The organism is Rhodoluna sp. (genome assembly GCF_024641065.1).
GTDB lineage: Bacteria > Actinomycetota > Actinomycetes > Actinomycetales > Microbacteriaceae > Rhodoluna.
Map to the genome: position 1 here is coordinate 344,757 of NZ_JAHEDV010000001.1, position 95,426 is coordinate 440,182.

Annotated in this window: 84 protein-coding genes and 2 tRNA genes (1 of these 86 only partly in view); 28 read left to right on the top strand and 58 right to left on the bottom strand. The window is 51.3% G+C overall.

The genetic code is table 11. The features are described from left to right. On the bottom strand, positions 1-1,074 hold the 5' portion of the coding sequence (locus tag Q0L26_RS01665; RefSeq protein WP_296646507.1) for a cation:proton antiporter. Its footprint begins 102 nt before the window's first position; only the first 1,074 of its 1,176 coding nucleotides appear in the window; the start codon lies at positions 1,072-1,074; its stop codon lies off the left edge, out of view. A 72-nt stretch (positions 1,075-1,146) separates the two neighbouring features. On the opposite strand from Q0L26_RS01665, the gene pepN reads away from it, so the two are divergent. The 3 genes from pepN to Q0L26_RS01680 are packed head-to-tail and all read left to right on the top strand — an operon-like array spanning position 1,147 to position 5,068. After that, entirely contained in the window at positions 1,147-3,702 is a 2,556-nt protein-coding gene (pepN, locus tag Q0L26_RS01670; protein WP_296646509.1) for an aminopeptidase N, read from the top strand. A gap of 2 nt (positions 3,703-3,704) precedes the next feature. Further along, positions 3,705-4,619: a mechanosensitive ion channel family protein gene (locus Q0L26_RS01675; protein WP_296646512.1), complete on the top strand. Its 915-nt coding sequence runs from the start codon at positions 3,705-3,707 to the stop codon at positions 4,617-4,619. A 53-nt stretch (positions 4,620-4,672) separates the two neighbouring features. After that, positions 4,673-5,068 (top strand): globin, encoded by a 396-nt coding sequence (locus Q0L26_RS01680; RefSeq protein WP_296646724.1) that lies wholly within the window; start codon positions 4,673-4,675, stop codon positions 5,066-5,068. A gap of 3 nt (positions 5,069-5,071) precedes the next feature. Here the strand turns inward: Q0L26_RS01680 and Q0L26_RS01685 are convergent, their stop codons facing one another. Beyond that, the gene (locus Q0L26_RS01685) at positions 5,072-5,734 is read right to left on the bottom strand and encodes a hypothetical protein (RefSeq protein WP_296646514.1); all 663 of its coding nucleotides are present in this window, start codon (positions 5,732-5,734) and stop codon (positions 5,072-5,074) included. 93 nt (positions 5,735-5,827) lie between these two features. Between Q0L26_RS01685 and Q0L26_RS01690 the strand changes: the two genes are divergently transcribed. After that, the gene (locus tag Q0L26_RS01690; RefSeq protein WP_296646727.1) at positions 5,828-6,685 is read left to right on the top strand and encodes an acyl-CoA thioesterase II; all 858 of its coding nucleotides are present in this window, start codon (positions 5,828-5,830) and stop codon (positions 6,683-6,685) included. Between the two features lie 60 nt (positions 6,686-6,745). Here Q0L26_RS01690 and ettA read toward each other — a convergent pair whose 3' ends face one another. The 3 genes from ettA to msrA all read right to left on the bottom strand — a co-directional run bounded on the left by ettA (position 6,746) and on the right by msrA (position 9,753). Further along, positions 6,746-8,428 (bottom strand): energy-dependent translational throttle protein EttA, encoded by a 1,683-nt coding sequence (ettA, locus tag Q0L26_RS01695; RefSeq protein WP_296646516.1) that lies wholly within the window; start codon positions 8,426-8,428, stop codon positions 6,746-6,748. A gap of 234 nt (positions 8,429-8,662) precedes the next feature. Beyond that, positions 8,663-9,124: a single-stranded DNA-binding protein gene (locus tag Q0L26_RS01700; RefSeq protein ID WP_296646520.1), complete on the bottom strand. Its 462-nt coding sequence runs from the start codon at positions 9,122-9,124 to the stop codon at positions 8,663-8,665. Between the two features lie 104 nt (positions 9,125-9,228). Beyond that, on the bottom strand, positions 9,229-9,753 hold the full coding sequence (gene msrA, locus Q0L26_RS01705; protein ID WP_296646523.1) for a peptide-methionine (S)-S-oxide reductase MsrA: 525 nt from the start codon (positions 9,751-9,753) through the stop codon (positions 9,229-9,231). A 22-nt stretch (positions 9,754-9,775) separates the two neighbouring features. Between msrA and mgrA the strand changes: the two genes are divergently transcribed. Together mgrA and Q0L26_RS01715 are read left to right on the top strand one after the other, a co-directional pair. Further along, complete coding sequence (mgrA, locus tag Q0L26_RS01710) at positions 9,776-10,783, top strand: L-glyceraldehyde 3-phosphate reductase (RefSeq protein ID WP_296646524.1); 1,008 nt, start codon at positions 9,776-9,778, stop codon at positions 10,781-10,783. 12 nt (positions 10,784-10,795) lie between these two features. Continuing rightward, entirely contained in the window at positions 10,796-11,188 is a 393-nt protein-coding gene (locus Q0L26_RS01715) for a thioredoxin domain-containing protein (RefSeq protein ID WP_296646527.1), read from the top strand. A gap of 59 nt (positions 11,189-11,247) precedes the next feature. Here the strand turns inward: Q0L26_RS01715 and Q0L26_RS01720 are convergent, their stop codons facing one another. Genes Q0L26_RS01720 through Q0L26_RS01730 form a run of 3 tightly spaced genes read right to left on the bottom strand, consistent with a single transcriptional unit; the run spans position 11,248 to position 13,382 of the window. Next, a complete protein-coding gene (locus tag Q0L26_RS01720; protein WP_296646529.1) occupies positions 11,248-11,712 on the bottom strand; it encodes a hypothetical protein in 465 nt (154 codons plus the stop codon). A 15-nt stretch (positions 11,713-11,727) separates the two neighbouring features. Beyond that, positions 11,728-12,855 carry a hypothetical protein gene (locus Q0L26_RS01725; RefSeq protein ID WP_296646532.1) on the bottom strand — a complete coding sequence of 376 codons (1,128 nt, stop codon included), beginning with the start codon at positions 12,853-12,855 and terminating at the stop codon, positions 11,728-11,730. A gap of 44 nt (positions 12,856-12,899) precedes the next feature. Next, complete coding sequence (locus tag Q0L26_RS01730) at positions 12,900-13,382, bottom strand: glutathione peroxidase (protein ID WP_296646534.1); 483 nt, start codon at positions 13,380-13,382, stop codon at positions 12,900-12,902. 87 nt (positions 13,383-13,469) lie between these two features. Between Q0L26_RS01730 and Q0L26_RS01735 the strand changes: the two genes are divergently transcribed. Further along, on the top strand, positions 13,470-14,060 hold the full coding sequence (locus Q0L26_RS01735) for a hypothetical protein (RefSeq protein WP_296646535.1): 591 nt from the start codon (positions 13,470-13,472) through the stop codon (positions 14,058-14,060). Then, entirely contained in the window at positions 14,060-14,398 is a 339-nt protein-coding gene (locus Q0L26_RS01740) for a DUF2752 domain-containing protein (protein WP_296646537.1), read from the top strand. Before Q0L26_RS01735 ends, Q0L26_RS01740 begins: the two co-directional genes overlap by 1 nt. Positions 14,399-14,414: 16 nt before the next feature. Here Q0L26_RS01740 and Q0L26_RS01745 read toward each other — a convergent pair whose 3' ends face one another. Beyond that, positions 14,415-14,675 carry a hypothetical protein gene (locus Q0L26_RS01745; protein WP_296646539.1) on the bottom strand — a complete coding sequence of 87 codons (261 nt, stop codon included), beginning with the start codon at positions 14,673-14,675 and terminating at the stop codon, positions 14,415-14,417. Positions 14,676-14,793: 118 nt separating this feature from the next. Then, a tRNA-Arg gene (locus Q0L26_RS01750) sits at positions 14,794-14,866 on the bottom strand. A gap of 152 nt (positions 14,867-15,018) precedes the next feature. Between Q0L26_RS01750 and Q0L26_RS01755 the strand changes: the two genes are divergently transcribed. The 7 genes from Q0L26_RS01755 to Q0L26_RS01785 all read left to right on the top strand — a co-directional run bounded on the left by Q0L26_RS01755 (position 15,019) and on the right by Q0L26_RS01785 (position 28,361). Continuing rightward, positions 15,019-21,720 carry a putative Ig domain-containing protein gene (locus Q0L26_RS01755; protein WP_296646541.1) on the top strand — a complete coding sequence of 2,234 codons (6,702 nt, stop codon included), beginning with the start codon at positions 15,019-15,021 and terminating at the stop codon, positions 21,718-21,720. A gap of 55 nt (positions 21,721-21,775) precedes the next feature. Further along, on the top strand, positions 21,776-22,177 hold the full coding sequence (locus Q0L26_RS01760) for a hypothetical protein (protein ID WP_296646543.1): 402 nt from the start codon (positions 21,776-21,778) through the stop codon (positions 22,175-22,177). Between the two features lie 31 nt (positions 22,178-22,208). Beyond that, positions 22,209-23,000, top strand: coding sequence for an SDR family NAD(P)-dependent oxidoreductase (locus Q0L26_RS01765; protein ID WP_296646545.1), 792 nt, complete (start codon positions 22,209-22,211; stop codon positions 22,998-23,000). Between the two features lie 11 nt (positions 23,001-23,011). Next, entirely contained in the window at positions 23,012-24,325 is a 1,314-nt protein-coding gene (gene argG, locus Q0L26_RS01770; protein WP_296646547.1) for an argininosuccinate synthase, read from the top strand. 71 nt (positions 24,326-24,396) lie between these two features. Further along, the gene (locus tag Q0L26_RS01775; RefSeq protein WP_296646550.1) at positions 24,397-27,564 is read left to right on the top strand and encodes an efflux RND transporter permease subunit; all 3,168 of its coding nucleotides are present in this window, start codon (positions 24,397-24,399) and stop codon (positions 27,562-27,564) included. Positions 27,565-27,627: 63 nt separating this feature from the next. Beyond that, the gene (gene orn / locus Q0L26_RS01780) at positions 27,628-28,236 is read left to right on the top strand and encodes an oligoribonuclease (RefSeq protein WP_296646553.1); all 609 of its coding nucleotides are present in this window, start codon (positions 27,628-27,630) and stop codon (positions 28,234-28,236) included. A 49-nt stretch (positions 28,237-28,285) separates the two neighbouring features. Then, positions 28,286-28,361 (top strand) — tRNA-His (locus Q0L26_RS01785). 55 nt (positions 28,362-28,416) lie between these two features. Here the strand turns inward: Q0L26_RS01785 and gatB are convergent. The 3 genes from gatB to gatC are packed head-to-tail and all read right to left on the bottom strand — an operon-like array spanning position 28,417 to position 31,723. Beyond that, the gene (gatB, locus tag Q0L26_RS01790) at positions 28,417-29,919 is read right to left on the bottom strand and encodes an Asp-tRNA(Asn)/Glu-tRNA(Gln) amidotransferase subunit GatB (RefSeq protein WP_296646555.1); all 1,503 of its coding nucleotides are present in this window, start codon (positions 29,917-29,919) and stop codon (positions 28,417-28,419) included. Then, complete coding sequence (gene gatA / locus Q0L26_RS01795; RefSeq protein ID WP_296646557.1) at positions 29,919-31,424, bottom strand: Asp-tRNA(Asn)/Glu-tRNA(Gln) amidotransferase subunit GatA; 1,506 nt, start codon at positions 31,422-31,424, stop codon at positions 29,919-29,921. The genes gatB and gatA overlap by 1 nt, the downstream gene beginning before the upstream one ends. Positions 31,425-31,426: 2 nt before the next feature. After that, a complete protein-coding gene (gene gatC, locus Q0L26_RS01800; protein ID WP_296646558.1) occupies positions 31,427-31,723 on the bottom strand; it encodes an Asp-tRNA(Asn)/Glu-tRNA(Gln) amidotransferase subunit GatC in 297 nt (98 codons plus the stop codon). A 195-nt stretch (positions 31,724-31,918) separates the two neighbouring features. Between gatC and Q0L26_RS01805 the strand changes: the two genes are divergently transcribed. After that, a complete protein-coding gene (locus tag Q0L26_RS01805) occupies positions 31,919-32,971 on the top strand; it encodes a hypothetical protein (RefSeq protein WP_296646560.1) in 1,053 nt (350 codons plus the stop codon). Positions 32,972-33,015: 44 nt separating this feature from the next. Here Q0L26_RS01805 and ligA read toward each other — a convergent pair whose 3' ends face one another. The 3 genes from ligA to Q0L26_RS01820 all read right to left on the bottom strand — a co-directional run bounded on the left by ligA (position 33,016) and on the right by Q0L26_RS01820 (position 37,490). Continuing rightward, positions 33,016-35,100: an NAD-dependent DNA ligase LigA gene (ligA, locus tag Q0L26_RS01810; protein ID WP_296646729.1), complete on the bottom strand. Its 2,085-nt coding sequence runs from the start codon at positions 35,098-35,100 to the stop codon at positions 33,016-33,018. Between the two features lie 32 nt (positions 35,101-35,132). Continuing rightward, positions 35,133-36,248 (bottom strand): tRNA 2-thiouridine(34) synthase MnmA, encoded by a 1,116-nt coding sequence (gene mnmA, locus Q0L26_RS01815; RefSeq protein ID WP_296646562.1) that lies wholly within the window; start codon positions 36,246-36,248, stop codon positions 35,133-35,135. Between the two features lie 66 nt (positions 36,249-36,314). After that, the gene (locus Q0L26_RS01820; protein ID WP_296646565.1) at positions 36,315-37,490 is read right to left on the bottom strand and encodes a cysteine desulfurase family protein; all 1,176 of its coding nucleotides are present in this window, start codon (positions 37,488-37,490) and stop codon (positions 36,315-36,317) included. Between the two features lie 109 nt (positions 37,491-37,599). Here Q0L26_RS01820 and glgX point away from each other — a divergent pair, with 109 nt between their 5' ends. The 3 genes from glgX to glgB all read left to right on the top strand — a co-directional run bounded on the left by glgX (position 37,600) and on the right by glgB (position 43,990). Then, positions 37,600-39,654 (top strand): glycogen debranching protein GlgX, encoded by a 2,055-nt coding sequence (gene glgX, locus Q0L26_RS01825; protein ID WP_296646566.1) that lies wholly within the window; start codon positions 37,600-37,602, stop codon positions 39,652-39,654. An 86-nt stretch (positions 39,655-39,740) separates the two neighbouring features. Further along, a complete protein-coding gene (locus Q0L26_RS01830; protein WP_296646569.1) occupies positions 39,741-41,768 on the top strand; it encodes an alpha-1,4-glucan--maltose-1-phosphate maltosyltransferase in 2,028 nt (675 codons plus the stop codon). A gap of 14 nt (positions 41,769-41,782) precedes the next feature. After that, positions 41,783-43,990, top strand: a complete 2,208-nt coding sequence (gene glgB / locus Q0L26_RS01835; protein ID WP_296646571.1) for a 1,4-alpha-glucan branching protein GlgB — start codon at positions 41,783-41,785, stop codon at positions 43,988-43,990. Positions 43,991-44,018: 28 nt separating this feature from the next. Here glgB and Q0L26_RS01840 read toward each other — a convergent pair whose 3' ends face one another. Both Q0L26_RS01840 and Q0L26_RS01845 read right to left on the bottom strand, forming a co-directional pair. Beyond that, the gene (locus tag Q0L26_RS01840) at positions 44,019-44,984 is read right to left on the bottom strand and encodes a tetratricopeptide repeat protein (protein ID WP_296646573.1); all 966 of its coding nucleotides are present in this window, start codon (positions 44,982-44,984) and stop codon (positions 44,019-44,021) included. Next, the gene (locus Q0L26_RS01845; protein ID WP_296646574.1) at positions 44,984-46,687 is read right to left on the bottom strand and encodes a hypothetical protein; all 1,704 of its coding nucleotides are present in this window, start codon (positions 46,685-46,687) and stop codon (positions 44,984-44,986) included. Before Q0L26_RS01845 ends, Q0L26_RS01840 begins: the two co-directional genes overlap by 1 nt. A gap of 77 nt (positions 46,688-46,764) precedes the next feature. Here Q0L26_RS01845 and Q0L26_RS01850 point away from each other — a divergent pair, with 77 nt between their 5' ends. Both Q0L26_RS01850 and Q0L26_RS01855 read left to right on the top strand, forming a co-directional pair. Continuing rightward, positions 46,765-47,871: a hypothetical protein gene (locus Q0L26_RS01850; protein ID WP_296646576.1), complete on the top strand. Its 1,107-nt coding sequence runs from the start codon at positions 46,765-46,767 to the stop codon at positions 47,869-47,871. Between the two features lie 16 nt (positions 47,872-47,887). Continuing rightward, positions 47,888-48,940, top strand: a complete 1,053-nt coding sequence (locus tag Q0L26_RS01855) for an AI-2E family transporter (protein WP_296646578.1) — start codon at positions 47,888-47,890, stop codon at positions 48,938-48,940. 2 nt (positions 48,941-48,942) lie between these two features. Here the strand turns inward: Q0L26_RS01855 and Q0L26_RS01860 are convergent, their stop codons facing one another. From Q0L26_RS01860 to rpsB, 9 genes are all read right to left on the bottom strand, one after another. Then, a complete protein-coding gene (locus Q0L26_RS01860; protein ID WP_296646579.1) occupies positions 48,943-49,668 on the bottom strand; it encodes an alpha/beta fold hydrolase in 726 nt (241 codons plus the stop codon). Positions 49,669-49,960: 292 nt separating this feature from the next. Beyond that, complete coding sequence (locus Q0L26_RS01865; RefSeq protein ID WP_296646582.1) at positions 49,961-50,626, bottom strand: lytic transglycosylase domain-containing protein; 666 nt, start codon at positions 50,624-50,626, stop codon at positions 49,961-49,963. Positions 50,627-50,688: 62 nt separating this feature from the next. After that, entirely contained in the window at positions 50,689-51,411 is a 723-nt protein-coding gene (locus Q0L26_RS01870; protein ID WP_366518381.1) for an HNH endonuclease family protein, read from the bottom strand. Further along, positions 51,395-51,946 carry a DivIVA domain-containing protein gene (locus tag Q0L26_RS01875; RefSeq protein WP_296646584.1) on the bottom strand — a complete coding sequence of 184 codons (552 nt, stop codon included), beginning with the start codon at positions 51,944-51,946 and terminating at the stop codon, positions 51,395-51,397. Before Q0L26_RS01875 ends, Q0L26_RS01870 begins: the two co-directional genes overlap by 17 nt. 15 nt (positions 51,947-51,961) lie before the next feature. Further along, positions 51,962-52,822: a CDP-archaeol synthase gene (locus Q0L26_RS01880; protein ID WP_296646586.1), complete on the bottom strand. Its 861-nt coding sequence runs from the start codon at positions 52,820-52,822 to the stop codon at positions 51,962-51,964. A 1-nt stretch (position 52,823) separates the two neighbouring features. Then, positions 52,824-53,384: a ribosome recycling factor gene (gene frr, locus Q0L26_RS01885; RefSeq protein ID WP_296646588.1), complete on the bottom strand. Its 561-nt coding sequence runs from the start codon at positions 53,382-53,384 to the stop codon at positions 52,824-52,826. 37 nt (positions 53,385-53,421) lie between these two features. Then, entirely contained in the window at positions 53,422-54,153 is a 732-nt protein-coding gene (pyrH, locus tag Q0L26_RS01890) for a UMP kinase (protein WP_296646590.1), read from the bottom strand. Between the two features lie 79 nt (positions 54,154-54,232). Continuing rightward, positions 54,233-55,060: a translation elongation factor Ts gene (gene tsf, locus Q0L26_RS01895; protein WP_296646592.1), complete on the bottom strand. Its 828-nt coding sequence runs from the start codon at positions 55,058-55,060 to the stop codon at positions 54,233-54,235. Between the two features lie 2 nt (positions 55,061-55,062). Then, complete coding sequence (gene rpsB, locus Q0L26_RS01900) at positions 55,063-55,881, bottom strand: 30S ribosomal protein S2 (RefSeq protein ID WP_296646594.1); 819 nt, start codon at positions 55,879-55,881, stop codon at positions 55,063-55,065. Positions 55,882-56,162: 281 nt separating this feature from the next. Between rpsB and Q0L26_RS01905 the strand changes: the two genes are divergently transcribed. Next, the gene (locus tag Q0L26_RS01905; protein ID WP_296646596.1) at positions 56,163-56,705 is read left to right on the top strand and encodes a M23 family metallopeptidase; all 543 of its coding nucleotides are present in this window, start codon (positions 56,163-56,165) and stop codon (positions 56,703-56,705) included. Here Q0L26_RS01905 and Q0L26_RS01910 read toward each other — a convergent pair. Both Q0L26_RS01910 and Q0L26_RS01915 read right to left on the bottom strand, forming a co-directional pair. Further along, a complete protein-coding gene (locus Q0L26_RS01910) occupies positions 56,702-57,610 on the bottom strand; it encodes a tyrosine recombinase XerC (RefSeq protein ID WP_296646599.1) in 909 nt (302 codons plus the stop codon). The two genes, Q0L26_RS01905 and Q0L26_RS01910, sit on opposite strands and share 4 nt — an antisense overlap. Before the next feature lie 3 nt (positions 57,611-57,613). Further along, positions 57,614-58,120: a DNA-processing protein DprA gene (locus Q0L26_RS01915; RefSeq protein ID WP_296646602.1), complete on the bottom strand. Its 507-nt coding sequence runs from the start codon at positions 58,118-58,120 to the stop codon at positions 57,614-57,616. 15 nt (positions 58,121-58,135) lie between these two features. On the opposite strand from Q0L26_RS01915, the gene Q0L26_RS01920 reads away from it, so the two are divergent. After that, positions 58,136-59,587, top strand: coding sequence for a recombinase family protein (locus Q0L26_RS01920; protein WP_296646606.1), 1,452 nt, complete (start codon positions 58,136-58,138; stop codon positions 59,585-59,587). Positions 59,588-59,624: 37 nt separating this feature from the next. Here Q0L26_RS01920 and Q0L26_RS01925 read toward each other — a convergent pair whose 3' ends face one another. After that, a complete protein-coding gene (locus tag Q0L26_RS01925) occupies positions 59,625-60,026 on the bottom strand; it encodes a hypothetical protein (RefSeq protein ID WP_296646609.1) in 402 nt (133 codons plus the stop codon). Positions 60,027-60,233: 207 nt separating this feature from the next. Here Q0L26_RS01925 and Q0L26_RS01930 point away from each other — a divergent pair, with 207 nt between their 5' ends. Continuing rightward, a complete protein-coding gene (locus Q0L26_RS01930) occupies positions 60,234-60,803 on the top strand; it encodes a recombinase family protein (RefSeq protein WP_296646611.1) in 570 nt (189 codons plus the stop codon). A 253-nt stretch (positions 60,804-61,056) separates the two neighbouring features. On the opposite strand, the gene Q0L26_RS01935 is transcribed toward Q0L26_RS01930, so the two are convergent. Together Q0L26_RS01935 and Q0L26_RS01940 are read right to left on the bottom strand one after the other, a co-directional pair. Beyond that, positions 61,057-62,049 carry a hypothetical protein gene (locus Q0L26_RS01935; protein WP_296646614.1) on the bottom strand — a complete coding sequence of 331 codons (993 nt, stop codon included), beginning with the start codon at positions 62,047-62,049 and terminating at the stop codon, positions 61,057-61,059. Between the two features lie 14 nt (positions 62,050-62,063). Further along, on the bottom strand, positions 62,064-66,830 hold the full coding sequence (locus tag Q0L26_RS01940; RefSeq protein WP_296646617.1) for a type ISP restriction/modification enzyme: 4,767 nt from the start codon (positions 66,828-66,830) through the stop codon (positions 62,064-62,066). Between the two features lie 1,051 nt (positions 66,831-67,881). Here Q0L26_RS01940 and Q0L26_RS01945 point away from each other — a divergent pair. Continuing rightward, positions 67,882-68,910, top strand: a complete 1,029-nt coding sequence (locus Q0L26_RS01945) for an SHOCT domain-containing protein (protein ID WP_296646620.1) — start codon at positions 67,882-67,884, stop codon at positions 68,908-68,910. A gap of 41 nt (positions 68,911-68,951) precedes the next feature. Next, complete coding sequence (locus Q0L26_RS01950; protein WP_296646627.1) at positions 68,952-69,614, top strand: hypothetical protein; 663 nt, start codon at positions 68,952-68,954, stop codon at positions 69,612-69,614. Positions 69,615-69,893: 279 nt separating this feature from the next. On the opposite strand, the gene Q0L26_RS01955 is transcribed toward Q0L26_RS01950, so the two are convergent. The 22 genes from Q0L26_RS01955 to Q0L26_RS02055 form a co-directional block, all read right to left on the bottom strand. Next, positions 69,894-71,234 carry an AAA family ATPase gene (locus Q0L26_RS01955; protein ID WP_296646631.1) on the bottom strand — a complete coding sequence of 447 codons (1,341 nt, stop codon included), beginning with the start codon at positions 71,232-71,234 and terminating at the stop codon, positions 69,894-69,896. Positions 71,235-71,458: 224 nt separating this feature from the next. Then, positions 71,459-71,659, bottom strand: a complete 201-nt coding sequence (locus Q0L26_RS07125; RefSeq protein WP_366518382.1) for a helix-turn-helix domain-containing protein — start codon at positions 71,657-71,659, stop codon at positions 71,459-71,461. Positions 71,660-71,857: 198 nt separating this feature from the next. After that, positions 71,858-72,679: a DNA-processing protein DprA gene (locus Q0L26_RS01960; RefSeq protein ID WP_296646634.1), complete on the bottom strand. Its 822-nt coding sequence runs from the start codon at positions 72,677-72,679 to the stop codon at positions 71,858-71,860. Position 72,680: 1 nt separating this feature from the next. Then, positions 72,681-74,264: a YifB family Mg chelatase-like AAA ATPase gene (locus Q0L26_RS01965; RefSeq protein WP_296646636.1), complete on the bottom strand. Its 1,584-nt coding sequence runs from the start codon at positions 74,262-74,264 to the stop codon at positions 72,681-72,683. Further along, positions 74,264-74,617 (bottom strand): YraN family protein, encoded by a 354-nt coding sequence (locus tag Q0L26_RS01970; protein ID WP_296646639.1) that lies wholly within the window; start codon positions 74,615-74,617, stop codon positions 74,264-74,266. The genes Q0L26_RS01965 and Q0L26_RS01970 overlap by 1 nt, the downstream gene beginning before the upstream one ends. A 79-nt stretch (positions 74,618-74,696) precedes the next feature. After that, on the bottom strand, positions 74,697-75,023 hold the full coding sequence (locus Q0L26_RS01975) for a DUF2469 domain-containing protein (RefSeq protein ID WP_296646642.1): 327 nt from the start codon (positions 75,021-75,023) through the stop codon (positions 74,697-74,699). 9 nt (positions 75,024-75,032) lie between these two features. Further along, positions 75,033-75,731 (bottom strand): ribonuclease HII, encoded by a 699-nt coding sequence (locus tag Q0L26_RS01980; RefSeq protein ID WP_296646646.1) that lies wholly within the window; start codon positions 75,729-75,731, stop codon positions 75,033-75,035. Further along, positions 75,703-76,356, bottom strand: a complete 654-nt coding sequence (gene lepB, locus Q0L26_RS01985) for a signal peptidase I (protein ID WP_296646648.1) — start codon at positions 76,354-76,356, stop codon at positions 75,703-75,705. The genes Q0L26_RS01980 and lepB overlap by 29 nt, the downstream gene beginning before the upstream one ends. Positions 76,357-76,468: 112 nt before the next feature. Continuing rightward, positions 76,469-76,819 carry a 50S ribosomal protein L19 gene (rplS, locus tag Q0L26_RS01990; protein WP_296646650.1) on the bottom strand — a complete coding sequence of 117 codons (351 nt, stop codon included), beginning with the start codon at positions 76,817-76,819 and terminating at the stop codon, positions 76,469-76,471. Positions 76,820-76,975: 156 nt separating this feature from the next. Beyond that, positions 76,976-77,662, bottom strand: a complete 687-nt coding sequence (trmD, locus tag Q0L26_RS01995; protein ID WP_296646653.1) for a tRNA (guanosine(37)-N1)-methyltransferase TrmD — start codon at positions 77,660-77,662, stop codon at positions 76,976-76,978. A 6-nt stretch (positions 77,663-77,668) separates the two neighbouring features. After that, the gene (gene rimM / locus Q0L26_RS02000) at positions 77,669-78,280 is read right to left on the bottom strand and encodes a ribosome maturation factor RimM (RefSeq protein WP_296646656.1); all 612 of its coding nucleotides are present in this window, start codon (positions 78,278-78,280) and stop codon (positions 77,669-77,671) included. Further along, positions 78,255-78,491: an RNA-binding protein gene (locus Q0L26_RS02005; RefSeq protein ID WP_138275562.1), complete on the bottom strand. Its 237-nt coding sequence runs from the start codon at positions 78,489-78,491 to the stop codon at positions 78,255-78,257. Before Q0L26_RS02005 ends, rimM begins: the two co-directional genes overlap by 26 nt. A 3-nt stretch (positions 78,492-78,494) precedes the next feature. Beyond that, on the bottom strand, positions 78,495-79,016 hold the full coding sequence (gene rpsP, locus Q0L26_RS02010; RefSeq protein WP_296646660.1) for a 30S ribosomal protein S16: 522 nt from the start codon (positions 79,014-79,016) through the stop codon (positions 78,495-78,497). A 181-nt stretch (positions 79,017-79,197) separates the two neighbouring features. Next, a complete protein-coding gene (gene ffh, locus Q0L26_RS02015) occupies positions 79,198-80,697 on the bottom strand; it encodes a signal recognition particle protein (RefSeq protein ID WP_296646663.1) in 1,500 nt (499 codons plus the stop codon). Positions 80,698-80,708: 11 nt separating this feature from the next. Then, on the bottom strand, positions 80,709-81,746 hold the full coding sequence (gene ftsY / locus Q0L26_RS02020) for a signal recognition particle-docking protein FtsY (RefSeq protein WP_296646666.1): 1,038 nt from the start codon (positions 81,744-81,746) through the stop codon (positions 80,709-80,711). Between the two features lie 4 nt (positions 81,747-81,750). After that, on the bottom strand, positions 81,751-85,266 hold the full coding sequence (gene smc / locus Q0L26_RS02025) for a chromosome segregation protein SMC (RefSeq protein WP_296646669.1): 3,516 nt from the start codon (positions 85,264-85,266) through the stop codon (positions 81,751-81,753). Positions 85,267-85,341: 75 nt separating this feature from the next. Next, entirely contained in the window at positions 85,342-86,271 is a 930-nt protein-coding gene (gene mutM, locus Q0L26_RS02030) for a bifunctional DNA-formamidopyrimidine glycosylase/DNA-(apurinic or apyrimidinic site) lyase (protein WP_296646672.1), read from the bottom strand. Next, complete coding sequence (gene rnc, locus Q0L26_RS02035) at positions 86,272-86,973, bottom strand: ribonuclease III (protein WP_296646674.1); 702 nt, start codon at positions 86,971-86,973, stop codon at positions 86,272-86,274. A gap of 16 nt (positions 86,974-86,989) precedes the next feature. After that, a complete protein-coding gene (rpmF, locus tag Q0L26_RS02040) occupies positions 86,990-87,193 on the bottom strand; it encodes a 50S ribosomal protein L32 (RefSeq protein WP_296646677.1) in 204 nt (67 codons plus the stop codon). A 5-nt stretch (positions 87,194-87,198) separates the two neighbouring features. Beyond that, on the bottom strand, positions 87,199-87,717 hold the full coding sequence (locus Q0L26_RS02045; RefSeq protein ID WP_296646680.1) for a YceD family protein: 519 nt from the start codon (positions 87,715-87,717) through the stop codon (positions 87,199-87,201). Beyond that, entirely contained in the window at positions 87,718-88,230 is a 513-nt protein-coding gene (gene coaD, locus Q0L26_RS02050; protein WP_296646682.1) for a pantetheine-phosphate adenylyltransferase, read from the bottom strand. It abuts the gene before it with no gap. A gap of 38 nt (positions 88,231-88,268) precedes the next feature. Then, positions 88,269-90,470, bottom strand: coding sequence for an ATP-dependent DNA helicase RecG (locus tag Q0L26_RS02055; RefSeq protein WP_296646686.1), 2,202 nt, complete (start codon positions 90,468-90,470; stop codon positions 88,269-88,271). Between the two features lie 50 nt (positions 90,471-90,520). On the opposite strand from Q0L26_RS02055, the gene rsmD reads away from it, so the two are divergent. Further along, positions 90,521-91,099, top strand: coding sequence for a 16S rRNA (guanine(966)-N(2))-methyltransferase RsmD (rsmD, locus tag Q0L26_RS02060; RefSeq protein ID WP_296646689.1), 579 nt, complete (start codon positions 90,521-90,523; stop codon positions 91,097-91,099). A 56-nt stretch (positions 91,100-91,155) separates the two neighbouring features. Here the strand turns inward: rsmD and Q0L26_RS02065 are convergent, their stop codons facing one another. The 4 genes from Q0L26_RS02065 to Q0L26_RS02080 are packed head-to-tail and all read right to left on the bottom strand — an operon-like array spanning position 91,156 to position 95,074. After that, on the bottom strand, positions 91,156-92,445 hold the full coding sequence (locus Q0L26_RS02065) for a citrate synthase (RefSeq protein WP_296646691.1): 1,290 nt from the start codon (positions 92,443-92,445) through the stop codon (positions 91,156-91,158). Positions 92,446-92,476: 31 nt separating this feature from the next. Beyond that, complete coding sequence (dapC, locus tag Q0L26_RS02070) at positions 92,477-93,595, bottom strand: succinyldiaminopimelate transaminase (RefSeq protein ID WP_296646694.1); 1,119 nt, start codon at positions 93,593-93,595, stop codon at positions 92,477-92,479. A gap of 3 nt (positions 93,596-93,598) precedes the next feature. Beyond that, complete coding sequence (gene fdxA, locus Q0L26_RS02075; RefSeq protein ID WP_296646696.1) at positions 93,599-93,919, bottom strand: ferredoxin; 321 nt, start codon at positions 93,917-93,919, stop codon at positions 93,599-93,601. Between the two features lie 30 nt (positions 93,920-93,949). Further along, complete coding sequence (locus Q0L26_RS02080) at positions 93,950-95,074, bottom strand: PIG-L family deacetylase (RefSeq protein ID WP_296646699.1); 1,125 nt, start codon at positions 95,072-95,074, stop codon at positions 93,950-93,952. A gap of 92 nt (positions 95,075-95,166) precedes the next feature. Between Q0L26_RS02080 and Q0L26_RS02085 the strand changes: the two genes are divergently transcribed. Continuing rightward, the coding region (locus tag Q0L26_RS02085) for an FTR1 family protein (protein ID WP_296646700.1) at positions 95,167-95,426 on the top strand (260 nt) is incomplete at its 3' end.

A 95,426-nucleotide genomic window follows, 5' to 3' on the forward strand; every position in this document is an offset into this window, starting at 1 on the left:
AGTCACCGATCCAGCAGCTAGAGCCGCAATAACGATCGAGAATTCACCCCTGGGAATCAGGAATGCACCGGCTCGCTTCCAGCTCATGTCGTCGGTCATGTCACGAGCAACCCACCAGCCGGTGAACATCTTTCCGGCAATTCCGACCACGGCCAGCAAGAGTGCAAGTGGTAAAACGGCTATGACTTCAGTGACCTGAATGCTTAGACCGAAGAACAAGAAGAAGATCGCTGCGAACAGGTCGCGAAGTGGCGAAAGTCGCAAACGGGCGGCATGGGCAACTTCACCGGTAAGCACGAGGCCGACTAAGAAGGCAGCAACTGCGCTCGAAAAACCAACCAATTCGGCAAGTCCAGCGGCGACCAAGGCAGCGCCGAAAACCGTCAACAACAAACCACCGGGGGCATCTTTGTTTAGAACCCTAGAGACTGCGCGTTGACCCTTGAAGCTGAACACCAAAGCTAGACCAGTCATCAACAACGCAACAGCGACTGACAAGAAACCTGCGATAGCACCAAGACCGGCAAGTATGGAGGTGAGCAGCGGCAAATAGGGTGCCAAAGACAAGTCTTCGGCGACCAGCACACTGGCAACGCGCTTCGAAAGCAGTGAACGCTGCCAACCGGTTTCTTTCATCATCTGCGCTGCAATACCTGAAGAAGATACGTAGGTGATACCCCCGAGAACGAGAGCGCCGATCCATCCCCATCCGAGGATTAGAGCAATCAAGGCACCAGGAACCGCATTTGAAAAGAAATCGATTGCGCCAACTGATTTTTTGGTGTTGAAAGCTTCAGCAAGTTCGGCACCCGAGTATTCAAGCCCAAGCATTAGCAGCAAAAGAATTGCGCCGATTTGAGCGCCGGTATTTAGAAAGTCTTCGCTAAGTGTTAGCGGAACGATGCTGCCCTGCCCCAGGGCCAGACCGGTGATGAGGTAGAAGGGAACAACCGAAATCTTGATTTTGACTGCGCCGAACGCCAAAATTCCCAGCACCAAAAGGGTTAGGCCAATCTCGAACAGGGTCAGGGACTGATCTGCAGTAGTTGCAATTGCTGTAAATAGTCCGCCCATCTCCCAATTATCCCACCGACTTTCGAGCGATTAGGCTTTATTAATCAACTAGAAACAATCAGAGAGCAGATTATGCCTGGAGAAAACCTCACCCGTATTGAAGCCCAACAGCGTGCAGAGTTGCTTGAGGTTGATCGCTATGAGATTGAGCTTGATCTAACCAGCTCTGAAACAACTTTCAGAACTAGCACTCGGGTATTTTTCAGTGCCAAATCTGCCGGCTCGAACACATTTATTGATGCCATCACCAACCAAGTGCACAGCGTCACCTTGAACGGCCGCGAACTTGACCCATCGGTGGTTTCAGATGGCGTTCGAATTCAACTTGATGACCTAGCGCTTAAAAACGAACTGCTAGTCGTAGCTGACGCGAACTACATGAACACTGGCGAAGGTTTGCACCGATTTGTTGACCCAGTTGATAACGAGGTTTACCTTTACAGCCAGTTTGAGGTGCCTGATTCACGTCGCGTCTACTCGGTATTTGAACAACCAAACCTGAAGGCTAATTTTCACTTCAGTGTGATCGCACCCGAGAACTGGAAAGTCGTTTCTAACCAAGCGGCAAGCAGTGTCGAAGGTCTATCAGAGGGCAAGGCTAAGTGGACTTTTGCACCAACTCCAAAAATTTCTAGCTACATCACGGCTCTCATCGCAGGCCCATACACTGAGGTTCGAAACGAACTGACTAGCACCGACGGAAGGATCATTCCGCTAGGTGTCTTCTGCCGTTCTTCACTTGCTGAGCACCTTGATGCTGACTATGTATTCGAAAAAACTCGACAGGGCTTTGCTTTCTTTGAATCTCAGTTCGACCAGCCGTACCCGTTCGACAAGTACGACCAGTTGTTCGTTCCTGAATTCAATGCTGGCGCCATGGAGAATGCCGGAGCTGTGACATTCACCGAGATGTATGTCTTTAGAGGTCAGGTCACCGATGCAATTCGTGAGCGTCGCGTGGTGACCATTCTGCACGAGTTGGCACACATGTGGTTTGGTGATTTAGTGACCATGAATTGGTGGAATGACCTGTGGTTGAACGAGTCATTTGCCGAATATGCCTCAACTTTGGCTACTGCCGAAGCCACCGAATGGCATGGCGCCTGGGTTACCTTTGCGGCTCTAGAAAAGTCTTGGGCATATCGCCAAGACCAGCTACCGTCAACCCACCCAATTGTTGCTGACATCAATGACCTAGCCGATGTTCAGGTGAACTTTGACGGAATTACCTACGCCAAGGGCGCATCTGTTTTGAAGCAGTTGGTTGCCTGGGTTGGCCAAGAAAAGTTCATGGCCGGCGTCGCCAGCTATTTCAAGAAGCACGCTTTCGGTAACACCGAACTAAATGACTTGTTGGTTGAACTTGAAGAACAATCAGGACGCGAGTTGCGTAGTTGGTCAAAACTTTGGCTTGAAACCGCTGGAGTTAACACTCTGCGCCCTCGCATCGAGGCTAACGATCAGGGCGTAATCACTGCATTTGCAATCGAGCAAACAGCAATTGCCGAACACCCGACTCTTCGCCCTCACCGAATGGCAATTGGTTTCTACAACCTGGTCGATTCAAAGCTGAGCCGCGTTCACCGCCTAGAACTTGATGTTGATGGCGCACTAACCGAAGTAAACGCGTTGGTTGGCCTTGAGCGCCCTGACCTCGTTCTGCTCAACGACGACGACCTGGCTTATGCCAAGATTCGACTCGACCAAGAGTCTTGGAAGTTTGCCATCGACAACCTGAGTAAATTTGACGATGCACTGGCTAGAACTCTCATTTGGGGTGCCGCTTGGGATGCGACTCGCGATGCTGAAGCCAGCCCACGCGAGTTCATCAAGCTAGTGCTAAACAACATTGGCAGCGAAACTGAATCAACCACCATGTTGACGCTTCTTCGTCAGTTACTGACAGCAGCGAATTTGTATGTCACTGAAGAAGCCAGAGCAGAAACTGTCAAGTCAATTGGCGCTGGGCTTCTCTCCTTGGCTCGCAATGCCGCGGCAGGTTCTGACGCGCAATTGCAATTCACTAAGTTCTTTGCGCAATTTGCACGCGGTGACGAGCAACTAGACGCGCTTCAGGCGATCATGGATGGCGTCGAACAGCTTGCTGGATTAAAGATTGACGCCGATTTGCGTTGGGACTTGCTTGGTGGCCTAGTGGTGGGCGGAAGAGCAAATTCTGCCCAAATTGATGCTGAATTGGAGCGCGATAACACTGCAAACGGGCAAAAAGCCGCCGCAGGGGTTCGTGCGGCACTCCCAACACTCGAAGACAAGAAAGCTGCTTGGCACCTGCTGACCGAAAAATCCGAGCTTTCAAACGCATTGGTTGATTCGGCCAGTTTGGGATTTGTTCGCGTTCCGCGTGCTGAGCTGCTCGAGCCATTTGTCGACACCTATTTTGCAAACGTGGTTCGAATCTGGAACAGCTACACATTCAAGATTGCCGAGTACTTGGTTGAAAACCTTTACCCAGCTCACCTAGCCAACGAAGAATTGGCAGCGAAGACCCGAGCAGCTATTGCAACCCCAGAAATTGCTGAGATTGCTGCACTTCGCCGCATCTTGGTTGAAGGCCTTTCAAATGTTGAGCGAGCCTTGGCAGCCCAGGCAAGAGACAGAAAGAACTAATCATGGAATTCTTGGCTGGAGCGTTTGACTGGTTCGACAGTTTTTGGCGTGACTGGAGCACTTTGATTCGAATTGTGCTCATCATTGTCGGCGCCCTAGTACTTCGAATTTTGCTCTTACTCTCAGTAAAGCGAGTAGTGAAAGGCGTAATAAGTGGTGCGCGAAAGTTCGGCGGCTCTAAGGTTGCCAGCGCCGCCACCTCTCCCCTAGATCAGGCCCGTGTTATTCAACGTGCCCACACAATGGGGTCAGTGCTCAGCAATTTCATCATCTGGAGCATCTACATCATTGGCATCACCATGGTGTTGGGTGAGCTGGGCGTTGCAGTGGGCGCATTGGTGGCTGGTGCCGGAATTCTCGGTGCAGCGCTTGGTTTTGGTGCCCAAAGCCTGGTTCGAGACCTAATTTCGGGTTTATTTATTGTTTTTGAAGACCAATACGGTGTCGGCGATTCGGTAGATCTTGGCCAAGCCACCGGAGTGGTTGAGAGCGTCGGACTTCGAGTAACTCAGGTTCGTGACTCAGCCGGAACCCTTTGGTATGTGCGCAACGGCGAGATTATTCGCGTTGGAAATTCTTCACAGGGATGGTCACGAGTGGTTCTGGATATTCCGCTCGACTATAAAGCTGATGTCGACAAGGCAACCAAGGCTATTGGTGATGCAGCAGCGAAGCTTGCCAAGAGCAAGGAATTCTCTGCAGATTTGATTGGTGCGCCTGAGGTTTGGGGCATAGAGGCACTAAGTGGCGAGCAGATTGTGATTCGACTAGCTCAGCAGGTATTGCCAACCAAACAAGACTCGACCGCACGCGCTCTGCGAGCAACCATCAAAAAGGCACTTGACTCGGCTGGCATTGAATTGGCCAACGGCTCACAGGCAATTTATGTCGAAGTTGCCGGTAAGGCAGTCAAATAGTGGCAAACGGTTTCGAAGAGGCCGCGAAGATTGAGCCTGTTCGCATCCGTGGCATAGACGGCCAAGATGTTGGCGGTAATTTCTTCGAGTTAGTTGGCGGAAGTGCCACCTTTGAGAAACTCGCAAAGAAGTTTTATGAAGGCATTGCCGCCGACGAGGTTTTGAAGCCGATGTATCCGGCTGAAGACCTAGATGGCGCAACCCGTCGCCTGCAGCTGTTCCTTGAACAGTACTGGGGTGGGCCAACCACCTATCAAGAAGAGCGCGGGCACCCACGCCTTAGAATGCGGCACAACCCTTACAAAATTAACCAGGATGCTCGCCAGCGCTGGCTGAACTGCATGGAAGCAGCTGTTGACTCTCTGTCGTTGCCACCGCTTCAAAAAGCCGAGATGTGGGCATACTTCGACCGAGCTGCAACCTCGATGCTCAACACCTTTGAAGACTAGTTTTTAAAACTTAGTAGCCGCTTTAGCCAAAACATGCCCGTGGGCACTGCTCAGCCTTACCCAACCCTCAGCCTCATAAAGGCCAACCTCTTCGTTTTCGGTAAGAAAACCAAGGCCAGCGGCAGCGAAAGCTGCACCGGTTGGCACTTTTGTTTCAAGGTCGATGCCTCGACCCCAAATTTCACCACGGATGCGCGCGGCAATTGGGCCACCAACTGATTCAGGGAGTGAAGCAGCTACTTCGGCAATGCCATCTCTAGCGATTTGAGTAAGTCGAGTTTCATTGATTGTTCCGGCTGCCTGCCAACCCTGGCGGGGTGGCGAAATTCCCGCCCAAGGAGCCCGCTGAGTATCGACGAGCTGAATCTTGAATTCCTTGGTTTCTGAATCTCCAAGTAGTCGGGCCAGTCGCTCTAAAACAGCAGAGATTGGAACCAGAACGTCAATTTCGGCTGGTCGATCTAGTTCACAGGTGCGTAGACCAAGCACTGTTGGTCCGCCATCCATGAGGCTGCCGGCAAAGATTGGTGCGACATAAGCAGCCAAGACCGAACCGAAAGCACGCAAACGCACCAAACCCTCAGGGTCAAGTCGCTTGGCGCGGGTCAAAAACGATTGAAGGTCAGCTGCGGTCTGCTCATCAGCAAGGAAAAACGGGTTAATCATGTCCTGTCTAAACTAACTTGTGTAGGCCTAAGTTGCCTACAAGAGGAGATGAAAGTCTTGAACGCTTTGATTCCAGACAATCCGCTAGCCGAGATGATCGCGACTCTTGATTTGAGTGATGCAAATGGTGCTCAAACCAAAGAGGACATCTTCACCGGGCCGAGTCAATGGATGCCCCATGGTCGAGTATTTGGCGGGCAGGTACTTGCACAGAGCCTGGTTGCAGCAACCCGAACAGTTGAGGGTCGACCAGTTCATTCTCTCCACGGATACTTTCTGCGACCTGGTGACATCAACCTTCCGATTACCTTTTCTGTTGACCGATTGCGAGACGGGCGTTCGTTTAGCACGCGAAGAGTGCAGGCTTATCAAAAGGGTGAGCCGATCTTCTCGATGATTGCGTCTTTTCAAGATGAAGACCCCGGCCTAAATCACCAGGATGAATTTCCGAAGGACATTCCAGCTCCTGCAACGCTTCCGAGTGCTGCCGAGCTTATTGGAGACAACCCACACCCGGTCGCTCAATACTGGGCGAAAGCAAGGCCTTTCGACATGCGCCATGTAGGTTCACCGATTTATTTCAAGGTTGAGGGCAAGCCGGTCGCGCATCAGGCGGTTTGGCTCAAGGCTTTGGGAGACCTTCCGGCTGATGATGCCCTGCACACGGCCGCTTTGGCTTATGCCAGCGACTATTCAATTCTCGAAAGCATTTATCGAGCGCACGGAATCGCCTGGGCTCACCCGGGTCTTAAGTCAGCGAGCCTTGACCATGCCATGTGGTTTCATCGCCAGGCACGAGTAGACCAGTGGATGCTTTATGTTCAAGAGTCACCAAGCGCCCAGGGCGGTAGAGGTCTGGCACTTGGTCGTATTTTCAGCCAGGATGGCGTTCTGTTAGCAACCGTTGCCCAAGAGGGAATGGTTAGAGTTCCCGAACTGAAAAGCGAATAACGCACAAAAAATCCCCCTGCCAACAGCAGGGGGATTTTCTATCGAACTCTGTGTCGCGAGTTAGTCGCGAGTTAGTCGACGATAGGTAGAACGATGCGGCTTTGCCGCGTCGGCACCCAAGCGTGCAATCTTGTTCTCTTCGTAGGCCTCGAAGTTTCCTTCGAACCAGTACCACTGGTCAGGCTTGTCGTCGTTGCCCTCATAGGCAAGGATGTGTGAAGCCACTCGGTCTAGGAACCAACGGTCGTGAGTGATAACCACGGCACAACCAGGGAACTGGAGAAGCGCATTCTCAAGTGAACCAAGGGTTTCAACATCCAGGTCGTTTGTAGGTTCGTCGAGTAGCAACAGGTTGCCACCCTCTTTTAGAGTCAAGGCCAGGTTGAGTCGGTTGCGCTCACCACCAGATAGAACGCCAGCAGGTTTCTGCTGATCTGGGCCCTTGAAACCAAACGCTGCCACATAGGCACGTGACGGCATTTCTTGATTGCCGACCTGAATGTAGTCGAGACCACCTGAAACGACCTCCCACAGGGACTTCTCTGGGTCGATGCCTCCACGAGACTGGTCAACGTATGAGATCTTTACGGTCTCGCCGACCTTGAGGTCGCCGCCGTCAAGTTTCTCAAGCCCAACGATGGTCTTGAACAAGGTTGACTTACCAACACCGTTTGGACCAATAACACCAACGATGCCGTTGCGAGGAAGACTGAAAGACAGGCCGTTGATGAGTGAACGTCCGTCGAAGCCCTTCTGTAGGTTTTTCGCCTCGATAACGATGTCGCCAAGACGAGGACCCATTGGAATTTGGATCTCTTCAAAGTCGAGCTTTCTGGTGCGGTCAGCCTCAGCCGCCATCTCTTCGTATTTAGCCAAACGCGCCTTTGACTTTGTCTGACGAGCTTTTGGAGAAGAGCGAACCCAGTCGAGTTCTTCAGAGAGGCGCTTCGCAAGCTTGGCGTCTTTTTTACCCTGAACTTCTAACCGTTCGCGCTTCTTCTCAAGATAGGTCGAGTAGTTGCCCTCATAAGGGTAGGCGCGGCCGCGGTCTAGCTCGAGAATCCACTCGGCCACGTTGTCTAGAAAGTAACGGTCGTGGGTAACAGCAAGAACTGCACCAGGATACTTAGCCAAGTGCTGCTCTAGCCAAAGCACAGATTCAGCATCAAGGTGGTTAGTTGGCTCATCTAGAAGTAGCAAATCTGGCTTCTCGAGCAACAACTTGCAGAGAGCAACTCGGCGACGCTCACCACCAGAAAGGTTGGTAACCAGGGTGTCACCCGGCGGGCAACGAAGTGCATCCATGGCCTGTTCGAGCTGAGAGTCTAAGTCCCAGGCGTCGAGGTGGTCGATTTGCTCTTGAAGCACACCCATCTCTTCTAGAAGAGCATCGAAATCTGCATCAGGCTCTGCCATCAAAGCTGAAATTTCGTTGAAGCGGTCTAGCTTTTGCTTGGTCTCTTTAACAGCAAGCTCAACGTTGCCAAGCACGGTAAGACTCTCGTCTAGCGGTGGCTCCTGCATGAGGATGCCAACGGTGTGCTCTGGGCTAAGTCGGGCTTCACCATTGCTTGGGGTGTCGAGCCCAGCCATGATTTTTAGAACTGTGGATTTACCAGCACCGTTTGGCCCTACGACACCGATCTTTGCGCCTGGCAAGAAGGCCAGAGTGACGTCGTCAAGAATTACTTTGTCGCCGTGCGCTTTGCGCGCTTTGATCATCTGATAGATGAATTCAGCCATGTGAATGGTCTCTTTCGATAAGTACGCAGCTCTCGCGGGCGCCTTATGAAAATGGCGCCCTCCAAATCTTGGGCTTGCTTGGGTATAAGTTTACCCGACCAATAATGGCTTCTGATGAGCCTGTAATGCATGCCTAGATTTGAAGGGCGCCGTTGCCTCCCGAGGGGTGGGAGGGTTAAGTGCTGGGCCAAGGGTTGAGGGGGTCGCTACTTGACCCAGCGGTCTAGTGGCTTATTACTTTGCCTTGATTTTTGCAGCGGGCGCAGTGGCAACAAGATCGGTTGACTCGAACTCTTCTTCAAAGTTAGAGTCAGTGTCTGTTGGCTCGGTTTCTCGAACCAAAACGGTGCGGGTGAACACAGAGCTACCCCATGCAAGATCGTGCCCCATCGAATCGGCTTCAACTTCAACTGAAGTACCTGCTCGTTCACCGTTATCCCAGTCGCGAACACGCAACTTTCCGGTTACTGAAACGCGGTCGCCTTTATTGACCGAACCGGCCGAATTGATCGCTAGCTGTCGAAAACTTGTGATGGTGAACCAATTTGTTTCGCCGTCGATCCATTTGTTTTGAGCGCGATCAAATCTTCGACTAGAAGATGCCAGTCGAAACGAGGTAATTGGCAGGCCATCTTGGGTGACCAGGTGGCGAGGTGTAGTCGCAACCAAACCCGCGACCGAAAGAGTTTCTGACATTTGATGCCTTTCTCGATTTCACCGAAAACCCTTGCTTTCGGTTCTGAATCGAGTTTGCCCACCTGCCGGCAGCGAAATCCTTGAATCTTAAAAACTGTGGAGAACTAAGCCTTTAAATAGCTTGTGAATGCAGAACGAATCTTCGCCATTTTCGGTGCGACCACCGCGTTGCAGTAACCCTGAAATGGGTTTTTAGCGAAGAAGTCTTGGTGGTACTCCTCGCCAACCCAGAAAGCCGACGATGGCTCAATTGCAGTCACGATGTGGTCTCCCCAAATCAATTTCGCACGCTCGAAAGCTTCTTCAAATTGCGCCTTCTGGATTTCATCCTGGTAAAACATCACCGAACGATACTGAGTGCCAATGTCATTGCCCTGGCGATTCAACTGGGTTGGGTCGTGCATGGTGAAGAACATGTCCAGAATCACATTTGGCGAAATTATTGCCTCGTCGAAAATGACCTCGGCAATTTCAACATGCCCGGTGGAACCAGAGCACACGGCTTCGTAGCCAGGATTTTCACTCGGGCCACCCATGTAGCCGACGACCACGTCAGAAACACCGGCAACCTGCATGTAAGCACTGTCGAGACACCAAAAACAACCGCCACCGAGATAAAAACTAGTCATGGTCCTAGCCTAGGCTTTACACATGAGCTATCAAGCAGCCAATAATCGCTATGAATCAATGCCTTATCGTCGCTGTGGCAAGAGCGGGCTCAAACTGCCCGAACTTTCACTTGGTCTATGGCACAACTTTGGCACCAATGATTCGATGTCTAACCAGCGAGCAATATTGCGTCGCGCCTTTGATTTGGGCATCACCCACTTTGACCTAGCTAATAACTACGGCCCAAAGCCTGGCTCTGCCGAAGAGAATTTTGGCATTCACATGGAGCGCGACTTCAAGCCCTTCCGCGACGAACTAATTATTTCTACCAAGGCTGGCTATGACATGTGGGCGGGCCCATACGGCGAGTGGGGTTCACGCAAATACCTGCTTGCCTCGCTCGACCAGAGCCTGAAGCGCATGGGTCTTGATTATGTCGACATCTTTTATTCTCACCGTTTCGACCCGAACACTCCCCTAGAAGAAACTATGGGTGCCCTCGCACATGCGGTTCATTCGGGCAAGGCGCTTTATGCCGGAATCTCTTCTTACGACGCTCAACAAACCCGCGAAGCCAAGGCCATCCTTGAAAGCAAGGGTGTGCCGCTTCTGATTCACCAACCTCGGTATTCAATGTTTGATCGCACGGCTGAGCAGTCACTTTTTGACACCCTAGGAATCGAGGGCATTGGTTCAATCGTGTTCTCACCTCTAGCCCAGGGGCTGCTGAGCGATAGATACCTGACTGGCAAAATTCCTAAGGGCTCACGCGCGTCTAAGCAGCACTTTTTGCAGCCATCAAATATCACGGATGAATACCTCGTTCACGCAAATGCCCTAAATCAAATTGCCAAGGATCGTGGCCAGACACTTAGCCAGCTGGCATTGAGCTGGGTGCTGCGCCAGCCGACGGTCACTTCTGCCCTAATCGGTGTCAGTAGCGTTACCCAGCTGGAACAAAACGTTGCAACTTTGAGTTCACCAAAGTTGAGTATGCAAGAGATTGCAGCAATCGAGCCCCACGCCATACACGGCTTGGGAATGAAATAGAAAGTTAGAACCATGGCAACTATCGAACTTGGCGCATCGACCTTTGGTGACACAGTCGTAAAAGAAGGCATCACCATCGTAGATTTTTGGGCAGAATGGTGCGGCCCGTGTCGCCAGTTCGCTCCAATATTTGAAGAGGCCTCAACCAAGCACCCAGAAATCACCTTCGGCAAGGTAGATACCGAAGCCGAGAAGCAGCTGGCGGGCGAAGCGGGCATCAGCTCTATTCCAACCCTTATGGTATTTCGCGACGGAATTCTGCTTTACAACCGGCCAGGCGCACTCCCAGGCGCTGCGCTTGAAGAGTTGATTGCCGCAGTTGAAGGCCTAGACATGGATGAAATTCGCAAAGAGGTAGAAGCCCAGGGCGGCGAGCTCGGCGACGTTTCTGAAGTCAACGAATAAAACTTAAATGTTTGTGCCCCGGTCAATACGACCGGGGCACAAACATTTAACTCAGAACGCTATTCGGCTACGTGTACACCGTGAATCGAACGATCAGTGTGCCTAGCCTTGAGTTCAAGCCAAACCGATATTAGAAACAGCGGCAGTAGCAAATCGGTAGCCACAAAAATTGGGTAGTCAAGCAGATATCCCGTGTACCAGACACCATCACGAATAAACAGGCTCACGTGGTTGATGATCAAGGCGATAGGCCAAGTTAGGGCAATCACCGGTAGCAATCGAATTACCGAATACTTGCCCATCGCATACATGGCAAAAATCACTAAAGGTCCGTTAGCAATAAGCAACCAACCGGCTGTGGTCAAAGTGAGAATCGTGCTGCGAACCGGTTCTCCGTTGGCAAAGGGGCTGAATAGAAAAAAGTCTGGGTAGGTAGCAACCACCAGCCAGAAAAGGCTTGAGATGAAGATTCCGAGGGTAGCCACGACAGCTCTCGTGGTGTTGGGAATCGGTAGGTTAGACATTTTTCTCCTGAGTTCCTATGGGTAATCGCAAACAACAATCCAACGGCTTCCGGCAAGGTTATGCCAGCCATAAACGCCGGTTCCGGCTTGACCCGGAACCTGGCAAATGCCGCCGATGATTGGTTCGAAATTTTGAATTGGCGCTACATAAATGACGCCTTGTGATGAATCTTGGGTAACCACGAACCCGAGTTGAACGATTCGACCGTTGGTAGGTCGAACGTTAGTTAGTTGACCTGTACCGTTTAGGTAAAGCGGTGCACCTGGGCTCCACTGCGAGGTGTCTAATTCGTGAACCAAACCGTAGGTGGTTACGTAGCCATTTTCACCCGTTAGTACATCTTCGGTGAGTACCCCAATTACACCGGTAGCCCCTGTAACTGAATTATTGTCAGCGTGTTCCACTGTGATGCGACCACCACTAGAGCCGGTCACACGAACAGCGCGACCATTTAGCAAGGTTGATCCGGTGATGTTTTTAACCAACTGCACCGACTCTTGACCGATTTGAAGAGTTACAGCTCCATCTTTGAGCTGTAGATTCGCGGTTCCATCTGCGTCGTTCCAGGTGATGCGACCTGGGGCCTCTGGAGCATCGACGCTGGTGTCAAACTGCAGGTAGCCGAGTGCGCCGAGGCGATCAATCTGATCAAGATTGAGGCTGAGTGTCTGAGTTTCAGCGTCATAAATCAAAGGTGCGGTAGCGGAAACAACCCCGGTTGGCCCCTGTGGGCCGGTTAGACCAATTGGCCCCTGAATTCCTTGGATGCCCTGTTCACCGATTGGGCCTTGATCTCCGACTGGTCCTTGCGCTCCGGCGGCGCCATCCTGGCCGTTTGCACCATCTTGGCCATCAACACCGTCTGAACCATTTGCGCCAGCGGCACCTTGATCACCTGAAGCTCCAGCAGGCCCCATTGGTCCGGTCAAGCCAGTTGCGCCTCTTGGGCCAGGTTCGCCTTGGGGTCCGGCTGCTCCGGTTTCACCGGTGTCACCCTTTGGCCCGGCAACGAGCGTGCTGCCGAGTTGCTCGGTAATGTGAGCAAACCCAGTCAGAGAGGTTGTCATCAGGCCAGCATTGACGAGGGTTAACGCAGCAGCAGTTACTAGAACTGCATTCGCACCCAAATTTGAAAATCGCAAGTTACCTCCCCCGGCTAGAAAATTAGTCTAAATCGCGAGAGCAACTAACTGGGTAGATTCGCTTCGATTAGGGCAACAATTTCTTCATCATCTGGTTTGGTGGTTGGCCTGAATCTATGCACTTCGCCGTTAGGCAGAATCAAGAACTTCTCAAAGTTCCACAACACTGGTCCAGCCAAACCAGAGTGATCTTTAGTTTTGACTAATTCTTTGTAGAGCGCGTGCCGATTGCGGCCATTCACCTTGATTTTCTCGGTCATCGGAAAGGTCACACCCCAAGTGGTTGAGCAAAACTCAGCAATTTCATCACTGCTACTCAGCTCTTGCATGAACTGGTTCGATGGCATTCCTAAAACGTTAAAACCTCGTGATTGATACTTCTCCTGTAGCGCCTCCAGAGCGCCATACTGAGGAGTCAAGCCACATCTAGATGCAACGTTCACAACCAGCGTGACTTTGCCTGAAAACTCTTTTAGCGATCGAGATGTGCCATCCAGCATTACAACTTCAAACTTAGAAATGTCCATGTGAGGTGCAACCTAATCTTTTCTGGCTTATTCCAATAGGGTGAAGTTAAGACACCACAATAGCTAGCCAAAACGAAGCAGGACCAATTGAAAAATAACAAAGGTAAGCTTCTGGGCATTATGGCTGGGGTGCTGGTCTTCCTTTCGGTCACGGTTTTTGCTGCGCTCCAATCACAGAACCCAACTGCGCTACCAACTTCGAGCGAGAGCCCAAATGCTGTTGCATCTGCAAGTTCAAGCACCAGCCCAAGCGCTAGCGAAAGCCCATCTTCGCCTGCACCCTCACCAAGCAGATCTGCTACAAAGCGGCCCACACCTAATTCATCGACAAAAACATTTGTGAGTGAAAATCGCATCCTGGTTTCGTCGATGCACAGCATCTTGGATGAAATGGTTGAGCGCGCGTTAAACGAACAAATGGACATCTTGATGTCTAAAAATGATGAACTTCGAACCAAATTCGAAAAACTTGAATCCGCCACACCACCAGCATCGATTTCGACCCGCTGGAGAGATCAACTTTCAAGAACTTCAAATGAGATTTCTGATCTGCGATTCGCCTCAATTGAATACACCAATGCGCGAATTGGAGTTGATGAATTTCTCAGCAACTTTGCTCCGTTGCGAATTGAATTGGTGGCCCTTGACGCCCTGCTCGATGAGGCGGTAGCCAAGTAGTGTCGGCTTCATCGACGGTGGTGACCAAAGCATCGATTGGCGCAGCCGGCCTGGGATACCTGCTGCTTGTTCCAGATGCTCTCTGGTGGAAGTGCCCTGTTCACCTAACCACCGGCTGGCTGTGCCCAGGATGCGGAGGTCAAAGGTGGCTGTTTGCAATTCTGCAAGGAGACTTCGCTGCCGCCTGGCAAGCGAATCAATTCTTGTTCGCGGCACCGGCTTTGATCGCAATCGGTTTTCTATTGCAACGCGCAAGAATCGCAAATCGCTGGAAGGTCAGTTACCTAACCTGCATCGCAGTTTTGACTCTTGCCTTCACGGTTTATCGCAACGCTTAGGCGCCAAAATTAACCACTAGTTGCGAGGAAAGTCCTCAGGGTGGTTTTTGAAAAATGCATTAAAAACATTGAATGCCGTAATTAGTGCCGCCGGCAGGAGCGCGAAGAAGGGCACCAGCGAAATGGTGAGATACACCATCGGATCAGTGGTTTCATCGATAAAAACCATCGAGATGCCTAAAAGCGTCAGGAACAGCAGGCCCCCCATCCAAGCGAAGAATGCCCAAAAGGTTTTTGGTGATTCTTTTCTAACAGTTCGCCATACTTTTTTAGTCAAAGCTTCACGCTCGGCCCCGCGGGTGTAAACGTGATTTGACGTCCAAAACATGATGATCTCTAAGGCACGTGGTGGCTGCATTCTGAATCCCCTCAATCAGACGACGACGTTTATTGCGCGCCCTCGGTAGGAATCGAACCTACGACCAAGAGATTAGAAGGCTCTTGCTCTATCCACTGAGCTACGAGGGCATGCCCAACAAAGGGCAAATGCCAGTCTACAAGAGCAGTGAAGATTAATTCGGCCGACCAAGTGAACCCAAAACTATGATTTTTCGGGCTTATGTAGGCAATAGCGCACATCCTTGGATACCCATAAAAACCAACTAAATAGGCTCATTTTCATGCGTATTTCTATGGGGAAAATATCCAAGCGAACCTGGTTTTTCATTGCCGCTTCGGCTGCATTGCTCTCAACCGCAATTGTTTCGAGCCAAGCCTTTGCAGTGTCATCACTCAGCACCAGTTTGTCTACCACCAGCGTGACAGCAGGCTCAAAAGTAGACCTGACAACTCAGATTCCTGCTGTTAGCGCAGTCGATAATTCAGCCCAAGAAATTATTCAGTCGATTGACGCCACAAAGGTTCGCCTAACAGCTGCCACGGATGTAAAAGCACCGTCTGGCTGGACAGTCACGTATTCAACCGATGGAACAACCTTCGCTGCGACCCCAAGCAGCTGGGCAGCGGTGGTAAAAGTTAAAGCCACAGGTCCGGTAAATTCTGGCGGTGCCACCTCAAGCGGCAAGCAGATCACGCAAACCACAGCAACAATGCCAGGAACCGTCACAACGGTTGATGGCGCTGCACGAAGCGGTGGTGATGGTTATGACACCGAATTCGATAGCCGCGGATACATCTACAACACCTATCACCATGACTACGCAAACGGTGGTCTTGACTGCCGTAAACGCTCGGATGGCTCATTCTGTAGCGCTAACTGGCCTTTTGGTTTGGCTAGCGAGGGATTTAACTCGAACTTCTCGTCAACACAATTCTTCGACGAAACCTACAAGCACTTGTGGATGCCAGTATCAGACCGATCAACCGGCACCGGTTTTCTCTGTATCGATGTATCAGTAGTTGAAACTCCGGCTTACTGTGGCGGATCAAAAGCTGCAGCCTGGCACATGGTTCAAGCTCGAGCTGGAGCAAACGAGGCTGGTGTAACCGACATCATTGCGAGCAATGGCCGCGTTTACGCTTGGGACATCCTTGCCCCACGCGTTCTTTGCTATGACTACCTAGCTAACAACGGCCAAGGTGCAGCTTGCACCGACATGCCAACCTTTAGCAGCGTGATCGCCGGAACCACACGTGCAACAAACCTGATTCCTTACACTCACACAGGTTTTGAAACCGCTTTTGGAAACGTCTATGGCCAGTTGAATGGTGTTGCAATCTGTTTCAATGGCGAAACCCGAGCTAAATGTGCGGGTTGGGCAAACTATGACCTAGTTCTTGGCTCTACTTCTGCCAAAAAGATTCTTTACATTCAACCGACAGCAAATGGACAGGTTGCTGGTGTTTGTACTTCTGCAGATGCCAAATGTTTTGCAGCTGACGGCACCAGATTCGCCGCAAACGCGACTGTGCAGGCAGCACTCAACAACGGAAACACTTCTTACTGGAAGGGCGCGGTAGAAAGCGCCGGTAGCAAACTGATGTGGGTCAGCTACTTTGACACACCGTCTACCACCTTCTGCTACGACTACGCCACCTCGGCCGCCTGTGCTGGCTGGGCAGCTCCAACCCGTTTCGGAGTTACCGGGGTGGGCCAAATGAACACCGATGCTTGGCGCATTTACACCTTGAAAGTTGACCCACTTTCAACAGATTGCATGTGGACCAACGGTGACCTCGGTCAAGGTATTAAACAGTTCACAATCTCAACTGCAACGGCTGGCTGCGCAATCAAAGTCAATGACGTCAGTTATACCCAAACCAGCGTTCAGCCAAGGCTCACCTGTGTGATGGGCGCCGATGCTGCCTATCACCGCTTCACTATTGGCGGCCTTGTTTCCGGAACCGATTATTCATCTGCCAAACTTACGATTCTTAAATCTGATGGCTCAGTGGTCAGCGCAGCGGGATCTACTTGGTCAGAGGTGAGCTTCAATTCATCTGGTTTCGTTGAGCTAACCGGCCTTACCTACTCCGATGTAGGCGCAGGAGCGGTGTTCAAGGTGAGTTATGCCGGCAGAACCTCAAACGCAAACACAACTGGAACACTGACCATGGAGAGCGAATCGGCTCAACTTTGCGTTTCAGTCACAGCGAACGTAGCATGCCCAGCGACAACTCAGATCAATAATTTGCCGACTCAGACAACATCATTCACTGCCACCGCGGCAACGATTAGTTCGACAAATACGCGTATCGACTACTCAACCACTTCTGAGGCGCTGTCGATCGCTCCCCCTGCACAACCTTCTGCTTGCGGATTCCAATTGGTCGGACAAGTTGCAAGGGGCAACTATGCAACCAGCTATCCATCGACAGTGGTTCCTGTTGCAGGCGCCATTGCAACATTGCTTGACGCATCGGGCAACGTGCTTAATGACCCATCTGGCAATCCAATCACCGCCGTTTCAGATGCAAGCGGAAACTACAGTTTTGGCTATCTCAAAGCTGGAACCTACAAAGTTCGCTTCGGTGACTTTCCTCTGGTGAACGGTGTTGGCGCCGGCGATGTCTCAATGGTTTACATCTCGCCGTATACCTACACAACCGGTGCCGTAACCATGACACCTCAGAACCCGGTGAGCTTCACTGCGATTCAAACACCGCTCAGTTCACAGGCGATCTCGGGCACAACTGCTGGCGCAGATGTCTCGGTGAAAGCCACCTACATCATGCGAGCCGTTGCTGTAGCTGACACTGTTTCAGTCAAAGCTGGAGCGACAGCCAACACCATTAACGTTTTGGCCAACGACACTCCAACCACGACAACCACGCTTACAACCAGCACTCTAAAGTTGTGTGCTGCTGGAACCACTACTGGCTGTGCGTTAACCACGCTTACAGTTCCGAACGAGGGCACATACACGGTTTCATCGGGATCAGTGTCTTTCACGCCGCTTTCTACCTTCGTTGGTGTTGCCACTCCGGTAAATTACGAGGTCAAAGACGGCTACTCGAACACACCGCAGACCGTTGGTTCAACCATCAACGTGACTGTTGTTCCCGCACCAACAACTGCAGCCGACTCGGTAACCGGCAACATGCTGGCTCCAATCTCCGTGGATGTAACTACTAACGACACATCAGCTATCGGAACCACGCTGAACAAGGCATCCGTGAAATTGTGCGCTGCAGGCACCACCACCGGCTGCGCGCTCACATCTGTGACGATTGCCGGCAAGGGCACTTACTCGGTGACCTCGCTTGGTGTAGTCACTTTTGCACCAGAATCGGCATTCATCGGTATTGCACCAACCCTGACTTACTCGATCACCGATGGCGTCGGCAACATTGCGACCAGCACGATCACAGCGACAGTCACGGCTACTCCACCGGCAATCACCACTCCAGCATTACCAAATGCCGCCAAGGGTGTTCTGATGACTAGCGTGAATCAGACGGTAACCATCGGCAACGTCGGCATTCCTGCCACCGGAGCATGGATAGTTTCAAGCGGTTCATTGCCACCTGGCTTGAACTTGGACGCAAACACGGGTGCAATAACCGGTACCCCGACCACTAACGGTGTGTTTAATTTCACGGTTCGCGTTACCGATGCAAATGGATTGACAGCCACTAAAAATGAGTCGATTTCAGTTTTTGATGGCCCGACGATTACCACCTCACCCTTGACTTACAACGTCTACGCCAACGCATCGTTGACTATCACTGATACGGTTTTGGCCGGATCAGGCGCAATCAAACCAAGTGCGGGCTGGTCAGCCACGGGGCTTCCGGCTGGAATGACTATCAACTCAACCACAGGTGCAATTTCTGGCACCCCAACAGTTGACGGCAACTACTCAGTGGTGGTTTCGGTCACCGACATCAACAATTTGACCGACACCGAGACGATTTTGATTCGGGTAACTTCAAAGCCGATCATCACAACCACCACGCCTTTGACTAGGGCTGTTCAGGGCGTGCCAATCACACCTATCCCACAAACCAAAACGGTTGGAACGGCAGCCATTCCTAGCACTGGAGCCTGGTCAATCATCACCGGATCTTTGCCTGCAGGCCTGGTGCTTAACCCAGACACCGGAGAAATTTCGGGAACAGCCACTGTCACGGGAGTCTTTCCATTTACCGTTCAGCTAACAGACAGCGCCGGCGAAGTAGCGGTAAAGGCTGAAACCATCACTGTTTTGGCGCCACCAACCATTACTACCTCGACTCTGACCTACAAGTTCTATACCAACAGCTCGAACTCTGTAGTGAACACGGCCACCGCAGGTACAGGGGCCATCGCCTCTGTTGGCTGGACAGCCACGGGAATTCCTACCGGCATGTCGATTAACGCGACAACCGGCTTAATTTCGGGAACACCTACCGTCACTGGCGTTTACACGGTTCTCGAACGAGTCACAGATGTTAACGGTCTCTTTGACGAAGAAACAATAACCATCAATGTGGTTACCAAGCCAACAATCACTACCGTCACGCCGCTTGCACGTGGAGTCGTTGGGCAACCCGTTTCACCTATTGCTCAGACTAAGACCGCTGGCAGCGCTGTAATTGCGTCAACCGGAGCTTGGTCAATTGCATCTGGTGCACTACCAACCGGCTTGGTTCTAAACGCCGATACCGGTGAGATTACTGGTACACCAACTGCCACGGGCATTTACAGCTTCACGGTTCAACTAGTTGACACCGCTGGCGAGATTGCAACCAAGGTCGAAACAATGACCATTCTGGCGCCACCTCGCATTTCGACGACACCGACGACAGTCAAGTATTACGTTGACACAGCCAACACTCTTGCGAACACATCCGTGGCAGGTTCAGGTGCTCTTCCAGCAACAGGTGCTTGGACAATTACCTCGGGAGCCTTGCCTACAGGTATGACTTTGAATGCGAACACTGGCTTGATCTCGGGCACACCGTCAGTCACTGGAACTTTCACAATCACTGAAAAGTTGACTGACATCAACGGATTGTTTGACGAAGAAACCATCACAATCAATGTGGTCAGAAAACCCGTCATTACGACAACAACTCCGCTACGCGAGAACGTTGTTGGTGTCGCGATTGCACCTGAGGCCCAAACCTCAACCCCAGGCTCTGCGGCAGTTCCAGCCACAGGCGCTTGGAGCCTAGTTGACCCAGCTACCTTGCCAGCAGGGTTGCAGTTCAACGCTGACACCGGAGAAATTACCGGAACGCCAACCACGTCTGGAAACTTCACTTTTGTTGTGAAACTTACCGACACTGGCGGCGAGATTGCAACCAAGACGTTGACCATGAAGGTGGTTGCACCGCCAACCATTACTACTGCGGTTATCACCTACAAGAAAATGGTCGGTGAATACGCCAACATGCCAAACACAGCGGCTAAGGGCACTGCAGCCATCAACTTGGTTGGAGCCTGGTCTGCAGCGAACCTGCCGGATGGTTTCACCATCGACCCAGCCACCGGTGCCGTCAATGGCGTCGGCGAAGTCGAAGGCGTTTACACATTCGACGTCACGGTGACTGACGCTGCCGGATTGACTGACACCACCACGATCACAATCGAGGTGGTTGCTCCGCCGACCATCACAACCAGCCCGGTCTCTTATCTAACTCAGATCAATACGGTCATGACACCCATTACTGACACAGCAACCAAGGGCACTGGCGACATTCTGCCAACCGGCGCCTGGACAGCCGTTGGCTTGCCACTGGGACTAACCATCAACCCAGATACTGGAGAAATTACCGGAACGCCTACCAAGGCTGGCTCGTACCAAGTACTGGTAAAAGTTACCGACGAAGATGGGTTCTTTGATGTGAAGGCTTTGACGATTGCTGTCGAAGACCCAGCCAAGAACCTGACCATCCTTACCCTCCCGAGCGAGATTATTGATGGAACCATCGCAGATGGTAAGGGTTATTTGATGACCTCGCGAGGCACCAGCACCATGGATCTTGCAGTCACTTACTCGGCCGGTCCGGCTAGCGTCTGCTACATCGACAGCACTAAAACGTTGAGAACTCTTGGCGTTGGCAAGTGTGAGGTGACTGCAACTAGCGGCACGGGCACCAAGCTATCCGTGGATAAAAAAACCTTCGACGTGTTGAAGGCACCACAGAGCGTGACCATCATCGCGCCGGGAACCACAGTGAATGGAGTGACTGCGCCTGCAGCAACCGACTCGGCAAACGGCTTCAAATTGGTCTCGACAATGAGCTCGGGGCTAAACCCGGTTTACACCTCGCTCGACCCAGCGATTTGTATCGTTGAAGACGATGGCACAGTGTCATGGATGTCGGATCTGGTTGCAGACCCAACCCTCAACACCTGTCGAGTAAAGGTAACTCAACCCGGCGACAAGAACTTCTACCCGTTGGTTGACACCCCAGAAAACATCATCTCTGTGGTTGCCACACATTCCACCGTCGTGCTACCGGCTCCGGTGAATCCTCCGAGTGCACTGGGTACGCCGCACGCACCTGGTGTCTACAACATTGGCGGACAGTGGATTATTACTGTCACTTCAACGAAGGTAACCATCAAGCCTTGGTCTTCAGGCAAGTTCATCGGACCAGTTACGGCAGACATTAGCATTCCTTACACCGTGAAGGTTCGCGGCAAGGTCGTAAAAAAGACGCAAACCTGCAAGGTTGTCTTCGGCATCACAAAGAAGTACGCGCCTTCTGACCCGATGGCCTGGAAGTCTAAGGCCTACGACAATGCCATTCCTTGTGTATTGAATGCAGACGCATTTGCCTATTACAAGTCTGGCCAAACAGTGAAGGCCACCGCGAAGGTCACCCGTGACCGTCGATGGCCAACCACGATGTTGCCTTTCAAGGGCGATGACGGCAAAGGCAAGGCTATTCCAAAAGACATTAAGAACTGGAAGCTAAACATCGGTTAGTTCGGTGAGTAGGCCTTGAAAAGCCATAATTGGTGCGCTGTGCTAGCGTGCGGTTATGAAGCTATTCAAGTTGCTGGCCCAGTTGACACTCGGCGCGTTCTTGACGTTTGCCGGAGTTGCGCATCTGAGTTTTGGCCGCAGTGATTTTCAGGCACAGGTGCCCGCGTGGGTTGAGCTCGAACCTGACTTCGTGGTGGTTGCCTCCGGTGTTGTCGAGATCTGCCTAGGGTCGGCGCTAATTCTGGCCAGAAAGCGCAAGGCATGGGCGGGTATTGCCGCAGCCTTGTTTTTCATTGCGATTTTTCCGGGGAACATTTCGCAATACCTCACTCAAACAGATGCATTCGGCCTGAACACCGACGAAGCTCGATTGGTTCGCCTGTTCTTTCAACCGATTTTGGTTCTATGGGCAATATGGTCAACCAACGCCTGGCAACAAATTAGAAGAGTATTCTGATTTTTAGGTACACCCCTCAAAGGAGCAGGTCATGAAGGTTCAAAATAAAGTCGTTGTGGTTACTGGTGCCGGCAGCGGAATGGGAAGACAACTAACCCTCGAACTAATAAGTCGCGGTGCGCTGGTTGCAGCAATCGATTTACGCGCTGAGACACTGGCCGAAACAAAAAAACTTGCTGGCGGCAAAGTAGAAACTTTCACCGTAGACATCACGGATGCAATAGCAGTAGCAGCACTACCCGCCCAAGTAACTAAAAAGCTTGGTGCACCTGACATCCTGATAAACAATGCCGGCATCATCCAGCCGTTCGTGAAAATAAATGACCTCACCCTTGAGCAAGCGGCTCGGGTGATGAATGTGAATTTTGAAGGTCCACTCATGATGGTCAAAGCCTTCCTACCTGGGTTCCTAACCCGGCCAGAGGCCCACATTCTCAACGTTTCTTCAATGGGTGCCTATGCGCCGGTTCCGGGGCAAAGTGTTTATGGAGCCTCTAAAGCTGCAATCAAACTGCTCACCGAAGGTTTACGTTCAGAACTAACCGACACCAACGTGGGCGTAACCATTGTTTTTCCGGGGGCAATTAACACCAACATTGCTCAAAACTCTGGCATGGCTATGCCAGGCGATGCCGCTGCCGATAGCAAAATTAAGATGACCGAAGCACCGGTTGCCGCCCATCAAATGATCGAGGCGATTGAAAATAATCGCCCAAGAATTTGTATTGGTTCGGATGCCAAAATGCTGGATGTCATTTCGCGCATTAACCCGGTTTTCGCAGCCAAGTTGATCTACAAGCAGATGGCCTCGCTACTCAAGTAAACTTAGGTCTTATGACTAAAGTTCTTGCATCCCTTCCTGTTGGTGAAAAAGTTGGCATCGCCTTTTCTGGCGGTCTCGACACATCTGTTGCTGTGGCATGGATGCGCGAAAAAGGCGCTGTTCCTTACACATACACCGCAGATCTTGGTCAGTACGACGAAGACGACATCGATTCGATTCCAGATCGCGCATTGGTCTATGGAGCCGAAGCAGGGCGCTTGATTGACTGCCGCCAGTCGCTTGCCGAGGAGGGTCTGGCTGCTATCGCCTGTGGCGCTTTTCACATTCGCACCGGTGGCAAGGTCTACTTCAACACCACTCCCCTAGGCCGTGTTGTAACCGGCACCATGCTTGTGCGAGCAATGCACCAAGATGGCGTTGAGATTTGGGGCGATGGTTCAACCTATAAAGGCAACGACATCGAGCGTTTCTACCGTTACGGCCTACTTGCCAACCCAAACCTAAGAATTTATAAGCCTTGGCTAGACGCCGACTTTGTCGGCGAGCTCGGTGGTCGTCACGAGATGAGCGAGTGGCTACTCGCCCGCGACCTTCCTTACCGCGCTTCAGTCGAAAAGGCCTACTCAACCGATGCAAACATGCTCGGCGCAACTCACGAAGCCAAGAGCCTAGAAAACCTAGACACTTCATTTGAAATTGTTGAGCCAATCATGGGCGTCAAGTTTTGGGATGACTCGGTAAAGATCGAAACTGAAGAAGTAACGGTCCAGTTCCGCCAGGGTCGCCCAGTTGCGATCAATGGTGAGTCGATGGAAAGCGCTGTCGACATCATCATGAAGGCCAATGAAATTGGAGGCCGTCACGGTCTTGGCATGAGCGATCAAATCGAAAACCGCATCATCGAGGCAAAGAGCCGCGGAATTTATGAGGCGCCAGGAATGGCACTGCTTCACATCGCTTATGAGCGCTTGATTTCAGCCATACACAATGAAGACACCGTTGCCGCTTATCACGCCGAAGGTCGCCGCATGGGCCGCCTTCTTTATGAAGGTCGCTGGCTAGACCCGCAGACCCTAATGTTGCGCGAATCTCTAACCAAGTGGGTTGCTTCAGCAATCAACGGTTCGGTTACCTTGCGTTTGCGTCGCGGTGACGACTACACGATCGTCAACACCGAGGGTGAAAACTTCAGCTACCACCCAGAGAAGCTTTCAATGGAACGAACTGAAGACGCGGCGTTTGGCCCAACCGACCGAATTGGCCAGTTGACTATGCGAAACCTAGACATTGCCGACACCCGCGCAAAACTAGACATGTATCGCAAACAGGGGCAGATTGACGGCAACCAGTTCGAACTGGCTTAAAACTCTTTTCTAGGAATACCTCTAGGCAGCCACGGGTTAGCCTAGAGGTATTGCTTTAACTAAGGGGTCTCATGCATCGTCTTGCCAAACTCAGCCTTGCCAACCGGTCTGTGGTTGCTCTAATCACAGTGATCATCGCCATATTTGGATTCATTTCACTTGGCTCGTTGAAACAAGAGCTGATTCCAAGTTTCGAAACTCCGCAAGCTGCAGTAGTGACGACTTATCCGGGCGCTTCGCCAGAGGTTATCGACAAGCAGGTTTCACAACCAATCGAAAACGCAATTCGCCAACTCGATGGTCTGGTGACTTCAACCTCAAGCTCTCAAAGCAATATTTCAATTGTTCGAGTCGAGTTTGACTATGGCGTAACCACAGCCAAAGTGAAAGAAGACTTGGCAGCAGCTCTCGCAAGCATCACCTTGCCGGCAGATTCAAGCACCAAAATTCTCTCTGGCAGCTTCGATAGCGTTCCGATTATGGTGCTCGGCGTATCAGCTGATTCTGGCGACAACGAGTCGCTAAGCAAGACCCTGCCAGACATTGCTGGCCCGCTATTTGGCGACATCGCAGGAATGCGTGAAGTTAGCGTTACCGGAGCGACCGAAAAGCGCGTAAATCTCGTTTTTGACCAAACCAAACTTGCCATGGCCGGCTTAACCCAGCAATCGGTAGCTAGCGCTCTTGCAGCAAACGGATTCGTTATTCCTGCCGGAACAATCGACGACGCAGAAGGCTCGATTTCAGTTGAGGTCGGCACTCCGGTGAACAGCCTCGAAGACTTCAAAGCTTTACCTCTATTGGGCGGATCAAGCGCTTTTAGCATCCCTGGAATGCCAACACCGAACAAGGTGGTCACTGTTGCAGACGTTGCAAAGGTGACACTCGAAGACGCACCGGTCACAAGCATTGCGCGCGTGAACGGCAACGCAGTTCTGTCAATCGCTTTCACCAAAACCCAGGATGCCAACACTGTTGCTGTTTCTCACGCGGTTACCGACCGACTTGACGAACTGAAGCAGAAGCTTGGCGGCGGCATCACCGTAGTCACGGTATTTGACCAGGCTCCATACGTTGAAAAATCACTGGAGAATCTAAGCACCGAAGGCCTGCTCGGCCTTGGCTTTGCAGTCATCGTGATTCTTTTGTTCTTGATGTCAGTACGTTCAACTTTGGTAACCGCAATTTCGATTCCTACCTCAGTCTTGATCACATTCATTGGCCTAAACGCATTCGGCTATTCGCTGAACCTCTTCACACTTAGCGCGCTAACCATCGCAATCGGTCGTGTTGTAGATGACTCGATTGTGGTCATCGAAAACATCAACCGTCACTTGGCTTATGGCGAGCCGAAGCGCAAGGCCATTCTTCGAGCTGTCAAAGAGGTTTCTGGCGCAATCACTGCAGCGACTATCACCACGGTTGCGGTATTCCTTCCGATTGCACTTGTCGGCGGCCTAGTCGGCGAACTCTTTAGACCGTTCTCATTCACTTTTGCGATCGCGCTCGTTGCCTCGCTATTTGTCTCTCTGACAATCGTTCCTGTTCTCGCCTACTGGTTCTTGAAGGCACCTGCACAGGCCCAGCATGATTCTGAAGAACAAGCTCGCGCGCACGAATCTGAGATTCGTGAAGTTGAAGAAGCCAAAGAGCGCAAGAGCTGGCTGCAGCGTGGCTACATCCCAGTTCTTAAGTGGACTCAACGCAGACCGGTAATCACTGTTTTGGCTTCAGTCCTAATTCTGTTCTTGACCTTCGGACTGGTTCCGCAGCTGAAGACTGACTTCATTGGCTCATCAGGCTCGAACAGCTTTGTTCTCAACCAGACTCTGCCGGCCGGAGCCACTCTGGCTCAGCAAGACGAGGCAGCCGCCAAGGTTGAAGGCATTTTGCTTGCTGACGAACGCATCGAAGTTGTTCAGACCACGATTGGTTCATCTGGCGACGGTCGCGTGGCCTTCGGTGGTGCAGCTGGTGGCACCTCAATTCAGGTAACTACCGTTGAGGGCACAGACCAAACCTCTACCCAAGCCGACCTCGAGGCATTATTTGCCAAGGATGAAACCCTCGGCGAAGTGAAGTTCACCGCAGGTGGCGGCGAAGCTTTCGGTGGCTCAAGCACGATTGATGTCAAAGTCAACGCAACCACCGATGCAAACCTAAAGACTGCTATCGACGCGGTCGAGAAGGCTATGCAGGGTACCGCTGATGTTTCTGAAATCACCAACTCATTGGCCAAAACCCAACGCACTCTACGCGTTACCGTAGACCGTTCGAAGGCCGCCGCAATTGGGCTAACCGAAATTCAGGTTGGCGGAATCGTATCTGCCACCATGCGCCCTTCAAGCATCGGCAAGGTCAACATCGACAACACCGAAACTGCCATTTACGTGGTTCAAACCAATTCGCCTGACACGGTTGCCGAGGTTAGCGACATTTTGATTCCGAGCACCAGCGGAATGGTGAAGCTATCTTCTATCGCAAAAATTGAGCAAGCCGATGTACCAGTTTCGATCAACAGCGAAAAGGGTGAGCGCACTGCCAAGGTTTCACTCACCCCGTCGGGAGATAACCTCGGAGCTATCTCAGCTGATGTGACCAAGCGACTAGACACGGTTGAGCTACCTTCTGGTGCCACCGCAACTATCGGCGGCGTCAGCGCGTCTCAGGCTGAATCGTTCGGTCAGCTGGGTCTAGCGCTGCTGGCGGCTATCGCAATCGTGTTTATCGTCATGGTCGCAACCTTCTCAAGCATCATTCAGCCACTGATTCTGTTGATCTCGATTCCATTCGCGGCAACCGGTGCGCTGGGCATGCTTTTGATCACCGACACCGCCCTGGGTGTGCCGGCACTTATCGGCATGTTGCTGTTGGTTGGCATCGTAGTTACCAACGCGATCGTTTTGATCGACCTGATTAATCAGTACCGACGCGATGGCAAGCCAACTCAAGAGGCAATCATGGATGGAGCGCGTCAGCGCCTTCGCCCGATTCTCATGACAGCGCTAGCGACTATCTTTGCGTTGACCCCGATGGCACTCGGAATCACCGGAGGCGGAGGATTCATTTCGCAGCCACTTGCCGTAGTCGTAATCGGAGGGCTGTTCTCATCAACCGTACTGACCCTGGTTATTGTGCCGGTTCTGTACTGGTTGGTTGAGGGCCGAAAAGAACGCAAGGTAGCCCGAAAAGCTGCCAAGGTGGCCGGGGTTTCAAGAAAAGCTCGCCGAGCAGCCTAGTTCGGCTGGCTAGAATTGGGAGGTCTCCGGCTTTTGTCGGGGGCCTCCCCTAATTTTTGGAATGTGATTGAAATTACTGAGCATTTAGTCTGGATCGACTGCGAAATGACCGGCCTAAACCCAGAGGCTGACTGTCTGGTCGAGGTTGCTGTTGTGATCACAAACTCCGAGCTTGAAATCTTGGATGAAGGTTTTGACGTGGTAATCAAGCCTCGCGAAGACTCATGGCAGAACATGAACGATTTCGTTCGCAACATGCACACCGAATCGGGCCTGATCAACGAGGTAGCCGATGGTGTCAGCCTCGAAGAGGCCGAACAGCTGGTGCTTGACTACATCAAACAATTTGTTCCGAATGCTAAAGAGGCACCACTTGCCGGAAACACAATCGGCACCGACCGCATGTTCCTCAATCGCTACATGCCTGAGCTAGACAATTTCTTGCACTACCGAAACATCGATGTTTCTTCGATCAAAGAGCTCACCCGTCGCTGGTATCCGCGGGTGTATTTTCAAATGCCTAAAAAAGAAGGCGGCCACCGCGCACTGGCAGACATCCTTGAATCAATTCAAGAGTTGCGCTACTACCGCGAGGCTGTCATGGTGCCACTACCCGGACCAACTTCTGACGAAGCCAAGCAGATATCTGCGCGCATCACTGAAAACCGGTAGTCCAAATCTGTTAGAATTATCAGGTTGTCTTGGTTAGTCAAGACTCATGGTGGGTATAGCTCAGTTGGTAGAGCACCTGGTTGTGGTCCAGGGGGTCGCGGGTTCAATCCCCGTTACTCACCCCATGAAACAAATAATCCCCAGACTTGAGTCTGGGGATTATTTGTTTAAGTCGAACTTTTAGCTATTGGCTTTTTCAATCAAGAGCTCACGAACGCGGCCTGCATCAGCTGAACCCTTCATTGCCTTCATAACCGCGCCGATTACCGCGCCTGCTGCCTGCATGCGACCCTCACGAATAGCATCAAGCACGTCTGGTTGCCCCGCAAGAGCAGCATCAATTGCTGCGATTAGCGCGCCGTCGTCAGAAACCACTTCAAGACCGCGGGCAGTAACTACCTCTGCAGGGCTACCCTCGCCAGCAAGCACGTAAGTCAAAACCTCGCGGGCCAGGCGGTCATTAATCTTGCCCGCCTCAATAAGTGCTGCAAGTTCGGCAACCTGAGCGCCTGAAATTGGCAATTCGGTTACGTTCTGGTCTTGCGAGTTAGCAATACGAGCAAGCTCACCAGTCCACCACTTACGGGCGTCCTGAGGTTTAGCTCCGGCCGAAACAGTTTCTTCAATCTGATCTAGCAAATCAGCATTAACTACGTCTCTGAACTCAAGGTCAGCGAAGCCCCATTCAGCCTGAACACGCTTGCGGCGTGCAGCTGGCTGCTCCGGAAGCTTGGCACGAAGTTCTTCGATCCACTCTTTAGATGGCTGAACCGGCACCAAGTCTGGCTCTGGAAAGTAGCGGTAGTCATCGGCGTCAGACTTAGGTCTACCCGAACTGGTTGCGCCCTTGTCTTCGTGCCAGTGACGAGTCTCTTGAATGATCGCCGTACCCTTAGCCAAAAGAGCTGCCTGGCGCTGGATCTCGTAACGCACAGCGCGCTCAATCGAGCGAAGCGAGTTTACGTTCTTGGTTTCAGTTCTGGTTCCAAGCTTTTCTTGACCGTGCGGGCGAAGTGAGACGTTGGCATCGCATCGAACGTTTCCGCGTTCCATCTTTGCGTCAGAAACACCGAGAGCCTTCACAATTTCACGGATGGATCGCACGTAGGCAGCTGCCAACTCAGGAGCCTCGGCCCCAGCACCGTAAACCGGCTTGGTCACGATCTCGACCAGTGGAACACCGGCACGGTTATAGTCGACCAAAGAGTACTCAGCACCCTGAATTCGACCGGTTGAACCACCCACGTGGGTCAATTTACCGGCGTCCTCCTCCATGTGAGCGCGCTCAATTGCAACGGTAAAAGTGTTGCCTGAAGGAACTTCTACCTCGAGAGAGCCCTCGAATGCGATTGGCTCGTCATACTGTGATGTTTGAAAGTTTTTTGCAAGGTCAGGGTAGAAATAGTTCTTGCGTGAGAATCGGCCGGTTGGCGCGATCTGACATCCAAGAGCCAAACCAATCGAGATGCTTGATTCAATCGCACGCTTGTTTACCGCCGGCAACGAGCCAGGCAGGCCGATGCAAATTGGGCAAACGTTAGTGTTTGGTTCATCACCAAACTCATTGCGGCAACCACAGAACATCTTGGTGTTGGTGTTCAATTCAACGTGAACCTCAAGACCAATTACTACCTCAAACTGCTCGAGGGCTTTTTCATAGTTCATCAACTCGTCTTTAGCCATTAGCCGCGAACCTCCAACTCAGGTGCAAAATCAATCATTCTCTTGCCCCAGATTTCTTCGTGCATGTGCTCTAGAGCTGCACCCACCTGATACAGGCGAGCATCGCCACGAGCAGGTGCCAAAATCTGGATTCCAGAAGGAAGGTTGGTGTCTTCGGCAACACCGTTTGGAATCGACATTCCAGGAATACCGGCAAGGTTCGCCGGAATCGTTGCGATGTCGTTCAAGTACATAGCCAGCGGGTCATCCAGCTTCTCACCCAGCTTGAATGCTGTGTTAGGTGCGGTTGGCGAAACCAGTACGTCAGCCTTTGCGAATGCAGCGTCAAAGTCGCGTTGAATCAGGGTGCGAACCTTTTGAGCTGAACCATAGAAAGCATCATAAGAACCGCTTGAAAGCGCGTAGGTTCCAAGGATGATTCGGCGCTTGACCTCAGGACCAAAGCCCGCTTCACGGGTTGCAGCCATTACACGTTCAATGGTTGGGGTTCCTTCTGGAGTAACTCGAAGCCCGAATCGAACCGAATCGAACTTAGCCAAGTTTGATGACGCCTCAGCAGGCAAAATCAAGTAGTAGGCCGCAATCGCGTATTCAAAACTTGGGCAATCAACTTCAACGATTTCGGCGCCAGCATTCTTGAGCAGCTCTAGGCTCTCGTTGAATCGCGCAGAAACTCCAGGCTGAAAACCTTCACCCGACAGCTGCTTGATTACGCCAACGCGAAGACCCTTGACATCAAGCTTCTTAGCCGCGTCGGCCATTGAACCAAGTGATTCAGGTAGCGAGGTGCTGTCGTGAGGGTCGTGCCCAGCGATTACGTCTTGCAACAATGCGGCGTCTAGAACGTTTCGAGCAACTGGCCCGATTTGGTCTAGCGAACTAGCCAGTGCAATCAAGCCATAGCGCGAAACTGCGCCATAAGTTGGCTTGGTTCCCACGGTTCCGGTAACGAATGCTGGGTAGCGAATCGAACCTCCGGTGTCAGAACCGATTGCAAGCGGAGCCTGGAATGAAGCCACAACCGAGCTTGAACCACCGCCAGAACCACCTGGGATTCGTTCTAGATCCCAAGGGTTTCGGCTAGGGCCGAAAGCAGAAAACTCGGTAGAAGAACCCATTGCGAATTCATCCAAGTTGGTTTTACCCAAAATCGGCATGCCAGCAGCGCGAAGCTTCTTAACAACGGTTGCATCGTATTGCGGCACCCAGCCCTCAAGAATTTTTGAGCCCGAGGTGGTTGGTGCGTCAGTGGTGGTCAGGTTGTCTTTGACGGCAATCGGCAAACCAGCAAGTGCGTGAAGTGCCTCACCTGCAGCGCGACGGCGGTCAACCTCAGCAGCGGCAGCAAGCGCCGCCTCAGGGCCAACGTGAAGGTACGAGTGCACATCGCCATCAACTGCAGCGGTTCGATCAAGGTGGGCCTGGGTCAACTCCACGGATGAAATCTCGCGTGACTTGAGCAGTTCAACCAGTTCACTGGCGTTTTTGCGAATCAATTCAGACATGACTACTCCCCATCCAAGATTGCGTGAACGCGGAAACGGCCATCGCCAGAGTCTGCTGAGCCTGAAAGCGCCTCAGCCTGAGTTAGTGATGGTTCAACGACATCTTCACGAAAAACGTTTGACATCGGAATCGGGTGACTGGTTGCAGGTACGTCGCCCTGCACAGCCGCCTTAACAGTAGCCATTGAGTCGACAATCAAACTGATTTGTTCGGCGAAAAGCTCAACCTCTTGGTCGTTGACGTCGATGCGGGCCAGGTTGGCGAGATGCCTAACCAGGTCGGGGGTAATTTCTGACATAAATCCACTCGCTAGGCAATAGATGATTGAGTTCAGTCTACCAAAGTCCAAAATGTAGCGAAGCCCGAACATCCGTGTAATAGTGCGGAAATTCTCAGGTTTTGACCACAAAATCGGGTGTAAACTTTCAATCGATGCGGGCGTTTTTGCGTTCGCTGCAAAATCTCTGCTCCCCTAGCTGAAGAGGCCAATATTTTGGAAAACGAACAGTTCACGATTGCTTTCCGTGGTTACGAGAAAGAAGAAGTCGATCGCGTACTAGCCGAGCTTCGTGCTGAACTCGAGCACGTTCGCGAATACAACTACAGCGCTTCAAGCGAAGTTGAGATGCTTAAGGCTGAAATCGAAGGCCTGAAATCAAAGGCCAAGAAGAATGCCGCGCCTGGTTACGCCGAGTTGGGTGCTCAGTTCGAGCAGACCCTTCGCCTAGCCGAAGAGCAGGCCAAGAAGCTAGTCTCAGACGCTGGTCAAGACGCAATCCGCATTCGCGAGACCGCTAAGGCCGAGAGCGAACAGCTAACCCGCAAGGCACAAGCCAAGGCTGACAAGCTAATTTCTGAAGCCGAAACCAAACTTAACGAAAGCCGCTTGGATGCAGAGCGCCTAGCAGCGGAGATCTTGAGCGTTGCAAAGACCCGTGAGTCAGAGGCAGCTGAAAAGATTGGCACCGCTCAGCGCGAGGCTGCAGCGATCAAGTCTGAGGGCGAGCGTTATGCCGCCGAGATGCGCGCCCAGGTTCACCGCGAGACCGAAGAGGCTCGTGCACTTGCTACCGAGCTTTCACAGAAAACTGCCCAGGCTCGAGTTGAGCTTGAAGCAGAAGTTCGTGCCAAGCGCGACGAAGCCGAGCAAGAGGGTCTGCGCCTCTACCAGACCGCAGTTACCGAAGCTCAGGCTGTTACCGATGAAGCCAACACCACCCTTGCTGAGGCCTCAGCTCGTGCGGCTCAGCTAATTTCTGAAGCCGACCGCATTTCACGCGAGGCTCAAGAACAGTCAGCGCAATTGATAGAAGACTCAAACCGCACTGCAACCAACCTAATCAACCAGTCACGTCGCCGTTCAGAAGCGCTAACCCGCAAGGCCGAGTACTTTGCCAACGCAACCATTCGCGAGAGCGAAGAGCGCTTGAGCCGCATGAAGTCAGAGCGTGTTGAGATTGAAGAGTTCCTTGGAACTCTTCGCAACATGATGACCACCGAGTCGATGGTGGCTGCAGACGAGAATTCGGCTGCCGAGCAAGACTAAGTTCTTAATTAAAAAATCCCCTGGGCTAATGCCTAGGGGATTTTTTATTGACCCAGCCTTAGCTGGAATTCCTCTTCGGTGATTATTTCTACCCCGAGTTCTTCAGCCTTGGCAAGCTTTGATCCGGCATTTTCTCCGGCGACGACAAAGGCAGTCTTTTTAGAGACCGAAGAAGCGGCTTTTCCGCCGTTTGTGATGATTGCTTCTTCGATCTGTTCGCGAGTGAAGTTCTTGAGCGAACCGGTGGCGACAATGCTTAGGCCCTCGAAGACTCCCCCACCGGCAGCTTCTGCACCCGGACCCAGGTGACCAGGAGTTTCTAACTGAACTCCGGCAGCACGCCATTTTTCGATGATTTCACGATGCCAATCAACCGATATCCACTCCTGAATCGATTGCGCCAAGGTCGAGCCAACCCCGTCAACTTTCGAGAGCTCTGACTCATCGGCGGTAAAGATTCGATCAAGCGAACCAAAATGACTTGCGAGTGATCGCGCGGCGACCGGGCCAACGTGTCGAATGGAAAGTGCTACCAATATTCGCCAAAGCGGTTTGGTCTTTGCCTCTTCAAGGTTTTTCAACAACTTGATTGCGACTTCAGCTGGTGAACCGTCTTTTTTCTTGAAAAAGTCGACAATTTTTGGCTTGCCATCGGCATCAAGTTTTGGCAAACCAGTGTCTGGGTCAAGCACCAAGGCGCGAATCGGAAGAAGTTGTTCGAGGGTCAGGTTGAACAGGTCAGCCTCAGAGTGCAGAGCCGAATCTGAAGGCTCCACAGGTTGAGTGAGTGCACAGGCAGCCACGTATCCCAGCGCCTCAATGTCAAGCACACCTCGAGAACCCAAATAGGCAACACGCTCGCGCAATTGGGCAGGGCAGCTTCTAGAGTTCTGGCATCGAAGGTCTACATCGCCTTCTGCTGAAGGAGCAAGCTCCCCGCCGCAGTCAGGGCAATTGGTGGGCATAACAAAGGCTCGCTCTGAGCCAGTGCGAAGCTCAACAACCGGGCCCAGAATCTCAGGAATTACATCACCTGCCTTGCGCAAAACCACAGTGTCACCAATCAGAACACCTTTAGCGACGACCACTTCTTGGTTATGAAGCGTCGCAAACTCAACCACCGAACCGGCAACTTTGACGGGCTGCAAAACCGCGTACGGAGTTGCCCTGCCGGTTCGCCCAACGCCGATGCGAATGTCCAGCAGTTTTGTGTTCACTTGCTCGGGGGCGTATTTATAGGCAATCGCCCAACGTGGAGCTCGACTGGTGAACCCGAGCTCGCGTTGCTGAGCAAGATTGTCGAGCTTGACCACCACGCCATCAATCTCGTGCTCGAGGTCGTGGCGATGTTTTTCAAATTCTTCGATGTATGAAATCACTTCATCAACCGAGTTCACGACTCGATAGCGAGGCGAGGTCGGCAGCCCCCAGCCGGCAAGCATTTCATAGAGTTCAGATTGGTTTCTAACCGGTGCCTCTGGCCAGGCACCAATGCCGTGAACCAGCATTTTTAGCGGCCTTGTCGCAGTAACTTTCGGGTCTTTTTGCCTTAGCGACCCGCTCGCTGAGTTACGTGGATTCGCAAATGGAGCTTTCCCCTCGGCAACTAGTCCTTCGTTTAGTTTTGCGAAATCTGCGACTGCAAAATAGATTTCACCTCGAATTTCAACCACGGATGGATGCCCTACCCCAAGCAACTGTCTCGGAATAGAAGGAATAGTCAAGACGTTGGCCGTCACATCTTCGCCAACGACGCCATCACCGCGGGTAGCCGCAGAAACCAACCGACCATTCTCGTAACGAAGATTAATGGCTAGGCCATCAATCTTGAGTTCACAGAGATATGGGCCTGATCCGCCGCGTTCAGCCCAAGCGCAAAATTCTTCAAACGAAAAAACGTTGTCTAAGCTCATCATTTTTTCGAGGTGTTCTACCGGCGCAAAAGCTTGGTTTGCCGAGCCACCAACGGTTTGAGTTGGACTATCGCCAGTGATTAGTTCGGGGTTTTCAGATTCAAGCAACTGAAGCTCTGCCAGAAGTTGATCATATTCGGCATCACTAACCAAAACTGTGTTGCCTTCGTAATAAGCAGCTCGGTGGTGATTCAGCAACTCGACAAGCTCTTGCACGCGCTTTTCGGCAGCAGCTTTGAAAAGGTCGGTCACTCGCCACCGACCGTGATTGGAACAGCGCTAATGGTGCGATCAATCGTCATCTGGCCCAACACACGGGTGCCAAGGTAAAGCACTGCGGTTTGACCTGGTGCAACGCCTAGCAAAGGCTCGGTTACTCGAATCTGCATTTCGCCATCTTTAACTTTGAACTCGGCAGCGATGGCGTCGCCGTGAGCTCTCACCTGAACATGAATTTCTGACCAGTCGGTGGTTTGCGCTGGAGCAACTCCACACCAGGTGAATTTCGAGCCGATCATTTCGGCAATGGCCAGAGCCGCTTGTGGGCCAACTACGACAGTGTTAGTCTTTGGCCTGATTTCGAGAACATAGCGAGGTTTGCCATCGGCTGCTGGGCGACCAATCGAGAGGCCTTTGCGCTGACCAACGGTGAATCCGTGTGCGCCCTCATGACCACCAAGGATGTTTCCTTCGCGGTCAACGATTTGCCCCTGCTCTTTGCCAACTTTGTCAGCGAGCCAATCTTGAGTGTCACCTTCTGGAATAAAGCAGATGTCGTAACTGTCTGGCTTATTCGCCACTGAAAGCCCGCGGGCATCTGCCTCTGCGCGAATCAAATCTTTTGAGGCAGTGGCACCAAGAGGAAACATCGAGTGCTTCAACTGCTCTTCGGTCAAAACACCGAGCACGTATGACTGGTCTTTTGCCAAAGCTGCTGACCGGTGGAGCTCAAGATTGCCTGCTTCGTCGGTGAGCAAAGTGGCATAGTGACCGGTGCAAACAGCGTCAAAACCCAAAGCTAGTGCTCGCTCAAGCAATGCAGCGAACTTGATTCGTTCATTGCAACGCATGCAAGGGTTCGGCGTGCGACCAGCCTGATATTCAGCGATGAAATCGTCAACTACTTCAGCTTTGAATCGCTCTGAGAAATCCCAGACATAGTAAGGAATGCCCAAAACATTTGCTGCGCGCTGCGCATCCATGGAATCTTCAATAGTGCAACAGCCTCTAGAGCCAGTTCTGAGAGTGCCCGGCATGCGAGAAAGCGCCAGGTGAACACCGACAACCTCATGGCCGGCTTCAACTGCTCGGGCAGCGGCTACAGCAGAATCAACGCCACCTGACATTGCCGCTAAAACCTTCATTTTGCCTCCGCTTTCAGGTTCAAGTCTACTTTCAACCAGTGACTTTCTAGAGCCCAATTTCAAGCGCTACTTGGCTGACAGGCCAGCTTTTTTGGCTGAGGCATAGGCAGCCGGGAGTGCGTCAATAAAGGCTTGAACCTCGGCTTCGGTCGTGCTGTGACCGAACGAAACTCTCAGGCATCCAGAAGCCTCGGCCTCGGTTCTTCCCATTGCCAAAAGCACGTGCGAAGGCTCAGCCACTCCCGCTCGGCAAGCAGAGCCGGTTGAAACTGACACTCCGGCTGAGTCCAATAGGAATAACAACGAATCTCCGCTGCAGCCAGCAAAGCTAAAGTGCAGAATATTCGGCAAACCAGCAGCTCCGCCGCGGCTCAAGGTGACCTCGATGTCTTTGATTGCAGACAGAGACTTCAAGATCGCGCCGGCAAACTTTGCATGCTTGGCAGCCATGGCTTCGGCCTCAGCAACGCACAGCTCTGCGGCGAGCGCAAAACTCTTGGCGAGGGCTGGGCTTAGAGTTCCAGACCTGAGTCCACGTTCCTGACCGCCACCGTGGGCCACCTCAACCAATTTGGTGTTCCTAGAGACAATCAGCGCGCCCACACCAATCGGAGAGCCGATTTTATGACCGGTGATGGTCATGGCGGCTAAACCGCTTGTTGCAAAACTGATTGGCAGGTGCCCAAAGGCAGCAACGGCATCAGAATGGACCGGAATTCGATATTTGTCAGCTAGCGCGGTTACCTCATGGATGTCAGTAATCACACCGGTCTCGTTATTGGCCCACATGAGAGTGATTAGAGCAACTTCATTAGCGCGCTCGGCTAAAACACGAGCGAGCGCATCAAGCTCTACCAAACCCTCGTTCGAGACAGGCAACCAGATAACTTCAGCACCCTGGGATTTTTCGAGCCATTCAAGCGGATCAATAACAGCGTGATGCTCGGTAGCCGCCGAGATTATTACCCTGCGAGCTGCATCTTCACCGTTGCGCTGCCAAAAGATTCCCTTCACGGCAAGATTGTCGCTTTCGGTGCCACCCGAGGTGAGAATTACCTCAGATCGATTGCAGTCAACCGCTTTAGCGATCTGTTCACGGGCCTCTTCTACTAGCTGGCGAGCGCTCTGGCCGTATCCATGGATAGATGACGGGTTACCAACAACCTCGAGGTGGGCCAAGAACTCATCACGCACTTCACTTCGCAGCACAGAGCTAGCGGCGTGATCGAGATAAACGGGCATGCTCTAAGCCTACTTTCAGCGATGGGTTAACAAGTCTGAAATCATCGGCTGAGTATCATAAGAAAGTTATTGTTCCTATTCCTTCTCTTCCTTTTCAAAGCGGGTGCTGATGCTAAACCTTGATTTGCCAACTCCAGGCACAATGGGCGTAACCATCCAAGACGGGTTAGGCACTATTCGTGTTTACTCTGCCAATGCCACCAGCATTCAACTTTGCATCTTGGATGAAGCTGACACGCGAACCGCTAAAGAAGTAATTGAACTAACCCGTGGCGAAGCTGACATCTGGGCCGCCACCACTGGAAATTTGAAACCAGGCACTAGATACGCACTTCGCGCCGACGGCCCCAAAGGCCCACGACACGGATTCAACACCAATCTGTTTTTGATTGACCCTTATGCGCGCGGTGTCGTGCGTGAAAGTGCTCGCGAATATCACTGCGTGGTTGTCGATGGCGAATTCGATTGGCAAGGCGTTGCCAAACCGAACATTCCTCTTGATGAGCTCATCGTTTATGAAGCACATGCTCGCGGACTAACTCGTGGCAACACTGATTTGCCAGATGACATTCGTGGAACCTATGCCGCTCTGGGACACCCAAGCACCATCGAGCATCTGAAGCGTATTGGCGTGAACGCAGTTGAGTTACTGCCGATTCACATGTTTATCTCAGAGCCACGCCTGATGAACATGGGCCTCATCAATTACTGGGGCTATAACAGCATTAACTTCTTTACCCCTCACCACCGTTACGCGACCCCGGCCGCAATCAAGGCAGGCCCGGCGGCAATCTTGACTGAGCTCAAGACTGCAATTCGCGAACTTCACCGCAATGGCATCGAAGTGCTACTTGACGTTGTCTATAACCACACTGCTGAGGGTGGTGGCGGTGGCCTGACCTATTCTTACCGAGGTCTAGACAATTCGAGTTATTACCGCATGGATGACAACGGGCATTTTCACGACACCACCGGTTGCGGAAACTCGCTTGATTTCGGCAATCCACACGTGATCCACATGGTTCTCGAAAGCCTTCGCTACTGGACTAATGAGCTTCAAATCGACGGTTACCGTTTTGACCTGGCGACCACATTGGCTCGCAACGAGATCAACCACTTTGATCCAAACCATCCACTGCTTCAGGCGATTGTTGACGACCCTAACTTTGCCGACACCAAAATGATTGTTGAACCCTGGGATGTTGGCCTCGGCGGCTGGCAAACCGGTGGGTTCCCAGACCGATTTAGCGAGTGGAATGACCGCTACCGCGACAGTGTGCGACGTTTCTGGTTGGCAGATATTGCTACTGCTCGCAATTCAGGAAACCACTGGAACGGTGTGGCCGATTTGGCTACTCGACTCTCAGGTTCACGCGACATTTTTAACGGCCCGAGCGGCCCAGTTGGCGGCGTGAACTTCATCACTGCACATGATGGCTTCTGCCTTCGCGACTTGGTGAGCTATGACGTCAAGCACAATCAGTCAAATGGCGAGAGCAACCGTGACGGAACCAACGGAAACCACTCGTTCAACCACGGCCACGAAGGCACCGGTGCGCCCGACGAAATTCGTGTGCAGCGTCGCAAAGCCGCGCGAAACATGATGGCGACCATGCTGTTTTCGGCTGGCATTCCGATGATCACCGCTGGTGACGAGCGGTACAAGACTCAAAGCGGTAACAACAACGCCTACTGCCAAGACAACGTAATGAGTTGGGTTAACTGGAAACTCGAGCGTCAGAACCGCGACTTTGAAGAAACCTTTGCCTACCTAACCAAACTGCGGCACGAAAACCCGGTCTTGAGACCGAAGACTTTCGGTGATTTCAACACTGCAACCGAAGAACACGACATGGTCAAGTGGTACAACAGTGCTGGCGAGATCATGACCGATGAAAATTGGCATGACGCAGAATGCAGAACTCTCACCCGCTACACCGAACACCTAAACTCTGATGGCTCAAGATCATCCATGTTGCTTGTGATTCACGGTTCTGAAAAGGCCACCGAGGTTGTTTTGCCATCGGAACTCGGTTTCGAAAACTACCAATTGCTGTGGAACAGCGCCTATGACCTACCAAAACCGGCAACTGAGATCACGCCTGCAGGCGCTGCGGTGAAACTAACTGGCACATCGATGCAGTTGTTCAAAGCAATTTGGTAATTTTTGCCAGGCTTACTTGCTAACGGATATGTAAAGCCTTCGCAAACCACCATAAACAGCACAAAAATGTCGCTAAGTTATGGAGTGTGAGCAAAATTACTGCGATTAGCTATCAGCACGAACAGCCTTTCGGCCGAATTCCAATTCTTGGCGTACAACCGATAGTCGAGGGTGGTCGCTGGGCCGCCAAAGCTGTAGCGGGAGAGGTTATTCCTTTCTCAGCCAATGTTTTCAGAGAAGGCCACGACTCACTTGGTGCTGAAGTACTGCTAACCAACCCCTCAGGCTCTCAGAGCGTGCACAGAATGCATGCGGGAGCACCCGGTTCAGACCTATGGCATGCCTCAGTTCAGCTAGATGAAACCGGCAGCTACCGATTTAGGATTCGTGCCTTTGGCGATGACTATGACACCTGGCACCACACCGCGGTTGTGAAACTGGCTGTTGGAGTCGACGAAGAGCTCATGATGCTCGAGGGAGTAGCGCTATTCACTCGCGCAGCAGCCGAGAAAGACCGCTCCAAAGCCAACGCCAAATTGCTAGTTGAGCTGGCCGAAACCCTGGCTGACCAGAGCAAATCTCCGAAAGATCGACTCGCAGCGGCCGAAACCGCAGCCGTAAAAAAGGCAATTGCTAATCAGCCAATCAGAAGCTTGGTAACTCTGAGTGAAGAGTTTCCGATCAAATCTGAGAGAAAGCTTGCCGGCGTCGGTGCTTGGTACGAGTTCTTCCCAAGAAGTGAAGGCGCAAAGTTCGACACCAAGACACAAACCTGGACTTCAGGAAACTTCAAGACAGCCGCTAAGCGTCTACCAGCAGTTGCTGAAATGGGTTTCGACATCCTTTACATGCCACCAATCCACCCGATTGGTCGTTCACACCGCAAGGGGCCCAACAACACCCTGGTAGCGGGCGAGCAAGACCCAGGCTCACCTTGGGCAATAGGCTCTGAGGCCGGCGGCCACGACGCAATTCACCCAGAGCTGGGAACCGAAAAAGACTTTGCCAGCTTTGTTCGTGCTGCCAACAACCTTGGCCTCGAAATTGCGATGGATCTTGCCCTGCAAGCCTCCCCTGACCACCCCTGGGTCAAAACCAACCCTGAGTGGTTCACAACTCGCGCTGACGGCACAATTGCCTATGCCGAGAACCCGCCGAAGAAATACCAGGATATTTTTCCGATCAACTTCGACAATGACCCAGAGGGTATCTACTTTGAGGTTTTGCGAGTTGTAAAGCTCTGGATTTCACGCGGTGTGAAGATCTTCCGGGTTGATAACCCCCACACCAAGCCGGTGGCTTTTTGGGAGTGGCTTATCAACGAGATTAATTCCGAATTCCCAGAGGTCGTGTTCTTGGCTGAGGCATTCACTCGCCCATCGATGATGCACGCCCTAGGAAAAGCCGGATTCCAGCAGAGCTACACCTACTACACCTGGAGAAATACCAAAGCTGAGCTCGAGGCCTATCTAACCGAGCTCGCCAAGACCAGCGCAAACTTCTTTAGACCAAACCTTTGGGTGAGCACTCCAGATATTCTCACCGAGTATCTGCAATTTGGCGGGCCAGCCGGGCACAAAATCCGTGCGGTTATTGCTGCCACCGCTTCACCAAGTTGGGGCATGTATGCCGGCTATGAACTTTGCGAGTCAGTTGCTCGACCAGGGGCCGAAGAACACATTGACAGCGAAAAATTCGAATTCCGCCCACGCGATTGGCAAGGCGCTGAAAAGGGTGGTCGAAGCATTGCCGGCTACATCACCAAGCTGAATCAAATTCGCCACGCACACCCAGCGCTACAGCAGTTGCGCAACTTCGAACTACACCACAGCGATGATTCAGGCATCCTGGTTTTCTCAAAGCACTTGGATGCAGCTCACACGCCGAATGGTAAGAGTGACACCATTCTCGTAGTCGTAAACGTTGACCCGCATGCAGTGCGCGAAACTACCGTTCGCCTTGACCTTGCAAAACTAGGCCTAGCGCCTGGAGCCAGCTTTGAGGTTACCGACCTCATCACTAAGGCAACCTACGACTGGTCAAGCGACAACTATGTTCGCCTCGATTCGTTTGTTGAACCGGCTCACATTTTCAAAATTGGCAAAACCCTCTAACTAAAGGATCTGCAATGGCTATTTCAAAAAAGGCAGCTAACACCTTGCCGGATCTTGACGTTCACTATGTTGGCCGAGTTTCAGGTGGAGCACACCATGACCCGCACTCACTTCTAGGTGTGCACCCGCACGAGGGCGGATGGATCATTCGGGCGCTTCGACCTTTGGCAAAATCAGTATCGGCCGAGCTAGGTGCAAAAAAGTTAATTGAACTCACTCACCTTGAATTTGGCGTGTGGCAGGGTTTTGTCGCGGCAAAAACCAAGCCCGACTACCGCATTTTGACAACCTACGCCGGTGAAGGCGAAGACACCACCTGGCTGGCCGATGATGCATACCGTCACCTTCCTACCCTTGGCGAGCTTGATCTGCACCTGATTGGCGAGGGTCGCCACGAAGAGCTTTGGCTTGCGCTTGGCTCTCACATCCATGCGATCAAAGATTCAATCGGCACCAGCCACGGCGTGAAATTTGCCGTCTGGGCCCCTAATGCTCAGGCTGTGCGCGTTGTGGGTGAGTTCAACCACTGGAACGGTGTTGGCCACGCAATGCGAGTAATGGGTGGAACCGGCGTCTGGGAACTGTTTATTCCAGGCGTTGGTGTTGGCACCAAGTACAAGTATGAAATCTTGACCCAAGACGGCAACTGGATCACCAAAATTGACCCACTGGCTCAGGCAACTGAGGTTCCACCGTCTACAGCCTCGATTGTCACTGAATCTACTTATAAATGGAAAGACTCCAAGTGGATTGACGCTCGTTCAAAGCGCGATGCGCTGAAATCTCCGATGTCGATTTATGAGCTCCACGCCGGGTCTTGGCGTCAGGGGCTCGATTACCGAACCTTGGCCGATGAACTGATTCCTTATGTTCAGGAGCTTGGCTTCACTCACGTTGAGTTCATGCCACTGGCGGAACACCCATACGCGCCATCGTGGGGTTATCAGGTAACCGGTTACTTTGCACCAACCTCGCGTTTTGGCTCACCTGATGATCTGCGCTATTTGATCGACCGACTGCACGAGGCCAATATCGGCGTGATTCTTGACTGGGTTCCAGCGCACTTTCCGAAGGATGAATGGGCCCTCGGCCGATTTGATGGTCGCGCGCTCTATGAGCACGAAGACCCTCGGCGCGGCGAGCACCCTGACTGGGGTACCTACATCTTTGACTTTGGGCGCACCGAGGTTAAGAACTTCTTGGTTGCCAATGCGCTCTATTGGCTAGAAGAGTTTCACATCGATGCTCTGCGCGTTGACGCTGTGGCCTCGATGCTTTATCTTGACTACTCGCGCGAAAGCGATAACTGGCTTCCAAACCAGTTCGGTGGACGTGAAAACTTGGATGCCATTGCTTTCATGCAAGAAGTGAACGCAACTGCGTATCGACGAAACCCTGGCATCATGATGATTGCCGAAGAGTCAACCAGTTGGGGCGGCGTCTCTGCGCCGACCGATGGTGGCGGTTTGGGCTTCGGCTTCAAATGGAACATGGGCTGGATGAACGACACTCTTCAGTACATCGAAAAAGACCCGGCCTATCGCAAGTACCACCACGGTGAGCTAACTTTCTCAATGCTTTATGCCTATGACGAAAAGTTCATTTTGCCTATCAGCCATGACGAGGTTGTGCACGGCAAGGGATCACTGCTTGCCAAGATGCCTGGTGACCGCTGGCAGCAACTCGCCAACGTTCGCGCCTACCTTGCGTTCATGTGGTCTCACCCAGGCAAGCAGTTGTTGTTCATGGGTTCAGAATTCGGTCAACAGTCAGAGTGGAACCAAGAACGCGGACTCGAGTGGTGGATTCTTGATCAGCCAAGTCACCGCGGCTTGCAGTCGCTAGTTTCGACCCTGAACAAGCTTTACGTTGAAAACCCGGCCATGTGGCAGCTAGACCACCACCACACCGGATTCGTGTGGATCGATGGCGGCAATGCCGACGGCAACCTATTGAGTTTCTTGCGTTATGACGACAATGGCGAACCAATCGCCGTTGTTATCAACTTCGCTGGCCACCCACATCACGACTTCAAGCTTGGCCTGCCACGTGCAGGTAAATGGTCTGAGATTTTGAACACGGATGCCGCCGAATTTGGCGGTTCAGGCGTGGGCAACTTTGGTCAAATCGAAGCTAACGGCGAGGGCAGTCACGGGCAACCGCATTCGGCGAATATTTCAGTTCCGCCATTGGGTGCAGTCTGGTTCAAACCAGCCAAATAAACCAAATAAACCAAATAACCCAAATAAGTTAGTAGAGCAAAGCAGCAAGCGCTTTTCGAGCTTGCGCGAGTTCTGGTGCATCAGGGTCGCAAACTTTGAAGAGTTCAAGCAGGTGCTTGCGCAAAACATCTCGCTCAGAATTGTCGGCACTGGCGAATCTGGTCAAGATGGTTTGAAATCCCAGCCCAAACTGACCAACCGCAACACAGGCATCTGCCTTCGCCAGGGTTTCATCCGTGGTTTTAGGAGCCGAGTTCAAAACCTGCTCAAGTTGCATAGCTTTGGTGCGTTCAAGTAGTTCTGCCTGAGCAAGACCCGCGATAGCCATTGCATCAGCGGGGCTCTCTCGCAATGCGTCTTTGTAGAAACCAATCGCTGCAAGATAGTCAGCCGAATCAATTGCTTCGAGCGCCTTTTGGTGAAGCGGAGGCAACGCAGGCTCGGTCGGTTGAGAAAATTCATCAGAAACAACAACTTGGCCAACCATGCCATTTTGAGTAGCCATCTCAAGCAAACGATTCATAAGTTGAGAAATTGCATCTTGAGTTTGGTTGCCCTCGAATAGATGCACCGGCTGCCCCTTTACCAAAGCAACAACTGCGGGCACCGCCTTGATAGCAAAAGCCTGCACAACCTCGGGTGATGCCTGGGTGTCAATTTTGACCAACAGAATTCGGCCGTGAAGCGAGCGAACCACGTGTTCCAAAGTTGCCGAGAGCGCCTTGCTCTGGTCACTCCAGTCTGCAAAGAAATCAATGACAACCGGAACCGTGCCCGAGATGTTTACAAAGGTCTTGAGGTTATTAGCATCAGCAAGTGCTACTAGATCAGGAACCTTAATCGCGTCGCTTGTTGATTGTGGTGGCATTGGAGCCGCGTCCTGCTGAGCAGCTGGCCCTGAAGTATCGGTCGCGCTTGCCGACTGCGCTTTGTTGCGTAGCGATGAGAGGTCAACGGCACCGGCCAAGTTTGGGCGAGATGAAAAATCTGACACTAAGACAACGCCCTAACGCTAATTAGACCCTGGCTAACTCCGAGTAGGCGAACCGCTTTGTCAGCCTCGCTAAGTGCCGGCACATAAAACAGCAACATGTCGCCATAGATTGTTCGAACTCCGGTGGTTGAACCGTCGGCGCCAAGGAGAATTTTCTCAAGCCCCGAAACAGCAACAGCCGATGATCGATCCTTTGGCTTAATAGTCGTGGTGTCAGTCATGTAAACCGCTACCAACGCACCAGCATCGGTGGTTGAAAGTGAAATTGCGTTGTTCTCAGCAAGCGCGTGGGCGAAAACCATCTTTGCCGTTTTAAGTTTTTCAGCTTGGGTGATTTGGCTTTGCGAGACCTGCTTGTAGAACTCATCATTATCGGTGTCGAACAGGCTGTAACTGAGGCTGGCGGCGCCCTTGTTGATCACATCGCCGTAGGCGTCAGGAATCTGAAGTGGTTGAAGTTTTAGGAACAGTGAGTCTGAGTCAACCGGTGTTGCGCCAACCCCAGGTGACACCACTTCAGGCACCTCTGCGCCTGGCATCAGGCGAATGTTGTACCAGAGCAAATATTGACTGCGAGGGGTCTGCTGTTGCAGAACCAATAGCTGAGGCAGCTCGGTTTCGCCAGGCTGGTCGGTTACCACCATGACAGTTCGTGGCCATTCAGAAGTTGCTGCCGGCAAACTGAAAGTTAGCGGTTTAGCGGCGATCGAGGGCATTGCCTCAACCTTTTTCGACTTCTTTTGAATCAAGTAGTGAGTGGTTCGAAGGGCAAGTGACGGCCCTGTGACACGCGATTCAAGTGCACTAGCGTCTTTGACAGTGTCTGCCTCGGTGACCACCTTCGACACCTGAGCAACGATTCGCTCAATTTGCCCTGCGGTTAGCGAAGCAGGTGGGGCCGCGTCAACCGATGAACTCGGCGATGGGCTCACCTGGCTTGATGGTGCCGAACAGCCGGTAAGAAGCGCTAGCACAACCATTGAGGCTGGAGCAGCAATCGCAGCTCGACCTGCAGCGCGACGCCCACGCACCGGAGCAGAAGGTTTAGCGCTCTTGAAGCGATACTTTGGTGGCTTGGGAGCTGATGGCGTCCGACGTCGTGGCCCACGGTGACGGCGCATGTTTTGGTAGGCCAGGGTGTTGAAAATAAAAGCCCCGGCCAGCAACACAGCACCGCTGATCAGCAAGAAGTTTGACCAGAATGGGTCCACCACAATTGGCCAAACAAGTTCAATTCGAGATGCGGCCGGCGAAACGCCATCTGAGGCAATCAAAACGGCGTTATCGAGTTTGGTGCTCACCTTGAGGGAGCCTTCGAAGTCAGCCATAACCTCTGATCGCCAAAGGTCAGAACCTAGCGGTGAACCGTAGTTAGCTTTGCCATCGATGGGGGTAACAATGATCGAGGTCTTCTTTGCATCAACTGCGAATTCTTCGTGAACAACGCCACCGACCCAAGCCTCAATGTCGCTCTGACGACCAGTAGCAATAAAGACTCGGTCAGAACCAGAGGCCTTGATAGTAGGTGCACCAGGATGAGTCGTCAGCACACCGTGAGGAATCACCAAGATTGGTGAAGATTCATCTCGTGAAATTGAGAGGCTGTATGACTCTGGTGGAGACCAAATAGTTTTTTGCGCCAAGCCGAATAGCAAAAGGAATACAGACGTGACGAAAAGCGCAGCAGCAATCAAAAAGCGCATGCGATATCCAATCAGGTAAACTTGGCGAAGGCAGAAATGCCTGTATTTATTCTAACCAAGTGCCTAGGAGCCGTCATTTGTCAGGCGAATCAACCGAATTCCCAGTAGTCATGCGTGGCTACGAGCGTGGGCCAGTTGACGACGCTATCCGTGACCTCAATAAAGATCTGATGCACCTGTCTGCTCAGAACGCTCAGTTAGCACAGGAACTCAAAGAGGCCAAAGCTTCACGCGAGGCTGTCGATGCCCTACTTAGCGAAGTTGAAACACCTTCTTATAGTGGTGTCGGCGCAAAGGCAGCCCTGATTCTCAGCACCGCTGAAGACCAGGCCCAAGATCTGATTAGAACTGCGAAGGCTGAGGCAGCCTCACTTCGCAAGAAGCTCCAGGATGAAATTCAGGCTCTGCATGGTGAAGCAAAGGGCTATTACGACTCGCTAGTCGCTGAAGCTCAGCGCCGCGCAGACCGCGTGTCTGCTGCAGCCCGAATTGACTATGACGACATGTTGAATCAAGCACGCAACGACTCAGCTCGCATCATTGATGAAGCTACCCGTTCTGCAGGTTCAACTCGTGGCGCGATTTCAACAGAAGTCGCCAAGATGAAGGCCAATGCTAAGCGTGAGGTTGAGTCGCTTAAGGCAAAAGTTGAACGTGACCTCGCCGAGCGCAAACTGATTGCCCAGCGCGAAATCACTCGCGAGCTCGACCTTGACTATGCGGCAACCTTGTTAACTGAGCAAGCCCGAATTGACCTTGAGCTTGAACTAACCGCTCGACGAGCAGAGGCTGAAGCAGAATACCTGCGCAAGCACCAAGAGGCTGTTGCTGCTACCCAGAAATACCTGGATGACGCCAACGCTCAGCTTCAAAATGCCCTTACCCGTGCCAACGCTGCACGACTAGAGGCTGAGACACTTCAGGCTGCTGCCATCTCGATTAACCAACAGACCACCGATTCAGCCCGCAAGAAGGCCGATGCGATCGTTGCCGCAGCCGAGGCAGAATCGCGTCAAATTGCTGCTGAGACTCAAGCCTCAATCGAAGCACAGCTAAACAAGGCGCAGGCCGATCTTGCTGCGGTTATTGCTGAGCGCGATTCAGTAGAGGTTTACCTTCGCAACCTGAAAGAATTTCTCGAGAGTTCAAAACTTCTCGGAAAACCTTCCAACCTAACCAACTAGAGAACAGGCGCACACCATGTCGAGCCCGATAAGAGTTAGCAACTCGTTCCAAATAGGTCTGCTCGGTGGCTTGGGAGTTCTCACAGCTCTAATCGTCGGTGGCGCCATCACCACATTGGCAAACATCTTGACTTACGTTGCGGCTGCAATATTTATCGCACTCGGTCTTGAACCTGTAGTTGCCAAGCTTCAGTCATGGGGCCTCAAGCGTCGACTAGCGATTTTGACTGTTGCACTAAGTTTTATTGGCTTGCTAGCTGCACTTTCAGCGGCAATTGTTCCTACTCTTGCAAGTCAAACCGCGCACTTCATTGAAACCGCCCCTGCGGTTTTGAATGGGGTAAGTCAGGTGCCACTTGTGGCCGACTTAGATGAACGCTTCAATGGCGTAATCAGCAATGCCTTGAACCAGGTTGGTACTTATCTTGGAGATTCAGCAAACTGGCCAACTATGTTTGGTGGCGTTGTGCAGGTAGGGCTTTCAATTTTCAATGGCGCATTCGGCGCTATCATCATCATCATTCTCAGCCTTTATTTCATGGCCTCGATGTCGAGCTTCAAGCGATGGATCTACTCGTTGGTAGCAGCATCTCGCCGAGACAAATTCAGCGACCTTGCCGAACAAATCTCTGATTCAATCGGGCGTTACGTGATGGGGCAAGTTTCTATCGGCGCAATTGGTTCCACTTTGGCCTTCATCATGATGAGCATTGTTGGTGTTCCATATGCACTTGTTCTAGCCATGATCGCCTTTGTGTTTGGTCTTATTCCACTAGTTGGTTCGATTTCATCAGCAATCCTGATCACACTTGTTGCCCTCAGCGTTTCACCAACCGCGGCAATTGTTGCCGGTATTTATTTCTTGGTTTACATGCAGGTTGAGGCCTACCTAATCAGCCCAAGAATCATGAGCCACGCTGTGAACGTTCCCGGAGCAGTTGTTGTTGTGGCAGCACTCGCCGGTGGCGCGCTTCTAGGAGTTCTCGGTGCACTTGTGGCGATTCCGGTTGCCGCTTCAATCTTGCTCATCTTGCGTGAGGTTTATAAGCCTTACCAAGACGCTCGCTAAAACTAAACGTTTTGCCAGTGAGTTGGCAGCGGGTAACTCTGCGGGCTAACCACGCGAACGATTTCATTTAGAACACGCGTAGTCGCCGATTCACCTACCCATAGGTGTTTGGCACCATCGACACCAATTAGATCAATGTGGCTAATCATGCCGAATCTGTGTTTAGCTTCGGCGGGCTTCAGATAGTCATCATGTTCAGGAATCAGGGCAACAATCTTCTTGTCACTCCCCTGCCACCTAAGCAACTCGTCATCACTGGTGCGATGCAATGGCGGAGAGAGCAGAATTGCGCCGACGACATCTTGGTTGACGCCATATTTCAATGCAAGTTCGGTGCCAAATGACCAACCGACTAACCAAAGGTTTGGCAGGCCACGCTCTTTAGCGAACCGAACGGCCGCTTCAAGGTCAAGTTGTTCGCTGACACCTTCGCCAAAACTGCCCTGGCTCAGGCCCCTAGGCGAAGAAGTTCCTCGGGTGTTGAAGCGGAGAACAGCAATATTGGCTAGTTCAGGCAGTCGATTAGAAGCCTTGCGCAAAATGTGCGAATCCATGAATCCGCCGTGAGTTGGCAGTGGGTGCAGCGTGATCAGTGTGGCTTCCGGTTGCCCACCAACCGGCATGGCCAGCTCGCCAACAAGTTCAAGACCATCCTCAGTTCGAAGAACGATTTCTTCACGGATAACCGGCAACTCGACACCTGAGCGAATTTCGATTAGTTCACTCAAAGTAGCGGCCCCTGAAACGCTGCCCAACATGAATTATGAAAATGTCTGCGGGTGTCGACACCTCGAACTGAATCCCAGGAAACAAGGTGGCTAAGCCCTTTGGTGATATTCAAATTGCAGTGCGGGCAAACCCAACTTTTACCATCTTCAGCGTTCGCGCCGATGCTGGTTTGAACCGTATAAGAGACGCCTCGCTTTAGCTCTTCGCGGCGATAGCCCATCCGTGCATTTGAAAGGTCAAGATCTTCACTCGAACTACGCTTTGTGCCACGTGGTCGATTCGAGCGGGGCACTAGTACCAACCGATTTTGTCAGAGTGAGCGAGTGCGCCACAAGGTGAGCCGTAACGACCCTTGATGTACTTGACGCCCCATCGAACCTGAGTTTCGTGGTTAGTCTGCCAGTCTGGGCCCTCTGAAGCCATCTTGCTTCCCGGCAACGACTGTGGAATGCCGTAAGCGCCCGAAGACTTGTTGCGAGCATTCACTCGCCAGTTTGATTCGCGTTCCCAAAGCTTTACCAAACATGAGTACTGGTCTTCACCAAAGTTCATCTTTTTAAGCAATTCATAGGCGTAAGCCTTTGCAGTCCCAGGAAGCGGAATGGATGCTTGCTCAACAAAGAGCGCAGCCGCATCGTCGCCAGTCAAAATGTTGAAGCCACCGCGGGCAAAACTGATGGTCTGTGTAGTTGAAATTCCGTAGCTTTGATCTTCAGGCTGCTCAGCGATGTCAAATACTTGGATAGTGCTCGCACTTGCCATAGTGCCGGCGTAAGGATCAACGATGGTTACCAAGGCAAAACCAACCGAGAAAACGAATCCCCAAAATGGCTGGAAGGCATACTTCTTCAAACGCGGAAATTTAGGTCGTTTGAACGGGGTCTTTTCGAGAGCCGCGTCGACTTTTTGGCCGACACGGTGCGACAGATTAGGCCTTAGCGCCTCATGTCTGCCCATTTAGAACCTCTCAAATACCGGTTTGGTTCGCAAAACTCCAGTTTACCAACGGCAACCGAGTATTACCAGAGACTATTGGCTATCTTGTAGGCCTGACAAGAGGTTGTTGAATTCAGCACCTCTCGTATTTTTGCTTTTTCGGCGAGGGTGACCCAGATTCCATACTTCAGTTTTACAGCCACCTGTCGAGCAACGTATTTGCATCGGTAAGAACGTGATGGTGGCAGCCAAGATGCTGCGTCGCTGTCACTCTTTTGAGAATTAGTAGGACCGTCAACCGCAAGTAGATTCAATGGATCGTTGTAGAAGGCATTCCTCTTTGAATAGGAGAATTGCTGTGCACCCTTTTGCCAAGCATCGCTCACTGCCACAACGTGGTCAATCTGAACTTTCCACGATGTTGATGTACCTCGCAGAAAATTTATCGTGTGGCCGGTATACGGGTCGTTCAGTACCCCACTCGCCACCGTGCACGCAGGTGATGTGCGATAGGTGATGCTGGTCAAATCGCGACGCAGAATGTAGTTACGCAGGTCGCATCCATCACGCTCACCCCAGCCATCGCTAAATAAGCTGCGGTCATAGCCCGTTTTAGGTGCTCGACCTTTGACGTCCAAACAATTCAGCAATTTCAGAGCCACGGATGTTGTTGCCCGGTGAGTTGCCGAAGGGCAATAGCTAGGTTTGGTTACTGCTTCAGCAGAGCCAACCGGGGCAATTTGAAATCCACAGACAATCGCGATGGTGGTCGCAATTGAGATGACAGATTTAAAGTTGTTTCTCAATCTGAAGAACCTCAACGATTCGATCAATGAATGCGTCAACCTGAGCTTCAACATAGCCACCCCTCTTGGCTTTAAAGATAAAGCGGCGCACTGACAGCAAATCCAATGGCGTATCTGAATCTAAGTGTCTAGCCAACGACTCACACAGGGCATCTACCTGCTTGCGGTCATAGCCGCGCAACAGATAACCGGTGGAAGAAAATTTACGACGCTTTGGGCGTTCGACGCGGCCACGAAGAATTTCTTGAATTCGCGAAAGGCGATCCTGCACGGCGTATTGACCCTTGGTTTCAAGTTGGTGAGCAATTTCACGCTGCGCAAAGGTGTCTTCGAGTCGATCCATGGCTGAATCAACCGCACCAATCAGGTAACCGCCGTGCACCAGGTCAAACTCGGTATTACGTACCTGGTCTGAAGTCACTAACTCGGCAGCCGGGTTCGCAAATTGGTCTCGTGCCTTCGCGATAAAGTCATCAACCTGCTCTGGAACGTATCCGGGTTGCTTTGGCTCTGCCTTTGGAAAAGAAAAACTCACGTCTGCGCTGCCGATCTAGAAGGTGGTGATGAATTGCATGAACAAATAGGTGATGAGTGCTGACGGAAGAATCGAATCCATTCGATCCATAACGCCACCGTGCCCAGGCAAAATCGAACTCATATCTTTGACGCCCAAGTCACGCTTGATTAGTGACTCGGCAAGGTCACCAAAGACTGCCGAGAGCAGAAGTAGCGCGGCGAGAACCAACCCAGCCCACCAGTCAAAATCGAAGAAAATGGTGGTCAAAACCACGGATGAAATGATGCCCGCGGTGATTGAAGCAACCAGACCCTCCCAGGTCTTCTTAGGGCTAACTCCCGGTGCCAACTTGTGTTTACCAAGCTTGCGTCCAACCAGGTATCCCATGGTGTCGATCATCGAAACAGTCACAACAAAGGTAATTACCCAGGCTGCACCATTTGGTTCACGAAGCAGCAAAATTGTGAAACTGGTCATTAGAGGCAAGTAAATGACCACGAATGCTGACGCGGCAAAATCACGAACCGTGTGCCTAAAGGCCTGAATTGGCGCCTCTCGGCGCTCCCAGAGCAGGTGCACAAGGCGCCAAATAATCAACGCCGCAACGATTGCCAGGGCAACGAGCCACTGCATTTGGGCACCGCCATAAAAAGCTGCCGGCATGATCAAAACCGAGCCGACCACAGATGGCACGCGAGGAACGTACCAACCCTTCAAGCGAAGTGCAGTCGAAAGCTCCCATGCTCCGGCTCCAGCAGCTGCGGCAGCAAGAATCATGAAGCCCTCTTTGTAGATGAGCACGGATGCCAGGAAAACGGCACCCAATAGCAAACCGACCGCAACAGATTTTGACAGGCTGCGACCGCCTGGAGCTGGCTGTTGGGTGGTTGACAAATTAAACCTCGAGAAGTTCTGCTTCTTTACGCTTTAGAGCGTCGTCGATCGCATCAACGTGGGTTTTGGTTAGAGCATCAAGTTCTTTTTCGGCGCGAGCAATGTCGTCTTCGCCAGCCAAGCCGTCTTTCTTGAGAGCAGCCAAGTCATCGTTACCCTTGCGGCGAATGTTGCGAACCGATACGCGGGCATCTTCGGCCTTGTTCTTGACAATCTTCACGTAGTCGCGGCGGCGCTCTTCGGTTAGGTCAGGAAGGGTCACGCGAATCAAGTTTCCATCGTTCTGAGGGTTCGCATCCAAGTTTGGCATTTCGCGAATAGCGCGCTCGATGCCCTGCAGAGCACCCTTGTCATAAGGAGTGATGACGATGGTACGGGCTTCAGGATTAGCTAGCTGACCCAGCTGACCAAGTGGAGTTGGAGTGCCGTAGTAGTCGACCATGACCTTCTGGAATAGCTGAGGGTTGGCGCGACCAGTGCGAACATTCGCAAAGTCTTCTTTGGCTGAGTCGACAGCCTTGCCCATCTTGTCGGTAGTTGTTGCCAAGATTTCTGAAATCATTTTGTTCTCCTGTTGATCTAAGTTTTAGCGTCGCTGCTTAGGCAGAAACGAAAGTTCCAATTTTTTTACCAAGGATGGCGTCGGTCACATTGCCCTGAGGCTGCATACCGAAAACTCGCATTGGCATGTTGTTGTCCATGCAGAGGCTGAACGCAGTTGCGTCAACAACCTTTAGGCCCTGAACCAAGGCATCCTGGTATGAAATTTCGTCTAGCTTGACCGCGTTCGAATCTTTACGAGGGTCAGCCGAGTACACGCCATCAACACCGTTCTTCGCGACCAGCACTTCGTCGGCCTTAATCTCAAGGGCGCGCTGGGCTGCAACAGTGTCGGTTGAGAAGTAAGGCAAACCTGCGCCAGCGCCGAAAATGACGACGCGACCCTTCTCGAGGTGGCGAATTGCACGAAGCGGAAGGTAAGCCTCAGTAACCTGGGCCATAGAAATGGCAGACTGAACGCGGGTGTCAACGCCGGCCTGTTCCAAAAAGTCTTGCAGGGCAAGTGCATTCATTACAGTGCCCAGCATGCCCATGTAGTCAGCACGCGAGCGCTCCATGCCTCGCTGGGAAAGTTCTGCACCTCTAAAGAAATTGCCACCACCGACCACGATAGCTACCTCGGCGTGCTTGGCACCTTCGGCAATTTCGCGCGCCATTTCGGCAACGATGTCAGGGTTGACACCAAGAGTGCCACCACCGAAGGCTTCACCCGAAAGCTTTAGCAATACACGGCGCTTTTTCTCTGACACGAGACCTCCTGTTAACGGCATTTTCCAAACACTATTCTAATCTGAGCAACAAAAGAGGCCCGGTCGAAAATGACCGAGCCTCTGTTGTTTTTAGCTTTTGTTATGCACCAACGCGGAAGCGAAGGAATGCAGAAACAGTAACGCCTGCGTTGTCTAGAACCTTAGCAACAGTCTGCTTGGTGTCCTTTGCGAAGTCCTGCTCAAGAAGAACGTTCTCTTTGAAGAAGCCAGTTACGCGGCCTTCAACGATCTTGGTGAGTGCAGCCTCTGGCTTGCCCTCGTTGCGAGCGGTTTCTTCAGCGATGCGACGCTCGGTTGCAACAACTTCTGCGTCTACATCTTCGCGGCTTAGAACGCTTGGTGAGAATGCTGCGATGTGCACTGCAACGTCGTGAGCGGTCTCTGCGTCTGAACCTGAGTAAGCAACCAAGACACCAACCTGAGGAGGTAGGTCTTTGCTGGTGCGGTGTAGGTAAGCGTCAACAGCAGCATCCTTGATAGAAGCAACCTTGCGTAGCTCAACCTTCTCGCCCATGATTGCGGCTTCGTCGTTGATGGCGTCTTGAACTGACTTGCCGCCTAGGTCTGCAGCAAGTGCAGCCTCTAGGTCGGTTGCGCCAGCAGCAGCAATAGCGTCTGCGACTGAGTCTGCAAGTGCAACAAACTTTGGAGCCTTAGCTACGAAGTCGGTCTCACAAGCTAGTTCGATTAGGTAACCGGTGCCGTCAACAACACGAGCGACGATAAGACCGTTGCTGGTGGTGCGTCCTTCACGCTTGGTAACGCCCTTTAGGCCCTTTAGACGAAGGAACTCAAGAGCTTTGTCGACATTGCCGTCAGCCTCGTCAAGAGCGCCCTTGCAGTCCATCATGCCTGCGCCACTGCGGTCGCGCAGGGCCTTTACATCTGCGGCGGTGTAGTTAGCCATGTTTACTTTGCTTCCTCTACTGCAACAGCTTCTGCAGCTGGTGCCTCTACGGTCTCAGCAGCGGCGTTGCCCTGCTCAAGAAGTTCGCGCTCCCACTCAGCTAGTGGCTCAGCTGCAGCCTCTGGCTTTGAGTGACGGGCGATTAGACCCTCAGCAACTGCATCTGCGATAACGCGGGTTAGCAGCTGAACTGAACGAATTGCATCGTCGTTTCCTGGAATACCGATGGTGACCTCATCTGGGTCACAGTTGGTGTCCAAGATACCGATTACAGGAATACCAAGCTTCTTTGCCTCGGTGATAGCTAGGTGCTCCTTGTTGGTGTCAACAACCCAGATCGCAGACGGAGTCTTGGTGATGTTGCGGATACCGCCCAAGGCCTTCTCTAGCTTGTCCTTTTCGCGACGAAGAATAAGAAGTTCCTTCTTGGTAAGACCGGTCTTGGTCTTGCCTGAGAAGTCCATGACCTCAAGTTCCTTAAGGCGTGAAAGACGCTTCTGGATGGTCTGGAAGTTGGTCAAAAGACCACCCAACCAGCGCTGGTTGATGTATGGCTGGCCAACACGAAGTGCCTGCTCGGCGATTGCCTCTTGAGCCTGCTTCTTGGTACCAACGAAAAGAATGCTGCCACCGTGAGCAACGGTCTCTTTAACGAAGTCATATGCCTTGTCAATGAAAGCAAGTGACTGCTGAAGGTCAATGATGTAGATGCCTGAACGGTCGGTCAGAATGAAACGACGCATCTTCGGGTTCCAACGACGGGTCTGGTGCCCGAAGTGCACGCCGCTGTCGAGCAGCTGGCGGATTGTTACTACTGCCATGAGCAGTCTCCTTTTTTAAGGCGCGATGAAGCGCCACTCAGTTTGTGTTTCGAGCGGTTGCTCGAGACGCCTGGTGCCGGATCTGTTTCGCCGAATTGCTTCGGACCGAGTGAAACATGAATCTGATTCGACACGCGAAGTCGGCATGCTTTTTGAAGGTCAACTTGAAAGTGGATTTCGCGAAGATTGCCGCTTCTATAACTCTAGCAGCGACTCAACTGGGTTATCCACCGATTTCTCAATGTTTATAAGGATTTTCTGGATTTTGAGAGTCTAGGAATATGACCAAGAACATTCTCTGGAAGGCAACGGCACTGGCAATTTTGACGGTGGCGATCGGTGCAAACTTCAATTTCGACATAGCCTCGGCAGAAGATCAAAAACAGAGGAAAGATGATCAAATTTGGATCATGCCGCTAGAACTACCAACCAGATTGATTAACCCCTATCGACAACCGAGCAGCGACTACTCAGCAGGTCATAGAGGTGTTGATTTAGTTGCAAAAGTTGGAGAAACCGTTCTGGCTCCGGCGGATGGTCGAATTTGGTTCGCTGGCAAGGTGGTGAATCGCCAAGTGCTCTCAATCTTGCACGCCAATGGTTATCTAACCGAGTATGAACCAGTTTGCAGTGAATTTTCCGCTGGTCAAGCTGTCAGAACCGGTGATTTAATCGGCGTTGTTTGCGAGGCAGACGCAAACTACCGGGCTCATTGTTTATCCGAGAGTTGCATGCACTTCTCACTGCGATACTCAGGTGACTACCTGTCACCACTTGCACTGATCGGTGGTTTGAATCCGAGCCGATTACTGCCGATGATTTAGGCACGAGGATGGGCGTTTTTATAGCCATCCTTGAGCCTTTCAATCGACACATGCGTATAAATCTGCGTTGTACCCAAGCTCGCATGGCCCAGAAGTTCTTGCACAGATCTAAGATCGGCTCCCCCATCAAGCAGGTGAGTTGCTGCGCTGTGACGAAGTGAGTGAGGGCCGGTTGCTCCAGTTGGTGTTGACTCAAGGCAAGCTGCAACCAGTCCATAAACCTGACGAACTCCAACACGTTTGCCTCGAGAATTCAACAGAAGCGCGCTGTGGCTTTGCTCTGATTCAAGTTGTGGTCTACCTTTGCGAATCCAGCTATCTAAGGCTTCGGCTGCCGGCTTGCCAAAAGGAACCATGCGCACCTTTGAGCCTTTTCCTAAAACCCGAAGCAGCGAGCGCCCATAATCAATGTCTTCGAGATTTAACCCGACCAGCTCGCTAACACGTGCTCCGGTTGCGTACAAGAGTTCAAAAATCAGCAAGTCTCGTATTCCCTGAGGATTATCAGAGGTCGCTTTCAATTCGAGACTCTCGAATACTTGAGCGAGGCTTTCGCGAGAAACCACTGTTGGCAAGGCCTTGTTTTGCTTGGGTGTTCGAAGCCTGAGTCCAGGGTCAACCTCAAGCACCTGACTCTTGTGCAACCAAGCTGTAAAGGATCGAAATGCAGCACTCTTGCGAGCCAGGGTTGATTTTGCCAGGCCTGTTTCGCTCAAAGCCCAAAGGTAATCTCGCAAAAGGTCGATTGAAATTTCCGCAGGATTTTGAATCCCGCGGGATTGAGCAAAAACCAACAATTCCGATATGTCTGATCGGTAAGCCTTTAACGTGTTCGGTGAAAATCCTCGGGCGCCCGAAAGCTGCTGCTCATATTGAGCGAGCGTTTCGGCGAAAAGTAAGTTCACGTTTCAAACAATAGTTTGGCTTCGAGCCCAACCCGAGCCTCGGCGCACTATGAATCCTTCGAGTTCAAGTGAGCTAAGTGCAATGTGCGCCTCTGAGCGGGTTAATCCCGCTGTGGTGGCGATTTCATTCGATTCGGGGGCACCGAAACCTATTGCGTCATAAGCTCTGGTTTCAAGAGCACCGAGTTCACGCACCTGCATTCCTATTTCATCTTGGGCTTGACCTGAAATATCAGTTGAGCCTTCATGACCAAAGAGTCTGCTTTCATTGCTTGCGAAGTATGTTCTGAGGTCTTCTACTCGAATTACCGGTTGGGCAAGTCCATCCCTAATCAATTGATTGCAACCCACCGACATGGCAGAGGTGATCTGCCCCGGAACTGCAATAACTGTTCGCTCCAGCGCCAGCGCATGCCTTGCCGTGCTCAACGCACCTGATCTCCAGTTTGCCTCTACTACTAGAGTGACCGGGCTAAGGGCTGCAATCAGCCGATTTCGCTGCCAGAACAATGAGTAGTATTAGTTATGGCCAAACCAGTTACTGCAGCAATATATTTACGAATTAGCCAAGACCCTCGAGAAGATGGCCTTGCTGTGGAACGTCAAGAAGCGGAATGCAGGGCTATAATCGCGTCCAAGAATTGGGTTTTAGGTGAAATCTACTCGGATACTGTCAGTGCAAGCAAGAAGAATGTCACCCGCCCTAACTACGAACGAATGCTCCTTGACTTCAAAAGGGGAAAATTTGTCGCTTTGGTTTGCTGGGACCTAGACCGCCTAACTCGTCAACCCCGTCAACTCGAGGATTGGATTGAAGCTGCTGAAGAGGACGGCCTTTTGCTCGTAACGGCAAACGGGGAGGCCGACCTCACAAACGATAACGGGCGATTATTCGCTCGAATGAAGGCCATTGTTTCCAAAGCAGAAATGGAACGGAAAGGCGCTAGGCAAAAGGCCAAGAATGCCCAACTCGTCTCGGGTGGTTTTCCCGTTCCTGGAAGGCGGCGATGGGGATATGAATCTGATAACAAGACTCCTCGCCCCGCAGAAGCAACTCGAGTGCAATACGCTTTTGAACAGGTTGCTCTGGGTAAATCACTGCGGTCAGTTGCGGTTGAATTAGGAGTCAAGCCTGTCAGGTTGCGCGAATCGCTAACTCATCGCTCATATGTTGGGGAAGTCAAACACTTAGGCGAATTCTTGCCATCGGACAAAATTCAACCGCTAGTTTCTGAAGAACTTTTTGAACAGGTTCAGGCAATTCTTAGCGATCCGACTAGAAAAACCACACCGGGAAATACTGTTCGACATTTATTGTCGGGGTTGGCAAAATGCGGCATCTGTGATTCAACAATGTATTACATGAATGGCTATTTGTGTTCTGGAGCCACCAATCACGTTCACATAAAAAAGGAATATTTAGAAAATCTCGTTGTGCTTTCTATAAAAGATTGGGTGGGCCGAAATCGAACAGCCCCCGACTATGGGGATTCTTCCGATGAACTTGTTCCACTTGTGCAGGAATTGCAGGAAGTGGAGCGACTACGCGCCGCGAACTACCGATTTGCTGAAGCCGAAGGTGCCGACCTCAAGTACTTAATGAGAAGAATCAAGGAACTTGGGGAGCATGCAAATGACTTGGAAAGAAAAATAAGAATGACGCGCGAAATGACCGCAAAATCTTCTCTCCTTGAAGACATGCGTCGTAAGTGGTGGGAGTCAATTGATGCAGCAGGTTTTGATGAATGGAAGACTTCAATGAATGACGCAGCAGAAAAAATAGGCTTGGAAAACGAAGTTGTCACCGTTGAGCAGTTTATTCATGTCAGGAAACTTGACAGGGCTTTCGATTACTGGTTTGAGTATTGGAATGAATTAGATATTTTTCAACAACGCGAGATTGTGAAAGCTCTCATCACAGTGGTGGTGCATAAAGGACGTGGCCAAGAAAGAATCGAAGTTAAATTCGTCGATTGAAGTTCAGAGTTATTGCAGTGAGGGCGCACCTCAATCACTATGAGCACATAGCGCCAAGAGTTTGATTTGAGCTTTGGAACTCTCCTGCTGCTTTGTCCAAAGCGGCGCTATCTAAATCCAAAAGGCTAGTGCGAAGGGTTTCTGCGACCTCACGCGACTTAGCGATCCAATCTTCAAGCGCCGTCCTTAATTGAGCCTCTCGAGGCAGAACACCAGCTTCCATCTCATCAAGTTTCGCTGTCCATAGCTTGATACCCGAGCGCCTATAGGAGTTGTCAGAAATTTCGGCAGTCGTCGCATTCTGCAGAGCCACGATTTCCTTGATGTAACCACCAACAGCTTCACAGTCTTTGGCATTGGCCTTAAAACCCGAACAACCTGACAATCCCAATGTAATTCCCAAGACGGTGACTGCAACTACAGTTTTTCTCAAATTCATGAACGCTCGCCCCCAAAATCAAATCAGGATTCGAGTATAAGTGAGAAGAATATTTAGTTACTTTATGTCTTCAGCTTGTACGAAAACGATAATTTTCGGCCATCTGGGTCGGACAGCCTTGTGGTCTCGCATCTCAAGTTGTCTTTTGTACGAAACCTGTGTACGATTGCACTCTACCTAAAGGTATGAGTAACGGACAGGCAGTTATTGAATTCATCTTCTAAGAAATTTGGATACGCGCGCGTTTCAACCCAAACACAGTCAACTGACAACCAAGAGCAACTTCTAAAGGAATACGGATGCGACAAGCTCTTTGTCGAGAAATACACTGGCACCAAGTCAGACAGGCCTCAGTTGAACGAGCTAAAGGCACATCTGAGACATGGTGACACTGTTGTAGTAACAAAGCTAGACCGACTGGGTCGTAGCACGAAAGATCTCTTACAAATCGTTTCAGACTTCAAGGCGATCGAAGTCAACCTTGTTGTGATGCAGCAGAACATCGACACAACCACTATCGAAGGCCGCTTGTTCTTCACACTCATTAGCGCTTTCGCTCAATTCGAAGCCGAAATCATTTCCGCGAGGACCAAGGATGGTTTGGCGGCAGCCAAGGCTAAGGGCAAGCTCGGAGGCAGACGCTCCGTACTCTCGCCTATGCAAAAATCTCAAGTCGCTGAATTTTACGCACAAGGAAAAACAGTTTCTCAAATCGCGGAGCTGTTTTCTACCACGCGACAGGTGATCTACCGTTCCCTCGAGAAACAAAGTTCTTGAAAGGAGTGCTGTTGGCGCAATCGATTCAATCATCTACCTCGATAGAGGTTTGACAGAAATGACGCTGAGTGTTCCGATTTACCGCTGATGAGGATAGAGGCAAAAGTTGCAACGGGCGTCTCGGCAGGAATCAAACCTAAGACCAAGACATTAGAAGTCTCGTGGACAAAATCTGTATTGCCTTGTAAACACAAGCATATATTTAGACACAGACTTTTTGTGCAATAGCTATGCAACAGTGGATTGGTATGACCTACTTTTTATCAGAAAAGCTCTTTAAATATTGGACTGCTGCTTCAGATTGTGCGTTGAAGTGGGTTTGGGATTGCACAAATTTCCAGATCACTCTCGGGTACGGATCTCCTCTGCCATCTTCATACATTCCAACGCGGCTGGCGGCTCCGTGTATCTGATAGTTATCCTGTGTCGCTGAAAGTAAAAAATCTATTTGCTTTTGCGTCAAGCCCTGTTGGAGTCGTAGATGCCTCCAAAGCGAATCCGTAGTCGAAAAGAGATTCGACCGACTAAGTGAGATTAATAGCGAATCAATAAATCTGGGCTTGAGGTCGGGATCATAAGTTACCCACTCTACGATTTCTTTGATCACCTTTTCGTGCGTTGTCCGTTCAGTAACCGATAGAGCTTGGTCCTTAGCAACAAAACCGTGTGGCGGCTTCTTGCCGTATTTGAGGGTGAAGTAAGGTACGTCGCGACCAATCAACCAACCAACCTCTTGGTCACACCAAGGGCTGGCACCAAAGCCATCGTGGAAGAAGATTAATCCCCCATGAACTTCGTTTAGGCTTTTGCGAATCTCTTGCTGAAAGTCTGCTGTTGGCCGAATGGATTCGTGTGCGATAAAAAGTCGAACTCCAAGCAATGAAAGGCTGTCTCCAACCTCTGAAATTACTTTTTTATGCTTCGCGAGGTGCGAGCCAAACAAAAACAGAGGCACCACGTCGTCAGCAACGATGCTCTCGTCTCTTTTGAGGTGCCCACCTATCTCCTCAATTCCATCTGCGAGCTTTTGAAGTTGCACCGGCTGCAACTCATCAAGGATCCTGTATAAGACCTCTTTGCGTTCAGTGTCGGTAGGCGACCAATTGCCATATTCATCGCCGTGCCAAAAGCGCGAATCAATTAACTCGGCTTCGATTTCTCTGAGCAATAGATTTATTTCCGCTGCATCAAGTTTTAGGCAGTTCATTCCGATTCGTCGGATGTTCTGAATTCTTTCAATGTTCAATCGTCATTGCGCTTTCAGGAGAATTTTGGGAACTTGGGCATCTGGTCGAGTAACTTCGTAGTTTCCAATGAGACAGTCACTACTTTGGCGAGTAGCTGGTAAAGGTAGTCCGCACTTCCTGACTCTTTTGCCCAGTCATTCGGGTCGTTAATTAGGCCACTTGCCTTATCGACCGTTATTTTGAACCTCTCAACAACCCAATCAACCGCAGACTTCGCACCAATCTTGAAGTCATGGGCTTCCAGAGGTATCCCACGTACTTGCAGGTTGTTATTGAAAACCACTACGGATTTGTCAATGCTCTTACCAGCCTTGAGATACGAAAGTCTTTCTACCTTGAAGTCGCTTGGATCTAGACCAACTTTTTCTAAAGGATATGGATTGACAACCTCATAGTCGGCATGGAGTTCACCTAATCTCCTACCCAAATCCACCATCTCTCGGAAAGAATCAAGTATTGGGATTCGGGGCAACATTCGCTTGAAATCGTTTTCAAACAAAAGCTTATATTCAGGGTGATTGAGAACGGCATAAGTGTAGAAAAACAATTCATCAGCGGTGACTGAATAACCCAAAACCGCTGTGAATTGGGCAATGGCGTGCTCAGAAATATTGTCAGGTGAATCATCAGAGAACAGGCTGAAAGCTTCTTGTGGAGACCCATCAAGCTCATCGCCTTTACTGTATCTAGGGAAAAACTGACTGTTAGTTTGGGCGCCAAACGCGGACATGTCGGGTACAAGTTTTGTCATTAGCGCAGAGAAAGGTACAGCCGCACCTACGCCAGCAAGTACGAAGCCGATTTGTTGCAAGTGCGGATTTGAGAAATCTCTCTTCAGAATTGCTGGCCGGTGTAGCACCTCAGTGTCACCATAAAGTTTTTGTTTATTGAACGGGCGATATGCAGCATCGACAACGAGTCCAGTTTTGAAAGAAATTTTCTTGCCGCGTTCGAAATTAGACAAAAGACTTGAGGACCAACTAATTAACTTCGGATTCTTTTCTACGAAAACCTCCGGTGCCCCAAGTTTCCCGCTCGCCTCCCAACGTTCAATCTCAGTGTTGTAAGTTTCAAGCATTTTTCGAACTGAAGCATTTACCTTTTCACCTGAAAAGTTGTAGACCCACGCATCTCGATTTGTTTGTAGACCAGTGCTGTAAGACTTAAAAATCCCAATTTCATTTGACTTACCTTTTGCCCCAATAGGTATGAATGATTCGAACACCTCGTTCCTCTGATTAATCCAGTCGCCCGCTTCATTCGGTTTAATGTCAACCCAAGGGATTGACTCCAGATTCAAGAATTCTGTCGTTTTCTCTAACTTGTCAGACTTAGTCGCATAATCAGGAAATTCAAAGTACTTGATACTTCCTGAGCCCTTGTGGTTGGCGCGTTTGACGAGGAAAATTACCGAAACACCCACTCGTATATCGAATATATTCCCACCTTCTCGTCTAGCTGCCTCGCCGGCCATCCTTGAATTTCCTCGATAATTAACAACAAAGATGTTTGAGAACTCCTCAACGAGACACTTTCGCAACCCCGAGGCCGTATTGCTATCAATAAAACCATTGTTGGTCACATACGCGATTAGTCCATCGTCGTTTATTCGATCAGACGCCCAACGAATCGCTCGGATGTATGAGTCATACAGATTGTTCTTGTTTTGGGCGTCTGTTTTCCTTGCGTAAGTTTCAGTGATGCGAGAATCCAGCGTCGGGTAACTCAAATTTCCATTGGCGTCGTTAGCGGACGTTTGCCCAGCGGAATATGGCGGATTACCAATAATTATCTGAATAGGCGTCTCTTTTTGCGCCTTTACACGGCCATTATTTTCTGGGAAAACTTCTAGACCGAAAAGTTCATCCGAATCGCCCTTTTCATGCATTTGGAAAGTGTCAGTCAATACAATTCCATCGAACCCCTCATACTTGCCACCGGCGAGTGCATGGAAAGCCTCTTCGATGTTTATGGCCGCAACATAGTAGGCGAGCAAAACAATTTCATTTGCATGGAGTTCAGACTTGTACTTTCGAATTAAATCGTCCGGCTTTATGAGCCCAGACTGAAGTAACCGAACAATGAATGTTCCAGTTCCAGTGAACGGATCAAGTACATGGACGTTCGGGTCGGAAATACCCGATCCAAATTCTGTTTTAAGTAAAAAGTCAGAACCGGAGATAATGAAATCAACAATTTCGTTTGGCGTATAAACGATTCCTAGGCGCTCGCTTGTAGCTGAAAAGGCTAACTTGAAGAATCTTTCATAGAGCTCTTTGACGATTTTCTGCTTAGATGCACCATCGGTAATGCCGCTAGCGCGCAGCCTCACGCTTTCATAAAACTTTTCAAGGTCTTCCGTGTGCTGGTCGAGCTTTGATTTCTCAAGCGCATCGACCATTCCTTGCATCGCAACGGATACGGGGTTTTGTTCAGAAAATTGGTAATCCTGAAAAAGTGCATCGAAGACTGGTCTAGTAATCAGGTGTTGCGCCAACATCTCGATAGCTTCGAGCGCAGTAACGAAAGGGTTCAGGTTATCTTGAAGGCTCTTAACAAATCTCTGAAATTCGTTTTGTAGCTCAGGGTTTGAGCCATCAACAAGAATGCGAATTCGAGCAATGTGTGCAGTAGCAATTTCAGTCACATCTTTTGCCCAGTTTTCCCAGTAAGTTCGCTCACCGACTTTCTGCACAATCTTTGCCAAGATTGCATCTTTCCAGTCTGCGAAGTCGAACTCAAATAGGGGCACTTGACCGCTGTCTTTTGGTTTAGAGTCGCCGTCCCAGTCTCCTTCGCCGGTGCTTGGGCTTGCGTCGATAATCTCGATTACGCCACCAGTGTCGCCAGTGAGGTCGATCTTGTTCACGAGGGCGTCAAAACGCTCATCGTGAGCTCGTAAGGCTTGCAAAACTTGCCAGACGACTTTGTAGTTCTTGTTGTCCGCGAGCGCTTCCTCGGCTGATTTGCCGGCTGGTACGGCGATTGGAAGTATGACATAGCCGTATTGTTTGTTATCGGCTTTTCGCATTACGCGTCCTACGGATTGGACGACGTCGACTTGGCTGTCGCGTGGGTTTAAGAATAGGACTGCGTCTAGGGCTGGCACATCGACGCCTTCTGATAGGCATCTGGCGTTGCTTAGGACTCGTACTGTATTTTCGGTTTTGGTGTCTTTGAGCCAATCGAGGCGTTCGTTTCTTGCCATTACATTGAATGTGCCGTCAACATGGTCGGCTTCTGCGATTAGTCCGTCTTTTTCTTTGGCTTCGTCGTTTAGGGCTTTGGTGACTGTTCCGAATAGTTCGGCGATCCTTTTGGAGTCTTTGATTGAGCGTGAGAATGCGACGGCGGTTCTCATCGGTGTTTTGTCGACTAGGAAGTCATCAGGGTTGGTGCTTCGTTTGCGTAGACCGTTGTAACAGCCAACGATTTTGATTGCGTCTTGGAGTTTGAGTTCGTCTCCGTCGGTGAGAATTTTTTGAAGTGATTTGCTTACTTGTGTTTCGGACACAGTGAGAACTAGAACTTTGTAATCGCTGAGCAAACCGCGAGATACGGCGTTACCGAAGTTGAGTCGGTGGAACTCTTGGCCGAACTGTGATTCGTTGTCCATCGACGCTAGGACGGCGGATGCTTCTTCTGCTTTGGCTTTGCTTGCTTCTGCGTAGATACGAGGTGTAGCGGTCATATAGAGGCGTTTGGAGCCCTTTATGAAGTTGTTGTCGTGTACTCGAACAAAGTTTGATTCGTCGTCGCCGGCGAGAGTCACTCCGGTCGTTCGGTGCGCCTCGTCACAGATGATCAGATCGAACTCAGGAAGCCCTTTTTTCTGTGCTGCTGCCACGACCTCAATAGATTGATAAGTCGAGAAGATAACCGTAAGGACTGCATCAGTCCCCTTGTTGAAGTGCGATGCAAGTTTCTCAACATTTGTGGTCGACGGATAAGCGAGATCCGCGACGCGCGTATCCTCAGAACTCGCCTGCTTACTCAACTTCGTGTCAGAACAGACTGCATAAGCGCGGAAGTCGGCTGAAGCCTCTCGTTTCCACTCTTTGAGCGTCTGAGACAACAAAGCGAGGGAAGGCACTAGGAATAGCACTGTTCCGCCCTTGGGCGTCATCTCCTGAACAATCTGAAGCGAAGTGAAAGTCTTACCTGTTCCACAAGCCATAATCATCTTGCCTCGGTCGGCAGAAGCAAAGTGGGCCTTAGCAGCCTCAATGGCTTCTAACTGGTGAGGAAACGGCGTCTTCTTCTTCAGAAGCCCAATTTTTGAAACATCTTGGAGACTGAAACCAGACCAGTCGATACCGGACTCATCCAAATCCTGAACACGAATGATTGTCGTCGGGATTTGCTGACCTTCAACAGCATCGCTAGCGTTTTTTGACCAGTTATCTGTTGTCGAGAAGATGTAGCGCTCGCGGAATGGTTCTTTTCCAGAAGCGGTGAAGAAGGAGTCGATTTCTTTCTTGTCTAGGTATGCGCCTTCGGCGTAGAACTTGCATTGGATGGCTGCGATTTCGCCTGTCTCAGGTATGCGAGCAACTAGGTCGATTCCGGTGTCTTGTTTTGAGATGCCGTTCTCTTTCGCCCAGTCCCCATAAAGCCATACTTTGTCGAAGTAGGTTCGGTAGAACGGGTCGATTTCCAAATATTTCTTTGTCAGCGCTTCAAATAGGTCACCTTTGTGTCGCTCGTCGAACGCTGACTCACGCAATTCTGCGAGCACATCGTGAATAGACTTCATCGGTTCATTTCCTTCTTTCCCCACATACTTCAAAAGTCTAATGAGCGCCTACGACAAGGCTGTGGACAACTCACTAGGTAAGAAACCAAACCACGTAAGAATAAGAGCATGGGAGCAAAATGCGTGACGTGCGGCACATTATTCGAAGTTGATTGCGATGTCGAAATAATCCGTTGTGACCTTTGCCCCAGTGAGCCTTGGGGCATCTTGTTTACTTCCCCTTGATTTTTCGAGTAGGTCGCCTAAATGTTTCCTGAGGAAAGTCGGCAACGACAAGGCCGATTCCGCCCATTCGGCCTTCCCAAATTTGACACTCAATGGCGTCAACCCAACATCGCCGTGTTTCGTTGACCTCATCACACGGAGCACTGGGAAGACATGGGTCAGCTTCCTCTGGAGCGAAGATGGCCTCGGGGTTTTGCACGTAGAGAAACCCACCTTCGTTCAAAAGTGACTGGGTGATTTGGATCGACTGATTATTAGAGTCAACTGCCCGTTTCTCGCATGTGTCACAAACTTGGCCAAACCTGAGTGCCCAGTTGAACATTGGGCTTTGATTGCATATGCCACAGGTCTGCGAGGCGGCTTTTAGTCGCGTGTACCGCTCATACTCCGACTCAAGCACTGTTAGGGCCTCCATCGGCCTCCTGTGGCTTCTGGATATATCCTGAGCGGAGACCACTGCTTGCATCAGAATCTTCAACTAGGTGCATTGAAACCCAAACCTCGTGTAGAGCTTGCGAATACTCAGGGCCCCTCGTTTTGGCCACCTTGGCTTTGAAATTCTCATAATCCAAGTGTTCAATACCGACGTTTAACCAACTCCGAAAATCTTCCCTACTCACAAATACTCGATAGGGGTAGTCCGCCTTTGGCGACTTCATAATCTCAACATTAGATGTAGCCGCGAGCGCGTCTAGTGCCGCCTTATCGCGTGCCCTTACGACCAGCCCGTCCTTGTTTCGATTTGAAACCGCGCTTACAAACCCGTCTTGCGTGAAAACCCACATACAAACTCTTTCCTCAGGCTCATTTAAACTGTTTTAGAGACGATTTAATTCCTTAAGGGGAGATTATGGACGACAAGGAAGCGGCGAAGGCGGCCAAACGAGAAGCACGTGAAAACGCGGACGCTGCGAGGAAAGCAAAGTATGAAGCTCGACAAGCTGCACTAAAAGAAAAAATAGCTCTCCAAAAAGAGGTTCACAGGGCAAAAATGGCTGAAATCGATGCCAGAAGCAAGGCTGTCGATGAGGAGCTCAAGCGAAAGAATGCGGAAACAGTAAAAAACATAAAAACTGCCGCTAAGAACATGAAAGATGCTGTCGGCGAGTTAAATGTTGCGCTGGAACAAACGGTGCTCGAAACAAGGCAGGAATTTGCGTCGGCAAAGGCACAATCCGACGAAGAATGGAAGAAAATAAAGTCCGATTTTGCGGAGATTGGAAATGACTTCAAAGAAGCCGGCCAAATGATTTCGGACTCTTCAAAAGACTTGCTAATCAAAGGTCCCTTGGGTGAGGAAAAACGTAAAGACATTCGATCGGCTGCTGGCTCGGATAAAAAACTTGAGAAAACTATGCTTAAGGACGCCAAGAAGCTAGAAAAGGCTCGGGTAGAGGCAGAACGGTTGGAAAAGTTCGGCAAACGAATTGCGGACGAGTTCTTCTGGACAAGACGAGTGTGCATTTACGAAAAAGGGTACGTATCCGTCCGGTTTCTAACTGGCGGGCCCAACTTTGACAAGCCCGAAAAGTTGGTCAGCATTAGCTCAAACTCACAGGTATTCAATAAAAACACATCTTCACTTTTCGAAAAACTTCATGGTGACCTGTACCTGACCATTGTCACTGCTAGCGACACATATTCGCTTCGCAACCCTCGACCTGACACTGGCGATGTTCGAAGAATGAACAAGCTAGTCGCCACTGGGCAAGCGGTGATCGGGAGAGATGCACCGCCGCCAAACGCAGATTTGTCGAACAATCCAAGGATTAACACGGAGATTTCGACAGAGCTCAATAAATTGAACGAACTTCACTCGAGCGGAGTACTGACCGATGCGGAATTCACCGCCGCCAAAGCAAAGATTCTTGGTCTATAGCTGAACTTCTGTTAACCTCTGTGTCTGCGAAAGAGGGTTAATTGATACTTAGAAACTTGGTTCCATCTGGTGGGCTCATAGAGTTCAAGGCAAGTTATTCTTTAGCGCAGAACGTCTTAAATGTCTCCTTCTTTGACCCTGCAACTTGGTGCCAGACCCACTCAATTGCATTGAAGTGCAAGAACGCACTAATGGCTGTTAGATGGCTCTACAAAGCAATAGATGCTGTCTTCGATTCCGATGGCTTCACTCCACTTTTGGATGGAAGCTATGCACTAGGGAACGCGGACGGTAACCTCGTTGTACCTATGACCATGACTTTGGCTTCGGAAATCGTACTAACGGACGATGTTTATACAATTTGGTTTTCAGGTGCCTACCCGCCATTCGATACGAGACAGTTTTCTTTGGATTTACTTTCAAATAAAACACCAGTGCTAGCGCCTCCCAAAGGTTTACAGGCAGCGATTGACAAGGCTTTCTCACAAAGTGCTATACCTTGCGATAGCCAGACAGCGTTGTCACTTCTAGAGATCGAATACCACCTCAAACAGGGTGCAGAACCGCAAAAGGCCTCAGCCGTTCGGGCTCTTGTGCAACTTTTCGTTTGTGCAGGACTTGGCACAGAGTTGAAAATAGTTGAAGCGTTGGAGGACCTAGAGCAAGAACTACTGGACTTCTTGAGAAATGACGTCGGAAATTAGGTAAAACTCGAAACGATTTTCGGGTAAGTTCAAATCGCTTCGATGCCATATGTTTGTTGAGTTTGGCTTCAAACCCATTTACAAATGGCTACCATCAGCTTTAACATCATCTGGCAAAATTGGTATCAATTCGTCCCCTGCATGTCTCCACTTCTCCCCCCTCTATAGGAGGGGGAAGAAGCTGCAGAGACTAGGCGGAAAGCCTGAAGCGTTTGCTGGAACCGCTGATTGTTTCAATAATTGCACCCTCTGAAACAAGTGCTGCTCGGGCCGCTGTGATCAACGAATTTGCTCCCGTAACCGCAGCCTCAATTTGACTTGCATGCAATTAGGATTCTTACCCACGAAGTTGCTTACATGGAGTTTCATATTCTCCAAAACGGAGTCAGCCTTGGTTAGACCGGTAAGGGTCAGAGTGATTCCGTCAACTCCCAGAGTTATCGCTTCCTCTGTGTAGCTCACGTCTCTCCCCTCAGCTCTAAATGTCCTAAGCCTGCCAGCTTCACCCTTGCCGATGAACCACGTTGCATCAGGGTGGTCCGCAAGTGTTGACGCACCGCGAGCGCGAGTTCCATCGTGACCTGCATGGACGACGAGCAAATACTCCTCGACGTTTCCTTGTGCAGCAAGCGAGTCTATGAGGAGAAGGAATTCCTTGACTTCCTCGTTTTCTTTAGCATTCTTTCCAGTGAAGGCACTGGAGAAAGGGTCGATTATAAGAACCTCGATATTGTTTTCAAGCAGCTGCGCAACGAAATGCGCACGAGAAGTTGGTGTTCGAAAAGGGTTTGGTAAACCACGCAAATTCCAGACTTTCACGTTGGCGACATTTCGAAGCTCTAATTTTCGTATCCAACGCTTGTACTGTGACGGGCTCAACTCAAAATTTATTATGCCCACATTGCGAGTGACAGGTAGCGTATTGAATTTGCCTAAGAACAGGCCGCCATCAACGAGTGCTTTCAAAACATTGAGAACTAATGTCGTTTTACCTCCCTTGTTGGGTGCAACTATAAAGTTGTTACCACCTTTGACCCATAGTTCCTCAATACGAAATTGCGCCACTTGATCTGGCTCTTGAAGCCAATCTATGACAGACATTGGTTGAGGAATGGCACCCTCACGCCTAAAAGATTCTTCGGCCAATTCGAGTTTCGCTAGTTCATCAGCCTTTATTCGAAGAACCTGCCTAGCGGCGAGCGCGACAATATGGTTTCGCTCGTCTGAAATAGGCTCACTCAGACCCTCCTCAGCTTTAACGAGGTCTCCTAGGTCCACAAGCCAAGAACGTTTCACGGGGGCATTGTTACTTACCCAAGTGATTGCCGCGAGTTCGTTACCGCCACAAAGCATGTCTCGAATGAAATCAAATTTATGTATGGGAAACGCGTCATTTCCTCCCTTGACGAATTGAACTTTGTCTCCTTCTTCATACGTTTTTGGATGGTAAGTTGACTGGATTGTTACTTCTTTCCCCCGAGTTGTTCTGGAGTGTGAGACGACAACAATTCCGTCCACGATTGATTCTCTAGAGTCCCAAACACCTAAATTGCTCAAGATGTCGTCGATGCTGATCTGTTTGGCAGCGTCAAAGTGACTGCCTAAGTTGTTATACGCCATTGCGGCCTCCGAATTTAAAGTGAATAAATTTATGGAGGGCGCTTCTCCGAGGGATCTCCCTGCGCAGTCCGTTGGAATTACCTTCGCCACATAATGTGGCTGCCTTTGCGGTAAGGCATATCTGCTCCCTGTCAGGGTTCGAGCTTGCAGTTAGCTCAGTCTTACGACTACGAAGGTCTGGGCCTGATTTAACAGGTAGTCACCATGTCTTCGCGTTTTGCGAACTAGTCGCGTCTTTTCAATAGCCAATCCTTAAGGTCCGACTCAGAAACTCGAAAGTGTCGTCCGACTCGCAAAGTGTGCGGGCCAGTACCTTCTTTCTTGAAGAGATAGAGAGTGCTGATTGGTACCTTCAACATTTCCGCTATTTCCGTGTAGCTGTAGTGCTTTTCCATGAGACTCCTAGGTTTCGTTCCTAAGTCCATTTTGAAGCAGTTAGAAATGGGTGATTTTTGTATTTGGGGTCCAACTCAGCTATCCCCTTGATATAGAGAGGGATAGTTTGTTTCGAAACTGATTTGGCATTTGAGGGGCGCGTCCTCGGGCTTTAGGCCATGCGCAGATAGTTAGAGACTACGCACCATCTTGCAGAAAAGAGGTTGATGTTCGCCCTAGGCAAAAAACTAGATGAACTGATACAAATCATTATTTTGCTGCAGAAATCGCCATTTGGTAGGTGCCGTGCCTGGTGGCATTTCACTGATGACTAATCCCTCCATAGAAATTCTATGTAGAAGTTCAGAATGAGCCGAGGGATAAAAACGATCAACTCCACCTGCCATTACAGCGATGGTTTTACCTTGCGTTGCTAGAGCAATGCTGTGAGCTCGACCGTCGACTCCAAGTGCGCCGCCTGAAACTACGATGAGGCCCATCGCTGTCGCAGCAGCAACAAACTCGGCGGTCACTTCGCGCCCGTAGGCAGAGATGGCTCGAGAACCAACAACAGCTATGGATGAATTAAGTCGTTCTAGGTTTGCAACTTTTCCCCTGCACCAAAGAACCATTGGAGAATGAACTCCCAGATCGAAAAGCTGAGCCGGCCAAAAGGTAGAGACCGGAGAAACTGTTGAGCCTCCGAGACCCCTGACTAGCTCGAGTGTTGCCGACAACTCCGCAAGCGACTTGCGGCTCCCCCACCGCTCCAGACCATCTGCATACGCTTTTTGAAACTCTTCTTCGCCGATAAATTCGATGTTGGGTTCACAGTTTGGCTCCAACGCTTGGTAAACCTCCTGCGCAGAAGCACCGTTAAGAATAAGCTCTAAGGCCTTATCAGAGCCGAGCGATTGCACTAGAAAACCGGCAAGCCCATCACCGGGCTCACACATAAGACTCCACGCAAGATAAGCAAAATGTTGAGAGAGCCTCTCTGGTTCGACACCGGGGCTAATTCCTTCTAGAAATGAACTAATTTGCTCGGTCGATATCTTCAAGTCAGCCATCTCAAACTCCAACCATCGGAGAATCGCTACCTCTAAGGTATGCCGCCTCAACGATGTGTTCACGCCGGGGTTGGTCGCAACCCGCGAGATCAGCAATTGACCAAGCCAACCTGAGACAACGGTCATAACCGCGCATACTTATTTTGCCCTTGGCAAGTGCTCGATCAATTGGCTGGGTCACTTCGGTAGCCAATCGCAGTTGCTTTCTAAGGTACGAGCCTGGAACCTGCACATTCAAAGACCAAGGTGTCGCACTAAGTCGATCTGCCGCTAGTTCACGGGCACATTGCACCTGCTGTCTGAGCTGTTTTGAGGTCATTTGGTTTTCTTGAGCAGCCTCGAGATCAAGCGCCATTTGGCCGGCATTCGCCGCCGATATGGCCAGACGAATATCTATTCGATCGAGCAAGGGGCCACTGAGCTTATTTGCATATTTTCTCTTAGCTACCTCGCTGCAGGTGCAACCTCGGGCTTGCCCAAAACTTCGGCCGCAGGGGCAAGGATTAGCTGCCAACACCAGTTGAAACTTAGCCGGAAAACGTGCCGTGCCGGCGCTTCGGTTGATTAGCACCTCGCCAGATTCGAGTGGTTGCCGAAGCGCCTCTAAGACGGGTAATTGAAACTCTGGTGCTTCGTCGAGAAAGAGAACCCCATTATTTGCTGTTGATATCAGCCCCGGCCTGGGCAGCCCGACACCGCCACCCACGAGCGAACTCACTGATGCGGAATGGTGAGGTGCTTCGAATGGTGGGCGCTCGACTAAACCATTCAAAGCCACAACTGCCGACCTTCGATGATCAGCTATAGACAAAACAGCGGTAGTTTCGAGAGCCTGGGCCAATGGCAGGTTTGGCAACAATGTTGGTAAACGTTCAGCCAACATGGTTTTTCCGGCGCCAGGCGGGCCAACCATAAGCAGGTGATGGCCACCGGCAGCCGCAACGGTTAGGGCCCTGATCGCATCTGCCTGCCCGAGAATGTCTGAAATATCCAAGTTTTCAAGGTTTGAATTTTCCGCAAGATTTGGCTCCAAAACTGTTGCAGCAATTTGTTCTGGTTCTCTAATTACCAAATTCGCGCCGTGAACATTTGCGACTTCTGCCAGCGAATGAACACCGATAACCTCAATGTCAGACACCAATTTTGCCTCTGCAAGATTGGCTGCGGGCACTATGGCTCGAGAGAACCCGAGCGACTTGGCAGACAAAAGCGAGGGCAAGACTCCAGCCACCGATCGAACCGAGCCATCGAGCCCAAGTTCACCAAGGTGAATGAAATTTCGAACAGAATGATGGCTGATCTCGCTCGTAGCAGCCAAAATCGCCACCGCAATCGATAAGTCAAAGCTTGCGCCTTGTTTAGGAACCGATGCTGGAGACAAATTCACTGTCACTCTTCGAGCGGGCATTTTCAAACTACTGTTTTGAATCGCTGCCCGAACGCGGTCTTTAGATTCACTCAGGCTTGCATCGGGAAGCCCGACCAGAACAAAACTTGGCAAATTGCTCGAAATTTCAGCTTCTATTTCAATTAGGGTTCCAGCCAGACCAAGCAGACTAATCGCGAAACTCTTGGCAACGCTCATTAGTAAACCTGCTTTAGATGTTCAATTGAAACTCTGCCGTGTGAAACCCAAACTGCGATGGCGTCCAGGCGAACATTCACTCCAGAAATCTCGTGAGTCGCACACCATTGAGCAACTAACCTGCGCATACGCGAGACTTTCTGAGGATTAATCGCCTCAAAGGGGTGGCCATAACCAGAACCACTTCGTGTTTTTACCTCGACAAAAACTAGCCGATTTGCATCTTGGGCAACTAAATCAATTTCACCAACCGAACACCGCCAGTTTCGCTCAACGATTTGATAACCCCGATCATGCAGGTAGTCAGCGGCCCGATCTTCTCCGTATTTGCCTAAGGCTTGATTTGAAATCATCAAGCCAGCATTTCTTGCTTAAAGCCAAAATGAGCGCCTGCGCGCTCATCTGTGGAGAAAATCAAACGGAATGAAGCTGTTAGTTTTCGCCGGCAGCAAATTCTTTCGGAAGGTTGAACGCGGCACCGGTCAACTCTTCTACGTTGACGTCTTTAAAAGTGAGAACTCGCACATTCTTTACAAAACGGTCGGTGCGGTAGATGTCCCAGACCCAAACGTCTTTCATTGCCAACTCAAAATAAAAATCGTTTCCGGCGTCGACACGCTTTAAATCAACCTCGTTGGCTAAGTAAAAACGTCGTTCGGTCTCGATCACATACTTGAACGTGCCGACAACGTCACGATATTCGCGATAGAGCGCAAGCTCAGCCTCGCGGTCGTAGTCCTCGATCTCGTTCTCATCCATGGCTTAAGTCTAAATGCCTTCGAGAGTTGAGTTTTCAGCCAGAATTTTGGTGAGCCAAGTTACGCGATGTTCACTGCTTGGCCCATGTTCGTGAATGGCACGGATGTGGGCCTCTGAGGCATAACCCTTGTGACCATCAAAGCCATAAGCCTTGTGCTGGGTAGCCAGATGAATCATCAAGTTATCGCGTTTGACCTTTGAGATCACCGAAGCGGCAGCAACCGAAACACAGTCGCGGTCAGCTTTGGTCTTCACCATCACCGGTATTCCCATTGCCTTCTCACCAAGCCAATTATGAGAACCATCAAGGATAATTACCGCGCCAGCTTGGGCAATCGATTGGCGCAATGGTGAATCTTCGAGCAACACACGAAGAGCTTCAGCGCCGGCGGCGGCTAGGGCAGCCACGATTCCGTCGCTATCGATTCTTTGAGCTGAAACCATGCCGACAGCTGAGGCTTCGACCCAATCAGACACCGGAGCAAGCAATTCGTTGCGAACTTTTTCACTGATTAATTTGGAGTCGCAAAGTTTTTCGGGCCAGGGTTGCGAATTGGCCTTGCCATCGCGATCAATAAGTGCAACGCCAACTGCAACTGGGCCAGCTATCGCGCCGCGGCCAACTTCATCCATGCCGATAACAAACCTATGGCCAGCTGCCCACAGCTCGCGCTCTAAGTTAAGGCTTGGGTACGTCTTTGAAGACATCTGCGTGGTTGTCTAGAAATTTCCAGTGGGCCGAAGGCCAGCTAACCACTAGGGCACGGCCTACAACAAAGCCTTCGCCAACAAAACCTTTGCTTGGCAGATCTTCGTGAAAGCGCGAATCTTGGCTGTTCTCGCGGTTGTCACCCATCACCCAGATAGAACCCTCAGGCACAACAACATCAAAGTCAATGCTCGAAGGCGGCACGTCGCTGCCCAGGTAAGTTTCGTCAATGGAAACCCCATTGATCATGAGGTTGCCGTTTGCATCGCAGCATTGAACGTGGTCTCCGGCAACACCAATGACGCGCTTTACCAGGTGCTGGCTACTGTCTGGGGCAGCCAAGCCAAAGGCAGATAAGAACCACTCAACACTCGCTTCAATTGGGTTCTTTTCTTCGGTAACCACTGGGCCTAGCCAGCCGCCGGGATCTTTAAAGACCACAATGTCGCCACGTTGAATTGGCATTAGGTCGGGAGTTAATTCATTCACGATGATGCGGTCATCGATCTGAAGGGTTTCGAGCATTGAGCCCGATGGAATGAAGAATGACCTCAGCAAGAAAGTCTTGATTAACAGAGAAAGCACCAACGCAGTTCCGACAATTGCAACTAGATCAAAAATCAAAGAGACGAAAACGTTTCTTCTAAATTTTTTGAACTTGCCGTTGCCGGAAGTGCGTGGTGCTTTGCTTTGCGGGCTTATTAAAGACCCGAGGTTCTTCATGCTGTTAGGCGATTTAGATGTTGTCGCGCTTTTCGGCGATCTTCGCCTTCTTGCCGCGAAGGTCGCGCAAGAAGTAAAGCTTTGCACGGCGAACGTCACCGCGGGTAACAACTTCGATCTTCTCGATCACTGGTGAGTGAACCGGGAAGGTACGCTCAACGCCAACCTGGAAAGAAACTTTACGAACGGTAAAAGTCTCGCGAACTGACTCGCCTGAACGACGAATTACGATGCCCTGGAAAACCTGAACACGGCTGCGGTTACCTTCGATGATGTTTACGTGAACCTTTACGGTGTCACCAACACGAAACTCTGGGATGTCTGAACGCAGTGATGCTGCGTCTACTGAATCAAGAATGTGCATTTTGAATCACTCTCTGTCACTGCACGCAGGTCAACAACGGTTAGTTATAAGTTGAATGTTGTCTTTATTGCCAGACTCCCCTGCGGCAGAGTAACTAGTGGCGAACAACAGTCTCTAGTTTAGCCAAGAAAACTGAGATTCAGCAACGGTTGGCGCTTATTCGCCAAGCAGGTCGGGGCGCACTTTCTTAGTGCGCTCAATTTGCTGCTCTTTGCGCCAAGCTGCAATGGCTGCATGGTTGCCGCTGGTTAGAACCTCGGGCACATCCATGCCTCGCCAATTAGCCGGTTTGGTATAGCTCGGGTATTCAAGCAAGCCGTCAGAGTGCGATTCTTCAACCAGGCTTTCGGCGTTGCCAATAACCCCTGGGATGAGCCTCACGATGGCCTCGGTCATTGCAATTGCAGCAACTTCACCGCCGTTCAGCACATAGTCGCCAAGGCTGATAAGTCTCACACGCGCTTTGGTCGCGGCGTATTCAACTACACGCTGATCAATGCCCTCGTAGCGGCCACAGGCGAACACAATGTGGTCTTCTTTAGCCAGCTCATAGGCAGTTGCCTGTTTGAATTGCTCACCAGCTGGCGAAGTAAAAATGACGGTGCAATTGCCGTCTTCAGGCAAAATCGCATCAAGCGCTTCGCCCCAAGGTTCTGGTTTCATCAACATGCCAGCACCGCCACCATATGGGCTGTCGTCTACGGTCTTGTGCTTGTCGTGAGTGTAATCACGAAGGTCGTGCGCCTCAAAGTTGATTAGGTTCTTTTCGCGGGCCTTGCCCAAAAGCGAAAGATCAAGCGCCTTGAAGTAGTCAGGAAAAATCGTGACAGCGTCGATACGCATTTTCGATTACTCCGACTCTTGTGCCTGGTCTGAGTCGACGGCAGGTTCGTCTTCTGAGTCTTCGTCGGCGATTTCTTCAAAAAGACCGCCAGGAGGCGTGATTTGAACTTCACCCTTCACAACATCAACCGATGGAGCAAACGCCTTGATAAAAGGCAAAAGCACCTCGCCCGTTGCAGTTTTGATTGCCAAACAGTCTTGAGCTGGCAGGTGGTCAACGCGAACCACTTTGCCAATTTCTTGGCCGTCGCGAATAACCTTTAGACCAATGAGCTGGTGGTCATACCAAGCATCAGGCTCTTCAGGTAGTACCTCAGTGTCGGCGTTCACCAAAAGAATCGCCTTGATGAGGGTTTCGGCTAAGTTTCGGTCTTCTACATCTTCAAGAAACAGAACCGGAGCCTGGTTGTAGTAACGGAGTTCTTTTACGGTTACGGTTTTGCCGAACCAAGGTGAAGAATCAGGAACCTGAAGGTCTAGAACTGCTCCGGGCGCAAAGCGAACATCCGGGCTGTCTGTATATAACTCGAGTTTGAAAGCACCCTTTAGGCCATGGGCCTTTACCAGGCGACCAACTCGGAGCGTTGTCTTGTTAGAAATCGGTGTCCACCACGTCAACGCGGACTTTTTTGCCATCGGCTAGGGCGTTCACAAGTGTGCGAAGCGCCTTGGCGGTGCGGCCGTTGCGCCCGATCACTCTACCCAGGTCATCTGGGTGCACGTGAACCTCAAGCAAGTCTCCTCGCGAGGTTGAGCGTGCAGTCACGGTGGCATCGTCAGGATTGTCGACGATGCCTTTGACTAGGTGTTCGAGCGCAGCGGCTAGCACTTATTAAGCCTCTTCGTTTACAGCAGCTTCTTCAGCAGCAGGAGCCTCTACGGTCTCTTCTGCGGCATCAGCAACTGCGTCTTCGATTGACTGAACTGCTTCTTCAGCTGCGTCTGCAGCCTCAGCGATAACCTCTTCAGCAGCAACTTCTGCTACAACTGGGGCAACCTTGATTTCAGCCTTTGGACGAAGAACGGTCTTCTTGGCGCCATCAACAACGAACTCAGCCTTAGCAGCCTTTACCTGAACGGTGTTCTTTGCTGACTTGTCACCCTTTGAAGCCTGTAGGTCACCGGTCAACTTTAGAAGTACAGCTACCTGCTCGGTTGGCTGTGCGCCAACACTTAGCCAGTACTGTGCACGCTCTGAGTTGACCTCAATTAGTGAAGGGTTCTCGGTCGGAATGTAACGACCAATTTCTTCGATAGCACGGCCATCACGCTTGGTGCGTGAGTCTGCTACAACGATGCGGTAGTGAGGCGCGCGGATCTTGCCCATGCGCTTCAAACGAATTTTTACAGCCACGATTGCTCCTGATTTTTCATGTTGGTGCGAACGTTCAACCGTGAGCGTGGGGGCACACTCGGTGAAAAAGCTCTATGGGTTGTCGTTGCGTTTGGTTAGAGGGTCAAACGGCGACAACCGCTCTATTCTGCCAGAAAACTAGGCTTACCGCTAGTTCATCGGCCTTAGATTCTTGGATACTTTAGATTCCGAACGCCGAACCGCTGCCGGTTGACCCGGCAGAATTTGGATTCTGACCAAGGGCGCGGGCTGCCTCTTCGGCAGCTCGCTTCGCCGGGTTACCTGACTTTGAGCCCTTTTTCTTGTCTTTACCCTTAGATTTACCGCCGCCGAATGAGCCCATCCCGGGCATTGCCGGCATGCCCGGCACCTGCGGAACACCGCCCTTAGCTACAGTTTTCATCATTTTGGCAGCTTGTTCAAAGCGGTTGACCAGCGAGTTGACGTCAGTTACGGTCATGCCCGAGCCCTTGGCAATTCGAGCACGGCGCGAACCATTGAGAATTTTTGGTTGGCGGCGCTCAGCCGGAGTCATTGATCGAATGATCGCCTCGGTGCGGTCAATCTCACGTTCATCAAAGTTGTCGAGCTGTGCCCGCATCTGCCCGGCACCAGGCATCATGGCCAGCATGCTCTTCAGCGAGCCCATTTTTCGCAGCTGCTGCATTTGATCCATGAAATCTTCAAGGGTAAAACTGTCTTTCGCGATTTTTTCTGCCATCGCGCGAGCTTCAGCTTCATCGAAGTTTTTCTGGGTCTGTTCAATCAGGGTGAGAATGTCACCCATGTCAAGAATTCGACTCGCCATGCGGTCTGGATAGAACGGCTCAAAAGCATCCATGCCTTCGCCATTCGAAGCAAACACAATTGGCTTACCGGTAACCGAGGCCACCGAAAGCGCTGCACCACCGCGAGCGTCACCGTCAAGCTTGGTCAGCACGACACCGGTGATTCCCACACCTTCGTCAAAAGCCTTAGCCACATTAACGGCGTCTTGGCCAAGCATTGAGTCGACAACGAAAAGAACTTCGTCTGGGTCAACTGCCTTGCGGATGTCAATTGCCTGCTGCATCAACTCTTCGTCGACACCGAGACGGCCGGCTGTGTCAACAATGACGACGCTGAACATCTTCTTTTCGGCGTGCTTGATAGCCTCTTTGGCTACCTTCACCGGGTTGCCCACACCATTGCCAGGTTCTGGGGCGAACACCGGCACACCGACTCGTTCACCAACCACCTGAAGCTGGTTCACAGCATTCGGGCGTTGGAGGTCAGCAGCTACCAAAACTGGTGTTTGCCCCTGATCTTTCAACCATTTGGCTAGTTTTCCGGCGAGTGTGGTTTTACCCGCACCTTGCAAACCGGCAAGCATAAGCACTGTTGGTGGCTTCTTTGCAAACGAAAGTTTCTTTTGCTCGCCGCCCAAAATAGTGACCAACTCTTCGTTGACAATTTGAACAACCTGCTGGGCTGGGTTCAGCGCTTTTGAAACTTCGTCGCCCAGTGCACGGTCGCGAACGGCACCAGTGAAAGTCTTGACAACGTCTAGAGCAACATCGGCTTCAAGCAGAGCGCGGCGAATTTCGCGGAGCGTCGCGTCAATGTCGGCAGCGCTGAGCTTGCCCTTCGAGCGAAGGTTTTTGAAAGTATCAATCAGGCGATCTGAGAGGTTACCGAACAAGTTGGTTTCTCCTAACTAACTAGCCCGCGAGCGAACTCTTGTGCATCGAAAAATGCGAAATCGTTTATGCCTTCGCCCACACCAACGAGCTTTACCGGAATACCGAGTTCCTTTTGAATAGCAAAGACAATGCCACCCTTGGCGGTTCCATCTAACTTGGTAAGCACAACGCCGGTCACCTTGGCAACCTCAGCGAAGGCCTTGGCCTGGGCTAGACCGTTTTGGCCAGTGGTTGCATCGAGAACCAGGAGCACTTCTGAGATTTCGGCTTGCTTTTCGATTACTCGACGAATCTTGTCAAGCTCGCCCATCAGGTCAATCTTGTTCTGTAGGCGCCCAGCGGTGTCAATAATCACGATGTCGGCATCAGCTTTAATTGCAGCTTCAACCGATTCAAACGCCACGGATGCTGGGTCTTGCCCCTCTTGCTTTGGGCGAACCAGGGTTGCACCAGCACGCTCGGCCCAAGTGGCAACCTGGTCAACTGCTGCCGCTCTAAAGGTGTCGGCTGCGCCGATAAACACCTTCCAGTCCCCTTCGGTTAGCCAGTTTGCTAGCTTTCCAATGGTGGTGGTTTTTCCGACACCGTTCACACCGACAACAAGAAAAACATAGGGCAATTTACCGGCCGAAAGATTCAGTGCTTTGTCGCTGCGCTCGAGAGACTCTGCCAAAACGGTCGCCAAAACTTCTTTGAGTTGGTTCTCGCTTTCAGCTCCAGCCTTTTTGGCACGAAGTTTCACCTCGTCGACAATCGCGACTGATGCATCGAGACCGAAGTCAGCTTGAATCAAGATATCTTCAAGATCATCCAAGTTTTCTGGGTCAAATTTAATTCGACTGAAGAGGCTGCGAATGCCCTTTTTGGCGCTTCGCTTAGGCAGTTCTACAGCTACAAGTGCTTCACTGATCACTGGAGCCAAAACCTCATCGACCGCGGGAATTTCGACAACCGGCTCGATTACCTGTTCAATCAGTACTTCAGCAATCGGTTCGACAACGGGTGCGACTTCTTCGTTGCGCTTTTTCTTCCAGAACATCAAAGCCATGAGTTTAGGCCTTGTCTAGCAGTCGCTGACCAACTACGGCCGAAACGCCATCTTGACGCATCGAGACTCCATAGAGTGCGTCAGCAATCTCCATGGTGCGCTTTTGGTGAGTGATGATGATGAGCTGCGAATTCGAACGCAGGTCTTCAAAAATCTGAAGCAAACGACCAAGGTTTGCATCGTCAAGAGCAGCCTCAACCTCATCCATGACATAGAACGGTGAAGGGCGCGCTTTGAAGATAGCCACCATCAAAGCAACTGCAGCCAACGAACGCTCACCACCAGAAAGCAGCGACAAACGTTCAATGCGCTTACCGGCCGGCTTCACCGTAACTTCGAGACCAGTGGTCAGCATGTCATCTGGATTAGTCAAGAAAATTGAGCCAGTACCGCCTGGGAACAGGGTTGGGAACACCTGCTCAAAAGCCTTGCGTGTGTCTTCAAACGCATCGGCAAAGATAACCTGCATCTTGGTGTCGAGGTCTTCGATGATCTGCAGAAGGTCTTTGCGGGTTTGAGTTAGGTCGGCAAGTTGCTCGGTCAAGAACTTGTGTCGCTGTTCGAGAGCGGCAAACTCTTCGAGAGCAAGAGGGTTTACCCGGCCAAGTTTTTCAAAAAGGCGCTCGGCATCGCGAAGGCGTTTTTGCTGTTCTTCACGGATGAACGGCTTGGTGCCGCCCTCAGCTTCTTCATCTGGAATTCCCAGCTCTGGAGAATACTCTTCGAGAAGCACAGCCTGCTCAAGGCCAAGTTCATCGTTTGCGCGCGAAACCAAGTTCGCGAGGGTCAAACGCTTTTCGTGGTTTGCAAGTTCCATGTCGTGAACGTTTTGGGTGAGGCTAGCGAGCTTCATCTGAATCTCGGCAGTTTCACCGCGAAGCTTCACCAACTCAGCGTTCTGGTTGGCTCGTGCGGTTTCAAGCTCGTGCAGGCGCACCTTTGCCAGCGAGGCGCTATTTGCCACTGCATCCATCAAAACAGGAAGGGCATCGAGAACTTGCTGCGCTGAATCAAGTTGCGCTTTTCGAGCTGCTGCAGCCGCTTTTGATTTTTCGATTGCAACCTTGGCTTCGGCTACCTGTGCTCGTAGTGACTCAGAGCGTTGCTTCTCAACGCGAACACGCTCAACGGCGGCGCCAAGATCAACACGAACTTCTAGCTCACGTTGACGTTCTTGCTCGAGATTCTCAGCGAGCGTTTGACGGTTGGCCAGATCAAGTGCCGGTCGCTCTTGAGCTGCAAACGAATCATGTGCGGCAATTGATTCGGTCAGCTTTGACTCAGCGTCTGAAATTCCAGTTGCTGCAGCTTTCGCTACCTGGCTAAGTCGTTCAATTTCTGCTTCTGAGGCTTCAACCTGAACGCGAAGGCGACCAAGTTTTTCTGCATTTGAAGCCAAGTTTTGGTCATGCTCTTTGAGTGCAGCTAGGGCATCCTTGGCACTTGCCTTGGCCGCCTCTTCGGTTGCTCGAGCTTGAGTTAGCTCGGAACGAGACTTTTCGATTGCTTCTGTGACTTCAGCTAGGCGAACTTCTGCAGAGTCACGCTCGGCAACAAGCTCGAGCTTTGAAGGCTTATTTGATGAACCGCCACGGATAACCGATTCAGTCAATACGTCGCCGTCGAGGGTGATCAGAGTAAGTTTTAGAGCATCTTGGTTCGATGCATAAAGCGACTTGGCAGCATTGATGTCATCGACGACAACAATGTTGGCCAACAGGCTAATGATTCCCGCAGGAGCCTCAACGACATCAGCTGCAGAGCGTGCGCCAGCTACATTGGCAACAGCTGAGGCAGCGCCCTTGAGATCAATGTCAGCGACAATCAGTTCAACACGACCACCCTGGGTCGATTTGAGGTGCTCAACTGCAGCGAGTCCGGCTTCTCGGGTGTCGGCAACCAGAGCATCAGCCAACGGGCCAAGTGCGGCGGCAATCGCAGCTTCGAAACCCTTTTGAATTTTCATGTGGGTTGCAACTAGGCCACGGATGCCGCGAAGACCGGCCGAAGCTAGCTCGGTTGCGCCATCTTTTTGCTCAAGCATTAGGTTCAAAGCTGATCGCTTCGCCGACAAAGAATCGCGTTCACGCTCGGCTTGGTGCAGTTCTTCTCGAAGACTTTCAATTTGCGCTTGTGACTCCGAAACAGCTTTTTGAGCGGCTTCATAGGCAGCCTCGAGGCCGTTGTCATTTGGTGACTGTTGGTTTTGAAGTTGTGCTTCTAGCGACTCGTACTCAGACTTACGTTGGGCGTGACGCTCGCGGGCTTCATCCAAGGCACCCTCGTGACGAACCACCTCGGCGCGCAAGCTGGCAAGCTTTGACTCGGCAACATTGGCATCGTTGGCAAGTCGAGCCTTGTCTAGGTCAAACTTTGAAATCAGTGCGTTCTGCTCGGCAACCTCGTTGTCAAACTTTTCAAGCACATCGCGGGCTTCGCTTCGAGCTTGTTCAGCCTCGTGCAACGCACGCTTTAGGGTCTCAACGTTATTTGCGAGTTCAGCAGCGGAAAGTTCAGCTGCTTGGCCTTCGGCCTCGAGCGCAGCTGGATCAATTTGAGAACCAGACACTTCAGCCTGTGAACCGAGCAATGCAACCTTTTGATTGGCAATTGATAGCAACGAACGCAGACGCTCCGAGAGCGAGTCAAACTGATAGGCCAAGTTACGAGCTTGGTCTAGCTCGGTAGAAACCTGTGCAGCTTCAAGCTGGCTAAGTCGAGCAGTGTTCTCAGCAAGAAGAGTTTGCAGGAGGTTGCGTTCGCCGCGACGATCAGCCTCGCTCTTTGCCGTTTCTTCAAGCGCCTTGTGCAGTTCGGTAATGTCGGCTGCCAAAATTCGAGCTTTGGCGTCACGAACCACAGATGCAATTCCCTGTGCCTCGCGAGCGACTTCGGCCTGCTGACCCAGGGGTTTCAGTTGGCGTCGAACTTCGCCAGCAAGGTCGTTTAGGCGAGTGAGGTTGGCTTGCATTGCCTCGAGCTTGCGCTGAGTCTTTTCTTTGCGACGGCGGTGCTTGAGAATACCGGCAGCTTCTTCGATGAAACCGCGACGTTCTTCAGGGGTTGCACGCAACACTGAATCGAGCTGCCCCTGGCCAACAATTACGTGCATCTCGCGACCAAGACCTGAGTCGCTCAGCAGCTCTTGAACATCAAGCAATCGACATGCGTCGCCATTGATTGCGTATTCACTGCCACCGTTACGGAACAGTGTTCGCGAAATGGTTACTTCGGTGTAGTCGATCGGCAATGCGCCATCAGCATTATCAATGGTAAGAATTACTTCGGCGCGACCAAGCGGACCTTTAGTGCTGGTGCCCGCAAAAATAACGTCTTCCATCTTGCCGCCGCGAAGGCTCTTGGCACCTTGCTCACCCATAACCCAGGCCAGCGCGTCAACTACGTTTGATTTACCGGAACCATTAGGGCCAACAACTGCGGTTACCCCAGGCTCGAACGCGAAAGTTGTTGGTTGAGCGAAAGACTTAAAGCCTTTGAGGGTCAAACTCTTTAGATACAAGCGTTCTCCCGCCCCTCTTCAATTCGCTCGGATGCATTCCCAATGAAATGCCTAAAAGTCAAAAATACCCCACTTTTAGCGGAGTTTTTGGCACTTTGGGCAGAAGTGCGAACCACGGTTCATCCATGATTCGCGCTTGATCTCGGTTGAGCAGCGTTTGCAAGCTGTGCCGGTCATGCCATAGGCATTTAGCGAAACGGCAAAATAACCGCTCTCGCCATTTACGTTCTTGTATTGCTCGTCGAAACTGGTGCCACCCTGAAGCACAGCCTTAGACAAAATTTCTTTGACATTTGACAACAACTCGCGCATTTTTGCATTGCCGATACTGTCGGCCGGTTGGTCGTAGTGCAGCTTCGATGCCCAAAGAGCTTCATCGGCATAGATGTTTCCGATTCCGCTGATTGTCTGCTGGTCTAGCAACACTCGCTTGATTCCAGAGTGCTTTTTTGCAACCTTTGCCAAAACGGTAGTTTCACTGAAGTTTGGGTCAAGCGGGTCTCGACTGATGTGTGCCGCCGATGCCGGAATCAGGTTCTGCCACCAGGTTCCCTCAGCCACGCCATCGCTAAATCCTCCGGCAAGCGAATCGTTGGTTTCGACCAATTCATCGATGGCTAGCGAACCAAATAGACGTTGATCAATGAAGCGAAATTCAAATGGCTGACCATCGTCTGAGCGCACATGGATGATGGCTCGAGTGAGCTTGTCTTCGGTAAAAGCGGGGGTTCGAAGCAACATCTGACCACTCATGCCGAGGTGCCCAACAAGTGCTAGTCGGTGACTGGTCGCCGTGGCCGGTTCAATCGGCATCCATAGAAACTTGCCCCGCCTTGCCACACCTAAAATTTTGCTGCCGACGAGAGTTTGGCGAAAGTCTTCAACACCACCCGGATGCCGCTTGAATGAACGCGTGTCAAAAACATCTAGCGATTCAACAATTGCTCCGGTCAGTGCAGGAGCAAGCCCTGCGCGAACGGTTTCGACTTCTGGAAGCTCAGGCAATTATTTTGCCTTTTTACGCTTGGGAAGAGTTAGCTCGGTATTCGCGAGTGCCGAAATTGCAGCTTCGGTTTCTGCAAGTTTCTTACTGCGCCCTGTGCCTTTGCCAATCAATTTACCTTCGTAGGTAAGAGTGGCAGAAAATTCAATCGCGTGATCTGGGCCCTGACGTTCAATCTCATAGGGTGGCTGGTCAATTCCGGCCGCTTGAAACATTTTGTGTAGCTGAGCCTTCGGATCGGCATTTCTCAGCAGGCCTTCAACGTCAGACAGCAGCGGGAACACCCAGCGAGCCACAAATTCTGCAGCTTCGTCGATTCCGTTTGAAATGTAGATGGCACCCAGAACCGCTTCGAAGGCGTCAGCCAGCAGGTTCATGGTGGTTCGACCACCATCTTTTTCGGCGCTCTTGCCAAGTCGAAGGTAGTTGCCCAACCCGATTTCGGTAGCCAAGGATGCCAGTGCCCGGGCTGAAACAACCGCGTGCTTAACGGTGCTTAGGTCAGCTTCAGAAAGGTCGGTGAGGGTTTCATAAATATGTGCGGTTACAACAAAACCCAGCACCGAGTCGCCTAGAAACTCTAGACGTTCGTTGCTGGGTAGGTTGCCATGTTCATATGAATATGAACGGTGAGTCAATGCGAGCTCGAGCAACTGAGGCTCGATTTCAACGCCTAAGCGATTGCATAGAACGTTGAGGTTCATCGCGTGACTTTAAGTCTTAGGCGTCAGCGACCTTGCGGCCCTTGTACTCAAGGAACAGCGCGTTGCCGGCTGAGTCGGTTACAAGCTTTGCGCGGTGAGGCATGCTGTAAACAGTCTTGCCGTTTTCAATGGTCTTGACGAGAGTAACCTCGGCAGCCTTCCACTGTGAACGACGAGCGTGAGTGCGTGCGCGAGAGAGGCGTCTCTTTGGTACTGGCATGGTACTTACTCTTCCTTTTTTGTGAAGCTTTCTAGGGCACTCCATCGCGTATCAATCGCGGCGTCGTGCACGTGGTGCGGGTTTTCAGCAACCTTCACACCACAATCTGGGCACAGGCCAAGACAGTTTTTTCTACAAACTGGGTGGAACGGGAGGCTTAGAACAACCGCGTCACGGATGACTTGTTCAAGATCAATTTGCTCGTCTTCGACAACGTAGTCATCCTCGTTGGTTAAAGAATAGGCGAAAAGCTCCTGAAAATCTACTTCTACGGGCACAGTAATTGGATCAAGACAACGACTGCACTCACCATCAGCGTCTACAAAGACCTCACCGGTGGCCAGAATGCCCTCGTGGACCGACTCGACTCGAAGATCAAGGTCGAGTTCGATTCCTTCAGAAACCTTGACCAAGCCGTCGCCAAAATCGCCGGTTGTGACGATGTCGAGCTTGTATTCGCGCATGGCACCGGGCTTGTGCATGATGTCGCGCACTGAAATTAGGTATGGAGATTGGGCAGCCATTTAGTTCTTTGCCTTTCGATTGGCCGAAGAAGAGGCTAACGCACGAGCAACCACCTGCGGTACATATTTCAAAACATCGCCGTTCAAATCGGCAACTTGCTTTACCAGCGAGCTCGAAATGTGGCCGTGAATTGGGTCTGCCGGAATAAAGACGCTCTCGACCGAGGCAAGGTCGCGGTTGACCTGTGCCATCGGCAATTCGTAGTCAAGATCCATGGTGGTTCTAAAGCCTTTGACCAAAGCAGTAGCGCCCACCATGCGGCAATAGTCAACCAGCAAGCCAGAATCTAGAGTGTCGACGACAATTTTGGTGTTGGCACCAATGCCTAATTCGGCAATACTGGCACGGATCAGCTCTACGCGCTCTTCACTTGAAAATCTTGGTTGTTTGCTCGGGTTGTGCACCACAACGATGTGAAGTTCTGAGAACAATCGTGCTGCGCGCGCAGCGATGTCGATGTGACCGAGTGTGATCGGATCAAACGAACCTGGATAAACAGCGATTGTTGACATGCTTCAAGGTTAGCCGAACATCCGTGTGGTTTATAGGGCTACGACTTGGCTAGGTTCTCTTGTCTGGCTTGATCTAGTTGCTCGAGCACCTGGGCTAAAACAGGGTGTTTTTCTAGGGTTGGATCAGCAGCCAATACAGCTTCTGCCTCAAATCTTGCCTCTTGAATCAATTGCGCATCAGGAATCACTCTCAGAAGGCGAAGGCTCGAGCGGCCACCTGATTGCGTAGCACCAAGCACGTCACCCTCACGACGCAGCTCAAGATCGATCTCGCTCAGCGCAAAACCGTCGAGCGTAGCTGCAACAGCCCTTACGCGCTCAAGTGCCAAACTGCCCTCTTCAGCTGAAGTCAGAAGAAGACAGAGACCTGGGTTTCCTCCGCGGCCAACTCGACCTCGAAGCTGATGCAACTGGCTCACACCGAATCGATCGGCATCAAGAACCACCATTACCGTGGCGTTGGGCACATCTACGCCAACTTCAATCACAGTCGTAGAAACTAAGACGTCTATCTTTTTTGCACTGAACCTAGCCATAACCTCTGCCTTGTCTTCAGCTGAGAGGCGACCATGCAGAGTCTCTATTTTTAGGTTCGCCAAAGCTGCAACCTGTCGAAGCGATTCAGTCATGCCGATTGCAGAAGCCAAGAGTTGTTTAGGTTTTTTTGCCATTTCTAGAGCGGCAGCGTCGGTGCCATCCGAGAAAATCAAGTCGTCTTCAGCAATGCCGCCAGATTCGATGAGCTCTTCACCCGGGTCATCTTCATCGATGCGAGGGCACACCACAAACGCCTGCCTCCCAGCGGCAACTTCTTCGGCAATACGCTGCCAGGTTCGGGCAACCAAAGCCGGTTGAGAGAGCTGCACGACGTGGGTGGTGATGCCTTGACGACCAGCAGGCAACTCGGTGAGGGTAGAAACGTCGAGGTCACCGAACACTGTGACGGCTAGGGTTCGCGGAATTGGTGTGGCAGTCATGGTTAGAACGTGTGGCGGCAGTTTGCCCTTGAGACGCAAAGCCTCGCGCTGCTCAACGCCGAATCGGTGTTGCTCATCGATAACAATGAAACCTAGATCTACAAATTCAACTTTTTCGGCGATTAGCGCATGCGTGCCGACCACGATTTGTGCCTTGCCGCTGACTAGCTGAAGCAGTGCACGTTTTCGCTCTGCAACCGGCATCTGCCCGGTTAGCAGGGTCAGGCCAACCTTTTTGCTTAGGTCTTCGCCCAGCGCCTTCTCGATCGATTTGAAGTGCTGTGCGGCCAATACCTCAGTGGGAGCCAAGAGCGCCGATTGGCCGCCAGCATCGGCTACCGTCAGCATGGCGCGAAGCGCAACCAGTGTTTTTCCGGATCCGACTTCACCCTGAAGCAGTCGATTCATCGGATGCGGTTTGGCAAGATCAGTTGAAATCTGCTCGCCTACCTCAACTTGCCCCTTGGTGAGGGTAAATGGCAGCCCCGAATCAAACTTTGCCAGCGCACCCTCGGCTTGGGCTATGCGAGGCGTGGCTGGGGTGTGTTGATTCAAAATGCGTCGGCTAATTAGAGTTGCCTGCAGAGCAAAAGCTTCGTGATATTTCAAAGTTTCTCGCGCGATCTTGAAATCTGAATTCACCTTTGGTCGGTGAATCTTTTCAATTGCCTCATGAATCGGCAGCAAACCGCGAGCCTTAATTAATTCGGCCGGAAGCTCATCTTCGATTGGCGAAAGCGTGTCTAAGACCACTGCCATTGCCCTTTGAATAGCCCAGGTTGTTACGGCCGACGCGGCTGGATAAATCGGAATAGGCAGTTGAGCCCAGGCGGCCGCATCTTCATCAGAGATTTCTTCAGGAAATAGTTCGTACTCAGGATGAGATAGCTGAAGCTTGCCCTGATAGCTTCCTATCTTTCCAGCAAATAGGCCTCGCGAACCAGGACGAAGTTCTTTCTGTCGCCAAGCCTGATTGAAAAAAGTTAAAGTGATTTGACCTTTTCCATCCGTGATTTTGACCTCAAGAATGCTGCCGTTGCGCCCCTTCATTCTTCGTTCACGAACTTCGAGAATGTCGGCAACAACAGTCACAGGTTCGCCGAGCGGCACCTCGCTGATCGGGGTTAGCTCGCCTCTGGTTGAGTACCTTCTCGGAAAGTGCGTAAGCAAATCACCAACCGTTTTAAGCCCGAGGTGCTTGCTAAAAGACTTGGCCGTGCGATCACCGAGCACACGGTCTAAAGTCTCAAGAGAAAGCAGCATGCTTCTATCTTCGCCGACAGGCACGACTCTAAAGGTAGGCTTGGCAAGTTATGACACGAATCATTGGTGGCATTGCCGGCTCGAGACAACTCGCCAGCCCTGCCAAATCAACTAGACCCACGAGCGATCGCATCCGTGAGGCAATTTTTAACCGTCTCGATGCACGTGACATGGTCGACAACAAACGAGTTCTTGACCTTTATGCTGGCACGGGTGCTCTAGCGCTTGAGTCAATCAGCCGCGGAGCACTCTATGCGGCCATGGTAGAACGCGATGGTAAAGCCGCAGCAGTTTGCGTAAAAAACAACCACATGGTTCAAAAAGCCATGGAAAAAGAGGGCTTCTACGATCAGGTAACCCGAGTGGTCAACAAAGCCGTACAGTCATTTTTGGCAGCAGACACTCTTGAATACGATGTGGTCTTCATCGACCCACCATACGAGATTTCAAACGAAGAAGTAACTGCAGATCTCACAGCACTTGTTCCGCGACTAGCCCAGGATGCAATCGTGATGCTCGAGCGATCAAGCCGAAGCGGAATGGTCGAATTGCCAAGCGAGCTAGAACTTGACGAAGAAAAGAATTACGGCGACACCACGGTTTATTGGATTGTTCGCAAGCAGTTCTAAATACTGAATAAAAAAAATGGACCCCAAATGGGGTCCATTTTTTTTACGGTTAGTTCTTAGTGAAAGAAACCAGGGATGTTGCGCTCTGGCTCACCGATGTAAATCTGCTGAGGGCGACCGATCTTGGTTGCTGGGTCTACGTTCATTTCACGCCAGTGTGCGATCCATCCTGGAAGTCGACCCATCGCGAATAGCGCGGTGAACATGTGTGGCGGGAAGCCAAGAGCCTTGTAAATAACGCCAGTGTAGAAGTCGACGTTCGGGTAAAGCTTGCGCTCTTGGAAGTAAGGGTCGGCCAATGCAACTGCTTCAAGTTCTTTAGCGATGTCGAGCAGCGGGTCTTTGACACCAAGCTCAGCTAGCACCTTGTCGGCAGTGGCCTTGACGATGCGCGCACGTGGGTCGAGGTTCTTGTAAACACGGTGACCAAAGCCCATAAGGCGAATGCCATCTTCTTTATTCTTCACTCGGTTTACGAAAGCTTCTACGCCCTCTCCCGACTTCTGAATTTCAGTGAGCATTTCAAGAACCGCTTCGTTTGCTCCACCGTGAAGTGGGCCGAAAAGAGCGTTGATGCCTGACGAGATAGAGGCAAACAGGTTTGCCTGGCTTGAACCAACGAGACGAACAGTAGAGGTCGAGCAGTTCTGCTCGTGGTCTGCGTGCAACACCAAAAGAGTGTCTAGCGCTTGAGTGACTACCGGGTTCTGAACATAGTCTTCGGCCATGTTGCCAAAGTTCAATCGCAAGAAGTTTTCGACGTATGAAAGCGAGTTGTCTGGGTAGAGCAGTGCTTGACCCATGCTGTTTTTGTGCGCATAAGCAGCAAGAACAGGTAGCTTAGCCAACAAACGAATGGTCGATAGCTCAACTTGTTCAGGGTCGTGCGGGTCCATTGAATCTGGGTAGAAAGTCGAAAGCGCAGAAACACCTGCAGCCAAAACGGCCATCGGGTGTGCGTTCTGCGGCATGGCGTGGAACAAGTTCTTTAGGTCTTCGTGAACCAAAGTGTGGCGACGAATGCGCTCTTCAAACTTTGAAAGTTCAGCCGAGGTAGGTAGCTGACCGTAAATCAACAACCATGCGGTCTCTAGAAAGCTCTTTTGGCCGGCCAATTGTTCAATTGGGTAGCCGCGGTGACGAAGAATTCCAGCGGCACCATCGATGTAGGTGATTGCCGACTTGGTTGAGGCGGTGTTCACGAAGCCCTGGTCATAGGCGGTTAGCCCAGTCACTGCGGTTAGTTTAGAAATGTCAACGGCTGAAGGGCCATCAACTGATGGAACAACCGGAAACTCAGCGGTGATGTCGCCATAGTTAATTGTTACTTTGTCGCTCGAGGTCATCGAAGCTCCTACTGCTTTGTAAGTGCCTTGGTTAGGCGTGTGTTAAGCCTATGGCATCGCGCAATCTGCGCGCACCTTCGGCGATTTTTTCATCGGTTGCCGTGATTGAGAATCTGACAAATTTGTCGCTGGTTTCGCCATAGAAAGTACCAGGAACAACAACGATTCCCAGATCAGCCATTCGGTCTACGGTTGCCCAGCAGTCTTCACCCAGAGTCGCCCACAGGTAAAGGCCAGCCTCGCTTTCGGCAACGCTAAAGCCATAGTCGCGAACCGCCGCAAGCAATATTTCGCGTCGCTCACGATAAATCTCTTTTTCAATCGCAACGTGCTCTTCGTCACCAAGGGCCACTGCCATTGCGCGCTGCACAGGTTCTGGAGTGTTAAGCCCAGAGTGCATGCGAATGTTCACCAAGCCCTTGATGAGCGAGGCCTCACCCACGGCAAAAGCTGCACGATAACCAGCCATGTTTGACTGCTTGCTCAACGAATAAACCGCGAGCACACCCGCGTGACTGTCACCACAAACCCTTGGATCAAGAACACTCGGAATAAGTTTGTTATCCCAATCGCCCCAACCTAGTTCGGCGTAGCATTCGTCGCTTGCCAAGAGCGCACCCAGCTCACGTGCACGATCCACGGCAGCCTTCATTTCGGCTACGTCGAGAACGCGTCCGTCTGGGTTTCCGGGTGAGTTAATCCAAACGAGTTTGGTATTTGCCGGCCATTTCGCTGGGTCGTCTTCTGAGACGATTTCAGCTCCACAAAGTGCCGCACCAACAATGTAGGCGGTGTAGGCAACGGTTGGCTGAACCACAACATCGCCTGGGCCAAGACCCATCAAAAGTGGCAACCAAGAAATTAGCTCTTTAGAGCCGATGGTTGGCATAACTTGCTCTGGCGTCAAACCCGCTACCCCGCGACGACGCTTGAACCATTCGACAACGGCCGCCTTAAAAACAGGAGAACCGCCGGTTGAAGGGTATCCGGGTGCATTAGAAGACGCATTTAGAGCATCTTGAATAATCGAAGGGGTTGGGTCAACGGGTGACCCAACAGATAGGTCGACTGCTCCCCCGGCATGAAGTGCTGCTTTAGCCGAAAAAGGCTTTAGCTGCTCCCAGGGATACTCTGGCAGTCGATCAAACACGAATTACTCGCCCTGCGGCGGAAGTGCCTTGATTACAGCGTGGTCGCTATCGATCTTGCCAACCTTGGCAGCACCAGCAGGAGAACCGATCTCGCTGAAGAACTCGACGTTGGCCTTGTAGTAGTCAGACCACTGTGAAGGAAGGTCATCTTCGTAGTAGATGGCTTCAACCGGGCAAACAGGCTCACAGGCACCACAGTCAACGCACTCATCCGGGTGGATGTAAAGCATGCGGTCACCTTCATAAATGCAGTCAACCGGGCACTCTTCGATACATGCCTTGTCTTTGACATCAACACAAGGAAGTGCGATTACGTAAGTCATTTGCTGGTCCTCTCAAAAACTATGTCTAGTTTAACGATGTCCACGTGAACTCTTGCGCCAAGCGCCAGGTTGAACACGCGGAAAAAGAATAATAAAAGCGCAGATTCCGATTGAACCGAAGGCCCAGATGTTGCCTGCGTCGTTGCCTGGGATGAACAGATCGCCACCAGGCTGACGCTGAGCCAACCAGAAAACCGTTGAAGCAAAAGCTGCGGTGAATAGGTAGAGCGCACCGCGACTGCGTCGCATAAGGCGAAGCCCCAGTGCAATTGAGGCAACCATGGCCAAGGCAACAATCAAACCAATGTCTGTGGTGCCAGCGTCATTCGCCTGAACCTGGTGAAATAGCGAACCGGCTACTGCAAACAGCACGCCCAGAGGAAGAGCCCAGAATGAACCAATTACGATCTTCACCTGTGAGAAGTTGCGAAGCGTGCCTCGGCGCAAGCGCTCTGGTCGGTCGTAGCGAACTTCTTTGCCCGGTACCACTGAATAGGTCTCAGCACTCACGGCAACCTGGCTGGCATGAGCTGAAAGCGCCGCTTTCTTGATCTCTGCGGTTTTAGCGCTGCCAATTTCAACATCAAAACGCTCACGCGGTTCTGCGATTACCCAGAACTGTGGGGCGCGACGCTTCTTGGCATATTTTCTTATAGCCAAGGATGTTGCCTCATATGCCATCTTGTGGTCGGGGTGCCCGAATCCACCCTTTTGGTTGTAGGTCAAAACAGCGTCTGGGTTGAACTCTTCGATGGCTTTGAGGATATCTTCGGCAATAACTGAAGTTGCAGCGGCTGACAAAGCCATTTCGTCAAGGTCACGAGGCTTAGCTGGCTTGCCAACCGAGTTGATTCTCAAACCAGAATCTAGGTAGGCGCGTGTGCCTGCGAAGGCATGCTTCACGTTTCCGTAGGCGCTTAGTGCTTCACGCAATTCGGTGGCGCGATAGGCACCCATTGCCTGAAGGTTACCTTCAAGCGGTCGCAACTCTTCAAGTTTGACCTTGCCACGCTCACCACGAGTGAGGGTAAAAACCATGACCTCGGCTTTGGCTGCGACACGATCGGCAATCACGTGACCAGTGAACAGGCTCTCGTCATCTGGGTGCGCGTGAACGATAAAGAGTCTCTTGGGATTGAAATTCACCTTAGCCATACAAACACTTTAGGCGATTTTGAAATTTTCCTTGCCAAGTTAGGGTTGCCTAACTTAGGCTTACCTAAGTAAACAGAAAGTGAGTAAAAATCATGTTGGCAAACTACCTAATTGGTATTCGCGAGGGTCTAGAAGCAGCCCTAATTGTTTCGATCTTGGTGGCTTACCTGGTCAAGTTGAACCAACGTGAAAAACTTCCGACTCTGTTCGCTGGTGTAATTGCAGCTGTCTTGGCATCGGTAGGTATCGGCCTGCTCCTAACCTTCTTGGTTACTGACGCACCTGAGGGCATCAATGAATTCATCGCCGGCCTGGCCTCGTTCATCGCTGTTGGCTTTGTGACCTGGATGAT

Excerpts from the sequence above, each read along its gene's own strand:
- pepN (WP_296646509.1), top strand. The coding sequence starts at position 1,147 with ATGCCTGGAGAAAACCTCACCCGTATTGAAGCCCAACAGCGTGCAGAG.
- Q0L26_RS01675 (WP_296646512.1), top strand. The coding sequence starts at position 3,705 with ATGGAATTCTTGGCTGGAGCGTTTGACTGGTTCGACAGTTTTTGGCGT.
- Q0L26_RS01685 (WP_296646514.1), bottom strand. The coding sequence starts at position 5,734 with ATGATTAACCCGTTTTTCCTTGCTGATGAGCAGACCGCAGCTGACCTT.
- Q0L26_RS01690 (WP_296646727.1), top strand. The coding sequence starts at position 5,828 with ATGATCGCGACTCTTGATTTGAGTGATGCAAATGGTGCTCAAACCAAA.
- ettA (WP_296646516.1), bottom strand. The coding sequence starts at position 8,428 with ATGGCTGAATTCATCTATCAGATGATCAAAGCGCGCAAAGCGCACGGC.
- Q0L26_RS01700 (WP_296646520.1), bottom strand. The coding sequence starts at position 9,124 with ATGTCAGAAACTCTTTCGGTCGCGGGTTTGGTTGCGACTACACCTCGC.
- msrA (WP_296646523.1), bottom strand. The coding sequence starts at position 9,753 with ATGACTAGTTTTTATCTCGGTGGCGGTTGTTTTTGGTGTCTCGACAGT.
- mgrA (WP_296646524.1), top strand. The coding sequence starts at position 9,776 with ATGAGCTATCAAGCAGCCAATAATCGCTATGAATCAATGCCTTATCGT.
- Q0L26_RS01715 (WP_296646527.1), top strand. The coding sequence starts at position 10,796 with ATGGCAACTATCGAACTTGGCGCATCGACCTTTGGTGACACAGTCGTA.
- Q0L26_RS01720 (WP_296646529.1), bottom strand. The coding sequence starts at position 11,712 with ATGTCTAACCTACCGATTCCCAACACCACGAGAGCTGTCGTGGCTACC.
- Q0L26_RS01730 (WP_296646534.1), bottom strand. The coding sequence starts at position 13,382 with ATGGACATTTCTAAGTTTGAAGTTGTAATGCTGGATGGCACATCTCGA.
- Q0L26_RS01755 (WP_296646541.1), top strand. The coding sequence starts at position 15,019 with ATGCGTATTTCTATGGGGAAAATATCCAAGCGAACCTGGTTTTTCATT.
- Q0L26_RS01760 (WP_296646543.1), top strand. The coding sequence starts at position 21,776 with ATGAAGCTATTCAAGTTGCTGGCCCAGTTGACACTCGGCGCGTTCTTG.
- Q0L26_RS01765 (WP_296646545.1), top strand. The coding sequence starts at position 22,209 with ATGAAGGTTCAAAATAAAGTCGTTGTGGTTACTGGTGCCGGCAGCGGA.
- argG (WP_296646547.1), top strand. The coding sequence starts at position 23,012 with ATGACTAAAGTTCTTGCATCCCTTCCTGTTGGTGAAAAAGTTGGCATC.
- Q0L26_RS01775 (WP_296646550.1), top strand. The coding sequence starts at position 24,397 with ATGCATCGTCTTGCCAAACTCAGCCTTGCCAACCGGTCTGTGGTTGCT.
- gatB (WP_296646555.1), bottom strand. The coding sequence starts at position 29,919 with ATGGCTAAAGACGAGTTGATGAACTATGAAAAAGCCCTCGAGCAGTTT.
- gatA (WP_296646557.1), bottom strand. The coding sequence starts at position 31,424 with ATGTCTGAATTGATTCGCAAAAACGCCAGTGAACTGGTTGAACTGCTC.
- gatC (WP_296646558.1), bottom strand. The coding sequence starts at position 31,723 with ATGTCAGAAATTACCCCCGACCTGGTTAGGCATCTCGCCAACCTGGCC.
- mnmA (WP_296646562.1), bottom strand. The coding sequence starts at position 36,248 with ATGAAGGTTTTAGCGGCAATGTCAGGTGGCGTTGATTCTGCTGTAGCC.
- Q0L26_RS01820 (WP_296646565.1), bottom strand. The coding sequence starts at position 37,490 with ATGCCCGTTTATCTCGATCACGCCGCTAGCTCTGTGCTGCGAAGTGAA.
- glgX (WP_296646566.1), top strand. The coding sequence starts at position 37,600 with ATGCTAAACCTTGATTTGCCAACTCCAGGCACAATGGGCGTAACCATC.
- glgB (WP_296646571.1), top strand. The coding sequence starts at position 41,783 with ATGGCTATTTCAAAAAAGGCAGCTAACACCTTGCCGGATCTTGACGTT.
- Q0L26_RS01845 (WP_296646574.1), bottom strand. The coding sequence starts at position 46,687 with ATGCGCTTTTTGATTGCTGCTGCGCTTTTCGTCACGTCTGTATTCCTT.
- Q0L26_RS01855 (WP_296646578.1), top strand. The coding sequence starts at position 47,888 with ATGTCGAGCCCGATAAGAGTTAGCAACTCGTTCCAAATAGGTCTGCTC.
- Q0L26_RS01865 (WP_296646582.1), bottom strand. The coding sequence starts at position 50,626 with ATGGGCAGACATGAGGCGCTAAGGCCTAATCTGTCGCACCGTGTCGGC.
- frr (WP_296646588.1), bottom strand. The coding sequence starts at position 53,384 with ATGATTTCAGAAATCTTGGCAACAACTACCGACAAGATGGGCAAGGCT.
- pyrH (WP_296646590.1), bottom strand. The coding sequence starts at position 54,153 with ATGCCGTTAACAGGAGGTCTCGTGTCAGAGAAAAAGCGCCGTGTATTG.
- tsf (WP_296646592.1), bottom strand. The coding sequence starts at position 55,060 with ATGGCTAACTACACCGCCGCAGATGTAAAGGCCCTGCGCGACCGCAGT.
- rpsB (WP_296646594.1), bottom strand. The coding sequence starts at position 55,881 with ATGGCAGTAGTAACAATCCGCCAGCTGCTCGACAGCGGCGTGCACTTC.
- Q0L26_RS01905 (WP_296646596.1), top strand. The coding sequence starts at position 56,163 with ATGACCAAGAACATTCTCTGGAAGGCAACGGCACTGGCAATTTTGACG.
- Q0L26_RS01920 (WP_296646606.1), top strand. The coding sequence starts at position 58,136 with ATGGCCAAACCAGTTACTGCAGCAATATATTTACGAATTAGCCAAGAC.
- Q0L26_RS01925 (WP_296646609.1), bottom strand. The coding sequence starts at position 60,026 with ATGAATTTGAGAAAAACTGTAGTTGCAGTCACCGTCTTGGGAATTACA.
- Q0L26_RS01945 (WP_296646620.1), top strand. The coding sequence starts at position 67,882 with ATGGACGACAAGGAAGCGGCGAAGGCGGCCAAACGAGAAGCACGTGAA.
- Q0L26_RS01955 (WP_296646631.1), bottom strand. The coding sequence starts at position 71,234 with ATGGCGTATAACAACTTAGGCAGTCACTTTGACGCTGCCAAACAGATC.
- Q0L26_RS07125 (WP_366518382.1), bottom strand. The coding sequence starts at position 71,659 with ATGGACTTAGGAACGAAACCTAGGAGTCTCATGGAAAAGCACTACAGC.
- Q0L26_RS01960 (WP_296646634.1), bottom strand. The coding sequence starts at position 72,679 with ATGGCTGACTTGAAGATATCGACCGAGCAAATTAGTTCATTTCTAGAA.
- Q0L26_RS01965 (WP_296646636.1), bottom strand. The coding sequence starts at position 74,264 with ATGAGCGTTGCCAAGAGTTTCGCGATTAGTCTGCTTGGTCTGGCTGGA.
- Q0L26_RS01970 (WP_296646639.1), bottom strand. The coding sequence starts at position 74,617 with ATGATTTCAAATCAAGCCTTAGGCAAATACGGAGAAGATCGGGCCGCT.
- Q0L26_RS01975 (WP_296646642.1), bottom strand. The coding sequence starts at position 75,023 with ATGGATGAGAACGAGATCGAGGACTACGACCGCGAGGCTGAGCTTGCG.
- Q0L26_RS01980 (WP_296646646.1), bottom strand. The coding sequence starts at position 75,731 with ATGTCTTCAAAGACGTACCCAAGCCTTAACTTAGAGCGCGAGCTGTGG.
- rplS (WP_296646650.1), bottom strand. The coding sequence starts at position 76,819 with ATGCACATTCTTGATTCAGTAGACGCAGCATCACTGCGTTCAGACATC.
- trmD (WP_296646653.1), bottom strand. The coding sequence starts at position 77,662 with ATGCGTATCGACGCTGTCACGATTTTTCCTGACTACTTCAAGGCGCTT.
- ftsY (WP_296646666.1), bottom strand. The coding sequence starts at position 81,746 with ATGGCTTTGATGTTCTGGAAGAAAAAGCGCAACGAAGAAGTCGCACCC.
- rnc (WP_296646674.1), bottom strand. The coding sequence starts at position 86,973 with ATGAACCTCAACGTTCTATGCAATCGCTTAGGCGTTGAAATCGAGCCT.
- rpmF (WP_296646677.1), bottom strand. The coding sequence starts at position 87,193 with ATGCCAGTACCAAAGAGACGCCTCTCTCGCGCACGCACTCACGCTCGT.
- Q0L26_RS02045 (WP_296646680.1), bottom strand. The coding sequence starts at position 87,717 with ATGGCTGCCCAATCTCCATACCTAATTTCAGTGCGCGACATCATGCAC.
- coaD (WP_296646682.1), bottom strand. The coding sequence starts at position 88,230 with ATGTCAACAATCGCTGTTTATCCAGGTTCGTTTGATCCGATCACACTC.
- Q0L26_RS02055 (WP_296646686.1), bottom strand. The coding sequence starts at position 90,470 with ATGCTGCTTTCTCTTGAGACTTTAGACCGTGTGCTCGGTGATCGCACG.
- rsmD (WP_296646689.1), top strand. The coding sequence starts at position 90,521 with ATGACACGAATCATTGGTGGCATTGCCGGCTCGAGACAACTCGCCAGC.
- Q0L26_RS02065 (WP_296646691.1), bottom strand. The coding sequence starts at position 92,445 with ATGACCTCGAGCGACAAAGTAACAATTAACTATGGCGACATCACCGCT.
- fdxA (WP_296646696.1), bottom strand. The coding sequence starts at position 93,919 with ATGACTTACGTAATCGCACTTCCTTGTGTTGATGTCAAAGACAAGGCA.
- Q0L26_RS02080 (WP_296646699.1), bottom strand. The coding sequence starts at position 95,074 with ATGGCTAAGGTGAATTTCAATCCCAAGAGACTCTTTATCGTTCACGCG.